The sequence below is a fragment of the Phycicoccus sp. Soil748 genome, assembly GCF_001428025.1.
Taxonomy (GTDB): domain Bacteria; phylum Actinomycetota; class Actinomycetes; order Actinomycetales; family Dermatophilaceae; genus Pedococcus.
Map to the genome: position 1 here is coordinate 428299 of NZ_LMSC01000005.1, position 112770 is coordinate 541068.

The window sequence follows — 112770 nt, forward strand, 5'->3', positions numbered from 1 at the left end:
GCGGTGAGGGGCGACAGGCTGCCGCCGCTCACGGCATACAGGTGCAGCTCGGTAGGGCCACGTCGCGCGGCGAGGGCCTGCGCGGCCGTGAGCAGGGCGTTGGTGCGGCCGCTGCCGGCCGAGCCGACAAAGGCCCAGTGACCCGGCCGTCGGAGGTCGAGGTCGAGATGCTCCTGCGACTGGGTGTCGGGACGGTCGACAAGACCCAGCGGTACCCGGTAGCTGCGGTGCGGCGTCCCCGCCTGCACGTCGCGCGGCCTCTCCGGTGCCGCCCCGAGGAGCTCGGCGTGGTCGAGGTGGGTGGGCAACGGCGGCAACCACGCCGCGGGCGGGGGCGACGCGAGCAGCAGGTCGCTGGCGCCCCGTACGGCTGCGACGACGGCCGCGAGCTCTGTCGGTGCCTCGTCCGTACCCGCGCACGGCCAGGGCGGTGAGGCCGCGCCGAGTCCGAGCGGACGGACCCGGGGTCCGGCCAGGGTCTGCCGCGTCACCGGTCGTCCGACGTGCGCCGCCTGGAAGCGGACGAGGCCGCCGCCGCCCACGCGGGCGAAGGCGCGCCCCGGGAGGGACTGGTCGAGGGACGCCGCATCGGGGGCGTCGATGACGTCCTCGGAGTCGGCCCGGTCCCGCACCCGGAGGGCGATGCGCAGGTTGACGTTGGCCTTGATGTCGGCGGTCACGACGCCGGCCGGGCGCTGGGTTGCGAGGACGAGGTGGATGCCGAGGGAGCGGCCGAGGGCAGCGAGCCGGACGAGCCCGTCGACGAAGGCCGGCAGCTCCTCGGCAAGGGCCCGGAACTCGTCGATGACCACCACGAGCCTCGCGAGCGGTGTCCGACGGCCGGCTTCGCTGCCCTGGTAGGCGACGAAGTCGCTCGCGCCCGCCGCTGCCAGCAGGCGCTCGCGCCGGGTGAGCTCGGCGGTGAGCGACCTCAGTGCGCGGTCGGCGAGGGAGCCGTCGAGGTCGGTGACGACACCCGCCACGTGCGGCAGGTCGGCGCACTCGCGGAACGCGGCCCCGCCCTTGTAGTCGACCAGCACCAGGGACAGGTGCTCGGGGCGGTGGTGGAGCGCGAGGCTGGCGACGAGGGTCCGCAGCAGCTCGGACTTGCCCGCGCCGGTGGTGCCGGCCACGAGGACGTGCGGCCCGTCGGTCGCGAGGTCGACCCGCAGCGGCTCGCCGCCGCTGACGCCCAGGGGGACGTCGGTACGGTGCGGCGTGCGCTGCCACCGGGCTGCGAGCACGCTCGGGTCGACGTGCCCCTCCTGCGCTCCGGACGTGGCGGGCGTGAGGTCGCAGAGGGGGAGCAGCCCGGCGGAGGTCGGGAGGGCCAGCGCCGCTGCCACAGGGCTGGCGTCGCGCAACCCGGCGAGCGAGCGGCTCAGCCTGTCGCTCCACCAGGCGCCCACGCCGTCGAGGACGAGGTCCTGGTGTCGGTGTCCGCCGAGGTCCAGCAGCGGTGGCTCTCCACCACCGACCGCGAGCACCGCCCGGGCCTCCGCGGGCAGGCGGGTCCCGTCGCGGTCGAGGGCCAGGGTCACCACGCCGACGGCCGGACCATCCGCGAGGATCGTCCCGAGCTCCTGGTTGCCCCGGAACCGGGCGGCGCCGTCGACCACCAGCAGGACGCGCGAACCGGACCACGGTCCCGTCCGGCCGGGGCTCGTCGCCAGCTGCGCCCGCCGGGTTCGCACGATGTCCGCCAACGTCGCGAAGCACACCGCGGCGGTGTCCTGTGATCCTGGCGTGGCCGGCGCCGTACCGGTCGCCGCCGGACGTACGCCGCCGTCGGCGGTGCGGAGGTGGGGGAGCCGCAGCAGCCATCCCCACCGCTCGGAGGCGTCGGCGTCGGAGGTCACCACTGCCAGCTCGAGGTCGTGGGGTGAAGCCAGCGTCACGAGCCGGCCCACGACCTGCCGGGCCACCGGCGATCGTGACGCGACGTCGCCGCACACCCCGAGCACGCCGACCGCGTCCAGGGGGACCGTGCAGGGTGCATCGTGCAGCGTGGGGTGCTCGGGGCCGTCCTCCCCAGGAGGCCGCATGACGCGCACCCGGGCCGGCCGCGTGCACCGGCCGATGGCCACGGTGAGCAGGTCGGCGTCGGCGGCGCAGCGCTCCCACAACCGGTCGGCGGGGCCGGAGGCGAGCGCCAGCAGTGCTGCGGGGTCGGGGTGGGACCGCCTGGCGGCGCGCACCTCGGTGGCGCAGGCATCGTTGACGCGCCCCTGTGCCTCCCGCAGCAAGGTGGCGTGGTTCGCCAGCTGTGCCTCATGGGTCCGTCGCGCGCCCCAGCGGTCGCTCAGTGCGCTCCCGACCATGATGACCGGACCCATGAGGGCGAACGCCAGCATCGTCGGGCCGAGGAACACCGCCATCACGCCCGCCACCGGTATCGGCAGCAGCACCGCCACCCACGGCACCCGGAGAGGGCGGGGAGGTGATGGCGGGGTCGGCAGGGCGAGGGCAGGCGCGGCCTGGTCGTCGCGGACCCGTGGCCGGCGGTTGACGGCGCGGGTGCCGTCAGCCCTTCTCATGGTTGCCGCGGGGATGCTCGGTCGCACCCCGAGCACGAGGCTGCTCGCGCCCACGGCCAGCGCCGATCCGGCAGTGAAGGTGACGGCCACCTCGCCGAGCCGACGGCCGTCGAGCAGCGACCCGTTCGTCGAGCCGAGGTCCCGTACGGTGACGCCGTCGGGCCCCACCTCGATCTCCGCGTGCAACCGGGACAACCCCCCGTCGTCGAGCCGCAGGTGGGCGGCGGGGGAGCGGCCGACGAGGTGTCGCCCGACCGGCAGCTCGCGCACGTGGCCCGCGTCCGGCCCGTGGGTCACGGCGACGGTGACCGGTGTCCGCGGACGGCTGCTCGACGTGCTGGCGGCGGCCAGCCTCGGGTCGTCGGCGGTGGTCAGCACGAGCGCGGCACCGTCGACCAGCGGTGGCAGACCGACGACCGCCTCGTCGTCCACGACCGTCCCGGAGACCGCCAGGACTCGGTCGACGTGTGGGTCCTCGGGTGCCGCGAGGGCGCGCACCAGCTCGCGGGTCGTGCACCCCTCGGGGGCCTGCACCTCGACCTCGTGCACGCCGCCGGTGTCGCCGTCCGTGGACCACGGCGGCGCGCCGGCCCGGTAGGCCACGGTGAGGTGCAGTCGCATGCCGCGACGGTAGGGAGCGGGGCCGACGCCGCGGCCCGGTTTTCCACCCCTGTGGATCACGGCGGGCGCGGTGTGGTGATTCGCCCTAGTATGCGCTGACATCCGAGTTCGGGGACGACGGCCCAGCGCCGTCGGAGCTCAGTGGCACAGGGGGAAGGGACGATGACGGACGCGGTCATGACCGTGGAGTCCGAGGTGCGGGAGCTGATCAGGCGGTCAGGTCTCGACCCGGTCCGCGACGTGCGCCAGCTCGACCGGCTCGTGCGTGACGCGGTGGCGGACTACGACGAGCGGTCGCTGCACGGCGGGCTGCCGACGCTGCCCGACATCGAGGACGCGGTGAAGTCGGTCGTCGACGCCGTCGCGGGTTTCGGGCCGTTGCAGCAGTACTTCGACGACCCCGAGGTCGAGGAGATCTGGATCAACGAGCCGACCAAGGTGTTCATCGCCCGCGGTGGCGTCGCCGAGCTGACGACGACGTTCCTCACCGCCGACGGGGTGCGCGACCTGGTGGAGCGGATGCTCAAGACGAGCGGGCGCCGGGTCGACCTCTCCAGCCCGTTCGTCGACGCGGTGCTGCCCGACGGCTCCCGCCTGCACGTCGTCATCCCGGACATCACGCGCGCGCACTGGAACGTCAACATCCGCAAGTTCGTCGTGCGCGCCTCGCACCTCGGCGACCTCGTGGGGCTGGGCACCCTCACCCCGCAGGCGGCCGCCTTCCTCGGGGCTGCGGTCGCGTCCGGCCTCAACATCCTCGTGGCCGGCGGCACCCAGGCCGGCAAGACCACCCTGCTCAACTGCCTCAGCTCGGCGATCCCTGCGCGTGAGCGCGTCGTCACCTGCGAGGAGGTCTTCGAGCTGAAGATCCCGCTGCGCGACGTCGCCTCGATGCAGTGCCGCCAGCCGAGCCTCGAGGGCACCGGCGAGATCCCGCTGCGACGACTGGTCAAGGAAGCGCTACGCATGCGGCCGTCGCGCATCATCGTCGGCGAGGTGCGCCAGGCCGAGAGCCTCGACCTGCTGATCGCCCTCAACAGCGGGCTTCCGGGCATGTGCACGATCCACGCCAACAGTGCGCGCGAGGCGATCACGAAGATGTGCACCCTGCCGTTGCTGGCCGGCGAGAACGTCGGCAGCCGCTTCGTCGTCCCCACGGTGGCCGGCTCCATCGACATCGTCGTCCACGCCGCCCTCGAGCACGACGGGGTGCGCCGGGTCCGTGAGGTCGTCGCGGTGCCCGGGCGCGTGGAGGGTGACGTCGTCGAGACCGCGGACCTGTTCGTGCAGCGCGATGGGGTGCTGCGTCGCGCCGACGGCTTTCCCCCGCACCCGGAGCGCTTCCGCCGAGCGGGGTACGACGTGGCCGCCCTGCTGGCGCAGGAGTGAGCGCCGTGAACCCCCTCGCCGAGCTGCACGTGACCGGCAGCCTGCTCGGGTTGCTGCTCGGGTGCGGCGTGTTCTGCATCTGGTGGTCGGCGTGGGTCCCTGCCCCCTCGCGGCCCGAGTCCCGGCGACCCTCGGTCGGCGACCGCCTCGCGGACCAGCTCGTCCAGGCCGGGTACGCGACGATGGGCCCTCGGGCGCTCATGACGGGGTGCGTCGTGGCGTTCTCCCTCGTCCTGGTGACCGTGTTCGCCATGACCGGGGTTGCGCCGGTGGCCCTGTGCTTCGCTGCGATGGCCGGGTACGCGCCGGTTGCCCTCGTGCGGATGCGCGCCCGGCGGCGGCGAGCCAGCCTTCGTGAGCTGTGGCCCGACGCGGTCGACAACATCGCGTCCGCGGTCCGCGCCGGCCTGGCCCTTCCGGAGGCGCTGGTGCAGCTGGGCCGGCGTGGGCCCGAGGAGCTGCGTCCGGCCTTCGAGGCGTTCGCCGAGGACTACCGCGCGACGGGGAGGTTCCACGAGAGCCTCGACGCGCTCAAGGAACGGCTGAGCGACCCGGTAGGTGACCGCCTCGTGGAGTCGCTGCGCATCGCCCGTGAGGTGGGGGGCAGCGACCTCGGCCGCCTGTTGCGGACCTTGTCCACGTTCCTGCGCGAGGACAGCCGGACGCGCGCCGAGCTCGAGACCAGGCAGGGCTGGACGGTCAACGCCGCCCGCCTGGCGGTCTCCGCGCCCTGGATCGTCCTGGGCATGCTGTGCACCAGACCGGAGTCGGTGGGCGCCTACAGCAGTGCCACGGGCGCAGGCGTCCTGCTCGCCGGGGGTGCGGTGTCGGTGGTGGCGTACCGGCTCATGATCCACATCGGCCGCCTGCCCGAGGACGAGCGGGTGCTGCGATGACTGCGTGGCTGGGAGGCCTGCCCGTCTCGTGGTCCGGGGCCGCGGCAGGGCTGGGACTGGGTCTCGGGCTCGTGCTCGTCTGGGCCGGCGCCCCGCGCAACCGCCGTGCGACGCTCGACCAGCGGGTGCTGCCCTACCTGCGCGACGCGCCACGCCCCTCGCGACTGCTGTCCACCCGCCCGGTCGGCGGCACCAGCGCCCTGGGGGTGCTCGTGCACCCCGTGGTTGCCGACCTCGGGCGTCGGGTCGAGCGTGTCCTCGGAGGCTCGGCATCGGTGCGCCGACGGCTCCAACGAGCCGGCCACGCGCCCGACGTCGAACGGTTCCGGGCCGAGCAGGTCCTGTGGGGCGCGGTCGGCCTCGTGGTCGGCCTGTTCGTCGGCGGGTTGTTGTGGCTCGGCGACCACGGCTCGGTCGTGCCTGCCGCCGTGGTCACGTTCGTCGGCGCGGGAGTCGGCGTGGTGGCCCGCGACCAGTGGCTGAGCCGCGAGGCCAACCGCCGCGAGGAGCGGATGCTCGTCGAGTTCCCCACCATCGCAGAGCTGCTCGCGCTCGCCGTGGGCGCCGGGGAGGGTGCCGTCGGGGCACTGGAACGCGTGTGCCGGCTCTCCCACGGGGAGCTGTCTGCCGAGCTCGGGCGCTGCCTGGCGGATGCCCGCGCTGGGGCCAACCTGCCCACCGCGCTGCAGGGCCTCGCCGATCGGACCGGTCTGGTGAGCCTGGCCCGGTTCGTCGACGGCATGGTCATCGCGGTCGAACGCGGCACCCCGCTCGCCGACGTCCTCCGCGCCCAGGCCCAGGACGTCCGCGAGACGGGACGCCGGGCGGTGATGGAGGCGGGCGGCAAGAAGGAGATCGCGATGATGGTCCCCGTCGTCTTCCTGGTGCTGCCGGTCACCGTGCTCTTCGCCGTCTACCCGGGGTTCTCGTTCCTGCGGTTCTCCCTCTGAGCACCCTCGAGCCCCATGCCATGCGCCCCAAGCCTCCACGAAAGGAAGACTGATGACAGTCCTGACCCGCGCGCTCACCCGCGCCCAGCTCGCGCTCGAGGCCTCCGTCCGGCGCAGCGAACGGGGTGACGTCCCCGGCTGGGTGATGATCACGCTCATGACCGCCGGGCTCGTCGCCGTGCTGTGGACCGTCGCGGACGAACAGCTGCGGTCTCTGTTCTCCCGAGCGATGACCAGCGTCACGGGTCCCTGACCGATGGGGCGGGCGCCGGAGCGCTGCAGCCACCCGGGCCGGGAGTCCGGCGCTGCCGTGGCCGACTTCGCCATGGTGTCGGGGCTGGTCGCCGTGTTGTTCGTCGCGGTGTTCCAGGTGGGGCTCGCCCTCCACATCCGCAACACGCTGATCTCCTGTGCCTCCGAGGGCGCCCGCGTGGGAGCGCGTGCGGGTGCAGACCCGGCCGACGGTGTCGCTCGGACCAGACAGCTCATCGGACAGTCCATGTCCCCGCGCTTCGCGCAGGACGTGACCGCCGACGTGGTCGTCGTCGATGGGGTGCGGGTCGTCGCCGTACGCGTGACCGCGCCCCTTCCCGTGCTCGGTCCGCTCGGCCCCGACCGTGCCCTCGACGTCGTGGGCCACGCGTTCCTGGAGGACCAGTGATCCTGTGCCTGCGGCGGACCCTGGCGCGCGCAGCTCGTCGTGGTGAGGGCGGCAGCGCCCTCGTCGAGTTCGTCTTCCTCGGGGTGCTGCTGCTCGTGCCGTTGATCTACCTCGTGATGACCTTGGCCCGCCTCCAGGCCGGGGCGTATGCCGCGTCGACCGCGGCCCGCGAAGGAGCGCGGGGCTTCGTCACGGCGACGTCCGAGGACTCCGCCGAGCCCCGCGCCCGTGCCGCCGCGCAGCTCGCCTTGGAGGACCAGGGCTTCCTGCCCGCCGACGGCACCGTGAGCCTGGGGTGCGACGGCGACCCGTGCTTGCGGCCCGAAGGACGCGTCGAGGTGCAGACGACGGTGCGGGTGCCGCTGCCTTTCGTACCCGTCTTCGCGCGCGACGTCGTGCCTCTGGAGGTGCCCGTCTCCGCGACCCACGTCGGCGTCGTCGACCGGTTCAAGGAGGCGCCGTGACCATGGGGCGTAGGGCGCAGCCGGCCGGCGCCCTCCAGCCCAGCGCCTGGCGCGTCACGAGCCGGGCGCCGAGGGCCGTGGGTGCAGTCCGGGTCCGGCGCGGCGTGGTGCGCGGCGTGGGGCGTGTGGCGGCACGCGGCGTGGAGCGTCGCCGGGCGGGGGAGGAGGCAGGGCAGGTGAGCATCCTCATCCTCGGGTTCGCCGTGGTGGCGATGCTGCTCATCGTCGGGACCATGGCGGTGACGTCGGCCCAGCTGTCCCGGATGCGGCTGCTGGACGCCGCCGACGGTGCGGCGCTCGACGCCGCCGACTCCCTCGATGTGGCCGCCTACCGCAACGGGCTCGGGACGTCCGTGGCCGTCAGCGACGACACGGTCGTGCGAACCGCGACGGCCTACCTGCAGGACCGTCCCCTGCCGGTCGGCATGCTGGGCTGGGAGGTCGCCGCGGGGAGCGGCAGCCCCGACGGGGAGACCGCCGTCGTCCGGCTTCAGGGCGAGGCCGAGCTGCCCTGGGTCGGCCCACTCCTGGATGCGCTGGGTGGATCGGTGACGATCACCGTGGAGTCCCGGGCGCGCTCGGACCTGCAGCCAGTCCCTTGAGGGCACGGAGCTCCCTTGAGGGCACGGAGCGAGCACCCATGGGGCGCGCCCATACGGCGGCACTCCCGGGTGTGGGCAGGGCCACCCGACCAGGCCGTCTCGCACGCGGCGAGCCGGACTAGAGTGGCGGTCGAACCACACCAATGGCGCTGGAGGCTTGAACCATGTCCGACCGTCCTGTTTCCGTCATCGTCGCGGGCGCGCGTACCCCCATGGGCCGCCTCCTGGGGTCGCTCAAGGGCTTCTCCGGCGCAGACCTCGGCGCCGTCGCCATCAAGGGCGCGCTCGACAAGTCCGGCGTCTCCGCCGAGCAGGTCGACTACGTGATCATGGGCCAGGTGCTGCAGGCCGGTGCGGGCCAGATCCCCGCCCGCCAGGCAGCCGCGAAGGCCGGCATCCCGATGAACGTCCCGGCGCTGACGATCAACAAGGTCTGCCTCTCCGGCATCAACGCCATCGCCATGGCCGACCAGCTGATCCGCGCGGGTGAGGTCGACGTCGTCGTCGCCGGTGGGCAGGAGTCGATGACCAACGCGCCGCACCTGCTCGAGAAGTCCCGTGAGGGCTACAAGTACGGCGACGTGACGATGCGCGACCACATGGCCTTCGACGGCCTGTGGGACGCCTTGACCGACCAGGCGATGGGGCTGCTGACCGAGCAGGCCAACACCGGTGACCAGCAGTTCACGCGCGAGCAGCAGGACGAGTTCTCCGCACGCAGCCACCAGCTGGCCGCCCGTGCCTGGAAGGACGGCCTCTTCGACGACGAGGTCGTGCCGGTCTCCATCCCGCAGCGCAAGGGCGACCCGATCGAGTTCAAGACCGACGAGGGCATCCGCGCCGACACCACCACCGACTCGCTCGCCAAGCTGCGCCCGGCGTTCTCCAAGGACGGCACCATCACCGCCGGTTCCGCCAGCCAGATCAGCGACGGCGCCGCCGCGGTCGTTGTCATGAGCAAGGCGAAGGCCGAGGAGCTCGGCCTCACCTGGCTCGCCGAGATCGGCGCACACGGCATGGTCGCCGGCCCCGACTCGACGCTCCAGCAGCAGCCGGCCCGCGCCATCGCGAAGGCCTGCGAGCGCGAGGGCATCTCGGCTGCCGACCTCGACCTCGTGGAGATCAACGAGGCGTTCGCCGCCGTCGGCCTGGCCTCCGCCAAGGAGCTCGGCATCGACGTCGACAAGGTCAACGTCAACGGGGGCGCCATCGCGCTCGGCCACCCGATCGGCATGTCCGGTGCCCGCATCGCCCTGCACCTCGCGCTCGAGCTGAAGCGGCGCGGCGGCGGCGTCGGCGCGGCCGCGCTCTGTGGCGGTGGCGGCCAGGGTGACGCGCTCATCGTGCGCGTGCCGAAGACCGCCTGACCTTGGCTCCCCGCACCGTCGACGTCCCTGCCCTGGTCGAGTCGGCCAGGGCAGGCTCGCCTCGCGCCGTCGCCCGCCTGATCAGCCTCGTCGAGGACGCCCACCCCGCTCTCCGCGAGGTCATGGCGGCGTTGGCCCCGCACAGCGGCACCGCGCACATCATCGGCATCACCGGCAGCCCCGGCGTGGGCAAGTCCACCTCGACCAATGCCCTCGTCGCAGCGTTCCGCGCTCGAGGTCAGCGGGTCGGGGTCCTCGCGGTGGACCCGTCGTCGCCGTTCTCCGGAGGCGCCCTTCTCGGCGACCGCGTCCGGATGCAGGACCACGCGCTCGACCCCGAGGTCTACATCCGCTCCATGGCCAGCCGTGGCCACCTCGGCGGCCTCTCGTGGACCACGCCTCAGGCGCTACGCGTCCTCGACGCCGCCGGCTGCGACGTGGTCCTCATCGAGACCGTCGGTGTCGGGCAGTCCGAGGTCGAGGTCGCGGGTCTTGCCGACACGACCATCGTCCTGCTCGCGCCCGGCATGGGTGACGGCATCCAGGCGGCCAAGGCGGGCATCCTCGAGATCGGTGACGTCTTCGTCGTCAACAAGGCTGACCGCGAGGGCGCCGACGCCACGGTCCGCGACATCCGCCACATGATCTCCCTCGGCGACCGCACCGAGCCTCACCTGTGGCGACCGCCCGTCGTCAAGACCGTCGCCCAGCAGGGGCAGGGCATCGACGAGGTCATGGAGGCGCTGGACAAGCACGTCGCCTGGATGGAGGAGACCGGCACCTTGCGCGAGCGCCGGGTCCGCCGGGCCGGCGACGAGATCGAGTCGATCGCCCTGCAGCAGCTGCGCGCGAAGATGGGCGACCTGAGGCACGGCAACGGTGTGGACGAGCTGGCCGCGCAGGTCGTGGACGGCTCCACGGACCCGTATGCCGCCGCCGACCAGGTCGTCGCCGCCCTCGGCTGACCCCCACTCTTGCCGCCGAACGCTGGTCTTTGAGCGGTTGACCCGGTCCTGACCGGTCAACCGCTCAAACACTCGCGGGAGGGCGGGGGACTCGGGGGAGGGCGGGGAGGGTGCGCCGGTATGGCTCCGTTCAGGCGCGGACGAGGCCGTCCCAGTCCCAGCGCGGCATACCCAGCCCCTCGGGCACCGTGGAGCCCTCCGGGTTGAGGGTGTCCATGTCGGCCACCGACCACTCCATGTAGGCGCGCATCGCCGCGCGGAACTCCGGGTCGTCCGGCAGGTCTGCGTCGTCGAGGGCAGCGACGAAGCACTCGACGAAGATCTGGCCGAGCTCGACCATGCCCTCGCCGTGGCCGGCGTGCAGCCGCAGCATCGACGACTGGTCGCCGCCGCAGCCCACGGAGTAGCGCGGCGGGCCGCCGAGCACCTCGGCCCAGTAGAGCCCGAGGCGGTCGATGTGCTCGGGGTGCTGGCCGGGGTGGGAGAAGGGGTGGCTGAGCAGCGGGTCGGCCAGGCAGCGAACGTGGTGAGCACGGGCCAGGGCGAGGAAGGCGGGCGCCCCGCCGGCGAACTCGTACAGGCTCGACCGCACCTTCGAAGCGTGGCACGGGGCCGTGCTGGAGTGTCAACCCCCGCCTGCACGTCATAGGGTGAGGCGCGACCCGAAGGAAAGGATCGCCGTGCAGCCCCAGGTCATCGCCGGACGTTACGAGGTGGTGCGTTCCATCGGCAGTGGTGGGATGGGCACCGTCTGGCTGTGCCGGGACACCGTCCTCGGGCGCGAGGTCGCAGTCAAGCGCGTGGGCGCCATGCCAGGGGACCCGGCGACCGTGGCCCGGGCGATGCGCGAGGCGCGGATCGCGGCGTCGCTCAACGACGCGAACACCGTCGGCGTCTACGACATCGTCGACGAGGACGACGCCCACTGGCTGGTCATGGAGTACGTCGAGGGGCGGAGCCTGGCGGAGACGATCCGTGACATCGGGGCGCTGCCGCCGACCCGCGTGGCCGCCATCGGCAGCGCCATCGCCCGTGCCCTGGCCCGCGCCCACGACCGCGGCATCGTCCACCGCGACATCAAGCCCGGCAACATCCTCATGGACACCACCGGCACGCCGAAGATCAGCGACTTCGGCATCGCCCGCGCCACCACCGACGACCAGCTCACGCAGACAGGGTTCATGACCGGCACCCCGGGCTACCTGTCGCCCGAGCTCGCCCGCGGCGGCGACCCGACCTCGGCCTCCGACGTCTGGGCGCTCGGCGCCACCCTCTACTACGCGGTCGAGGGCCACCCGCCCTACGAGAGCCAGGCCAACCCGCTCGCCACCTTGCAGGCCATCGCCTCGGGGCAGGCCCGCCCCATGGAGAAGGCCGGCCCGCTGGGCGGCGCGATCGCCGCGATGATGGACCCCGACCCGACCCGCCGCTGGGACATGGAGACGACGTCCGAGAGGCTCGGCCGCATCGCCCGGGGCGACGCCACCATGCCGCTGCCCGCGGGCGTCGTCCTCGGCGCCGGTGCGATGGGGGCCGCGGCCACCGAGGTCATCCCCGAGCCGGTCGAGACGACCCAGCGCATGGAGACGGCACCCGTGCCGCCGGTCGTGCCCCCGGCCGGCCCGAGGCCCGGTCAGGGCGGTCGCGACGACGACCGCCGACGCCGCTCACCCCTCGTGCCGATCCTCGTCGGGCTCGCGGTGCTCGGGGTGGCTGCGCTCGCGTACGTCCTGTTCGGCAACCCCGGCGGGAACACCGGGGGCAACGACGCGCAGACCCCGCCGGTGACCACCACGGCTCCCGCCGTCACCAAGACCAGTTCCAGCCCCAGCTCGTCGTCGTCCAGCTCGTCGACCACCTCGTCGTCGTCCAGCACCACCTCGACCACCACGACATCGACGACGAAGTCCGCTGCTCCCGACAATGCGGGGCTGGAGAAGTTCATCAAGACCTACTACGCCGACGTGACTAAGGCAGACAAGCGTGACGCCACCTGGGCCGAGCTGACCCCGGCGATGCAGCAGTCGGCGGGCGGCCGTGACGGCTACGAGAGTTTCTGGTCGACCATCAAGTCGGTGAAGGTGGGGCAGACGCAGGCAGACGCCTCGGTGGGCACGGTCATCACCGAGCTCACCTTCAAGCCCGCCGACGGCAAGGACATCAAGGAGGTCCACCGCCTCACGGTCGAGAAGAGCGGCGACTCCTGGCAGATCAGCGCGGACTCCAAGGTCGGATGAGCACCGCGCCGGCCGCCGGGACCCAGGGCGCATCACCGCGGGTGCGGCCGGCGCTGGTCCTGGTCGTCGCCCCTGAGTACGTCCCCACGGTCGACAGTGAGTTCGGCCGCTATGCCCGCGACTACGAGATCCGTTGTGCCGACAGCGCCTCCGGCGCGCGCGAGGTGGTCGACGACGCGGTGGCGCAAGGGCAGCCGGTCGCGCTGCTCGGCGTGGGCTGGACAGTGCCGGGGGTGGGCGCGGGTCTCGAGCTCATGGACGAGCTGCATGCGCGACTGCCCACCGCGCGGCGCATCTGCCTGACCACCCGCGGCGACTACGGCCTGTCGCTGCCCAAGCTGCGCGAGGCGCTGGGGCAGGGGCGCATCGACACCTACCTGCTCATCCCGCAGGGACCCCGCGACGAGGAGTTCCACACCGCAGTCACCGAGTACCTGTCCGACTGGGGCTGGACCGCTTCCACCCCAGAGGTCGCCGGCGTGCAGATCGTCGACCACGTGGGTTCGGCCGAGGTCTCGCGGATCCGCGACTTCCTGGACCGCATGGGCATCCCGCACCGCGTCCACCGGCCCGACAGCGAGGAGGGCCGCAGCATCATCAGCGGGCTGCCGTCGGTGCAGGGCGGCGCCGCGCCCGCCTTCCCGGTCGTGGTGTCGGCCATGGCGGGCAGCGCCGTGCTCGAGGGCGCGACCGCCCGTCAGGTCGCCCGGCTCGTCTACGGCTCACCGCAGCTCGTCGACTCCGACGACGTCGTCGACCTCGTCGTCGTGGGCAGCGGCCCGACGGGGCTCGCGGCGGCCGTCTACGGCGCGTCCGAGGGGCTCGACACGGTCGTCGTCGAGGAGGACGCCGTGGGTGGGCAGGCCGGCACCAGCTCGATGATCCGCAACTACCTGGGCTTCCCGCGCGGCATCTCCGGCATGCGCCTCGCGCAGCGGGCGCGGTTCCAGGCGACCCGGTTCGGGGCACGCATCTACACCGGCCTCGGCGCGCGGGCGATCACGCCTGCCACGACAGCGGGGGAGACGCACACGCTCCACACCGAGGGCGGGCCGCTGCTGGCGCGGGCCGTGCTCGTCGCGACCGGGGTGCAGTACCGCCGCCTCGGCATCGAGCCGCTCGAGGAGCTGGTGGGCCTCGGTGTCTACTACGGCGCCGCGACGAGCGCCGCGCGCGAGATGGAGGGGCGCGACGCGTTCGTCGTCGGTGGCGGCAACTCCGCCGGCCAGGCGGCCGTCCACCTGGCCCGGTACGCCGCGAGCGTCACCTTGCTCGTGCGCCGTCCCGACCTCGCCTCGACGATGTCCGACTACCTCGTTCGCGAGATCGCCTCCACCCCGCGCATCACGGTGCGCACGTCCACGGTGGTCACCTCGGGCGGTGGCGACGGCCACCTGGAGTGGCTGGAGGTCACCGGCCCCGAGGGGGTCGCCCGGGGGGAGGCCGGCGGGTTGTTCCTCCTGCTCGGCGCCGACCCCTGCGCCGACTGGCTGCCCGACGCCGTGCTGCGGGACGAGCACGGGTTCGTCTACACCGGGCGCGAGGTGCCGATGGAGAAATGGGTCGAGGGCCGCCCGCTCGCTGCCCTCGAGACCACCGTCCCGGGGATCTTCGCGGCCGGGGACGTGCGCGCCGGCTCGATGAAGCGCGTCGCCTCGGCCAGCGGCGAGGGAGCCGCCACCGTGGCGCTGGTGCACGCGCACCTGAACCGATGAACCGCGCCGAGACGACCCGGCTCGTCCTGGCGCACGCGTTCGAGACGCTGGGGCTGCGCCGGGTCTCTTTGGAGGCGCACGACTTCAACCCGCGTGCCCGCCGCACCTACGACAAGGTCGGTTTCGTCCAGGAAGGGGTACGGCGTGACGCCCTCCGCTTCGACGGCGGGTGGTCGACTCGGTGCTCATGGCCGTCCTGGAGGACGAGTGGCGGCAGCACCGCGGCCACGCTCGGCCCTCCGGCCACCCCCCAGCGCTCCGACCAGTCCGCAGAGGTGCGCTGACCCGAAAACCCGTTGTGGCGCAATACCGCACGGGCTGACACTCGAGTCATGACCGCACCCAGCGCGCCCCGCACCGCCACGGGCACCACCACCGCGCCAGGCACTCCCGCCGCGGGCAGTGGTGACGTCGTGGTGCGCACGCTCGCGGTGCACGACGACGCCGAGGTGGCGGCCGCCCATGTCGCGGTGACCGCGTCACGCAACTTCCAGCGGCCGTGGGCCAAGCGTCTGTCGCTGCGCGAGCTCACCGTCGACCTGCGCGACGAGAGCACCGTCGAGCGGCTGGAGCCGTGGGTGGCCCTCGTCGACGGTGAGGTGGCCGGCCTTGCGCTGCAGTGGTTCCCGCTGCTCGACAACACGCGCTTCTGCTGGGTCGAGGTGGACGTCCACCCGCGGCTGCGAGGGCGTGGAGCCGGCAGCGCACTCGTCGAGCGCGTCGTCGACCGGACCCGCGAGGAGGGGCGCACGACCGTCCTGGCCGAGACGCACGTGCCGGACGGCGCCCGCGTCGACCACCCCCACGTGAGGTTCGCCGAGCGGCACGGCTTCACCTACGCCAACACCGAGATCCGACGGATCCTCGACCTCCCGGTCGACCCCGCCAGACTCGAGCAGCTGGCCGCCACGGCGGCGACCGGGCACGGTTCCTACCGGGTCGAGTCCTACGTCGGTCGGCTCCCGGAGGAGCTCGTGGCGTCCTACTGCGACTGCTCCAACCAGCTGGCCGTCGACGCGCCCACCGGGGACGTCGACTTCGAGGAGGAGTCGCTCAGCCCCGAAACCTACGCGGAGAACCTCGACCGCATGACCCGCCAGGGCCGCGCCATGGTGCACACCGTCGCGTTGGCCCCGTCGGGCGAGGTCGTGGCCTACAACGACCTCGTGGTCAGCGCGGACGACCCGCACGACGTCTCGCAGTGGGGCACGCTCGTGCGTCGCGAGCACCGTGGCCGCCGGCTCGGCATGGCGGTGAAGGTGCGCGGCCTGCAGGAGCTCGCCCGCGTGGCACCGGCGGCGCAACGGGTGCAGACCTGCAACGCCGAGCAGAACGACCAGATGGTCGGGATCAACGTCGAGCTCGGCTTCCGCCGGGTCGAGGCCCTGCTGGCCTACCAGCGCCACGTCGAGGGCTGAGCGCGTCACTGGCCGGACGCGGCATACGGTGGGCTCATGCTCGTTGCCTTCTCCGTCTCCCCGTCCACCTCCGACCCCGACGGCTCGGTGGGTGCCGCCGTCGCCGACGCCGTCGCCGTGGTGCGCGCCTCCGGGCTGCCCCACCGCACCGACTCGATGTTCACGACCATCGAGGGGGAGTGGGACGAGTGCATGGCCGTGGTGAAGGGAGCGGTCGACGCCGTGGCCGCCCACGGGCCGCGCGTGAGCCTCGTCCTCAAGGCGGACATCCGCGACGGCCGCACCGGCGAGCTCACCGCCAAGCTCGACCGCCTGGAGGCGGCCATCGACGCCCGCAGCTGACGCCCCACGCCCGCAGGACGTGCGGCCCCGGCGCGTGGCGGCCGTAGATCGTTGCCGGAATGTAGCCCTCGGACGGACGCCTTGGCCCTAGGGTCGGCCGGGAGGTGCTCGGGGGAGCCGGGCCACGGCATGCGCAGGAGGAGACCGGGTCATGTGGGCCGCGATCAGGTACCGCCGGGCCCAGGCTCTCGTGCTCGTCCTCCTCGCCACCCTGGTCACCGCGTGTGCGACGTTCGCGCCTCTCTACGAGCGGGCCCTCGAGCAGTCGCTGCTCCGCAAGGCGATCGACGGTGCCCCGGTCGCGGACACGGCCCTCGTGGTCCGCGGCGGACGCACGGCCGCGGACCCGCTGCGTCGCTCGGGCTCCCTCGGGACGGCGGTCCCCGGCGAGGTGCGGGCCCTGTACTCCGCCCCGGTCGGGCAGATGCTCGACGTCATCGAGATCGCCCCGAGGACCGGCCTCAAGTCGTCTCCCGGCCGTCTGGTGGCGCGCACCGACGTCTGCCGGCACCTGACCCTGACCTCCGGCACGTGCCCGTCCCGGGAGGGTCAGGTGCTGGTCAGCGCCAAGGACCAGGCGGTGTGGGGCTGGCGCATCGGGCAGGAGTTCCAGACCACCATCCCGAAGGCCAACGGGCAGGTCTACCCGAGGCCGCCGGACACGGTGGCGACGCTGACCGTCGTGGGCGCGTACGAGGTGAAGCCGGACCCCGCGTACTGGTTGCGCACCCAGCTCGACGGGAAGTCGGGCACCCTCATCGCCGTCGGCACCGAGCAGGTGCCCGGCATCGACGACTTCGTGACGACGGAGCAGACCTTCGACAAGCGGTGGGAGCAGGTGCAGTCGTCCCTCACCTTCCCGCTGCGCCGCGAGCTGCTCTCGGTCGACAACCTCGACCAGGTGACGTCGGTGCTCGGGAGCCGGGCGAACGGCTCGGCCCAGAGCGGGGTGCTCGTGGAGAGCGAGCTGCCGCTGGTCATCACCTCGGTCACCGGCGGCCAGAAGCAGCTGCGCGTGATCGTGCCCCTGCTCATGGCCCAGCTCGCGCTGCTGGCTGCGGCCATCCTGCTCCTGGTGGCCCAGGCGGCGGTCGAGCAGCGGCGTCCCGAGGCGGCCCTCGCGCGCCTGCGGGGTCGCAGCCGTGAGGGCGCGGGGCGCCTGGTCATGGGTGAGCTGGGTATGACGGTGGCGCTCGGACTGCCCCTCGGCTTCGGCCTCGCGGTGGGTCTGTCCGAGGTCGTGCGTCGGACCCTGCTGGCCCCCGGCGTCCCCTTCGAGGTGCCGCCCCTCGCGCTGGTGGGGCTGGGTGCGGCAGCGGTCGTCTGCGCCCTCGCGATCGTCCTGGCCGTCCGGCCCCTGCAGCGCCAGGCGATCTCGTCGCTGCTGAGACGGGTGGCCCCGACGAGGGCGGTCACCTTCGGTGTCGTCGACATCCTGGCAGTGGCCCTGGCCGCCTTCGGCCTGGTGGGCCTGGCGACCAAGACCCTCACCGGGCCCCTTGCCCTGCTGACCCCGACCCTGGTGGCCCTCGCCGGAGGCCTCGTCGTCTCCAGGCTCGCGGTCCCCGTCGCCCGGACCGCAGGGCGCGCCAGCCTCTCGCGCGGTCGGATCGGGCCGGCGCTCACGGCGTTCGGGCTGCAGCGACGACCGGCGATGCGCAAGGTCGTCACGGTGGTCAGCGTCGCGGTCGCCCTCACCGTCTTCGCGGGCAACGCCGTCGTGGTCGCCGACCGCAACTGGACGGCGCGGGCCCAGCTGCAGACCGGCGCCCCGCTGGTCCTCGGCACCGACAGCCGCAACCCGAGCGCCCTGGCCGTGGCCGTCAAGCGCATCGACCCCTCTGGCGACCGCGCGACGCCCGTCGCCGTCATCAAGCAGGTGGCGGCCGGGTCGACACCGACCATCGCCGTCGACGCGCAGCACTTCCCCTCGATCGCCTACACCCCGGCCGGCGAGGTCCTGCGCACCAGCGCCCTGCGGCCCCCGCCGGTGGACACCGTCGTCCTCAAGGGCGAGCGCCTCACCGGACGGGCCACCTGGCACGTCACGGCCGAGAGCAACATCCTCTACCCGGGCTCGACCGGTCAGGCCTCCGACCTCGCGCCGGTCGAGGTGCGTTTCTCGGTCACCGGCCCCGACGGCACGCCACTCGTGCGGCAGGTGACGACCATCCCGGCGAACGGCTCAGGCTCGGCGAACATCTCGACCCCGCTGCTGTGCCCCTCCGGCTGCCGGCTCAACGGCATCGACTTCCGGCCGACCGACCCGGCCACCAAGCTCGTCTCCGCCACGGTGGACGTCACCGGGCTCGGTGTCGACGGCCGCTCGCTGGGCATCGCCGACACCTCGCGGTGGAACGCCTTCGTCCCGCTCTCCAAGGACAGCACCGACGTCCTGAGGATGACCAACCCGAAGCCGGACACGATGCGGTTCGACGTGCGCACCAGCGGGGTGGCTGTCGGGCTGACGTACGGCGACGTGCCCACCCAGGTGCCGGGCCTGCTCACCGGCGCCGTGCCGCCCGGGGGTACGGCGGAGGGCTTCACCGCCGTCGGGATCAACGGCGTCCCGCTCGCGGTCAGCAGCGCCCAGCGCCCTGCCGCCCTGCCCGTCGTCGGCGCCCGGGGCGTCATGCTGGACTACTCGACCCTGCAGCGGCTCGGTGGCACCCTCGCGCCGGGCGGCACGCTGTCGGTGTGGTTGCGCGACCCCGGACAGGCCGACGTGGTCCGCAAGGGACTCGCGGACGCCGGTATCGCCGTGCTGCGCACCGACCGCTTCACCACGGCCAAGGACCTGCTCGCCACCTCGGGCTCCGGGTGGGGGGTGCGGCTCGCGCTGTTCACCGGGGTCATGTCCATCCTGCTGGCGGCCCTGGTGGTCATCGTCATGACCGTGACGGGGTGGCGCGTCGTGGCCCGCGACCTCGCCGCCCTCCACATGTCGGGCGTCCGGCTGCCGCTGCTGAGGCGGGCCCTGGTGCGTGAGCAGCTGCTGCTCGTGGTGGTGGGCACCGTCGTCGGCGTGCTGTGTGGTGCGGTCTCGGCCCTGGTGGCCATGCCGCTGCTGCCGCTGTTCGACGATCCCTCGGCCCCGGTGCCCGCGCTGGAGATCACCCCCTCCGTCCCCGCGGTGCTGCTGGCCACGCTCGCGGCGCTGCTGGTGCTCGTGCCGGTGGGCGCGATGGCAGCCCTCGGCTCGGGACGACGGATCGCCCTCCGACGCATCAGGGAGTCGCTGTGAGCACTGGCACCACCGTGGAGCGCAGCACGACCTCGGGTCGCGGAGCCGAGGGCGTCAGGGGGCTCGGCGTCAGCACCCGCGGGCTCGTGCACATCTACCGCGCCGACGGGCACGACGTGGCCGCGCTCTCGGGTGTCGACCTCGTCGTCGCGCCGGGCGAGGTGGTCGGCCTGCTCGGCCCCTCCGGCGCCGGGAAGTCGACGCTGCTGACGCTGTTCGGCGGCTTGATGCGGCCGAGCGCCGGGCGCGTCCGCGTGGGGGAGCACGAGCTGTCGACCATGAGCGAGCCCGAGCTCGACCGCTTCCGCGCGGCCGACGTGGGCATCATCCTGCAGGGCGCCGCCCGCAACCTGCTGCCCTACCTCACCGCCCGGCAGAACGTCGAGTTCGCCCAGCGCTCCGCCGTCAAGGCCGGGCGGGACGTGCCGTCCCCGGGGGAGGTGCTCGAGCTCGTCGGGCTCGACCACGCCGCCACCGCGCCCCTGGACTCCCTGCCGCCGGGACAGCTGCAGCTCGCCGCGCTCGCGGTGTCGCTGGCCAGCCGGCCGGGGCTGCTGCTCGGCGACGAGCCCACCAGCCAGCTGCACCACACCTCCCGCGACGTCGTGCTCGACGCCCTGCACCGCGTCAACGCCGAGTGGGGTACCACCATCGTCGTCGTCACCCACGACCCCGACGTCGCCGCGAGGCTCCCGCGCACCGTCACCATTCGTGACGGCCGAGTGGGTGGCGAGGGTCGGGCGGGCGAGGAGTACGCCGTGGTGTCGGCGGACGGCTCGCTTCCGCTGCCCGCCGCCGTGGTCGAGGCGTTCCCCCCAGGGACGCTCGTCCGTGTGCACCACGAGGACGGGGTGTGGTCCCTGGTCCGCGAACAGGGAGGGACCAGCAATGGCTGAGCGCGACACGCGTCTCGCAGACCCGGTGCGCGGCACCGACGAGGACGTGGAGTCGCCGCCGCTGAGGCTCACCGGCGTGGGTGTGCGGTACGGGTCGACGACCGCCGTCGTGTCGGCCGACCTCGAGGCCTACGCGGGGGAGTTCATCGCCGTCACCGGCCACAGCGGGGCGGGGAAGTCCTCGCTGCTGTGGGCGATCGGGGGAGCGGTGGAGGCCGACGGCGTCGTCGAGCTCGGCGACGACCGCGTGACCGACCGGGCGCAGGCCGCCCGCCTCGGCATCGAGGTCATCCCGCAGGGCAGCGCCCTCGCGGTGCTGTTGTCCGCGCACGAGAACGTCGCCCTGCCGCTGCTCGCCCGTGGCATACCCGCCGAGCAGGCCCGTCGGCGCGCGGACGCGGCGCTCGCCTCCGTGGGTCTGGCCGAGTCCGGCAGCCACCTCGCCGAGGAGCTCAGCGGCGGCCAGCAGCAGCGGGTCGCGGTCGCGCGCGGGCTCGCCCTGCGTGGCCGGGTGCTCCTGGCCGACGAACCCACGTCCGAGCTCGACCACGACAACCGCGAGCGGGTGCTGGCGCTGCTGCGGGCCGAGTCCGACCGGGGGGCGATCGTCGTGATGGCGACCCACGACCCGGAGGCAGCCGCCCAGGCCGACGGCGAGATCCGTCTCGATGACGGACAGGTCGAGACGGTGCGCGTGCCCCGCAGCTAGCCTGCTGCGCGTGCCGAAGCCCATCCGCCTGCCGTTCGACCCGATCACGCGGGCGGCCCAGCTGTGGACCCAGCGCTGGGGACGCTCGTCCCAGCCCCTGGCCATGGCCAGCGCCACCTCGGTCATGCGGGTGCAGCAGCTGCTCATCACCGACTACGACGCGATCGTCGGGCGCCACGGGCTGAGCTTCGCCCGGTACGAGGCGCTGGTGCTCCTGGCGTTCAGCCGCGACGGCCGGCTCGGGATGAGCAAGATCGGCCAGCGGCTCATGGTCCACCCGACCAGCGCCACCAACATCATCCAGCGCCTGCACGCCCAGGGGTTCGTCGAGCGCGTCCCCAACCCCGACGACGGGCGTGGCACCTTGGCCGTCATCACCCCGGCGGGTCGTGACGCGATGGAGGCCGCGACCGCCGACCTCGTGCAGGCGCGGTTCGGCCTCGGCATGCTGAGCGCGGCCGAGCACGAGCAGCTCTTCGCCCTGCTGCGCAAGGTCCGGGTCGGCGCCCACGACTTCGACGGCTGACCCGCCCGGCACGCCCCGCAAAGCGGGTGTCGCGTGGCGAAGCCGTCACGTATACGTCCCGGGTCACCGAACGACACCCGCTTTGCGGAGGGAGGGGCGTCCGGAGGCGGACCTGAGACTCGCGTGTTGGTGATTACTAGGACGTCCTAGTAAATTGCGCGGTATGACGCAGACCACTCCCGAGCAGTCCGGTGCCGCCCGCTGGCAGTCCCGCTTCGATGCGGCGCAGGCGAAGGGGCAGGTGCGTGACGCCGACTTCACCACCCTGTCCGGCATGGAGGTCGACCCGGCCTACGGACCCGCCGACGGCAGCGAGGTGCCCGAGCGCATCGGCTGGCCGGGGGAGTTCCCCTTCACTCGCGGGCTGTACCCCACCGGGTACCGCGGTCGCACCTGGACGATCCGGCAGTTCGCCGGCTTCGGCAACGCGGTGCAGACCAACGAGCGCTACAAGATGATCCTCGAGCGCGGTGGCGGCGGCCTGTCCGTCGCGTTCGACATGCCCACCCTGATGGGGCGCGACTCCGATGACCCGATGAGCCTCGGCGAGGTCGGGCACTGCGGCGTGGCCATCGACTCGGCCGCCGACATGGAGGTGCTGTTCGACGACCTCCCGCTCGAGCAGATCACCACGTCGATGACCATCAGCGGACCTGCCGTCCCGGTGTTCTGCATGTACCTCGTGGCGGCCGAGCGCCAGGGCGTCGACCTCGGCGTCCTCAACGGCACGCTGCAGACCGACATCTTCAAGGAGTACATCGCGCAGAAGGAGTGGTTGTTCGCCCCCGAGCCGCACCTGCGCCTGATCGGCGACCTCATGGAGTACTGCGCCGAGAACATCCCCGCCTACAAGCCGCTGTCGGTCTCGGGCTACCACATCCGGGAGGCCGGTTCGACGGCCGCGCAGGAGCTCGCCTACACGCTCGCCGACGGCTTCGGCTACGTCGAGCTCGGCCTGTCCCGCGGTCTCGACATCGAGAAGTTCGCGCCCGGCCTGTCGTTCTTCTTCGACAGCCACCTCGACTTCTTCGAGGAGATCGCCAAGTTCCGCGCCGCCCGGCGCATCTGGGCGCGCTGGCTGCGCGACGTGTACGGCGCGAAGACCGACAAGGCGCAGTGGATGCGGTTCCACACGCAGACCGCCGGGGTGAGCCTCACGGCGCAGCAGCCCTACAACAACGTCGTGCGCACCGCCGTCGAGGCGCTCGCCGCCGTCCTTGGCGGGACGAACAGCCTGCACACCAACGCCCTGGACGAGACCCTCGCCCTGCCGAGCGAGCAGGCGGCCGAGATCGCCTTGCGGACGCAGCAGGTGATCATGGAGGAGACCGGCGTCGTCAACGTCGCCGACCCGCTCGGTGGCAGCTGGTACGTCGAGGCCCTGACCGACAAGATCGAGGCCGAGGCCGAGGCGATCTTCGACAAGATCAAGGCCATGGGCGAGCTGGGCAAGCCCCGCAACGCCGAGGGCGGGGTGGACCACGAGGTCGGGCCCATGACGTCGGGCATCCTGCGCGGCATCGAGGACGGCTGGTTCATGTCCGAGATCGCCGAGGCGGCGTTCCAGTACCAGGTGGCCCTGGAGAAGGGCGACAAGAAGGTCGTCGGCGTCAACTGCCACACGGCCTCCGTCACCCACGAGCTGGAGATCCTGCGCGTCAGCCACGAGGTCGAGCGCGAGCAGGTCGCCGCGCTCGCCGACCGCAAGGCTGCTCGCGACGACGCTGCCGTCCGCGCCGCCGTCGCCCGCATGGTCGAGGTGGCCCGCACCGACGCCAACATGGTCCCGGCCATGCTCGACGCGGTGCGTGCCGAGGCGACCCTCGGGGAGATCTGCGACGCGCTGCGCGACGAGTGGGGCGTCTACCGCGAGCCCGCCCGCTTCTAGGCGGTCGGCGGCCCCACGACCCCACGGCCCCACGACCCCGCGGCCCCACGACCCCGCGGCCCCACGACCCCATGACCGGTGGTCGTGGGGTCCGCCACCCCGGCCCAGCGGCCCGCGGCCCGGCTACGTGTCGGTGCTGCGGGCCGCCCGGCTGAGGCGGGCGTACGCGACGTCGGCGAGGAGCTCGATGAGGCCGTCGACGAACGCCTCGTCCGGGACGCCGGTCGCGAGCGAACGGTGCATCACCGAACCCACCACGACGTCGGCGAGCAGGTCGACGTCGACCATCTCGGGCCTGATCTCGCCACGCGCGATGGCCCGCTCCACCGACGACGCCACCAGCGCGTGCAGCCTCGTCGACAAGGACCCGCGCACCGCGACGCCGACCCCTTCGGGGTCGCGGGCCGACTCGGCGAGCAGCGCGGCATACGCCCCACCCGTCGAGGGGTCGCGCAGCAGGCGGGCGGCCTCGTCCACGCCGGCCCGCATGTCGGCGGCGAGTGACCCGTGGTCCTCGTCCTCGATCTCGTCGAACACGGCGGCGACCGCGTGGACGGCGAGCTCGACCTTGCTGGGCCAGCGGCGGTAGAGCGTGCTCTTGGCCACGCCGGCCTGAGCCGCGACGTGCTCCATCGACATCCGCGCGACGCCCCGGTCGGCCAGGACCTGTCGCGCGGCGAGGGTGATCGCCTGCTCGGTCGCCTCCTCACGGGGACGGCCGGGGCGGCGGGGGCGGCGGTGCCCGGCTCGGGAGGTCATCACCGGCGATCATGCCATCGAGGCGGCTCCCGGCGCCGGAGCTGATTTGTCGTCGTCGGTGTGCCTGCGTCATGGTGGAGGGAGATGCCGGTGCGGGGAGCTTCCCGTGCCGGCCCGTCCACGTGAGGAATCCTGCCGTGCCGACCTTGGCCACCCGCATCCTGCTGGCTGCGCTGACCGCGATCGGGCTCGTGCTCCTGGTGGTCGGGTCGTGGTTCACCGTCCACCTCGGCCCGTCCGGGAGCGCGACGTTCACCACGACGCCGCCCCGGGGCAGCGTCGTCGTCCTCGAGCCATCAGTGCTCAACCGGGTCGACCGCCCGACGACGGTCACCGCCACCACCCGTGACGGTGCACCGGTCTTCATCGGGCGCGCCACCCCCTCGGACGCGAAGGCCGTCGTGGGTGGCGCCGACGTGACCTCCGTGACCGGGGCCCGCGTGCGCTCCTGGTCCCTCGAACGCTCGCGGTCGGGAGCCGGCGCCGCGCCGGCGCTCGCCGGCGCCGACGTCTGGCGCAGCACCGCCACCGGCAAGGGCAGCGCGCGCATCCAGGTGCGTCAGGCAGACGCTCCGGAGGCGGTCGTCATCGCGACGGCCGAGGGTCGCGCAGCCGACCTCGTCCTGGTCAGGGTCACGGTCGAGCGGCGTACGTGGTTCTTCCAGGCGCTGCTCGTGTCCCTCGTCGGGCTCCTCGCCACCGCCGCCGGCGCGGCCGGCCTGTGGCAGCAGCGCCGCCACGCCCTGACAGGGCGCAAGGCCGTGACCGGCCCCGACCACACCCGGCCCACCGAGGAGGTGTCCTCATGACTCTCTCTGCCCCCCGCCACGTCATCGCAGGTGCGCTGGCCGGTGCCCTGGCCCTCGGGGTCGCCGGCTGCGGAGCCGGTGCCTCGCTCGTCGGTGTCGGTGACGCGCCGGCGCAGGTGACCACCGCGGCGCCGATCGGACGTGACGCCGCGCAGAAGGTCGCCGAGCGCGTGCTCTCCCAGGCCGCCGCGGCACAGGCCGCACCCGCCACGCAGGCCCAGAGGCTGCGTACCGCGTCACTCACCGGTTCGGCACTCGCCGTGGCCGACGCGGCCGCCAAGCTCGGGTCCACCGCCGCGAGCCCCACGACCGCCCCGCTGACCCGGACCGACCCGCCGAAGGTGCTGGCCGTCTCCCGCGGCACGGACTGGCCCCGGGTGATCCTGGTCCAGACGACCAGCGGGGAGGGCGCAGCGGTGCTCAACCTGCTGACCTCACCCGACGCCGCGACGCCGTTCCGGCTCTCCTCGTCGGTGACGATGCAGCCCGGCACCGAGGTCGCCGCCCTCGACCCGCTCGACGAGGGCTCCCCGCGGGTCACCGCTGCCACGAAGCTGGCCGTCCAGCCCGACGAGCTGCTGACCGAGTACGCCGCGAGCCTGGCCTACCCCAAGCCCACGCCCGCGAAGGCCGTCGCCACCAACGACCCGTTCTCGACGGCCGTGCGGGCCAACGCCGCCGCGCAGGCCAAGGCGTTCGGCACGCTGGCCACGCTCCAGCAGAAGCACACGGTGCACCCCGTCCAGACGGTCTCGCTGGCGCTGCGCGGCGGTGGGGCCCTGGTCTTCTCCCTCCTCGAGCGCACCGACACGATCACCCTGAAGCCCGGCGGCAAGTCGCTGACCCCGAGCGCGGAGTTCCAGCGCCTCGTGGGCAAGAAGGCGTTGAGCAGGAACGCTGTGCTGCGCAGCTACGAGACCGTGGCGTTCACCGTGCCTGCCGAGGGCAAGGCCAGCGTCGTCGGCGCCGACGAGGTCCTGTTCTCCGCCAAGGGTTCCTGACCCCGGGCCGTCGGGCCGCGTGGGCGACGGCTCCGCCCGTGAGGAAGAATCGACCCCATGACTGATCAGCCGTTCACCGCAGCCGGCCTGCGTGGGGCCGTCGACCTCACCGGCCTGCAGGGCCAGCCCACCGGATCCACCCAGAGCCGCCCGGGGGGTGCCGGGGCAGCAGCTGCGGCCGGAGCGGGCGCCCAGGGCGGCCAGGGCGGCGCCCACGGTGCGCCGGGTGGCGTATCGGCGCATGGCGTCGCGGGCCGCACTGGCCTGGTCGTCGAGGGCACCGACGCCAACTTCACCGAGGTCGCCAACGCCTCCGTCGGCGTGCCGCTGCTGCTGGTGCTCTGGGCCGCTCAGGTGCCCGAGTCGCGCGACTACCTCGACACGGTCGTCGGCCTGGCCCGCGCGCTCGACGGGCGCCTGCAGGTGGTCAGCGTCGACGTGGAGCAGAACCCGGCCCTGCTGCGCGCGTTCCAGATCCAGAGCGTTCCCGTGACCCTCGGCCTCATCCAGGGCCAGCCCGTTCCCATGTTCGCCGGCGTCCAGCCGGCCGAGGCCGTGCGTCCCGTCCTCGACGAGTTCCTGAGCCTCGCCGTCCAGCACGGCGTCACCGGCCGGGTCGAGCTCACCGACGACGGCGCGCCGGGTGACGACGAGGTCGTCGAGCCGCCGCTGCCGCCCCTGCACCAGGAGGCCTACGACGCGATCGAGCGCGGTGACCTCGCGGGCGCGCACGCGGCATACACCCAGGCGCTCAAGGAGAACCCCGCCGACGCCGACGCCGAGCTGGGTCTTGCCCAGGTCGGGCTCATGCAGCGGACCGAGGGTGCCGACCTGCAGGCCGCCCGCGCGGCAGCTGCCGACCGGCCCACCGACGTCGCGGCGCAGACCCTCGTCGCCGACCTCGACGTCCTCGGCGGCCACGTGGAGGATGCGTTCCTGCGCCTCATCGACCTCGTGCGCGCCACGAGCGGCGAGGAGCGCGAGCAGGCGCGCGTCCACCTGGTGCAGCTGTTCGCGGTCGTCGGCGGGCACGACGAACGGGTCAAGAAGGCCCGCACCGCCCTGATGAGCGCCCTGTTCTGACGGGCTCCTGACCGCCTCCTGACCGGGTTCCACTTTCCGGGGCACGCCTCAGCCGACAGGATGGGCTGCATGGCGAAATCCCAGGAACACCTCATCGGTCTTCTCCTCGGGGCTGAGGGCGACTGGCCCCGGGCCTTCGAGACGCTCGCCCAGCGCATGGGCGTGGTCACCGGCCCGGACGGCACCCAGCACCACGTGTCGACCGAGCGCGTCACCATCGAGCCGTTCAACCTGCGCGACAAGCCCCGCCACGACCTGGTCATCGACCGGCTGGCGCACTGGTACTACCACCCACGCGAGTGGCTCAAGAAGGTCGCGCTCATGGACGACGTCTACCTGCTCAACAGCCCGTTCACGTTCCAGTCCATGGAGAAGCACTCGGCGTACTGCGCCCTGCTGCGCCTCGGCATGAACGTCCCCGAGACGGTCCTCGTGCCCTACAAGAACCCCATCGACAACGTCCGCTGGGCCTACACGTCGGAGAAGTACAACAAGTCCTTCGACCTCGACCGCATCGCCGACGAGCTCGGCTACCCCATGTTCATGAAGCCGTTCGACGGCGGGGCCTGGCGCGGGGTGTCGATGATCAAGGACCGCGCGGCCCTGCACGAGGCCTACGACGACTCCGGCGAGATGCTCATGCACCTGCAGAAGGCCGTCGACGGGTTCGAGGTCTTCGCCCGCGCCCTGACCATCGGGCCCGAGAGCATGGTCATGAAGTTCCGACCCGACGAGCCCATGCACAACCGGTATGCCGTGGAGCACGGCTTCCTCTCCGACGCCGTGGGCACCGAGGCGGTCACCATCGCCCAGACGGTCAACGCGTTCTTCCGCTGGGAGTTCAACTCCTGCGAGATGCTCGTCAAGGACGGGGTGGTCTACCCGATCGACTACGCCAACGCCTGCCCGGACGTCGCCGTCACGTCCCTGCACTACTACTTCCCGTGGGCCATGAAGGCGCTGCTGAAGTGGTCGGTGTTCTGCGTGGCGACCGGTCGCAAGGCCCGCACCCAGGTCGACACCGACCCGTGGTTCGCGGTCGCCGACGACCCGGCGCTGGACTACCAGGCCAAGCTCGCTGCCTACCAGGGGCTTGCGGACGACCACTTCGAGACCGAGCGCTACCGCGAGTTCGTCGAGACGGCCCTGCCGCACCTCGACGAGATGGTGCTCGAGTGGGTCGACTCCGACGACTTCCGCTCGCTGCTCACGGACACGATCCGCGCGACGTACCCCGAGCGGGAGTGGGACACGTTCGAGGGCCACTTCGGCGGTCTCACGCGGCTCTGGGTCGCCGACGAGACCTCACGGCTGAGCCCGGGACGGTCCGCTGCCGACGAGACGGTGGTCGGCGGGCCGGCGCCGGCACTGGCCGACTGAGGGTCCGGGACGCGACTGACGGGCCCCGCCGTGGTGGCGGAGCCCGTCAGACGACAGGAACGAGGCCTTCAGCAGGCCCGGCACTCCTGCTCGACCTGGTGGCGGCGTGCCTCGGGCTGCAGGAGCCGGGGGCGGCGCAGGCCGCGCACGCGGTCGAGGGTGGCGAGGTTGGGACCGGTGCTGCTCGTCCGTGGGAAGGTGCGGAGCCCGGCGTTCTGGCGCGGTGGGCGCGGGGTGTTGGTGGGCGTCATGTCGTGGTCAACGCCGACGGATGTCCGATGTGTTCCGCGACCGCGTCCGCTCACAGCGCAGCCTCAGCGCCCGCCGCCGTCAGCCGCGCAGTGCGGCGTCGACGACCTCCCTGGCCTCGGCCTGCACCTGGGCGAGGTGCTCGGGGCCCTTGAAGGACTCGGCGTAGATCTTGTAGACGTCCTCGGTGCCCGACGGACGGGCCGCGAACCACGCGCTCTCCGTGGTGACCTTGAGGCCGCCGATCGGCGCGTCGTTGCCCGGGGCGGTCGTCAGCTTGGCCGTGATCGGCTCGCCCGCGAGGGAGTCCGCGCCGACGTCGTCGGGGGAGAGGGCAGCGAGCTTGGCCTTCTGCTCGCGGTCGGCAGCGGCGTCGATGCGCGCGTAGGCCGGGTCGCCGTGGCGCGCGGTGAGGTCGGCGTAGTGCTGGCTGGGGGTCTTGCCCGTGGCCGCAAGGATCTCCGAGGCGAGCAGCGCGAGGATGATGCCGTCCTTGTCGGTGGTCCAGGCGGCTCCACCACGGCGCAGGAACGAGGCACCCGCCGACTCCTCGCCGCCGAAGCCGAAGCTGCCGTCGATGAGCCCCGGCACGAACCACTTGAACCCGACGGGCACCTCGACGAGCCGGGCCCCGAGGTCCGAGGCGACGCGGTCGATCATCGACGACGACACCAGCGTCTTGCCGATGGCGGCACCCTGCGGCCAGTCCGGCCGGGCGCCCCCGAAGAGGTACTGGATCGCCACGGCCAGGAAGTGGTTGGGGTTCATCAGACCCGCGTCGGGGGTGACGATGCCGTGGCGGTCGGAGTCGGCGTCGTTGCCCGTCGCGATGTCGTACTCGTCCTTGCGGGCGATGAGCGAGGCCATGGCCGAGGGGGAGGAGCAGTCCATGCGGATCTTGCCGTCCCAGTCCAGCGTCATGAACCGCCAGGTGGGGTCGACGAGCGGGTTGACGACGGTGAGGTCGATGCCGTGGCGGTCGGCGATCTCGGCCCAGTAGGCGACCGAGGCGCCCCCGAGCGGGTCGGCGCCGATGCGGACCCCGGCCTCCTTGACCCTGGCCAGGTCGACGACGTCGGGAAGGTCGTCGACGTAGGTGCCCAGGAAGTCGTAGGGCTGGGTGTGGGCGCGGGCTCGGCTGAAGGGGATTCGCCGTACGCCGTCGAGGCCGGCCGCGATGAGCTCGTTGGCCCGGGCGGCGATCACCTTGGTCGCGTCGGAGTCGGCGGGCCCGCCGTGGGGAGGGTTGTACTTGAAGCCGCCGTCGTAGGGCGGGTTGTGGGACGGGGTGACGACGATGCCGTCGGCCAGGGTCGAGCCCGTCGTGCGGCCCTCGTTGGCGCGGATGATCGCGTGGCTCACCGCCGGGGTGGGGGTGAAGCCGTCGCGGTCGTCGACGAGGACGATCACGTCGTTGGCGGCGAGCACCTCGAGCGCGGAGGCCCACGCGGGCTCGGACAGGGCGTGGGTGTCGCGCCCCACGAACAGCGGCCCGTCGTAGCCCTGCGACGCCCGGTAGTCGCAGATGGCCTGGGTCGTCGCCAGGATGTGCGCCTCGTTGAACGCTGTCCGCAGGCTCGACCCGCGGTGCCCCGAGGTGCCGAACACCACCTGCTGGTCGAGGTCGTCGGGATCGGGGACCTGCGTGTAGTAGGCGGTGACGAGGTGGGCCACGTCGACCAGGTCCGACGGCTGGGCGGGCTGTCCTGCGCGCGGGTCGTTCATGGGCCCACTCTGCCAGCGTTGCGCCGCGCTGCCCACCGCAGTCCCACGAGCAGCACGCCCGCCACCAGTCCCAGCAGGACGCCGGTCCAGTTGTCGGCGAGGTCGGTGGTGTCGCACGAGCGCCCGAGCCCCCGGAACAGCTGTTGTCCACTCTCGAACAGGAGCGGCAGCGCGGCGGCGCCGGCCACCACGAGCAGCGCCTGCACGCCGCGCAGGCGGCTGGCCACGAGAGCCGCGAACAGCCCGACCGGCACGAGCAGCAGGACGTTGAGGATGCGCTGGTCGTCGGCGGCCACCGCGGCCAGGCCAAGTGCCACCCGGTGGATGGCGCAGCGGCGGTCCGGCGACAGGACGCCGTGGTCACGGACGCCGGGCGGCGACATCGTGACGACGCTCGCGAACACCACCGCCCCGCCGAGCAGGACGCGCTCGAGGGTGACGGCGGGGCGGGTGCGGCCGCGCCACAACCACCACGCCGCCACCGCGGCATACGCAAGGACGACCGGGACCACGAGCAACGGGATGCGGTAGCCCCAGACGTGGGTCACTCCGTGCGGTCCTCCACCTCGGACGCGGGGCGGGCCGTCACGCCGGGCGTCTCCTCGACCGGTGCGAGGTAGACCGCGGACAGGGCGGCGACCCGGACCTCCACGGAGTACGGCTGCCCCTGGTGCGGGTGCTCCTGCGCGGTGACGACGACGTCGGCCTGGCTGGGCGTCCCGAACTCGTCGTAGCCGCTGGTGTCGAGCACGACCCTCCAGTCGCCGGCGCGGGGCACACCGAGCCGCAGGGGCTCGCGGGCCAGGCCGCCGAAGTTCACGGCCACGGCGACGACCGGGCCCTGACGGTCGGGGGTGCCGAAACGCAGGTAGGAGTAGGTGTTTCCCGCGTTGTCGTCGGCGTCGAGCCACTCGAAGCCTGCCGGGTCGGCGTCCAGTGCCCACAGCGCTGGGTTGGCGCGGTAGACCCGGTTGAGCTCCTTGACGAGGTTGTGGACGCGGTAGTGGGCGGCGTGGTCGAGCAGCCACCAGTCGAGCTCGCGGCCGTCGGCCCACTCGGCCTCCTGGGCGAACTCGCTGCCCATGAACAGCAGCTGCTTGCCGGGGTGGCTCCAGAGGTAGGCCAGGAACGCCCGCACGGTGGCGAGCTGGTCGTAGCGGCTGCCGGGCGCCTTGCGCAGCAGCGAGCCCTTGCCGTGGACGACCTCGTCGTGGCTGATCGGCAGCAGGTAGTTCTCGCTGAAGGCGTACATGAGCGAGAACGTCAGCAGGTGGTGGTGGTACTGCCGGTTGATCGGGTCCTCCTTGAGGTACTTCAAGGAGTCGTTCATCCAGCCCATGTTCCACTTCAGCCCGAAGCCGAGGCCGCCCTCGCTGGTCGACTTCGTGACGCCCGGCCAGGAGGTGGACTCCTCGGCGATCATGACGATGCCTGGCACGCGCTTGTACGCCGTGGCGTTGGCCTCCTGGAGCAGGCCCACCGCCTCGAGGTTCTCGTGCCCGCCGTGGATGTTGGGCACCCACTCGCCGTCCTTGCGGGCGTAGTCGAGGTAGAGCATCGAGGCCACGCCGTCGACGCGCAGGCCGTCGACGTGGAACTCCTCCAGCCAGTAGACCGCGTTGGCGACGAGGAAGTTGCGCACCTGCATCCGGCCGAAGTCGAAGATGTAGGAGCCCCACTCGGGGTGCCAGCCCTTGCGCGGGTCCGGGTGCTCGTAGAGCGGCAGCCCGTCGAAGCGGGCCAGCGCCCACGGGTCGGTCGCGAAGTGCCCGGGGACCCAGTCGAGGATGACGCCGATGCCGGCCTGGTGGAGCCGGTCGACGAGGTACCTGAAGTCGTCGGGGCGGCCGAACCGCGCGCTCGGCGCGTAGTAGCTCGTGACGTGGTAGCCCCAGGACGGGGGATAGGGGTGCTCCATGACCGGCATGAGCTCGACGTGCGTGAAGCCGAGGTCCTGCACGTAGTTGACCAGGTGCTCGGCGAGGTCGCGGTAGGAGTGGTGGCGCCGCCACGACCCGAGGTGCACCTCGTAGATGCTCATCGGCTGCTCGTGGTGGTTGCTCTGGGTGCGCTTGGCCAGCCACTCGCCGTCGCCCCAGTCGTAGCGGGACTGGACGACGGACGACGCGGTGGCCGGCGGCATCTCGGTGGCCTGGGCCATCGGGTCGGCCTTCTCGCGCACCTTCCCGTCGGCGCCGCGGACCAGGTACTTGTACATCGTCCCGTCGCCGACGCCGGGGACGAACAGCTCCCAGACACCGGACTCACCCAGCAGGCGCATGGGGTGGCTGCGGCCGTCCCAGCCGTTGAAGTCGCCCGCGACGTGCACGGCCTGGGCCCTCGGCGCCCACACGGCGAAGGAGGTGCCGACGACGGTGCCGAGGGGGCCGGTGTACTCGTGGACGTGGGCCCCGAGGACCGTCCACAGCTGCTCGTGGCGACCCTCACCGATGAGGTGCAGGTCGACCGGGCCGAGCGTGGGCGCGAAGCGGTAGGGGTCGTCCATCTCGTGCTCGACGCCGTCGGCGTAGCTCACGAGCAGGCGGTAGTCCTGGGTCTGCGTCTGCCCCTCGCGCAGCCCGCCCCACACACCGTCCTCCTCGTGGGCGAGGTCGAGCCGGGTGCCGTCCTCGAAGCGGACGGCGACCGTCGAGGCGAACGGGCGGTAGGCGCGCACGCGCAGGCCGCCCGGCTCGAGGTGGTGCCCGAGCAGGTCGTGCGGCTGCTGGTGGCGGCCGTCGGCCAGGGCACGGATCGCCTCGGCAGGGGTCGCGGGCACGGGAACCGGCTCGGGCGTCCGGTCGACCGGAGGCTCGGTGACCGGGGCCTTGGGGGCCGACGGCGTCCCGCCCGGCTTCTCGATGAGCGCCTCTGCCTCGGAGGTGTGCGGCGCACGCTCCTGCGTGGTCGGTTCGACCGCGGCGGACTCGGCGGCAGGTGCCACCGGGGTGGCCTCCTCGACCTGGGTCGGCCCCGCGGCCTCGACCGCCTCGACCGCCTGGGTCGCCTCGACCGCCTCGACCGCCTTGGTCTCCTTGGCCTTCTTGGTCCTCTTGTCCTTCTTGCCGAAAGGGCTCACGGAAGGTCCTTCCTCGCATCGTCAAGCAAACGGACCACCGCAGTGGTGGGGATGGTCAGCCAGGTCGGCCGGTTGCGCGCCTCGTAGACCACTTCGTACAGAGCCTTGTCGAGCTGGAACGCGATGAGCAGGGCGGTGTCCTCGCGCGGGTCCCTGCCGGACTCGGCGGCGTACCCGTCCAGGAACGCGCGTTGGGCGGACTCCACCCAACCACGCGCGCTCTGGCCCGGGTGGGCCTGCTCCCACGAACCGGCCGCGTAGTCGAACGAGCGCAGCATTCCCGCGATGTCGCGGACGGCGAGGTCGGGCCGGACGCGCTCGGAGAGCGGTCGCAGCGGCTCGCCCTCGAAGTCGAGCAGCACCCAGCCGCGTCCCTCGACCTGCAGGACCTGCCCGAGGTGGTAGTCGCCGTGGATGCGTTGCAGCGCGGGCCAGGGCGCGCCGACAGCCGCGTCGAAGACGGCCGCGATGCGCTGCTCGTGCTCGGCCAGGGCGGGCACCTCAGCGGCGGCGGCGACGTAGCGCCCGCGCATCCCCGCGACCATGGTCGACACCACGGCCGGGGTGACCGGTTCGGTGGGCATGACCTCGGCCAGGCGCGAGTGCACCTCGGCCGTGGCGGCGCCGAGCTCTCGCGCCCGGTCGGCGAAGTCCTCACCGGCGGCGATGGCGCGAAGCGCCACCCGCCAGGCGTCCTCGGTGCCGGGGAAGAACTCCTGGGCGAAGGCCAGGTGCCCGGCGTCCTCGCCCTCGCCGTGGACGGACGGCCAGGTCGCCGCGACCGCTCCCACCATGCCCGGGACGCGCAGGGATCCGGCCTCGGCCAGGGCGCCCTGCACGACCACGTCGGGGTTGTCGCCGGCCTGCAGGGTGCGGAACACCTTGCAGATCAACGGTTTCGGCGACCCCGAGTCGTCGGTGCAGTCGAAGATGACGGAGGTGTTGGACTGTTCACCCGACAGCACGCGCGAGCCGGTGAGGGTGGTCTGCGTCGTCCACGACGGGTGTCTACGTGCCACGACCGCAGGCTCCACGGTGTCGGACCGGCTGCCGGCCTGGGGGACCGCCTGCTCGAGGACGAGGGCGAGGAGCTGGGCGGCGTAGACCGGGTCCCGCGGCCCGTCGTAGACCCAGCGGGGCCCCAGGACGCTGTGCTCCATCGTGCCCACGAGGGCCTGCTGGTGGCCCTCGAGCGGCGCGGATCGGTAGGTGAGCGGCACCTGGTAGACGACCGGCTCGGCGCCACCCTCGTCGACGACGAGCAACGTCTCGATACCGACCTCGCCGGCGGGGTCGTCGAGGCGCCACGACCACAGCTTGCGCAGCACCGGCTGACGCCCCTTGGCGGCATACCAGCGCTGGCGCGCCATCCACGGCGCGACGAGCTCGAGCTTGGTCGGCGTGATGCTGGCGGTCGTGTGGATCTCAGCCACGGGCGGCACCCGGCACGAGCCGCAGCCAGAAGAAGTCCCGCGAGCCCAGGGTCAGGGTGACCGTCCCGTCGTCGGAGACCTTCGGGAAACCGTTGCCGCCGAACAGGTCTGCGAGCTGGGCGCCCTTGAACTCCGCGGGCACCCGGATCGTCGTGGCCTGCGGGCGGCTGGCGAGGTTGTTGACGCAGAGCACGGCCTCGGAGTCGGCGCCGTCCTCGTGGTCCCACTCGACGCGCAGGAAGGACAGCACGGCGTCGTTGTCCGATGGGCAGACCTCGAACTCGCCACGGCCGAAGACGGGGTGCCGCTTGCGGATCTCCAGCATCGCCTTGACCCAGTGCAGCAGCGACGAGCTGTGCGCCATCTGGGCTTCCACGTTGACGTTGTTGTAGTGGTAGACGAGCGAGGAGATGACCGGCAGGTAGAGCTTGCCCGGGTCGGCGGAGGAGAAGCCGGAGTTGCGGTCCGGCGACCACTGCATCGGCGTGCGGACCGCGTCACGGTCGTTGAGCCAGATGTTGTCGCCCATGCCGATCTCGTCGCCGTAGTAGAGGCACGGCGACCCCGGCAGCGACAGCACGAGGGCGTGGATCAGCTCGATCTCCGCGCGGCTGTTGTCCAGCAACGGCGCCAGCCGCCGGCGGATGCCGACGTTGGCCCGCATCCGCGGGTCCGGCGCGTACCAGCCGTACATCGCCGCGCGCTGCTCCGGCGTCACCATCTCGAGGGTCAGCTCGTCGTGGTTGCGCAGGAACGTGCCCCACTGGGTGCCGGCGGGCTTGGCGGGGGTGTCGGCGAGCACGTCGACGATCGGCGACGCCTTCTCCTCCCGCAGCGAGTAGTAGAGCATCGGCATCACGGGGAAGTGGAAGCACATCTGGCACTCCGGCTCCTCCTCGGTGCCGAAGTAGTCGACGACGTCGGCCGGCGGCTGGTTGGCCTCGGCGAGCAGGATGCGCCCGGGGTACTCCGCGTCGACCATCGCGCGCAGCTTGGCCAGGAACTGGTGCGTCTTGGGGTGGTTCTCGCCGTTGTGGCCCTCCTCCTCGTAGAGGTAGGGGACGGCGTCCAGCCGGAACCCGTCGATGCCCATGTCCATCCAGAACCGCACGACGTCGAACATCGCCTCGTGCACGGCCGGGTTCTCGAAGTTGAGGTCGGGCTGGTGGGAGAAGAAGCGGTGCCAGAAGAACTGCCGGCGTACCGGGTCGAAGGTCCAGTTGGAGACCTCGGTGTCGATGAAGATGATGCGCGCGTCGGAGTACTTCTCGTCGGTGTCGGACCACACGTAGAAGTCGCCGAACGGGCCCTCGGGGTCCGAGCGCGACGCCTGGAACCACGGGTGCTGGTCGCTGGTGTGGTTCATGACGAAGTCGGTGATGATCCGGATGCCGCGGGCGTGCGCCTGCGACACCAGCTCCTGGAAGTCGGGCAGCGTCCCGAACTCGGGGAGCACGGCGGTGTAGTCGGCGATGTCGTACCCGCCGTCGCGCAGCGGCGAGGCGTAGAACGGCGGCAGCCACAGGCAGTCGACACCGAGCCACTGCAGGTAGTCGAGCCGGTTGATCAGGCCGGTGAAGTCGCCCGCGCCCGACCCCTTGGAGTCGCCGAAGCCTCGGACGAGGACTTCGTAGAAGACGGCGGTCTTGAACCACTCGGGGTCGTGCTTCAGGCCGGGCTGGTTGAGGTTGAGACCCTGCATCAGAACCTCCGGATCGCGACGACGTGGACGGGCTCGGTCTCGGGCCCGAGTCTGACGTAGACGTGCTCGCCCCAGTGCCACGACTCCCCGGTGATGAGGTCCTGTGCGGCGATGCCGTCCTCGTGGCGCAGGCCCAGGGCGGGCATGTCGAGGTGGAGCGTCGACTCCCGGGTGGCGTGGGGGTCGAGGTTGGCCACGACGACGACGACGTCCTCGGTGCCGTCGGGCAGCACCCGGCGCTTGGAGAACGCGATGATGTTCTCGTCGTCGACGTGGTGGAAGGTGATGTTGCGCAGCCAGTGCAGGGCAGGGTGCTCGCGCCGGATCTCGTTGAGCCGCGTGAGGTAGCCGGCCAGCGAGTGCCCCTCCTTGGGGCCGCCGGGCTCGTAGTCCTCCCAGTGGCGGTTCTTGTACTCGTACTTCTCGTTGTCGATCTGCTCCTCGGCACCCGGCCGGGCGACGTGCTCGATGAGCTCGTAGCCGGCGTAGATGCCGTAGGTCGGCACGATCGTGGCCGCGACGGCCGCCCGCAGCTTCCACGCGGCCGGGCCGCCGAACTGCATGTACGGCGTGAGGATGTCGTGCGTCGTCGGCCAGAACGACGGGCGCATGTAGGCAGCCGCCTCGCCGGACAGCTCCTCGAGGTACTCGGTGAGCTCCCACTTCTGGTTGCGCCACGCGTAGTAGGTGTAGGACTGCTGGAACCCGACCTTGCCGAGGGTGTGCATCATGGCGGGCTTCGTGAAGGCCTCGGCCAGCCAGATCACCTCGGGGTGGTCGCGGGCCACGTCGTCGATGATCCACTGCCAGAACTCGACCGGCTTGGTGTGCGGGTTGTCGACGCGGAAGATCTTGACGCCGTGGTCGATCCAGACCTGGATCATCCGTCGCATCTCGGCGTAGGACCCCGCGGGGTCGTTGTCGAAGTTGAGCGGGTAGATGTCCTGGTACTTCTTCGGCGGGTTCTCGGCGTAGGCGATGGTCCCGTCGGCGCGCGTGGTGAACCACTCCGGGTGCGACTGCACGTAGGGGTGGTCGGGCGAGCACTGGAGGGCGATGTCCATCGCGACCTCGAGCCCGAGCTCCTCGGCACGGGCGACGAACGCGTCGAAGTCGTCGAACGTCCCGAGGTCGGGGTGGATGGCGTCGTGGCCGCCGTCGGGGGACCCGATGGCATACGGGCTGCCCGGGTCGTCGGGTCCGGCGTGGAGGGTGTTGTTGGGTCCCTTGCGCGCCGTGGTGCCGATCGGGTGGATCGGGGTGAGGTAGACGACGTCGAAGCCCATGCCGGCGATGGCCGGCAGCCGCTCGGCAGCGGTGCGCAACGTGCCCGACCTCCAGTGCCCGGTCTCGGGGTCCTGCACCGCCCCCTCCGAGCGGGGGAAGATCTCGTACCACGCGCCGTACAGCGCGCGCTCACGCTCCACGAGCAGCGGCAGGTCGGCGGACGGGCTGACCCAGTCGCGCAGCGGCCGTGCGGCGAGCTCCTGCTCCACCGAGGGGTCGGTGGCGGCGTGGAGCCGGGCCATCGGGGGGCGCCGGGTGTCGCGCAGCGCGGTCACGGCGTCCTTGAGCAGCTTCGCCCCAGGCTTGGGGCGCCCGACCTCGGCCAGCGCGCGCTCCAGGACGCGGGCGCCCTCCTCGAGCATGAGCTCGGCGTCGATGTCGGCGGCCACCTTGATGGAGGCGTCGTGCTCCCAGGTGCCGTAGGGGTCGGACCAGCCCTCCACGCGGTAGTGCCACCAGCCCGCGGTGCCGGCCTCGACGACCGCCTCCCAGGCGTTGAGGCCGGGGTTGGTGCAGCGCATGGGCAGCACCTGCTCGGTCCCGTCCGGCGCGGTGAGGACGACGGAGGCGTTGACGGCGTCGTGGCCCTCACGGAACACCGTCGCGGTGACGGTGAACTGCTCACCGACGACCGACTTGGCCGGTCGGGCGCCGCCGTCCACCAGGGGCTGCACGTCCTGGACGGGGATCCGCCCGACCGGGCTCTGCGGCGGTCGGGTGCGTGGGGCGGGGGAGGGCCCGGGTCGGGCTTGCGGGCTGCGGGAGCCGCGGGGGGTGGGAGAGGTGGGTGTGGTTGCCGAGGGGGTCGCAGTCACGCGCCCGACGCTACTCGTTCTGGGCGCTGGTGCACCTCTGCGGGACTCCGGGTGGACGCGCCGGGCACCGCGCCGTGAAGGCACCGTGAAACTTTCTGAAAGATCTGCAAGAAGTCGACAGACTTTCCGGGTCCTGGCCCTATGATCAGCCCTCGTGAAGGCGATCCGACGCTTCAGCGTCCGTACTGTCCTGCCCGAGCCGATCGCGGCCCTCGGCGACCTGGCGAGCAACCTGCGGTGGTCCTGGCACCCGCCGACCCGCGACCTCTTCGAGCGCATCGACCCGCAGCGCTGGGCCAAGGTCCGCAAGGACCCCGTGCGCCTGCTGTCGGCGCTGTCCCCGGCAGAGCTCGCGGCGCTTGCCGCAGACACCGGCTTCGTCGGTGCGGTCGCGGCGGCCAAGGCCGACCTCGACACCTACCTCACCGAGCCGCGCTGGTACCAGGCGTGGGCCCAGGCGCAGGACGAGGACGGTGCGGGCGCCCCGAAGGCGATCGGCTACTTCAGCCCCGAGTTCGGCATCACCGAGGTGCTGCCGCAGTACTCCGGCGGTCTCGGCATCCTCGCCGGCGACCACCTCAAGACCGCCTCCGACCTCGGCGTCCCGATCGTCGGCGTCGGCCTGTTCTACAAGACCGGCTACTTCAAGCAGAGCCTCAACCGCGACGGCTGGCAGCAGGAGACCTACCCGGTCCTCGACCCCGACGGCCTGCCGCTGAGCATGCTCCGCGAGGAGGACGGCACCCCGTGCGTCATCACGCTCGGGCTGCCCGGCGGCCGCCAGCTGCACGCCCACGTCTGGAAGGCGCAGGTCGGCCGCGTGCCGCTGCTGCTGCTCGACTCCGACGTGCCGGACAACGACGAGGCCGCCCGCAACATCACCAACCGCCTCTACGGCGGCGGTGGTGAGCAGCGCCTGCAGCAGGAGATGCTCCTCGGCATCGGCGGTGTCCGCGCGCTGCGCCTGTGGTCGCGCCTCACCGGCGCCCCGGCCCCGGACGTCTACCACACCAACGAGGGCCATGCCGGGTTCCTCGGCGTCGAGCGCATCCACGAGCTGACCCAGTCGGCGGACCTGGGCTTCGAGGAGGCGCTCGAGGCCGTGCGCGCCGCGACGGTCTTCACCACCCACACGCCGGTCCCTGCGGGCATCGACCGCTTCGACGCCGAGCTCATCTCGCTGCACTTCGGCGGCGACCAGGCCGTCCCGGGTGTGCCGGTCGACCGGCTGCTCGCCCTCGGTGCCGAGGACTACCCCGGTGGCCAGCCCGGCATGTTCAACATGGCGGTCATGGGCCTGCGCCTCGGCGGCCGTGCCAACGGCGTCTCGCAGCTGCACGGTGTCGTCAGCCGCGAGATGTTCGACGGCCTGTGGCCGGGCTTCGACGACGACGAGGTCCCGATCAGCAGCGTCACCAACGGTGTCCACGCCGGCACCTGGGTCGACCGCCGGGTCTACGAGCTCGCCGACAAGTACCTCGGCACCCACGACCTCGAGCGCGACAACGCCTGGGACCGCATCGACGAGGTGCCCCGCGAGGCGATCTGGGCGACCAAGCGCGACATGCGCGAGCAGCTCGTCGTGGAGGCCCGTCGCCGCACCCGCTCGTCGTGGAAGAAGCGTGGCGCCAGCCCCGCCGAGCTCGGCTGGGTCGACGACATCCTCGACCCCGACATCCTCACGATCGGCTTCGCGCGGCGCGTCCCGACCTACAAGCGGCTCACCCTGATGCTGCGCGACCCCGCGCGCCTCAAGCGCCTGCTGCTCGACGAGAAGCGCCCGATCCAGCTCGTCATCGCCGGCAAGTCCCACCCCGCCGACGAGACCGGCAAGCAGCTCATCCAGCAGATGGTCCGCTTCGCCGACGACCCGGAGATCCGCCACCGCATCGTCTTCCTGCCCAACTACGACATCGCGATGGCGCAGTACCTCTACCCCGGCTGCGACGTGTGGCTCAACAACCCGCTGCGCCCGTTCGAGGCCTGTGGCACCTCCGGCATGAAGGCGGCCCTCAACGGCGGCCTCAACCTGTCGATCCTCGACGGCTGGTGGGACGAGTGGTTCGACGGTGGCAACGGCTGGGCCATCCCGACGGCCGACGGTGTCGAGGACGCCGAGCGCCGCGACGACCTCGAGGCGGCCGCCCTCTACGACCTCATCGAGAACTCGGTGGCGCCGCGCTTCTACGACACCGACGAGGCGGGCCTGCCGCAGAACTGGCTGTCGATGATCAGCCACACGCTGCGCACGCTCGGCCCGAAGGTGCTGGCCAGCCGCATGGTCCGCGACTACACCATCCAGCTCTACGGGCCCGCCGCCCGCGCCGGCTGGGCGCTCGCCGGCGAGACCTACGCAGGCGCGCGTGACCTCGCGGCCTACAAGCACAAGGTGCGCGAGGGCTGGTCGTCGGTCCACGTCGACCACGTCGAGTCCTCGGGCGTCTCGGACTCGCCGCAGATCGGCGAGACCCTGCACGTGCGGGCCTACGTCTCGCTCGGCGACCTGACGCCCGACGAGGTGGAGGTGGAGGTCGTGCACGGCACCGCGCGCGACTCCGACGAGCTGCGCGACGTGCAGTGCGAGCCCCTCGCCCTGGTCGAGTCCTACGAGGGCGGGCGGCACCAGTTCGCCGGCGACTTCGCCCTCGCCCGGACCGGGTCGTTCGGCTACACCGTGCGGGTGCTGCCCAAGCACATCGGCCTCGCCAGCACGAGCGAGCTCGGGCTGGTCGCCAACGCCTGACCCGCACCAGCTCCACTTGGGGGCCAGGGAGTGACGCCTACGTCACTCCCTGGCCCCCAAAGTCGTCTGGCGGACGGTGCTACGGCGCGGGGTCGCGGCGGCTCAGGTCGGGTCGACCGCGCGGTACACCTGCAGGCAGGCGCCGCCCACCTCCACCGCGCCCGGTGGCAGCAGGGGACCGGGGTGGCAGGGCCGCTCGAGGGTGGAGTCCCAGAGCAGCTCGTACCCAGTGAGCCCGGGCAGCGTGGGCAGCGTCACCGTGCCCGGCTCGGCGTCGCCCCGCAGGACGAGGAGGAGCGAACGGTCCTGCAGGCACGCGCCGTTGAGGAACATGAGCAGCGTGCGGGTCGAGGGGTCCTCCCACCGACCGTTCTCCATCGGCTCGCCGTCGGCGCCGAACCACGCCAGGTCGGTCGAGCCGTCCTCGTGGACCGGGCGCCCGGTGAAGAACGTGCGCTGCCGCAGGACCGTGTGCTCCGCCCGCAGCGTCGTGAGGAACTGCGTCGTCGCGAGCAGGTCCTCCTGCCAGTCGTCGAGCCCCCAGTCGAACCACGACACCTCGGAGTCCTGGCAGTAGGGGTTGTTGTTGCCGTCCTGGCTGCGGCCGAGCTCATCGCCGGCGTTGAGCATCGGCACCCCGGTGGCGAGCAGGGTCGTGGCGAGCAGGTTGCGCATCGAGCGCCGGCGGGCCGTGCCCACCTCGACGTGGGTGAGGTCCAGCGGGTCGGTCGGGCCCTCGACGCCGTGGTTCCACGAGCGGTTGCCGTCGGTCCCGTCACGGTTGCCCTCGCCGTTGGGGCCGTTGTGCTTGGCGTTGTAGGCGGTCAGGTCCGCGACCGTGAAGCCGTCGTGCGCGGCGACGAAGTTGACCGAGGCGACCGGGCCCCGGTCTCGGGCGCCGAACAGGTCCTGCGACCCCGCGAGCCGGGTGGCGAGCTCGCGCACGCCGTGGCCCTCCTGACCGTGCACCTGGGCGCCGAGGTCCTGCAGCCAGAACGTCCGCACCGCGTCGCGGAAGCGGTCGTTCCACTCGGCGAACGGCGGCGGGAACTGGCCCGTGCGCCACCCGTGGATGCCGACGTCCCACGGCTCGGCGACGAGCTTGCCCCTGGACAGCACGGGGTCGGTGCGCAGGGCGACGAGGAACGGGTGGTTGGGGTCGAAGTCGTCGTTCTGGCCGCGGCCGAGGGCGACGGCCAGGTCGAAGCGGAAGCCGTCGACGTGGCACTCCTGCACCCAGTACCGCAGCGAGTCGAGGACCATCTTGCAGACCATGACGTGCCGCAGGTCGAGGGTGTTGCCGCAACCCGTGACGTCGATGTCCTGGCCGCGCTCGTCGAGACGGTAGTAGGCCCGGTTGTCCAGACCGCGCCACGACAGCGACGCGCCCTGGCGCGACTGCTCGGCGGTGTGGTTGTAGACGACGTCGAGGATCACCTCGATGCCCTCGTCGTGCAGCAGCCGCACCATGCCCTTGAACTCGTCCAGGGCGCCCTGCGGGTCGGGGGTCGACGCGTAGCGGGCGTGCGGGGCGAAGAACCCGAGGGTGTTGTAGCCCCAGTGGTTGACCAGCCCGCGCTGGACCACCTCCGGCTCGGAGGTGAAGGCGTGCACCGGCAGCAGCTCCACCGCCGTGACGCCGATCGCCTTGAGATGCGCGATGACGGCCGGGTGGCACAGCCCGGCATACGTGCCGCGCAGGTGCTCGGGCACCTCGGGGTGGAGCATCGTGATGTTGCGGACGTGGGCCTCGTAGACGACCGAGTCGGCGAGCGGCGTGTGCGGGTGCTGGTCGTCGCCCCAGTCGAAGTCGTCGCGCACGACCACGCAGCGCGGCATCGCCCCGGCGCTGTCGAGGGTGCCGCGGATGACGTCGTCACCGCGCAGCTGCTGGTTGACCGGGTGGGCGTAGACCTCCGGTCCCCACCGCACCTCGCCCTCGACGGCCCGCGCGTAGGGGTCGAGCAGGAGCTTGTGCGGGTTGTAGCGCAGCCCCTCCTGGGGACGCCACGGGCCGTCGGCGCGCAGGCCGTAGCGCTGCCCGGCCTGCACGCCGGGAAGGAAGCCGAACCACGTGCCGTGGGTGCGCTCGACGAGCGGTACGCGTCGCTCGGTAGAGCCGTCGGTGTCGCCCTCGTCGAAGAGGCAGACCTCCACCGAGTCGGCGTGACCGGCGTACACCGCGAACTCGGCGCCACCCTCGACGAGCGTCATGCCGAGGGTGGGAGGAAGGTCACGCGGGCGCGTGGCAGGCGACATGGTCCTCAGCCTAGGCAGTGGTTACGGTTGGGGCATGACCGATCCCACGTCGCTGCCCAACTTCCCGCCGCCCCCGGACGAGCACCCCCTGCGCGGGCGGGTCCTGGACGCGCTCATCGACCAGGGCCTCGCGCCCGACATCGACGGTGACGGCGACGTGGCGTTCACGGTGCAGGACCAGCAGCTCTTCGTGCGGTGCACCGAGGGCGACTTCCAGATCATGCGGCTCTTCGGCCAGTGGGCCATCAGCGACGCGGTGCCCAGCGACCCGCTGACCCGGCTCGCCACCTGCAACGAGATCACCCTGCAGCTCAACATCGTCAAGGCCGGTCTGGCCAACGACACCCTCGTCGTCACCGGCGAGCACATCGTCACGCCCACCAGCGATGTCGCCGCGCTCGTCAACATCACCATCCAGCTCGTCCTCGCCGGCGTCCAGATGTGGCACGAGCGCATCATGGGTGGCGAGTCCGGCCCCGGCGCCGGCCAGCCCGCGCCCGACGGTGGCCCCGCATGAGCGACCTCGTCTCGGTCGAGGTCGAGGGCGGCATCGCCACGATCCTGCTCGACCGGCCGCCCATGAACGCGCTCAACGCCGAGGTCCAGGAGGCGCTCGCCGCCGCCGCGGTCGAGGTGGGCGAGCGTCGCGACGTCTCCGGTGTCGTGCTCTATGGCGGCGAGAAGGTGTTCGCAGCCGGTGCTGACATCAAGGAGATGCAGCACATGTCCTACACCGACATGGTCGAGCACTCCGGCTCCCTGCAGGCGTTCACCCGCACCCTGTCCCGCATCCCCAAGCCCACCGTCGCCGCGATCACCGGCTACGCGCTGGGCGGCGGGTGCGAGGTGGCGCTCGCCTGCGACTTCCGGGTCGCCGCGTCCAACGCCAAGCTCGGCCAGCCCGAGATCCTGCTCGGCATCATCCCCGGCGCCGGTGGCACGCAACGCCTCACGCGCCTGGTGGGGCCGGCCAAGGCCAAGGACCTCATCTTCTCGGGACGCTTCGTCTCGGCCGACGAGGCGCTCGCGATCGGCCTCGTCGACGAGGTCGTCGAGGCGACGGACGTGTACGCCGCGGCGCGGCGCAGGCTCGCGCCGTACGTCGGCGGTCCCGCCCAGGCCATCCGGGCCGCCAAGGAGGCCATCGACCGCGGGTCCGAGGTGGACCTCGAAACCGGCCTGGAGATCGAGCGCATGCTGTTCGCGGGGCTCTTCGCCACCAGGGACCGCGAGACCGGCATGCGGTCGTTCGTCGAGAACGGTCCGGGCAAGGCGAAGTTCGAGGGCGCCTGAGCGATGCCACCGACCTCACCGTTGGCCAGTGCCGAGGACGTCGAGCGGGCCTACGGCGACACCAAGCTGGCCCAGGTGCTCTACCACGACTGGGAGGCCGCGACCTACGACGACAAGTGGTCCATCTCCTTCGACGAGCGCTGCACCGCCTATGCGCGTGACCGGTTCGAGGCGATCACGGGGATGCCCGAGCCGCTGCCGTACGGCGTCGCGCTCGAGCTCGGTGCAGGCACGGGCTTCTTCTCGCTCAACCTCAAGCTCGCAGGCGTCCTGGACGAGGTCCACGTCACCGACATCTCACCGGGGATGGTCGAGGCAGCGAAGGCCAACGCGGAGCGACTGGGCTTCACCGTGCAGGGACGCGTGGCAGATGCCGAGCGGATTCCCTACGACGACAACACCTTCGACGTCGTCGTCGGCCACGCGGTCATCCACCACATCCCCGACGTGGAGGCGGCGTTCGCAGAGGTGCTGCGGGTGCTCAAGCCCGGAGGCCGGTTCGTCGTCGCGGGCGAGCCGACGCGGGTGGGGGACTGGTACGCCCGGCGCCTCGGCCGGCTGACCTGGCACGCGACGAAGGCGGTCACCGCCTTGCCGCTCCTGCGCGAGCGCTGGGCCCGCGACCCCGAGGAGCTCGACGAGTCGTCCCGCGCCGCGGCCCTGGAGGCGGTGGTCGACCTGCACACCTTCGACCCCGACGAGCTCGCCCGCACGGCCCTGCGCGCAGGGGCGGTCGCCGTCCGGACCCGTACGGAGGAGCTCACGGCAGCATTCCTCGGGTGGCCGGTGCGCACCTTCGAGGCGGCCGTGAGACCAGGAGCCCTCGGGTGGGGCTGGGCGATGTTCGCCTACGGGTCGTGGCGCCGGTTGTCGGCGCTCGACCGGGTGCTGGCGCGGGCGGTGCCCGCCAAGCTCTTCTACAACGTCGGCATCACCGGCGTGAAACCCGGCTGAGGTGGACGCGGCCGCCGACGCCGACATGTCGCCGGACGAGCACGGTGACCGCGCTCCGCGAGGTGCGCACCGACCGCTGCTGTGGTTGCGCTGGGTCGGCTGGGCGCTGTCCCACCGGGCGTTCACCCGCCACCACCTGCTCAGCTACCTGCGCATGGCCCGGGCGAGTGCACGCTGCCCGTCCCTGCGCTTCGAGGGCCCGTGCTTCATCGGCCCCGACGTGCGCTTCGAGGTGCGCGAGGGCTACGGACGGCTCGTGATCGGCGCCTACACCCACTTCGGCGCCCACGCGCGGGTCCGGGCGCACGAGGGCACGCTGCGGATCGGCCCGAAGTCGGTCATCGGCATCCGCAACACCATCAACTGCTGGCTCGACGTCTCGATCGGCGACGCGTGCCTGTTCGGTGACGACGTCTACGTCTGCGACTTCGACCACGTGACCGACAGCCTCGAGGTCCCGGTCAAGGACCAGGGGATCGTGAAGTCACCGGTCCACATCGGCGACGACGTGTGGCTGGGCACCAAGGTGGTCGTCACCCGCGGCACCTGGGTCGGCGACCACTGTGTCGTGGCCGCGGCCGCGGTGGCGCGCGGCACCTACGAGGACTGCTCGGTGGTCGCAGGGGTGCCCGGGAGGGTCGTGCGCCGGCGCGGGTGAGGGCGCGAGCGAGGGCGGGGTGAGGGCGCGGGTGGTCGCGGCGGGCGACATCCTGCCGGTTCTGTCACCGTTTGAGAATCCCTTGAGATTCGCCTGCGAGGCTGGAGGACCCGGCCCCCCACACCAGGAGACCCCCCATGCCCAGCACCGTCCTCGGACTCCCGCTCCATCCGCTCGTCGTCCACGCGGTGGTCGTCATCGTGCCGTTGGCGGCGCTGCTCCTGGCTGCCTCGGCGGTCTCGCCGCGGTTCCGTCGCTGGGCCCTGTGGGCCACGCCGGTCGTCGCGGTCCTCGGACTGGTCCTCGTCCCGGTCGCGACGAGCAGCGGTGAGGACCTCGAGCACAGCATCCAGCCCACCCCGGCCCTGGAGGCGCACACCGAGCTCGGTGACACGCTGCTGCCGTTCATGATCGTGCTGACGGTCCTGGCCGTGGCCCTCTTCGTCCTCGAGCGCCGCCGCACCATCCCCGTCTCCGACGGCCCGGGAGCTGCCCGCGTCGGCGCCCCCAGCGACACCCGCAGCGGCCTCGACTCGCCGGTCCTCGTCCGCGCTGTGGCCGTGCTCGCCCTGGTGGCCTCGCTGGCGACCATGGTGCAGGTCGTCCGCATCGGCCACAGCGGCGCCAACGCCGTCTGGAAGGGCACGGGCCAGAGCGCCTCCTCCACCTCGGACAAGTAGACCCGCACACCCCCCGGGAACCCGAGCCCGAGCTGCCGGCCGCTGTCATGCTTGACGACATGGGCGACCCCGAGCCGATCCCGCTCCTGCTCGTCGAGGACGACCGCGAGCTGTCGACGCTCCTGGTCCGGCTGTTCTCGGCGGAGGGCTACGCCGTCCACGCGGTGCGCGACCTGCAGGCGGGACTGCACGCCGCGATGTCCCGCACGGTGGCCGTCATGGTGGTCGACCGCAGGCTCCCGGACGGTGACGGGGTCGACCTCATCCGGCGGGTCCGCACCAGCGGGGTCGTCACGCCGGCGCTGGTGCTGACGGCCCACGGGTCCGTGCAGGACCGCGTCGAGGGGCTCGACGGCGGTGCCGACGACTACCTCGTCAAGCCGTTCGACAGCTCCGAGCTGCTGGCCCGGGTGCGGTCGCTCCTGCGGCGGCACCTGGAGTCCGCGACGGTCGTCCCCCTCGGCGACGGGGCGGTCGACACCGACGCCCACGAGGTGCGCCTCGCCGACGGCTCGAGGGTCGAGCTGTCGCCCGCCGAGACCGCCTTCCTGGCCCAGCTCGCCCGCCGCCCGGCCCGGGTGTTCTCGCGCGACGAGCTGCGCGACTCGCTCGCACCCGGCACCCGCAGCCTGTCCCTCGTCGACACCTACGTCTACTCCATCCGGCGCAAGCTCGGCCCTGCCGTGATCCGTACGGTGCGGGGGGTCGGCTACCGCGCCGGTGAGCTGGGTTGAACCCTGCCGGGAACCGCTTCCGCCGTGCGCGGCGACTCATCGCCCTGCAGGCCCTCGGTGGGGTGCTCGCGGGCGTGGCCGTGGCCGGTCTCGTCACCGTGGGGGTGGTGCTGGTGGGCCAGAAGCGCGAGGTCAGGGCCCAGCTCACCGCGCTCGCGGCAGCCCCCACGACCGAGGCGGTGCCGAGCGGCACCTTCGTCGTGCGGGTGGAGGCCTCGGGGGTGCGCACGGCCTCGCCGGGCGCCCCGGCCTCGCTGCCGAGCCGTGACGACCTGGTGCAGGCGCGCTCCTCGGGACGCGACCTCGACCGGGAGAGCTACGTCGAGGACCGCGAGTACCAGACCCTGACCAGGGTCGTGGACGGTGCGGTCGTGCAGGCGGGGGTGGACCTTTCCCCGTACGAGTCCGAACGGCACCGGCTGCTCGTGGGACTGGCGCTGGCCGCCCTGGGGGCCGGCCTGGTCGCCGCATGGACCGGCGACCGGCTCGGCCGGCGCACGCTGGCCGTGTGGGACGACGCGCTCGCCCGGCAGCGGCAGTTCATCGCCGACGCCAGCCACGAGCTGCGCACGCCGCTCTCGCGCCTCGCCCTGCGCGCCGACCTGGTGGCGCACGGCATGCGGGCCGACGCCCCCCGGGACGCGCTGGCGCTCGACCTCGTGCTGCTCAGGCAGGAGGCGTCCGCCATGGCCGACATCGTCGAGGACCTCCTGCACGCCGCCGACGTGGGGGCCTCGGAGGAGTCGGGGGAGCTCGTCGACCTCGCCGAGGTGGTGACCGCCGTGGGAGCGCTCAACCGCCAGCTCGCCGACGAGCGGGGTATCGCGCTCACCGTCGACGTCGCCGAGGTGCCCCCGGTGCGCGGGGCCGGAGTGGCCCTGCGCCGGGTGGTCGACGCGCTGGTGGACAACGCGCTGCGCCACGCGACGTCGCAGGTCGGGGTGCGGCTGCGCCCGGAGGGATCCCACGTCGTGCTGGACGTCTCGGACGACGGCCCGGGCATGGACCCCACCGTGGCGCACCGCCTCTTCGACCGCTTCGCCCGTCATCCGGCGTCGCCGGGCTTCGGCCTCGGCCTCGCCCTGGTCAGCGAGGTCGTGCACCGGCACGGGGGGACCGTGGGCGTGGTCCCCTCCACCCGGGGCACGACGTTCGAGGTGCGCCTCGACGCCGTCGACCTGCCCGACCTGTCGCCGGAGGTCAGGGAGAGCTGAGCCGGGCGTCCAGCGCGGGGAAGGTGCGGTCGGTGACGGCCTGTCGCACCGCCTCGAGACCGGCCTCCGCCGTGCGCCCCTGCTCGATGAGGGCCGCGAGGCGGTGGAAGTCGGCCCGGTGGCCTTCGGCCCGGCGCCACGCGTAGTCGACCGACTGCCCGCGGGAGACGAGGAACGCCCAGTCGCTGGACAGGGCGTTCCACAGGGTGAGCAGCAGCTGGTCGAGGTCGGGACGCCGCGTGCCGAGCCGTCCCTCGGCCCGCTCGCACGCCACCACGTCGAGCCACCGGCGCTGCAGCCACTCGTTCTCGTGGGCGAGCTCGGCGACGAGCGGGCCGTCCCACACCGAGTAGTCCTTCCCCGCGCCCCACGAACCGGCCCCGAGGGCGAGCTCGCCGCCGACGTGCCCCGCGGCCAGGGCCTTCTCGAGCGTCGTGACGGTGACGCCCGCGGACCGCAGCGCGCGCAGAGCCCGTCCCAGGAAGCGCGGACCCTCGTGCCACCAGTGGCCGAAGAGCTCGGTGTCGTACGCCGCCACGACGAGCCCGGGGCCGCCGGTCACCGAGTGGGCGTGCTGCAGCCGGTGCCGCACCGCGGCGACGAAGTGGGCCACGTCGCGGTCGACTTGCGCGTCGGCTCGGGCCGGGTCGTACGGCGCCTTGGCACCGCCGGGCGCACCGTCCGCACCGTCGGCGGAGTGCGTGACCGCCCACAGCCTGATCCCGGTGGCCGCGTCCCGGGCGTGGAAGTCGCGGTAGGCCGCAGCCGCCGGGTAGCCGGTGCGGGAGGACCACACCAGGTTGGTGACGGCGAGGTCGCGCGGGACTGCGACGAGGTCGGTGTCCTCCACGCGCCACGCCGCATGGGGGTGACCACCGGCGTCGCGCACCAGCTGCTCGTCGACGACGAAGTGACCGACTCCGTTGCGCCACAACGGCTCTGCGAGCTCTGGCCGCCACCCGCACTCCGGTGACCAGATGCCCCGCGGGCGCTCGCCGAGGCGCCACGTGCTGTCAGCCAGGCCGGTCGCCAGCGCCAGCGAGGCCAACTCGGGCAGCAGCAGCGGGAGGAAGGGGTGGGTGCTCGGGCCACCGAGCAGCTCGACCACCCCGGCGTCGCGCAGCGACCGCAGCACCGGCGAGCCGCCACCGCTCCAGCGCCCGGCGAGCAGGTCGGCGGCCGCGCTCGCGAGGGCGTGCTCGCGGGCTGCCGCCTCGCGACGAAGGGGGTCGGGGCCGGAGGCCATCTCGGCCGCGCGCAGCTGCGCCATACCGGCCCAGGTCCCGACATCGCGCCGCATCCGCGGGTGGTCGAGCTGAGCCGCCAGCACGGGGGTGACCCCGAGGGTCAGGACGTCGCGGTGGCCCTCCGCGGCGAGCGCGTCGAGCTCGGCGACCAGGGGGACGTAGGACTCGACCCAGGCCTGGAACAGCCACTCCTCGCCCAGCGGCCACACGCCGTGGCCGGGCAGCCAGGGCAGGTGCGAGTGCAGGACGAGGCAGAAGGCGCCAGGCACCGGGGAGCTCACGAGGCACCAGTCTGCCTCAGCGCAGGAGCGACGCTCCCTGCTGGAAGAAGGCCAGCACGGCGTCGGCGCTCCCCAGGTCGCGCAGCGGGCGGGCGGCTCCGAAACTGGCGTTCCAGAACCGTCCGTGCACGGGTTCCCACGGCCCGACGTACGCGTAGGGGGTGGCGATCGTGGCGTCACCGGGGGAGACGCCGTAGTTGGCCCGGTCGACGGTGACGGCGATGTCGAAGTGCTCCGGCCACAGGACGGGCCGCTCGCCAGGTGCCAGGGCCCGCAGTGCCGTGTCGCCCCACGAGAAGGCCTGCGAGACCTCCTCCGCGGCGGCAGGGTCGACCACCAGCCGCTCGTCCGCGGACACGCCGGGTCCGTCGTCGTAGACGCCAGGAGCGGCAGCGGTGAGGCCGAGCTCCGTCGCCAGCTCGGCGCAGGTGCGACCGTGGATGGCACACCGTCGCCCCGACCCGTGGACCAGCTCACCGCCCTCGACGCGCAGGACAGGGTCGGCCACGGTGGCCCAGCCGCCCGGGACGGCGCGCAGTTCGATCGAGCCGCTCACCGCGTACTGCGGACCGGCGAGGACGAGCTCGGCGACGCCGTGCAGCGAGCGCCGGGTGCGGGCGAAGGAGCCCGCATCGACGTCCTTGTCAACGTCCTTGCCCACGTACCCGTCCACGTCCTTCTCCGCGTCACTGTCCACGTCCCCAGTGTGCATGGTCCCGGGTGTGGTGGAGTGGGCTCGTGACCTTGCCCTCGGCCGGCCGGCCCCAGCCCGGAGCCGCCCTCCTCGTGGCTCCGGGACCCGGGCTGCCCCGGGGACTGCGCATCGATGCCGGCGAGCTGACCGAACGGTTCTCCCGCTCGTCCGGCCCCGGGGGCCAGGGCGTCAACACCACCGACAGCAGGGTGGAGCTCGAGTTCGACCCGTCGACCTCCGCCGCGGTGGCCACCCTGCCGGACGAGGTCCGCGAACGTCTGCTCGCCCGGCTCCGCCCGCACCTGGTCGGCGGCAGGCTCCTCGTGGTCGCCTCTGAGCACCGGGCCCAGCGGCAGAACCGCATCGCCGCCCGCCGGCGCCTCGTGACCCTCCTGCGTGAGGCCGCAGCCCCCGAGCCGCCGCCGCGGCGGGCGACCCGCCCCACCCTCGGCTCACGCCGACGCCGGCTCGAGGACAAGAAGCGGCGCGGGCAGGTGAAGGCAGGGCGGCGCTCCAGCGGCGACGCCTGAGCGGCTCCGTCCCCACGCGGTTCCCCATCCGGAAGGCGGCGTGGTGGCCGGGTGTGCAGCCCCGTCGCCCACCCGTGGTGAGCGTCACGCGCTGCTGACATGCCCATTCGGAGCACGGGCTGTAAGGATGGCACCTGACCTCATCTCAATCCCTACCTGGAAGAGGACGATCAGCGCATGAACATCGTCGTCTGCGTGAAATACGTGCCGGACGCACAGTCCGACCGCACCTTCAACGACTCCGACAACACCACCGACCGCGTCGGTGTCGACGGTCTCCTGTCCGAGCTCGACGAGTACGCCGTCGAGGAAGCCCTCAAGATCGTCGAAGCCGGCGAGGGCGAGGTGACCGTGCTGACGGTCGGCCCCGACCAGGCCGCCGACGCCCTGAAGAAGGCGCTGCAGATGGGCGCGCACCAGGCCGTCCACGTCAACGACGCCGCGATCCACGGCTCCGACTCCGTGGCCACCTCGCTGGTGCTCGCGGAGGCCGTGAAGAAGATCGGCACCCCCGACCTCGTGATGACCGGTATGGCGTCCACCGACGGCACCATGAGCGTCGTCCCGGCGATGCTCGCCGAGCGCCTCGGCCTGCCGCAGGTGACGTTCGCCTCCGAGCTGACCGTCGACGGGTCCACCGTGACGATCCGCCGCGACGGCGACGCCGCGTCCGAGACCATCGTCGCCTCGCTGCCCGCGCTGGTCTCCGTGACCGACCAGATCAACGAGCCGCGCTACCCCTCGTTCAAGGGGATCATGGCCGCGAAGAAGAAGCCCGTGCAGACCTGGTCGCTCGCCGACCTCGGCGTCGACCCGTCGCAGGTCGGCCTCGACGCCGCCTGGACCAAGGTGGAGTCGTTCACCAAGCGCCCGCCGCGCGAGCAGGGCCAGATCGTCACCGACGAGGGTGACGGCGGCGCCAAGCTCGCGGAGTTCCTGTCCGCGCAGAAGTTCGTCTGAGCCGGCCAGAGACAGAAGGAAAGGAACACCCATGGCTGAAGTACTCGTCCTGGTCGACCACGCGAACGGCACCGTCCGCAAGACCACCGCTGAGCTCCTGACCATCGCCCGCCGCCTCGGCGAGCCCTCCGCCGTCTTCGTCGGCGAGGGCTTCGAGGCCGCCAAGGAGGCGCTCGCGAAGTACGGCGCGGAGAAGGTGTACCGCGTCGAGTCCGCCGACGTCACCGACCACCTCGTGGCCCCGCAGGCCGAGGTGCTCGCGCAGCTCGTCGCCTCCGCCTCGCCCGCCGCGGTGCTCATCCCGAGCAACTCCGCCGGCAAGGAGATCGCCGCGCGCCTGGCCATCAAGACCGAGTCGGGCCTGATCACCGACGCCGTCGACGTGCAGGCCGGTGAGGGCGGTGGCGTCAAGACGGTGCAGTCCGTCTTCGCCGGGTCCTACTCCGTCACCTCGACGGTCACCAAGGGCACGCCCATCGTCACGGTCAAGCCCAACTCGGCCGCCCCCGAGGAGGCCGCGGGAGCCGCTGCCGACGAGGTCGTCGAGGTGAGCATCTCCGACGCCGCCAAGGCCGCGAAGATCACCGAGTCCAAGCCCAAGGAGGCCACCGGCCGTCCCGAGCTGACCGAGGCCGCCATCGTCGTCTCCGGCGGTCGTGGCACCGGCGGCGACTTCTCCAAGGTCGAGGAGTTCGCCGACTCGCTCGGCGCCGCCGTCGGTGCGTCCCGTGCCGCGGTGGACGCCGGCTGGTACCCGCACACCTCGCAGGTCGGGCAGACCGGCAAGCAGGTGTCGCCGCAGCTCTACGTCGCGTGCGGCATCTCCGGCGCCATCCAGCACCGGGCCGGCATGCAGACCTCGAAGACCATCGTCGCCGTCAACAAGGACGAGGAGGCGCCGATCTTCGAGCTCGTCGACTTCGGCGTCGTCGGCGACCTGTTCACCGTGCTGCCCCAGGCCACCGAGAAGGTGCAGGCGGCGAAGGGCTAGCCCGCCGCCACCGCTCGAAGGGCCCCCGACCACACCGGTCGGGGGCCCTTCGACGCATGGCGCGTGGGCTCCATACGCCGCCGGCCTGTCTCGGTGAGCGCGAGGTGTCGCCATGGGACCGTGGTTCCGGCATTCGCGCTCACCCAGCGTGCCAGACCCAGTTCTGCCGGACGTAGAGGTCACGGAAGCCCGCGCGGCGCATGTTGTGCAGCGACGGGTTGTGCTGTCCCTCGCCCTCGGCCCAGGTCTCGGCCACCATCAGGCGCGCCCCTGCTGCCCTGGCGAGCTCGACCCGGCGGTGGAAGAAGGTGGACTGGGCGCCGCGGCCCCGGGCCTTCTCCAGCGTGGCGGCCCCGCAGAACGACGCGAGGTCGCCGTTGAGGTAGAGGTTGGCCCCCGCTACGACCTCGTCCCCGTCCCACGCGGCCAGGGGGTGGAAGGACGGGTTGTCGAGCACCGCGGCGACCATGTCGGCGAGGGGTCCGACCGGCATCCCGAAGCCCACGCAGTACACCTCGCCCCACGCCCTGGCGTCCTCGCGGGTCACGGGTCCGACACGCAGGTCGGTGGTTGCCCCAGGTGCGGGCGCGGCGTCACGGACGAGCTTGACCCAGCTGCTCCCCGCCACGATCCCGTGGGCTGCGCAGAGGTCGTCCCAGTCCTGCGGCAGGGCCTGGGGCGCGACCTGCAGGCAGGCCACGCCGCTCCCGCTGTCGCGGTAGAAGTCGAGGACGGAGTCCAGCACCTGCCCGGTGACCGGCTCGGTGAGGCCCAGACCGAGCGACTTGTTCCAGTAGCCGCCGGCGGGGTCGTGGCGCATGGCCAGGGCGACCCCTCCGGCGATGCGGGTGGTCGAGATCCCGAGCTCTCGCGCCACGTGCGGCGGCGCCCCCGACTCGAGCGCGTACATGAACTCGGCCTCGGCGGTCTCCGCGTCGGCGCACTCCGAAGCGGTGGGTGCGGCAGGCGGTGTCGCGTCGTCCATGGGGCCTCCTGCTCGGGACGCTCAGCAGGCAGCGTAGGTCCGGGCCGCGGTGGCGGGATCCGCCGAAGGGACGACCACGACGGCACCGCGACCCTGTACCCGCGACCCGTACCCGCGATCCCGTACGAGCGACCCCCGAACGCACGAACGCCCCGGACCACGCGCGATCCGGGGCGTTCGGCGTCACTCCGCCGGGTTGGTGGTCAGCGGAGGGCAGTGGCGGCCGCGGCGACGTCGACCAGGCCGTGGCCCTTGTCGAAGCTCGTCGTGCCGTTGGTGCCGTTCTCGTAGGGGGCGCCGTCGGTGTACTTGTACGCCGTCGACTCGATGGCGGCCTCGACCTGCGCCGGGGTCGCGGACGGGTTCGCCTGGAACAGCTGGGCGACGATGCCCGCGATGTGCGGGGTGGCCATCGAGGTGCCGCTGATGGTGTTGTAGTCGCCGCCGTCCTTGGGGTCGAGGCCCGTGGTGCAGATCGGCAGGTAGATGCGGCACGAGCTCGTGATGTCCTCACCCGGGGCCGAGATGTCGGGGTAGGTCGACTGGTCGCCAGCCTTGCCACGGCTGGAGAAGTCGGAGACGGTGCCGTTGCGGGTGCCGGTGTTCTGGTCGAAGTACGACGCGACGGACAGGATGCCGGGGGTCGGGTCCATGCCGGGCGGGTTGGACAGCGAGGCCGAGCCGTCGCCGCCGTCGTTGCCGTTGGCCCAGACCGTCACCACGCCCTCCTTGACGAGCTGGCGCTGCAGCTTGACGGTCGCCGAGTTCGGGTCGAACGCGCCACCGCCGGTGGGGCCGTAGGAGTTGCTGGTCACCTTGATGGGCGGGCACTTCGCCGCCGGCACCGAGGCGCCACAGGGAGCGCCATGGTTCTCGAGCACCCAGTTGAGGGCGGCGTCCGCGCCGACGATGAACAGCACGGCACCCGTGCTGATGCTCACCAGGCTCGAGCCCGGGGCGGCGCCGTGCATCTTCGTGCCGTCGGACAGGGTGACGTCGCGGCCGGCGACGATGCCGTTGACGTGCATGCCGTGGCCGCCGACCGACAGCAGGTCGGTGTTGAGCGAGCCCGCGTCGACCGGTGCGCACGTGCTCTCGGTGAGCGGTTCGCACACCATCTTGAGGTTCTTCACCACGGCCGAGGAGCCGTCGGGGTTCTTCAGGAACGGGTGGCTGGGGTCGACGCCGGAGTCGATGACGGCGACGGAGACGCCCTTGCCGTCGAGGCTGGTGCCGTCGGCGCCGCTGAGGGTGTTGCGCGCCTCCTCGCCGCGGGTGGCGACGTTGGAGGTGGCGAGGGTCATCTGGATGGGCTGGTTGCCCTCGACGTAGGTGACGCCCGGCTGGGCGCGCACTGCCTGAACCTGGGCGGGCAGCCCGGTGGCGACGACCACGCCGATCTTGTCGAACGTCGTCACCTGACGCAGGCCCGCCGCGGAGACGGCCCGCTGCGCGGCGGCGGTGTCCGTCCCGTGGACGAGCACGGTGGTCGGGGTGGCGGCCTGGAGCACGCCGAGCTGGGTGGTGAGCCACGGCTGGACGGGTGCCAGGGGCTGTCCGGCGGGCAGCAGCCCGGCCGAGGCGGGGGCGGCGAGGGCCACGGTGGCCAGCGCGGCGGCGGCGAGGGCGGCTCTGGTTCTTCTCACGGTGCGCATGCGGTTCCCTTCGAGGAGCGACCAGCATCGGTGGTGGTCGGCCGTACCCGGTCCAACGACGGCCCGCGGACGTGGTTACGCCCCTCGCGGGTATGGGACTGGTCAGGAACCGCCGGCCCGTGCTCGCGCCGTACGGGATCCCCGCGGTCACGCGTAAACTCTGCTGGTGCCCGCCTACCTCGACCACGCCGCGACCACGCCGATGCTCCCGTCGGCCGCTGCGGCGATGACCGAGCAGCTGGCGGTCACCGGCAACGCGTCCTCGCTGCACACCAGCGGCCGCCTCGCGCGCCGGGTCGTCGAGGAGTCCCGCGAGCGGATCGCAAGGGCGCTGGGGGCGCGGCCGTCCGAGGTCGTCTTCACCTCCGGGGGCACCGAGTCCGACAACCTCGCGGTCGCCGGCACGTGGACCGCCCGCCGGGACGCCGATCCTGCACGGATCCGCATCATCGCCAGCGCCATCGAGCACCACGCCGTGCTCGACTGCGTCGACCACCTCGTCAGCCACGAGGGGGCCAAGGTCACCTGGGTCGAGCCGGATCCCGCCGGGGTCGTCACGGTCGACGCCGTCCGCGCCGCCATCGACGAGGATCCCGGCTCGGTCGCGCTCGTGACCGTGATGTGGGCCAACAACGAGGTCGGGACCATCCAGCCGGTGGCGCAGCTCGCCGCGCTCGCCCACGAGCACGGCGTCCCCTTCCACAGCGACGCCGTGCAGGCCGCCGGCCACGTGCCGGTCGACTTCGCCGGCAGCGGGCTCGACCTCATGACCGTCACCGGGCACAAGGTCGGCGGGCCGCTCGGCGTGGGTGCGCTCGTCGTCAAGCGCGACGCGGTGCTCGTGCCGCAGACGTTCGGAGGTGGGCAGGAGCGCCAGGTGCGCAGCGGCACCCTGGACGTGCCGGCGATCCGGGCGTTCGCCGTGGCACTGGAGGAGTCGGTCCGTGCCCTCGACACCGAGACCCCGCGCCTGGTGGCCTTGCGCGACCGGATCGTCACCTCCGCCGTCGACATGGGCTACGACATCAGCGTGACCGGCGCGTGGGAGCCAGGTGACGCCGTACGCCGCCTGCCCGGCAACGCCCACCTCCTCGTCCCGGGCTGCGAGGGTGACTCGCTGCTCTACCTGCTCGACGCCGCCGGGGTGGAGTGCTCCACCGGCTCGGCGTGCCAGGCAGGCGTGCCCCAGCCGTCGCACGTCCTCCTCGCGATGGGGCTGCCGGAAAGCTCCGCGCGTGGCGCCCTGCGGCTCACCCTCGGGCACACCTCGACCGACGCCGACGTCGACGCCCTGCTCGCAGCGCTCCCCGCGGCGGTCGAGCGCGCCCGGCGGGCCAGCGGGGCGAGCTGATGCGCGTCGTCGCCGCGATGTCAGGCGGCGTCGACTCCGCGGTGGCCGCCGCGCGGATGCTCGACGCGGGCCACGAGGTGGTGGGGGTGCACCTGGCCCTCTCGCAGAGCGCCGCGACGCTGCGCGAGTCGGCCCGCGGGTGCTGCACGATCGAGGACGCGGGTGACGCGCGCCGCGTGGCCGACATGCTCGGGATCCCTTTCTACGTCTGGGACATGGCCGCGCGCTTCAAGCGCGACGTCATGGAGGACTTCGTGGCGGAGTACTCCGCCGGGCGCACCCCCAACCCGTGCCTGCGGTGCAACGAGAAGATCAAGTTCTCGGCGCTGCTGGACAAGGCGGTCGCCCTCGGGTTCGACGCGGTCGCCACGGGCCACTACGCCCAGGTGGTCGAGCGCCCCGACGGGGTGCGTGAGCTGCACCGGGCCGTAGACGCCGACAAGGACCAGTCCTACGTCCTCGGTGTCCTCGACGCCGACCAGCTGGCCCGCGCGTTCTTCCCCCTGGGCGACACCACGAAGCCCGACGTCCGCGCCGAGGCGAGGGAGCGGGGCTTCTACGTCGCGTCCAAGCCCGACTCCTACGACATCTGCTTCATCGCCGACGGCGACACCCGTGGCTGGCTGGCGCAGCGGCTGGGGGAGCAGCCCGGCGACATCGTCGACGCCGCCAGCGGTGACGTGGTCGGCTCGCACTCCGGGTCCTACGGCTACACGGTCGGCCAGCGGCGCGGTCTGGGCCTGCCCCGCTCCAGCCAGGACGGCGAGGCGCGCTACGTCGTTGGGGTCGACGCCGCGACCAACACCGTGACCATCGGCACCTCGGACCTGTTGGGGGTCAACGCGATTCGCGGTGACCACGCCCGCTGGTGCGGCACGGCTCCCGAGGGCGTGGTGCAGGTCGGCGCGCAGGTCCGCGCGCACGGCGAGGAGGTGCCTGCCCAGGCCTGGGCTGCAGGTGGTGACGTCGAGGTGCGGCTTTCGACGCGGCTGCGCGGGGTCGCGCCGGGCCAGTCGGTCGTCCTGTACGACGGGACGCGGGTCATGGGTTCGGCCACGATCGCGTCGAGCTGGCTGGAGCGCTGAGCGGTATGGCATCGGGCGACGGGCGTGCGGGACCGCGCCTCGCCCGGGTCCGTGCGCTGTGCCTGGCCTTCCCCGCGACCGAGGAGCGCACCTCGCACGGTGAGCCATGCTGGTTCGCCGGCGGGAAGAAGATGTTCGTCATGGCCGCCCGGCGGCACCACGACGAGCGGGTGGCGTTCTGGGCTGCTGCGCCCGAGGGCGTGCAGGGCTCGCTGGTCGCCGCGGAGCCGGAGCGCTACTTCCGGCCGCCCTACGTCGGGACCCGTGGCTGGGTCGGGGTCTACCTGGACATCGAGGCGGTCGACTGGGACCGCGTCGCCGGGCTCGTCGAGGACGCCTGGCGGCAGGTCGCGCCGAGACGCCTGGTCGCCGAGCACGACGCCGGCTGACCGCTCAGCTCGGGCAGGCTCCGCACGCCCCTGCCGTGACGGGGGCTGTCGGTGGCGCGGACTAGAGTCCTGCCCGTGGCGCGCGCAACCGGTATCGGCTCTCTTCCCGGCACCGACATCCGCGAGGCCCTGCGCGGTGTCCGCGAGATCCTCGCCGTCGACGACCACTTGCCCTACCTCCCAGAGCTGCCCGCACGAGGACCCGGCGCGGACATGGTCGGGCGTGCTGCGGGCCTGCTGGTGGACCTACCCGTGGACCTGCAGCCTGCCGGCTGGCGCCTGGTCGAGCGCCCGGGTCACGACGCGGCCCGCACGGCCGCCCTGTGGCGCCAGGACCTCGACGAGCTGGCCGAGGCGTTCGACGGCTGGGAGGGCGACCTCAAGCTGCAGTGCACCGGACCGTGGACCCTCGCTGCGAGCCTCGAGCTGACCCGTGGTGAGAAGGTCCTGGCCGACCCCGGCGCGGTCCGTGACCTCACCGGCTCGCTGGCCGAGGGAATCCGCGTCCACCTCGACACCGTCCAGCGGCTCGTGCCCGGGGCGCGCCTGGTCCTGCAGGTCGACGAGCCCTCCCTGCCCGCGGTCCTGGCGGGGCACCTGCCGACCGCGTCCGGCTACGGCTCCCTGCGGGCGGTCGATCCCCAGCGCGCCATGAACGGGCTGCGCGACGTGCTGGCCGCCGCAGGCGAGCGGCCCACGGTCGTGCACTGCTGCGACCGCGCCGTACCCCTCCCCCTCCTGCGTGCCACGGGGGTCGGTGCGGTGGCGATGGACGTCACCGACCTCACGCCGCAGCGGTGGGAGTCGGTCGCGGCGACGACGGAGGAGGGGGTCGCCCTCTGGGCCGGGTGCCTGGCCACCGACGGCTCGGGCACCACCAAGGCCGCCGCCCAGCTCGTCGAGCGCGGATGGCGCGACGCAGGTCTGTCGCCGCGCGGCCTGGCCGACGTCGTCGCGACCCCGACCTGCGGGCTCGCCGGACTCACACCCCAGGGGGCCTGGGGCGTTCAACGCAGGGCGGTCGAGGTGGCCGCCGAATGGACCGAACGAGCCGAGGGCTGAACCGCATGAGCAGCACCACCAACACCACGAACAGCAGCCCGGGCGGCCTCGGGACGCCCGCCGCGACCACGGCGCCCGCCACGCGTGTGCCCTGGCAGGCGAAGTACCTGATGCTGGCCCTCATCTGGGGCTCGAGCTTCCTGCTCATGAAGGTCGGGCTGCGCACCCTCGCACCGCTGCAGATCTCGGGGCTGCGCATCTACGCCGGCACCCTGACCCTGCTGGCCCTGCTCGCGGCGACCGGCGGCCGGCTCCCGCGCGAGCGCCGCACCTGGGGACACCTGACGGTCTCAGGCATCTTCCTCACGGTGCTGCCGTTCAGCCTGTTCGCGCTGGGGGAGGAGCGGGTCTCCTCCGCCCTGGCCGGCATCGGCAACGCCACGACCCCGATCGCCGCGCTGTTCTTCGCCCTCCTGCTGCTGCCGAGCGACCGGCTCTCGCCGCGCAAGCTGGCCGCCGTGCTGGTCGGGTTCGTCGGCGTCGTGGTCATCCTCCAGCCGTGGGAGTCGACGGGTCGTCCCGACCTGCTCGGCTTCGGCATGACCCTGGTGGCCGGTGCCTGCTACGGCCTGGGCTGGACCTACAACCGCCGCTACCTCGGCGGCGCCGACCTCGGCGGCCTGTCCATGCCCACGGCGCTGCTCGTCGTCGGCTCGGTGCTCATGGTCCCGGTGCTGCTCGTGTGGTGGGCCCTGCACCGGGATGGGTATGCCGCGCCGTGGAGCGGCCACGCCGACCCCACAGGGGGTGGCTGGTGGCCGCCGCTGCTCTGCGTCCTCGCCCTGGGCATCGTCGGGACCGGGCTCGCCTACATGCTGCAGTTCGACGTCGTCCGTGGCGCCGGAGCCACCGTCAGCACGACCGTCACCTACCTCATCCCGGTGGTCAGCGTCGTGCTCGGGGTCGTCGTCCTCGACGAGCACCTCGCCTGGCCGCAGCTGCTCGGGGCGGCCATCGTCCTGGTCTCGGCCGTCGTGGTGGGGCTGCCCGCCCGCCGCCGCAGGCAGCCCGCTCCGTCACCCGCCTGAGGACCCGCCCGCGGCTCGGCGGCCCTCAGGCGGAGGGCTTGTGCACCTCGCGCCGCAGGATCTTGCCGGTGGCGCCCTTGGGCAGCTCGTCGACCTTCCAGAGGTGGCGGGGGTACTTGTACGCGGCGATCTTCGACTTCACGAACGCCTGCACGTCCTCGAGCGTCGTCTCCGCACCGGGTCGCAGGGCGACAGCCGCGCCGACCTCCTCGCCGAGCAGGTCGTCGGGGACCGCGACGACGGCGGCCTCGAGGACGTCGGGGTGCTCGTACAGCACCTCCTCGACCTCGCGGGGGTACACGTTCATGCCGCCGCGCAGGATCATGTCCTTCTTGCGGTCGACGATCGTGAAGTAGCCCTCCTCGTCCATCGTCGCGAGGTCCCCGGTGCGGAACCACCCGTCGGGGATGGCCTCCGCGGTCGCCTCGGGGTTCTGCCAGTAGCCCTTCATGACGTTGTCGCCGCGGATCGCGATCTCGCCGACGCCGTCGCCCGGCGGTACGTCGTTGCCCTCGAGGTCGACCAGCTTCATCTCGCAGCCGGGGATCGCGACGCCGATGGTGCCGGGCTTGCGCTCGCGCATGGGCATGTTGAACGAGGCGACCGGCGACGTCTCCGAGAGCCCGTAGCCCTCGAGGATGACGCAGCCGAACTTGTCCTCGAACGCCTTCATCACCTCGTGGGGCATGGCCGACCCGCCGGAGCAGCAGGTGCGCAGGTGGGTCGCGTCCATGGCGTCGGAGTCCGGGTGGTTGAGGATCGCGGCGTACATGGTGGGCACGCCCATCATGATCGTGACCTTCTCGTCGTTGATGACCTTGATGGCCTCGGCCGGGTCGAAGCGCGGGATGAGGGCGAGGGCGGCACCGGCGATCACCGCGGCGTTGAGCCCCACCACGAGGCCGAACACGTGGAACAGCGGCAGGCAGCCCATGACCACGTCGTCGGGCTTGGTCTCCTGGATGTCGACGGCGCTGCGGTGGGCGTTGAGGTGGACGTTGCTGTGCGTGAGCTCGGCGCCCTTGGGCCGGCCAGTCGTGCCAGAGGTGTAGAGCACGATGGCGGTGTCGTCGTCGGCCCGCTCCACGGGCTCGGTGATGGGCTCCCCGTCCTCGAGGGCGCCTTCCTCGGGGCCGAGCGGCCCGCACTGCACGATGCGCGTGCCCGAGCTCTTCGCGCCCTCGGTCGCCTCGGCCACGAAGTCCGGCCAGACGAACGCGACCTTGGCCCCGGAGTTCGTGAAGAAGAAGTCGATCTCGCCGGCCTTGAGGAGCGGGTTCATCGGCACCACGATGGCCCCCGCGAGCAGCGACCCGAAGAACACGACCGGGAAGGCCGGCACGTTGGGCAGGATGATCGCGACCCGGTCGCCCGGCTCCACCCCCGCCGCCCGCAGCGAGCCGGCGACCTTGGCCGCCATGCCGTGCAGCTGGGCGTAGCTCAGGTCGTTGCCCCTGAACTTGATGGCGGGCTGGTCCGGCTGCTTGGTCGCCGTCGTGACCAGGTTGGTGGCGAGGTTCGTCATCGGTGGCTCCGCATCGTCGGGGACGTGTCGTGCACATCCTCGCCCGTCGCGACGGGTTTGGCTACGCGTCGGTACGGCGTGTGCATCCGTACCCCGCCAACGCCGGACGGTGCGGGGGAGTGCCGCCACCGCCCGCCCGTCGGTGGTGTGCGGCAGGATGGCTCGCGTGAGTGAGATCGTCTCCAGCACCGTCCCCGACCAGGCCCGGCACGAGTGGGTCGACCTCGCCGAGCAGGCGTCCGCGGCCCAGTTCGCCTACCACGTCAAGGACGCCCCGACGATCAGCGACGGGGAGTACGACGCCCTCATCCGCCGGCTCAACGAGCTCGAGCACGAGCACCCCGAGCTGCGCACCCCCGAGAGCCCCACCCAGCAGGTCGGCGGCGCGGTGTTCTCCACCGACTTCCAGGCCGTCGACCACCTCGAGCGGATGCTGTCGCTCGACAACTGCTTCTCGCCCGAGGAGCTGGCCGCGTGGGCGGCACGGGTGACCCGCGACGCCGGCACCGACGACCTGCACTTCCTGTGCGAGCTGAAGATCGACGGCCTGGCCGTCAACCTCCTCTACGAGAAGGGGCGTCTGGTGCGGGCGCTCACCCGTGGCGACGGTCGGACGGGCGAGGACGTCACCAACAACGTGCGCACGATCGACGGCATACCCCACCAGCTCGCGGGCACCGGGCACCCGGCGCGCGTCGAGGTCAGGGGAGAGGTGTTCTTCCCCGTGGAGGCGTTCGCCGACCTCAACGCCTCGCTGGTCGAGGCCGGCAAGGCGCCGTTCGCCAACCCCCGTAACTCCGCCGCAGGGTCGCTGCGCCAGAAGGACCCGCGGGTCACCGCGAGCAGGCCGCTGCACATGCTCGTCCACGGCATCGGGTTCCGCGACGGCCTCGAGCTCACCCGCCAGTCGCAGGCCTACGAGCTGCTGCGTGAGTGGGGGCTGCCGATCTCCAGCCACTACAAGGTGCTCGACACCCTCGAGCAGGTGCAGGAGTTCGTCGTCCACTTCGGCGAGCACCGGCACAGCGTCGAGCACGAGCTCGACGGGATCGTCGTCAAGGTCGACGAGGTGGCCGTCCAGCGCCAGCTCGGCTCCACCTCGCGGGCACCCCGCTGGGCCATCGCCTACAAGTACCCGCCCGAGGAGGTGAACACCAAGCTCCTCGACATCCAGGTCAACGTCGGCCGCACGGGTCGCGTCACCCCGTTCGGCGTGATGGAGCCGGTGCTCGTCGCGGGGTCCACCGTGGAGCGCGCCACCCTCCACAACGGTGACGAGGTGCGGCGCAAGGGCGTGCTCATCGGCGACACCGTCGTGCTGCGCAAGGCAGGCGACGTCATCCCGGAGATCCTCGGCCCGGTCGTCGAGCTGCGCGACGGCACCGAGCGGGAGTTCGTGATGCCCACGCACTGCCCGTCGTGCGGCACCGAGCTCAAGCCCGAGAAGGAGGGCGACAAGGACATCCGCTGCCCCAACGCCCGGACCTGTCCCTCGCAGCTGCGCGAGCGGCTGTCGAGCCTCGCCGGTCGTGGCGCGTTCGACATCGAGGCGCTGGGTTGGGAGGGGTCCGTCGCCCTGCTCGACTCCGGGGTGCTCGAGGACGAGTCGGGGCTGTTCTCGTTGGGGGAGAAGGACATCGCCCAGGTCCCGCTGTTCACCCGGGCGGCGAAGAAGACCGACCCCGAGGACCAGGTCGTCGACGGCCGCGTGCTGTCGGCCAACGGTCGCCGCCTCGTCGACAACCTGCAGGCCGCCCGCACCCAGCCGTTGTGGCGGGTCCTCGTCGCCCTGTCGATCCGCCATGTGGGGCCCACGGCCGCCCGTGCCCTGGCGCAGCACTTCGGCTCCATGGACCGCATCCGCGAGGCGAGCCTCGAGGAGCTCGCCGGGGTCGAGGGCGTCGGTGGGGTCATCGCGGAGGCCGTGCGCGAGTGGTTCGACGGCCCTGCCGGCGACTGGCACACGCGCATCGTCGACCGCTGGGCCGCCGACGGCGTGCGGATGGAGGACGAGCGCGACGAGTCGGTCGAGCAGACCCTCGCGGGGATGACCGTCGTGGTGACCGGGTCGCTCGAGGGGTTCTCCCGGGACGAGGCGAAGGAGGCGATCCTGGCCCGCGGCGGCAAGGCCTCCGGGTCGGTCTCCAAGAAGACCGACTACGTCGTCGTCGGTGAGAACGCCGGCTCCAAAGAGGACAAGGCCCGCGAGCTGGGCCGCCCGATCCTCGACGAGGCGGGGTTCCGCCGGCTGCTCGAGACCGGGCAGGCATGACCTCGATGCAGGGTGCTCCACAGGCCGGTGGAGGAGGGAGGGCGTCGTGATCGACGAGAAGACCTACCTGCGCTTCTGTGACGAGGCGCTCGTGGCCATGCGCGACATCGTCGCCGAGCTCGGTGACGACCTGGCCAACCGCCGACCGGACCTCCCCGGCGCCAACACCCCTTTCGCGATCCTCACGCACTGCCTGGGCGTCGCCGCCCGCTGGGCCTCGACCGTCAACCTCGGCGAGGTCGTGCCACGCGACCGCGACGCCGAGTTCACCGCCTCCGGAGCAGTGGCCGACCTCGCGACCGACACCGACCGCACCCGGATCGCGTTGCAGGAGTGGGTGTCCCGCTCCGACGTGCATGCGCCGCCGGCCAACCCCACCCACGAGCGCGACGACTGGTACGCCGCGACGCAGGGCGGGGTGCTCATGCACGTCTACGAGGAGCTCGCCCAGCACCGCGGCCAGCTGGAGGTCACCCGCGACCTGCTGCATGCGCTGCCGCAGTAGGCCGGTCAGCCCCCAGCACGGCATGAGGGCGGACGCGCCTGCCCTGCGAGCGGCACATGGCCCACCTCCCGTTTGTGTGCCTGACCCACATTGAGCAGGGCCGTTCCCCGGGCGAAGCATGAGCCGCATGCGCCCGACAACGACGTCACGCCGGCGGATCGCCGCCCTCGCCACGACTGCCTCGCTCGCCCTCCTCGGTGGGCTCGCGACGGCCGCTCCCGCCTCGGCGGACAAGCCCCAGGGCGGTCACTGTGCCCGCCAGTCCAAGATCCGCGTCCCGGGTGCCGAGGTGCAGACCCTCGCGTGCCTCGACGACCTCACGACAGCCGGGACGGTGGCCTCGGGCCACACCAACCCGGGCGACTGGGCCGGCCTCAACGCCGCCGGCACGGTCAACCCCACCGGAGTGCCGGGCATCCAGGTGGACGGGTACTTCCCGGACACCTCGACGACCAACACCAACCACGGCTGGAACCACGACGCCCAGTTCGTCCTGCGCATCCCCGACCACTGGAACGGTGGCCTCGTGGTCAGCGGGGCTCCCGGCGTCCGCGCGCAGTACGCGAACGACTTCATCATCAGCGACTGGGTGCTCAGCAAGGGCTACGCGTTCGCCTCGACCGACAAGGGCAACACCGGTGCCTCGTTCTACGACGACGGCAGCAGCCCCGGCGGCTCGATCCGCGAGTGGAACTCCCGCGTCACCGAGCTGACCCTGGCGTCGAAGACCACGCTGCGGCAGGTCTACGCCAAGGCGCCGAGCCGCACCTGGATGGTCGGCATCTCCAACGGTGGCTACCTCACTCGCTGGCAGCTCGAGAACCGTCCCGACCTCTACGACGGTGGGGTCGACTGGGAGGGCACGCTGTTCCGTGCCGCGGGTCCCAACCTGTTCACCTACCTGCCGACGGCGCTGAAGAACTACCCGAAGTACGCGGCCACGGGCGACCAGGCTGCCCACGACGCGATGATCGCGGCCGGGTTCGCCCCCGGGTCGGAGTTCCTCTGGGCCTTCCACTACTCCTACTACTGGGACCTGACGCAGCGGATCTACCGGGAGGAGTTCGACCCCTCCTTCGACGGTTCGCTCAAGGCGGGCGTGCCGTTCTGCGCCAGCGGGACGCCGAGCTGCGACGCGGACTACGACTACGCCTCACGGCCGCAGGCGGTGAAGGACGCCGTCGCCTCGGTGTCCCTGACGGGAAAGATCGGCAAGCCGATGCTGACCGTCCAGGGCACGCTGGACACGCTGCTCCCGGCGGCGACCGACGCGGACGTCTACGACCGGCTCGTCGACCAGGCCGGTTCTGGCTCGCTGCACCGCTACTACTCGGTGGAGGACGGCACCCACACCGACGGCCTGTACTCCGCGTACCCCGACAAGCTGCGGCCGCTCCTGCCTTGTGCCCGCAGCGCGTTCGACGCCCTGACCGGCTGGGTCGAGCGCGGCACGCCACCGCCGGCCGACGGCTTCGTGGCCAGGCCTGCGAGCGGCGACATCGTCAACACCTGCGCCCTCTGAGGGCGGATCAGTCCGGCCGCACGCCGGCTGGGCGGTGAGTGAGCCCCGGCCCACCCTGCGCGGTCACTCCGCGGCGGTTCCTCCGGGAGCCGCCGCGGTGCCGCGGACGTCGCTGGCCTGCTCCTGCCAGATCGACTTCGTCTCGGCCATGGTCCGGTCCATGATCCGCACCATCCGCTCGCGCGCGGTGTCACTGTCGTGACGCTGGATCGCCTGGGCGACGTCCACGTGGAACTGGAGCGCGTCGACGTGGGGGTGGTGGGGCATGAGGCCGTAGGCGTGGCGACCGGTGAGCACCTCGGCGATCGGCTGGTGGAGGTGCTCGAACATCTCGTTGCGCGAGGCGGCCAGCACGCGCCGGTGGAAGTCGATGTCCAGGGCGAGGAACAGGTCCATCTCCCCGGACTGGCCCGCCTCCCACATCTGGGCGGCCAGTGCGACGAGCTCGCTGGCCTCGCGTGGCTGGGCGCGTTCGGCAGCCAGGGCCGCCGCTGCCGGTTCGACCGCCGAGCGCAGCTCCGTGATGGTCCTCAGCTGGCCGATGCGCCCCGCTCCCGCGAGCCGCCAGCGGATCACGAGCGGGTCGTAGACGTTCCACCCCCGCGGGTGCTGGATGATCGTGCCCACCCGGCGCCGGGACTCGACCAGGCCCATGGAGGCCAGCACCCGCAGCACCTCGCGCACCACCGACCGCGAGACCGCGTGCTCCTCGGCAAGGTCCTCGATGAACAGCACGGTGCCCGGTTCGAGCCCGCCCCCGCAGATGGCCGTGCCCAACGCCTCGAGGAGCCGGGAGTGCAACCCGGTCAGCTCTCGTCGGCCGTCGTCGGTGCCGGAGGTCTCCTGCGCCGTCTGTGCCATGGACAAAGCATACTCATGAGGCGGAAGTGCTTGCATAAAGCAGATGTATGAGCCTAGCATCGACGAATCAGCAGACGTAGGAGTCTGCTCGGCGACGGTTCCAACGGCGGAACGGCCAGGCGAGAAGGAGACAGTCGTGAGACGTCAGCCAGTAGTCATCAGCACCTCTCTGGCCGTGGTCGCGGCTCTGGGGATGTCGGCCTGTGGTGGAGGGGACGGCGGTGGGTCGGGTTCCAAGACCGTCCGCGTGACCCTGGCCAACCACGTCTGGACCGACAACATCAAGAAGGCCCTGCCCGAGTTCGAGAAGCAGTCCGGCCTGAAGGTCGAGATCACCCAGCTCGGCGAGGACCAGCTGTCCGACCAGTACAACGTCAAGCTCAACGCCGGCTCCTCCGACATCGACGTGATGATGTACCGCCCGTTGCAGGAGGGGAAGCTGTTCGCCAAGAACGGCTACCTCGCCGACCTCACCGACGACGTCAAGGCCAGCAAGGACTGGAACTGGGGCGACTTCCAGCAGGGGCCGGTCCAGTCGAGCACCTACAAGGACAAGGTCGTGGGTGTCCCGACGATCACCGAGCAGGAGGTCCTCTACTACCGCAAGGACCTGCTGAAGAAGTCCGGCATCGCCAACCCGCCCAAGACGCTGGACGAGCTGAAGACCGACGCGGCCAAGGTCGCCAAGGACAACCCCGGCGTCGCAGGGTTCGTGGCCCGCACCGGCAAGTCGGCCGCGGTCACCCAGTTCTCGAGCTTCCTCTACAGCTTCGGGGGTGAGTTCATCGGCGACGGTGACAAGGCGGCGGTCAACAGCGACGCGGCCAAGCAGGCCTACGCCTTCTACGGCGGGCTCATCAGGGACCACGGGCCCAAGAACGTCAGCACGGACATGAGCTGGCCCGAAGCCATGGCCATCTTCACCCAGGGCAAGGCCGCCTTCTACACCGAGGCAGACTCGCTCTACAAGAACGCCACCGACAAGGCCAAGTCCAAGGTCGCCGACACCGTCGGTTTCGCGCCGTTCCCCGCCGGCCCGGCCGGCTCCAAGCCGTACAACGTCCCGTCGTGGGCCCTCGGCGTCAACGAGGCCTCCAAGAACAAGGACAACGCCTGGAAGTTCATCCAGTGGGCCACGAGCAAGGAGCAGACCCTGGCCAACCAGAAGTCGGGGGTCCCCGGGGCGCGCACGTCGGTGTGGTCCGACCCCGAGGGGACGTCCACCTACCCCAAGGACCTCGCCGCGGCGATCGCCGTCAGCACCCAGAACGGTGTCGGTCACGACCGGCCGCTGGTGGTCAAGGTGCCCGAGGCCCGGGAGATCGTGGGCCAGCCGATCGTCGACGCCATCACCGGCAAGGACCCGGCCGCCTCGGCGGACGCGGCCAACGAGGCGTTCCAGAAGCTGCTGGACGACGAGAACAAGTGACGCGAGCCGCGTGGTCGGGACTGCGGTCCCGACCACGCGGCCCGACCACCAGGCACACCCCGTCCGCACGTCCAGGAGCGCCCCATGGCCACGTCTGCACCCGCCCTCCGCACCTCGGTGTCCACACCCGCATGGGCCCGCTGGGCCAACGACCACCGCAAGTGGCTCTTCGCCGGACCGGCGATGGCCTTCGTCGCGGTCCTGATCGTCTTCCCGGTGGCCTGGACGGTCTACCTCAGCCTCACTGACGCCGAGGGCTCGGTCCGGGCGGAGAAGGAGCTCACCGGGGCGGCCAACTACCTCGACGTCCTCGCGGACACCTCCCGCTTCTGGCCCGCCGTGCTGCGGACCGTCGAGTTCACCGGGATCGCACTGTTCTTCGAGGTCGTCCTGGGGATGTGCATCGCGCTCCTGCTGTGGCGGCCGTTCCGGGGCGAGAAGTGGGTGCGGGTCGCGATCCTGCTCCCGCTGGTTGCCACCCCCGTCGCCGTCGGCATGATGTGGCGGCTGATCCTCGACCCCAACATCGGTTTCGCCAACCAGGTGCTCGGCTGGGTGGGGATCCCGCCACAGCCCTGGCTGGCAGGGGAGGGGTCGGCGCTGGTGACCACGGCCTTCATCGACGTGTGGCAGTGGACCCCCATGGTGGTGCTCATCCTCCTGGCCGGCCTCACCGCGCTGCCCGAGGAGCCCCATGAGGCGGCACTGGTCGACGGCACGACCGGCTGGCAGCGGTTCCGGTTCATCACCCTGCCGATGCTCATGCCGACGGTGGTCGTCGCGATCCTGCTGCGCGGGATCGACGCGATCAAGACGTTCGACATCCTCTACGCCACCAAGGGCAAGGGAGGCGGGTCCTTCCACGAGGTGGAGACGCTCAACGTCTACGCCTACGGCCTCAGCTTCGACTACAACGAGTACGGCGTCGCCTCCGCCGTCCTCATCCTGTTCTTCCTCATCATCATCGGCTCCATGTGGGCCCTCACCGCCCGTCGCAGGGAGGAGCTCTCATGAGCCGTCGCCGGAGCTCGTTCACCACCTTCCGCGTGGCCGCTCTCGTGGTGGTCGTCGTCGTCCTGCTCGCGCCGCTGGTGTGGATGCTGCTGGCCTCGTTCAAGAGCAACGTCGACATCTACGACAGCAGCAAGGCGGTCTTCTTCTCGCCCACCCTCGACAACTACACGAAGGTGCTGGCGCAGGCCAACTACGGCCGCTTCATCCTCAACAGCTTCTGGGTGGCGTTCGCCTCCACCACGCTCTCCCTGCTGCTCGGCGTGCCGGCTGCCTATGCCATGAGCCGCTTCACCATGAACCGGTCCGCCCTCGTGGTCCTGATGGCGCGCGTCATCCCGGGCGTCTCGCTCCTCGTGCCCTGGTACTACGTGTTCTCCAACCTCCGGATGGTCGGCGGCTACACCGTCCTCATCCTCAGCCACATGTTCGTGGCCCTGCCCCTCGTCGTCTACATCATGATGGGCTACTTCGACGGCCTGCCGCTGGAGCTCGAGGAGTCGGCGATGGTCGACGGCCTGACACCCATCGGCGCCTTCCGGCTGATCACGCTGCCGCTGTCGGTCCCGGGCATCGCGACGGCCGGGATCCTGGCCTTCATCTTCTCCTGGAACAACTTCATGTTCGCGCTGGTGCTCTCCGACGCCCACACCAAGACGCTGCCCGTGGCGATCTTCAACTTCGTCGGCTACGCCAGCATCGACTGGGGCGGTCTCATGGCCGCGGCGACCGTGGTGACGCTGCCGATCATGGTCATCGCCCTGTTCACGCAGAAGTACATCGTCTCCGGCCTCACGGCCGGCGCCACGAAGGGCTGAGGCATGGAGACCATCGAACGCGTCGAGACCTTCATGGTGGCCCCGCGGTGGCTGTTCGTGCGCCTGGAGACGTCCGCCGGCCTGGTCGGCTGGGGCGAGGCGACCTGCGAAGGGCGGTCCGAGACGGTGCGCACCGCCGTGGACCAGCTCGCGGAGGTGCTCATCGGCCAGGACCCCGAACGGATCGAGGACCACTGGCAGGTCATGACCAAGGGCTCGTTCTACCGGGGCGGGCCGATCCTGGCCAGCGCCGTGAGCGGGCTCGACCAGGCGCTCTGGGACCTCAAGGGCAAGCGCTACGACACCCCCGTGCACCAGCTGCTCGGTGGGGCCGTGCGCGACCGCATCCGGGTGTACGGCTGGGTCGGCGGGGACGAGCCGGCCGAGGTGGCAGACCACATCGCCGAGCAGGTGCAGGCCGGTCTCACCGCCGTGAAGATGAACGCCAGCGGCCGGATGAGCCCTGTCGCGTCGGTGGCCGAGCTCGACGGCGTCGTGGCCCGGGTCGCCGCCGCTCGAGAGGTCCTCGGCGACAGCCGCGACGTGGCGGTCGACTTCCACGGGCGCTTCACCTTGGCGAACGCCCGCCGCGTCGCTCCCCTCCTCGAGCCCTACCGTCCGTTCTTCCTGGAGGAGCCGGTGGTGCCCGAGAACTCGCACCTCATCGGCGACTTCGTCAGGAGCACGACGACACCGGTGTCGACGGGGGAGCGGCTGTTCTCCCGGCAGGAGTTCCTGCCGGTCCTGCAGGCGGGCATCGCCGTCGCCCAGCCCGACCTGTCGCACGCCGGTGGCATCACCGAGGTCCGCAAGATCGCTGCCCTGGCGGAGACGTTCGACGTCCAGCTCGCGCCGCACTGCCCTTTGGGGCCCCTCGCGCTGGCCGCTTGCCTCCAGGTGGGCTTCGCCACCGCCAACTTCCTCATCCAGGAGCAGAGCATCGGGATCCACTACAACGCCGGTGCCGAGGTGCTGGACTACGTCGTCGACCCCGCGCCGCTCGCCTTCGTCGACGGCCACATCGAGCGGCTGACCGGCGCAGGACTCGGTATCGAGGTGGACGAGGCCGTGGTGCGCGCCGCTGACAAGCGTGGCCATGCGTGGCGCGGACCGGTGTGGCGCCACTCCGACGGCTCGTTCGCGGAGTGGTGAGCATGGGCACCGATGGCACCAAGGCCTTCTCGTCCACGACCTTCGTCGACGAGCTGTCGGCCGCCAGGGTGATGGCCATCATCCGGGGGAAGCACCCCGGGGCGGCCGAGGACGCCGCGGTCGCCCTGCTCGAGGAGGGCGTGCGCTTCGTGGAGGTCGCCCTGACGACACCCTCAGCGCTCGAGGTCATCAGGCGGGTGCGCGCCGTCGTCGGTCCCGACGTGCGGCTGGGGGCGGGAACCGTCCTCACGGCCGCGGACGTCGACGCCGCGGTGGCGGCCGGGGCCGACTTCGTCGTGACGCCGGCCGTCGCCCCCTCGGTGGCAGCGGCTGCCGAGCGTGGGGTGCCCTGCGCCGCCGGCGCATTCACTGCGACCGAGGCCCACGAGGCCCACGTGGCCGGCGCGGCGGTCGTGAAGCTGTTCCCGGCGTCGCTGGGCGGACCGAGCTACCTCAGGGCCCTGCGCGACCCGTTCCCCGACATCCCGTTCATGGCCGTCGGAGGGGTGGACGTCGACGCGGCACCCCTGTACCTCTCCGCGGGTGCCGTCGCGGTCGGGGTCGGCGGGCCGCTCGTCGGCGACGCCGCATCCGGCGGCGACCTCGCTGCGCTGCGCGAGCGGGCGCGCTCGTACGTAGAGCTGGCGGGAACCGCCTCGTGACCGCTCGACCGGACGTGGTCACCCTGGGTGAGTCGATGGTGACCTTCCGCTGGCCCGGGCCCCTGGCGCTGGGCGTGCCGCTCGTGGCCAGGCTGGCCGGCGCCGAGTCCAACGTGGCCATCGGCCTCGCTCGCCTGGGCCACCGGGTCGCGTGGGCGGGCAGGGTCGGGCAGGACGCCTTCGGGGACCTCGTCCTGCGCGAGCTCGCGGCCGAAGGGGTGGACACCCGGGCCGCCCGGCGTGACCCGGACGCACCCACCGGGTTGATGTTCGTCGAGAGCCGGACCGCGGACGTCGTCCGGGTCGAGTACCGCCGCGCGGGGTCGGCCGGGTCCCGGCTCGACGCGGCCGATGTCGAGCAGGCCCTCGACCCCCTCCCCAGGGTCCTGCACCTGACCGGCATCACGGCAGCCCTCGAGGGCCCGGCGGCAGCGGCCGTGCTGCACGCCGCCGAGCTGGCCCGGGCCGCCGGCGTGCTGGTGTCCCTCGACGTCAACCACAGGTCGCGCCTCTGGACCGCCGACGGTGCCAGGGCGGGACTGCGCCCCCTCGTCCGGCTCACGGACCTGCTCATCGCCTCCGAGGACGAGCTCGGCCTCGTCGCCTCTGGGGACGAGGAGACGTCCGTGGGGAAGCTGCTGTCCGAGGGGGTGACCCGCGTCGCCGTGAAGCGGGGGAGCGCCGGCAGCAGCCTCTGGGGCCCCCGGGGCCGCACCGACATGGACGCCCTTGCGGTCACCGCCGTGGACGTCGTGGGTGCAGGCGACGCCTTCTGTGCGGGCCTGCTGTCAGGGCTGCTCGACGGCATCGACGACGCGGACGCCCTGGCCCGCGCCAACGCCGTCGGCGCCGTCGCCGTGAGCACCCACGGTGACTGGGAGGGTCTGCCCCGCCGCCACGAGCTCGACCAGCTTGCCGGTGTCGCTGCCGGTACCGCCCACCGCTGACCACCTGAGAGGTTCACCCATGAAGATCGCGACCGTCGACGTCGTCGTCTGCAGCCCCGACCGCAACTTCGTGACCCTGCGCGTCACCACCGAGGACGGCCTGGTCGGCCTGGGGGACGGGACCCTCAACGGACGCGAGCTGGCCGTCGCGTCGTACCTCCGGGACCACGTGGCGCCGCTGCTCGTGGGCCGTGACGCCCACGCCGTCGAGGACACCTGGCAGTTCCTGTACCGGTCGGGGTACTGGCGGCGGGGACCGGTGACGATGGCGGCGATCGCCGCGGTCGACGTGGCGCTCTGGGACCTCAAGGCCCAAGCAGCCGGCATGCCTCTCTACCAGCTGCTGGGCGGGGCGTCCCGCACCGGCATCATGGCCTACGGCCACGCGTCGGGCCGGGACACGGCCGAGCTGTTCGACTCCATCCGGCAGCACCTCGAGGCGGGGTACCGCTCCATCCGCGTCCAGACCTCCGTGCCGGGCATCAATGCGGTGTATGGCGTGGCCGCGCAGCCGAGCAGCGAGGGAAAGCGGTACGACTACGAGCCGGCCCAGCGCACGCCGCTGCCGGCCGAGGAGGACTGGGACACCCGCGCCTACCTGCGGCACCTGCCCTCGGTGTTCGAGGCGGTGCGGGGGGAGTTCGGTCCCGAGCTCCCGCTGCTGCACGACGGGCACCACCGGATGACACCCATTCAGGCTGCCCGGCTGGGCAAGGACCTCGAGCCCTACGACCTGTTCTGGCTCGAGGACTGCACGCCGGCCGAGAACCAGGAGGCGCTGCGGCTGGTGCGCGCCCACACCACGACGCCCCTGGCGATCGGGGAGGTGTTCAACACCGTCTGGGACTACCAGACCCTGATCCGCGAGCAGCTGATCGACTACGTGCGTTCCGCCGTCACGCACACCGGCGGCATCACGGCGATGAGGAAGCTGCTCGACTTCGCTGCGCAGTACCAGATCAAGTCCGGCATCCACGGGCCGACGGACATCTCTCCCGTGGGCATGGCAGCGGCGCTCCACCTGGACCTGGCGATCCACAACTTCGGGATCCAGGAGTACATGCGCCACGGCGCCCTCACCGACGAGGTCTTCCGGCAGAGCTTCACCTTCGACGACGGCTACCTGCACCCCGGCAACGAGCCCGGGCTGGGCGTCACCCTCGACCAAGCGGCCGCTGACCGCTTCCCCTACCAGCCTGCCTACCTGCCCTTCAACCGGTTGAAGGACGGCACGGTCCATGACTGGTGAGGCGACTGTTGAGACGACGGGGGACGCCTCTGCCGCGACAGGCGCGACCATCAGGCACGTCGTGGTGATGGGGGTCTCGGGGTGCGGGAAGACCACGGTGGCGCAGGGCATCGCCCGGGTCACGGGCATGCGGTTCGCCGAGGCAGACAGCTTCCACTCCGCCTCGAACGTGGCGAAGATGAGCGCGGGACATCCCCTCGCGGACGCCGACCGGTGGCCGTGGCTCGACTCGCTGGCGCAGTGGATGGCTGCCGAGGACGCCCTCGGCCACTCGACGGTCATCGCCTGCTCGGCGCTGCGCCGCGCCTACCGCGACGTGCTCCGCACCGGGCCGCCGACCCTGTCGTTCATCCACCTCGACGGCCCGGTAGGGGTCGTGCAGGAACGCCTGGCAGCCCGGCGCGGCCACTACATGCCGGCGAGCCTGCTGGGGTCGCAGCTCGAGACGCTCGAGCCGCTCCAGCCGGATGAGTCGGGGGTCGTGCTCGACCTGACGCGCTCGCCCGAGGAGCTCGTGGCCGATGCGGTGTCGTGGTTGGAGCAGGGACCGCGACCGGTCGGGGCCGTGCACCCGATGCCATAGAGTTGGTCCTCGTGGCCGTCGACTTCCAGCAAGAGATCAAGAACCTCCGCACCACCATGGACTCCGTGCGTGAGGTGACCGACCTGGCCGCCCTCAAGGTGCAGATCGGCGAGCTCGAGGCCAAGGCCTCCGCCCCTGACCTCTGGGACGACCCGGACGCCGCGCAGCAGGTGACCTCCGCGCTCAGCCGCGCCAACGCCGAGTACGAGCGCGTGACCGGCATGGACTCCCGCATCGACGACCTCGAGGTGCTCGTCGAGATGGGCACCGAGGACGGCGGCGACGCCGACACCATGGCCGAGGCCGAGCGCGAGCTGGCCTCGCTGCAGAAGGCCGTCGGCGAGCTCGAGGTCCGGACGCTGCTGTCGGGGGAGTACGACGAGCGCGCCGCGGTCATCACCATCCGTGCAGGGGCAGGAGGCGTCGACGCCGCCGACTTCGCGGAGATGCTCATGCGCATGTACCTGCGCTGGGCAGAGCGGCACGGCTACCCCGCCCAGGTCATGGACACGTCGTACGCCGAGGAGGCCGGGCTGAAGTCGGCCACGTTCGAGATCAACGTGCCCTACGCGTTCGGCAACCTCTCCGTCGAGGCCGGCACCCACCGTCTGGTGCGCATCAGCCCCTTCGACAACCAGGGTCGGCGCCAGACGAGCTTCGCCGCGGTCGAGGTGATCCCGCTCATCGAGCAGACCGACCACGTCGAGATCCCCGAGAACGAGATCAAGGTCGACGTCTTCCGCTCCAGCGGCCCCGGTGGGCAGAGCGTCAACACCACCGACTCGGCCGTCCGCATGACCCACATCCCCACGGGGATCGTGGTGTCGATGCAGAACGAGAAGTCGCAGATCCAGAACCGCGCGGCCGCACTGCGCGTGCTGCAGTCCCGCCTGCTCCTCCAGCGCCAGGCCGAGGAGGCCGCTGCCAAGAAGGAGATGGCCGGCGACGTCAAGGCCAGCTGGGGCGACCAGATGCGCTCCTACGTGCTCCAGCCCTACCAGATGGTCAAGGACCTGCGGACGGAGTTCGAGGTGGGCAACCCCTCGGCCGTGTTCGACGGCGACATCGACGGCTTCATCGAGGCGGGCGTCCGCTGGCGCAAGGAGCAGCAGAAGGCTGCCGAGGCCTGACAGGCCGCCGAGGCCTGACCGGTCGAGGGGCCGCGCAACGCCGAGCAGCCGCGGCTGCACGGCATACCGGACACGGCGACCTATTCTCGGGTGGTCGTGCGTGCCGCCCCGGCGACGCGTACGCGGTCCCATCCGCCCCCCGGTAAGGCTCTGCACCCGCGCATGATCCGTTTCGAGAACGTCAGCAAGGTCTACCCCCGGTCCACCCGACCCGCGCTGAGCGACATCGACCTCGACGTCGAGCGGGGCGAGTTCGTCTTCGTCGTGGGGTCCTCCGGCTCGGGCAAGTCCACGCTGCTGCGCCTGGTCCTCAAGGAGGAGGGCGCCTCCAAGGGCAGCGTGCTCGTCGCCGGGCAGGACGTCGGCCGCCTGCCGTCGCGCAAGGTGCCGCGCCTGCGCCGCGAGATCGGCACCGTGTTCCAGGACTTCCGGCTGCTGCCCAACAAGACCGTCTACCAGAACGTCGCCTTCGCCCTGCAGGTCCTCGGCCGCTCCGGCCACGTCATCCGCCAGGTCGTGCCCGAGACCCTGGAGATGGTCGGCCTCGACGGCAAGGAGAAGCGCCTGCCGCACGAGCTCTCCGGGGGTGAGCAGCAGCGCGTCGCGATCGCGCGGGCCTTCGTCAACAAGCCGCCGATCCTGCTGTGCGACGAGCCGACCGGAAACCTCGACCCGACGACCAGCCTCGACATCGTGCGGCTGCTCGACCGCATCAACCGCACCGGCACCACGATCGTCATGGCCACCCACGACGACGACATCGTCGACCAGCTGCGCAAGCGCGTCGTCGAGCTCAAGAACGGCCACCTCATCCGCGACGAGAACAAGGGCGTCTACGGCAGCGGTCGCTGACCGCGCGCCACGGACTTCTGGAGACACCACCCCATGCGACTGCAGTTCATGCTCAGCGAGATCTGGATCGGCCTGCGCCGAAACCTCTCGATCGCCGTCTCCGTCATGCTCGTGACGATGGTCTCGGTCTTCCTGCTGGGCATCGGGCTGCTCGTCCAGCAGCAGGTCGACACCCTCAAGGGCTTCTGGTACGACCGCGTGCAGGTGACGGTCTTCATGTGCGGCCCCAACTCCCCGGAGAAGGCCTGCGCCAAGGGCACGGTCACCCCTGAGCAGCGCGACTCCATCAAGGCCCAGCTCGGCGAGATGAAGCCGCTGGTCAAGAACGTCTACTACGAGTCCGAGCAGCAGGCGTTCGACCGGTTCAAGGAGCAGTACAAGAACTCCCCGATCTCGGACTACCTCCAGGTGGGGGACATCCCGCAGAACTACCGCGTGCAGCTGGCCGACCCGACGAAGTTCGCGGTGGTGGCGAGCGCGGTCGAGGGTGCGCCGGGGGTGGCGAGCGTCCAGGACCAGAAGAAGACGCTCGACAAGCTGTTCAAGGTGATGAACGTCGTCACCGTCGGCTCCCTCGTCCTCGCCGGGCTGATGGTGGTGTGCTCGGTGCTGCTCATGGCGACGACGATCCGCCAGGCGGCGTTCAGCCGGCGCCGCGAGACCGGCATCATGAAGCTCGTCGGCGCCTCCAACCTCACCATCCGGCTGCCGTTCGTCCTCGAGACGGTGCTCGCCGCCCTGCTCGGCGTGGGACTGGCCGTCGGGGGGCTGTGGGGCGCGACCGCCTACCTGTTGCCCCGCGTAGCCCGGGTGCTCCCCGCCGCGCCGCTGATCGGCGAGGGAGCGGTATGGGTGCTCGCGCCCTGGCTCGCCGCCCTCATGCTCGTGGTCGCCGTCCTGACCAGCTGGGCCACCCTGCGGCGCTACCTGCGCGTCTGACCGGCAGTCGTCCGGCATTTCACAGGTGCGTCGTCCCCCGAAACCCCTGAGGCTTGTGTTACCAATGAGGCCCATGAGCGCCATTTCGCCGCGACGCCGCGCGTCCCACTCGCTGCGGCTCACCGCCCTCGGTGTCGCCGTCGCCTGTTCGGTCGGCCTGGCCACCCCGTCGTTGGCCGCGGCGCCGGTGCTGCAGACCGCGGGTCGCGCCGCAGCGGTCCCGGCGGCGAAGGACCCCGGCACGGCGAAGAAGCAGGTCGACAAGGAGGTCGCCAAGCTCAAGGAGCAGCTCGAGGGCACCTCGGCCAGCCTCCAGGACGCCTACTTCGCCCTCCGACGCACCCAGCTCGCGCTGCCCGCTGCACAGGCGGTGCTCGACAAGGCCACCGCGGCGCAGGCGAAGGCCGACGCGCACAACGACGAGATGACCGTCGCGCTCGAGGTCGCCCAGGCCAACGAGGACCGAGCCGTCGACGCCCTTGCGACGACGCGCCGTGACCTCGCCGCCAGCCGCACCCGGGTGGCCCGCTTCGCCGCCCAGCTCTACCAGGACCAGGGCATGGGCCAGCTGTCCGTGGCCCTCAGCGCGACGACGCCCGAGGACTTCGCCAGCCGCGTCGCCATCAGCGACACCGTGATGGACGTCCAGAACCAGTCCCTCGCCAAGCTGGCCACCGCACGGGCGGCCGCCACTGCGCAGGAGGCCCACATCAAGGCCCTCCAGGCACAGGTGGCCGCGGCCAAGAAGCAGGCAGAGGTGGCCCTGGCCAAGGCGACGGCGGCGCGCGCCGACGCCGCTGCGGCGAAGGCGAAGCTCGAGGCACTCGCCCGGAAGCAGGCTGCCCAGTCGCGCGCCCTGGAGGCGCAGAAGGCCAGGGAGAAGACCCGGCTCGCCGGCGCGCAGAAGGAACAGGCCCGCCTGCAGGCGGTGCTCGTCGCGCGGGCCAAGGCCGCCAAGGCCGCGGCCGCCCGTCGCGCAGCCGCCGCCCGCCGGGCCGCCGCCGCGGCACGCAGGGCCGGGCGCCCCGTACCCCACGTCCCCAGCGCGCCCAGCGCCAACGGCTTCCTGTCCGCCCCCTCGGACGGCTGGATCTCCTCCGAGTTCGGCATGCGCTACCACCCGATCCTGCACTACTGGCGCCTGCACGCCGGTCGCGACTACGCGGCCAACTGCGGCACCCCGATCCGCGCCGCCGCGCCCGGTACCGTCATCTCCGCCGGCTGGGCCGGGGGCTACGGCCAGCGGGTCGAGGTCGACCACGGCATCCTGCGCGGCGTCGACCTGGTCACCGCCTACAACCACATGGAGCGCATCGTGGTCCGCGGTGGTCACGTCAGCCGCGGACAGGTCGTCGGGTACGTCGGGACCACCGGTGAGTCGACCGGCTGCCACCTGCACTTCGAGACCTACGAGGACGGCGTCCCGAAGGACCCGCGCCGCTGGCTCTGACGGACGGCGCGACCCGGCAAACCGCTGGCGGCCGCACCCCGTCCACCGGGTAGCGTTGGCATGCTGGTCGGCCCCCCGACCGGCACGGGACGACGGACAGGACGGGCAGTGGCCAAGGACCAGGGTCGCAAGGTGGTGGCGAGCAACCGCAAGGCGCGCCACGACTACCTCATCGAGGACACCTACGAGGCGGGGATCGCGCTCATGGGCACCGAGGTGAAGTCGCTGCGGATGGGCCGGGCCTCGCTGATCGACGGGTATGCCGCGTGGCGCGGGGACGAGCTGTGGCTCGAGGGCGTGCACATCCCGGAGTACGTCCAGGGCACGTGGACCAACCACACGCCGCGCCGGCGCCGCAAGCTGCTGCTCCACCGGGCCGAGCTCGACAAGATCGCGCGCAAGTCCTCCGAGACGGGGCACACGATCGTGCCGCTCCAGCTGTACTTCAAGGACGGGCTCGCCAAGGTCGAGATCGCGGTGGCCAAGGGCAAGCGGCAGTACGACAAGCGCCACGCGCTGCGTGAGCGCCAGGACAACCGCGAGGCGCAGCGCGCGCTGAGCAGCAAGGGGCGCCAGGACGCATGAGCCAGCACGGGGGGACGGTTCGACGCCGACTTCGAGCAGGGGGCAGGCGTCACGGTCCGGGGGTGGTGGCGGCGCTGGTGCTGGCGCTGGCCGTCCTGGTCCTCGGAGGGGCAAGCGCGACGGCGGCGTCCTCGGACGACTACGCGAGCTCCTTCCACGTCGACTTCACCGTCAAGCAGGACGGCTCCGTCGACGTGGCGGAGACCATCGCGTGGCACTTCCCGGACGGTGAGGCCCGGCACGGTATCGAGCGCTACGTCGTCGTGCGCGCCGGGTACCAGGACCGGGAGAACACCTACCGCGAGTACCCGATCAGCAAGGTCTCGGCGTCCTCGCCCTCGGGGGCGCCCAGCGACGTGTCCGTGAGCGACGCGGCCGACGGCACCTCGGTGCGGATCCGCGTCGGCAACCCCGACGAGACGGTCTCGGGCACCCAGCGCTACGTCGTGCGGTACACCCTCGGGGCCATCGTCAACGGCTTCACCGACCACGCCGAGCTCTACTACAACCTCGTGGGCTCGGCGAACGACGCCCTCTACGAGGACGTCAGCGCCTCGGTCACCGGGCCGGGTCCGGCCGACCGCGCGGAGTGCTTCTACGGCGAGCTCGGCTCGACCGACCGCTGCACCGCCACGCCCGGGGCGACCGCGCAGTTCAGTGCGCCGCGGGTCGAGCCCGGCCAGGGGGTCTCGATCCTGGCCTCGCTGCCGCGCGACGGGTTCGGCGCCCTGGAGCCGGTGCTGCACGAGGGCGAGGTGACCAGCGACGGCGGGGTCGTCACCACGCAGACCTCCAGGGCACTGGGAGCCCTCGCGCTCGGGACCGGTGCGGCCCTGCCGCTGCTCGCCGCCGGCCTCATGGGCACGCTGGTCTACACGCGGGGCCGTGACGAGCAGTACGCCGGCCTCACGCCGGGCCTGACGCCCGGGGTGGGTGAGAGCGCCGCGGTCGTGCACGGCGACAAGCGAGTGACCGCCGTGCAGTTCACCCCGCCCGCAGGCGTCCAGCCCGGCCTGGTCGGCACCGTCATCGACGAGACCGCCAACACCGTCGACGTCTCGGCCACCCTGGTCGACCTCGCGGTCCGCGGCCACCTCACCATCGGCGAGACGGAGAAGGGTGCGTTCCGCAGCAAGGACTGGCTGCTCACCCAGACCGCGCCGTCGGCCGAGCAGGCACGCACACCGCTGCAGCCGTACGAGCAGGCGCTGCTCGCGGGCGTGTTCGCCACCTCATCGTCGGTGACGCTGTCCTCCCTGAAGAACCACTTCAAGCCGACGCTGAGCCGGGTGCAGGAGCTCATGTACGACGAGGTCGTGCGCCGCGGCTGGTTCCGCCGGTCGCCCGCCGCCCAGCGCGGTGCCTGGACGACGCTGGGCAGCCTGATGGTGTTCGGCCCGCTGTTCGCCTCGATCTGGCTCGGGGGAGCGGTGTCGCGGCTCGGGGCCGGCAGCGGTTCCCCGGTGCCCCCCGGGTTCGCGCTCGCGGGTGGCTGCGCCCTCGCCGGGGCCATCGTGCTCTTCCTCGGCCGGCGGATGGCTGCCCGCACCGCGGCCGGGAGCGCGGTGCTGGCGCAGTCGGAGGGCTTCAAGCAGTACCTCGTGACCGCGGAGGCCAACCAGATCAAGTGGGAGGAGGCCCAGGACGTCTTCAGCCGCTACCTGCCCTACGCCATCGTGTTCGGGGTGGCCTCCCAGTGGGCGTCGACGTTCGAGAAGGTCGCCGAGGCCGCGGCCGCCGCGGGCCACGTCATCACCCCGCCGCTGTGGTACCTGGGGGGCAACTTCGGCTCGTTCAGCGGTATCGCCGACGGCATGGACTCGTTCGCGACGACGGCCGGCGGCACCTTCACCAGCACCCCGGGAAGCTCCGGCGGCTCGGGCTTCTCCGGGGGCGGCGGGTTCTCCGGCGGTGGTGGTGGCGGCTCCTCAGGCGGCTCCTGGTAGCCGACACGGCTCCTGGTGGCCGGCACGACGAAGCGGGGGCGGTGCGGCGACGCCGGGACGGTGGTCCCGGGTCGCCGCGCCGCCCCCGCTTCGCGTGGGTGCGCGTGCCGTCAGTGCTTGAAGGCGTCCTTGACCTTCTCGCCGGCCTGCTTCACGTCGGCCTCGGCCTGGTCGGTGCGGCCCTCGGCCTCGAGGCGCTCGTCGTCGGTGGCCTTGCCCGCAGCCTCCTTCGCCTTGCCCATGGCGTCGTCCTTGCTGTTGTCCAGCTTGTCGGTGAGTCCCATGACTGCACTCCATTCGTCTGGCCTGCGGTGATTTCGGACATGCACGGCGAGTGGCCGCTTCTTGACCTCCGTGCGCTTCGACCGTAACCCGAACACGGGAGAACCGCAGGTCAGCGGTAGTGCAGCCCAGGGCCGACGGCCTAGGAGCCCAGGACGAGGAGCAGGTCGCCGCCCTCGACCTGCTGCTGGGAGCCGATGGCCAGGCGGGTGACGGTCCCGGCCACCGCGGCGGTGATGTTGGCCTCCATCTTCATGGCCTCGATCGTGGCGACCACGGCTCCAGCCTCGACGACGGCGCCCTCCTCGACGGCCAGGCTCACGACCCCCGCGAAGGGGGCGGCGACCTGCCGCTGGTCGGAGGGGTCGGCCTTCTCGGCGGCCTTGACGTCCACTGCGACCTTCTCGTCGCGCACCTGGATCGGGCGCAGCTGGCCGCCCATGGTGAACATGACCGTGCGCATGCCGCGGTCGTCGGCGTCGGAGACCGACTGCAGGCCGATGAGCAGCCGCTTGCCGGGCTCGAGGTCGATCTCGTGCTCGTGCCCGACCTCGATGCCGTGCAGGAACTCGCGCGTGCCCAGCACCGCGAGGTCGGAGTAGGCGTCGCGCGACCTCTCGAAGTCCTTGGTCGGCCCGGGAAAGAGCAGGCGGTTGAGCGTCGGGCGCGGGGCCGCCCGCAGGGCCGCGGCGTCCTCCTCCGACAGCTCGGTGACCCGGGGCCTGGGGTTGCGGCCCTCGAGCGCCTTGGTGCGGAAGGGCTCGGGCCAGCCACCGGGCGGGTCGCCGAGCTCGCCGGACAGGAACCCGATGACCGAGTCGGGGATGTCGTACCGGGTCGGGTTGGCCTCGAAGTCGTCCGGGTCGGCCTTCGCGCCCACCAGGGCCAGCGCCAGGTCGCCGACGACCTTGCTGCTCGGGGTCACCTTGACGATGTTGCCGAGGATGCGGTTGGCGGCGGCGTACGTGTCCTCGACGGCCTCGAAGCGGTCGCCGAGCCCGAGGGCGATGGCCTGCTGGCGCAGGTTGGACAGCTGGCCGCCCGGGATCTCGTGCTTGTAGACCCGACCGGTGGGTGCAGGGATCCCCGACTCGAAGGGGGCGTAGACCTGGCGCACCGCCTCCCAGTACGGCTCGAGGTCGTTGACGGCAGCCAGGTCCAGACCGGTCGCGCGAGGAGTGCCGTCCGTGGCGGCGACGAGGGAGGACATCGACGGCTGGCTGGTCGTGCCCGACATGGCCGCGCTCGCGACGTCGACCGCGTCGACCCCGGCGTCGATGGCCGCGAGGAGGGTGCCGAGCTGGCCGCCCGCCGTGTCGTGCGTGTGCAGGTGGACGGGCTGGTCGAACCGCTCGCGCAGGGCCGTGACCAGGGTGCGGGCGGCAGGCGCCCGCAGCAGCCCGGCCATGTCCTTGATGGCGATGACGTGCGCCCCGGCCTCGGCGATCTGCTCGGCCAGGTGCAGGTAGTAGTCGAGGGTGTAGAGCTTCTCGCCGGGGCTGGTGAGGTCGCCGGTGTAGCAGAGCGCGACCTCGGCGACGGCCGTGCCGGTCGCGCGCACGGCGTCGACGGCCGGGCGCATCTGGCTCACGTCGTTGAGCGCGTCGAAGATGCGGAAGATGTCGATGCCCGTGGCCGCGGCCTCGGTGACGAACGCATCCGTGACGGCGGTGGGGTACGGCGTGTATCCGACGGTGTTGCGCCCGCGCAGGAGCATCTGGAGCGGCAGGTTGGGCATCGCCTCGCGCAGCTGGGAGAGCCGGTCCCACGGGTCCTCGGCGAGGAAGCGCAGGGCCACGTCGTACGTCGCCCCGCCCCAGGCCTCGACGCTGAGCAGCTGCGGGGTCAGCCGGGCGACGTGGGGGGCCACGTGCATGAGGTCGCGGGTGCGCACCCGCGTCGCGAGCAGCGACTGGTGGGCGTCGCGGAAGGTCGTCTCGGTGACGGCCACGGCCTCCTGGGCGCGCAGCGCGTCGGCGAAGGCCTGCGGACCCTCGCGCAGCAGCCGGTCGCGCGCGCCGGGCGGCACCGGCGAGGAGGTGTCGAGGGCGGGCAGCTTCGAGCGCGGGGAGATGGTGGTGCGCCCCGCTCCGTGGGGCTGGTTGACGGTGACCTCGGCGAGGTAGGTGAGCAGCTTCGTGCCGCGGTCGGCCGAGATCCGCGCCGTACGCAGCTCCGGCCGCTCGTCGATGAACGCGGTCGACAGGCGCCCGGCCTGGAAGTCCGGCTCCTCGAGCAGCGCCTGCAGGAAAGGGATGTTCGTCGAGACGCCACGGATGCGGAACTCCGCGAGGGCGCGGCGGGCGCGCCGTACGGCCGTGGGGAAGTCGCGACCGCGGCAGGTGAGCTTGACCAGCATCGAGTCGAAGTGGGCGCCGATCTCGGCGCCGACGAACACCGTCCCGCCGTCGAGGCGCACGCCGGCGCCGCCGGCGGAGCGGTAGGTGGTGATGCGGCCGGTGTCGGGGCGGAACCCGTTGGCCGGGTCCTCGGTGGTGATGCGGCACTGCAGGGCGGCACCGCGGATCTGCAGCGACTCCTGGGACAGCCCGAGGTCGGCCAGGGTCTCACCGCCGGCGATCCGCATCTGCGAGCTGACGAGGTCGACGTCGGTGATCTCCTCGGTGACCGTGTGCTCGACCTGGATGCGCGGGTTCATCTCGATGAACACGTAGCGGCCGTCGGGGGCGAGGAGGAACTCGACGGTGCCGGCGTTGACGTAGCCGATCTCCCGGGCGAACGCGACGGCGTGCGCGCACATCTGCTCGCGCAGGGCCGGGTCGAGGTTGGGCGCCGGGGCGATCTCGACGACCTTCTGGTGGCGGCGCTGGACCGAGCAGTCGCGCTCGAACAGGTGGATGACGTTGCCCTCGCCGTCGGCGAGGATCTGCACCTCGATGTGGCGCGGGCTGACCACGGCCTCCTCGAGGAAGACGGTCGGGTCGCCGAAGGCGGACTCCGCCTCACGCATGCAGGCCTCGAGCGCGTCGCGCAGGTCCTCGCGGCGCTCCACGCGCCGCATACCCCGACCGCCGCCACCGGCCACCGCCTTGGCGAAGACGGGGAACCCGATCTCCTCGGCGCCCGCGACGAGCTCGTCGACGTCGGTGCTGGGGGGAGCGCTGCGCAGGGTGGGCAGACCCGCCTGCTTGGCCGCGGCGATGGCGCGCGCCTTGTTGCCCGTGAGGTGCAGGACCGAGGCCGGCGGCCCGACGAAGGTGACGCCCGCCGCGGCGCAGGCCTCCGCCAGGTCGGGGTTCTCGGACAGGAAGCCGTAGCCGGGGTAGACCGCGTCGGCGCCGGCCTCCACCGCGGTGCGGACGACGCCCTCGGGGTCGAGGTAGGCGCGGACGGGGTGGCCGGGCTCCCCGATCTCGTAGGCCTCGTCGGCCTTGAGCACGTGCTCGGACTTGCGGTCCTCGTACGGGAACACCGCGACGGTCTTCGCGCCGAGCTCGGTGGCCGCCCGGAAGGCCCGGACCGCGATCTCTCCTCGGTTGGCGACGAGCACCTTGCTGAACACGAGACCTCCTGCGGGAGCTGCGGGGGAAGACCACTCGGACGGGCGTGCACGGCGAGTCTATTGAGCGCTCGCGTGGTGAGACAGCCTGACCGCCATGCGGACGCGCCGAGGGCGGACCGGGTTTCCGGTCCGCCCTCGGCGGGTGGTGCTGGCGGTGACTGGCGAGCGTCGCCGTCACCGCTTCGGCCTGCTCAGAGGCGCACGACCATCTTCCCGGTGTTGCCGCCGCTGAGGAGGCTGCGGAACCCCTCGACCGCGCTCTCGATGCCTTCGACGGCGGTCTCACGCCACGCGATACGGCCGTCGGCAAGCCACGCCGACATCTCGCGCTCGAACTCGGGGCGCAGGTCCTCGTGGTCGTTGACGAGGAAGCCGCGCAGGGTCAGCCGCTTGCCGATCGCCTGGAACAGGTTGCGCGGGCCGGGAGCCGGCTCGGTCGCGTTGTAGGCCGAGATGGCGCCGCACATGGCCACGCGTCCCTGCGGGCGCAGCGCGGAGATGGCGGCCTCCAGGTGGTCGCCGCCCACGTTGTCGAAGTAGACGTCGACGCCCTCGGGCGCGGCCCCGCGCAGCCCCTCGGCGATCGGCTGGGCCTTGTAGTCCACGACCCGGTCGAAGCCGGCCTCGTCGACCGCCCAGCGCACCTTGTCGGGGCCGCCGGCCGAGCCGACGACGAGCGAGGCGCCCTTGAGGCGGGCGATCTGGCCGACCAGTGAGCCGACGGCGCCGGCCGCCGCGGACACGAAGACGCGGTCGCCCTCGCGCAGCTCGGCGGTGCGCAGGAGGCCGGCGTACGCGGTGCGGCCGGTCATGCCCATCACCCCGAGGTACGCCGAGGGGGAGGCGAGCGTGGTGTCGACGACCCGCGCGTGCCGACCCTCGACCAAGGCGTGCGTGCGCCAGCCGTACGGGTGCAGCACCGTGTCGCCCACCTGCACGGGGCGGCCGGTCGCGTCGACGACCTCGCCCTCGAGCGCCTCGACGACACCGACGGCGTCACCGGTCATGGGCTGGCCGAGCTCGAACGGGGCCACGTAGGACTTCGCGTCGTTCATCCGCCCGCGCATGTACGGGTCGACGGAAAGGAAGGTGTTGCGCACGAGGACCTGTCCGGCTGCCGGCACGTCGAGCTCTGCCTGCACGAGGGAGAAGTCGGCGTCGACGGGCTCGCCGTGGGGACGGCGGACGAGGTGCCACTGGGTGCTGGTCGTCACGGGGGAGGTGCCTTTCACGAGGGGGTGAGGCCGAGGAACGGGCCCGTCGTGGCAACCGGCCCTGTCGTGGCGCTGTTCCCCGGACGGCGCGGAGGTGGGATGTCCCACAGGGCACGCCTGAGGCGGCAGCCGCACGGCCGCGGCACCGGGGTGCCGCGACCGTGTGGGCCGTGTCCTGCGTGGTCAGAGGTCGACCGGGCGCAGGACCTCCGAGACGCCATGGGCGATCTGCTCGTTGCCCATGTTGATGTTCGGGCGCACGACCTTCGCGTTGAGGGCGTCGGGGTCGGCGTCCTTGAGGCGCACCTCGTGACGCGAGAGGACCTTGACGGTCAACGTGCCCCCGCCGGCGGTCGTGAGCGTCGCGCCGTCGGACCGCAGCGCCTGCCGGTAGGTGACGGTGGCACCGGGCACCACGTGGTAGAGCAGCACGGCCTCGACCGTCGGGATGCCCAGCGACGCCACGTCGGTGAACACGGCCGACTCCGACGAGTACGTCTTGCCCGTGAGGTCCGAGGCGAGCCGGCGGAACGCCCGATCGGTCGGCAGGAACGCGGTCAGCGGCACGGTCCCGTCGGCCAGCACGGCCACCGGCGACTTCGGGTCGGCTTTGAGCACGGCCTGGACCGCGTTGTCGACGATGTCGAAGTCGTCCCAGTTGCGGTCGAACCCCGAGCCGTCCTTCGCGAGGACGGCAGCGAGGCTGCGGGTACCGCTCGGTCCGTGGTCCGCGCCGTGGGCGGAGGCGGACGGAGCGACGGCCAGGGCGCTGGCCACGGCGAGGCCGAGAGCGGCCAGTGAGGTGGTGATGCGTCGTACGGACATGCATGTCTCCTTGATCCACTGCGGTGTGGACGGTCCCGGACCGGGGTCACCGCTGGCCGCGGTCCGGACCCTGCGTCCGTGCTTCGGAGCGGTCACCCCAGCAGATTGGACAGACCTTGGACAGCTCGAGGGCCCGAGGGCGGCGGCCCGGCGTTGGAAATAGATGCGGGAGCTGTCGGCGTTGGACGCTACGATCGGCAAAGACAACTGAACAGCGTGTGTGTGAGCACCCCGTGCACCCAGCGTCGGCTCGTGAGCCGGCGGCACCGGAGCATGGGGGTGATCGGTTTCGACATTGGTCGGCATTTCAGGGGAAGCGGGTCGAGGATGCCTGGTTATCTCGTTAACGCTCCTGGCAAACCAATAGGTGCCAATTCCAAGCGCACCGACTTCGCCCTCGCCGCCTGAGCGAGCCTCGAAGTCCGTCAGCCTGAGTTAGTTCTCGTCTCAGTGTCTGGCGTCAGCTAGAGAACTTGCTGCGCAGCCATGTCGGGGGGCTGCGCGGGACTCCTACTCGACTGGGCCTGTCAGCGGACGTGTGCGTGCGAGCGCTGGGGCCGAGAAAATCCGCAGCGCACTGCACCCGGAGAAGCCCTGGTTTCCCGTCAATGGACGCGGGTTCAATTCCCGCCACCTCCACCATCGTGCCCACACCCACGCACCAGCTGTCAGGAGGGCCCGGCTCAGGCGCCGGGCCCTTCGTCGTCCCCGGATGGGTGCCGGCCCGCTGCGCATCCGGTGCGCCCTTGCGAGGATGGGGCGATGCTGCGCGACGACACCCCCCACGAGGAGCGGATCGGTCCCCGGGACCTGACCGCCTGGCCGACCCCGCCGGGGCGCGCGCTCGCGCGGGCCGCCCTGGCCGCCGGCAGGGGAGCGGCGCGCCTGGGCGCCTGGGGCGCTGCCAACCTCGTCCTCGTCCTCACCGCCCTCGTCGGCGGCGTCGTCGTGACCGCCCTGGTCGCCGCGGTCGCCCAGGTCTACGAGTCGGTGGTCGAGGCCGACGGCCTGGCCGGGCTGGACCGGCCCGTGCTGGACGCCGCGGTGGGCCTGCGCAGCAGCGGGCTCGACCATGCCGTCACCCTCTACACCGACGTGGGCGGACCCGTGGGCATGCCGGTGCTCGCCCTGCTCGCGACGCTGGTGATGGTCCTCCGCTGGCGCTCGCGGACCCCCGTGGTGCTCATGGTGATCGCGGCTGCGGGTTCGCTGGCGATGACCATCGCGGGCAAGGACCTCGTCGCCCGCGCCAGGCCGCCCCAGACCCTCGCGGTCCCGCCGTTCGAGACCTCCCCGTCGTTCCCGAGCGGGCACACGCTCAACGCCACCGTCCTCACCGGTGTGGCCGTGTACCTCGTGCTGCGCCGCGTCGAGTCTGCCCGCGGGCGCGCCGCCGTCGTGGGGGCCGGCCTGGTGTTCGTGCTCACCATGGGCCTGAGCCGCGTCTTCCTCGGCCACCACTGGCTCACCGACGTGGTGGCCGGCTGGGCCCTCGGCCTGGCCTGGGCCGCGGTGGTCGTCACGGCGCACCGCCTCTACCTGACCGTCCGCCAGGACCGCTCAGGCCAGGTCGGCCACCCAGTGGTCGCCCTCCGCACGGAAGCCGAGCCGCGCGTAGTAGGGGTTGAGCATCCCCGGCGGGGTGATGATGCGCCGGATGCCCTTGCCCCGGAAGAGGCCACTGCTGCGGTAGACGAACTCCCCGGGTGAGAAGTCCCTGAAGCGCGGCGTCACGTAGTCCAGCTCGACCTGCGCCACCCCGTCGCCGGCGTCGCGCACGACGACGACCCCGACGGTCTCGTTGCCGCGTTCGACGAGGTAGGCGCTGCGGCCCTCGCCGAGGACCGGCGCTGCATCCCCGGTCGCGGGCTCGAAGCGGGGGAAGTGCTTGCGGATGTCCGCGGCCTGCACCTTGAGGAAGTGCTGCAGGTAGGCCTCGTCGGGTCCGACGGGCACGACCTCGTAGACCTTGTCGTCGCCCCGCTCACGCAGCAGCCGGGAGATGAAGACGATGTTGATGCCGGCGATGACGACGTTCATCGCCACCATCGGCCACACGTGCACGAGGGCGTTGAACGCAGTGAGCGTGCAGCTCGCGACCAGGTTGAGCAGCCGGAACCGCAGCACCCGGGCCTGCAGGAGCGAGAACACCAGCAACGACGACCCTGCCCAGCCGAGGGTCTGGACCCACCACGTTGTCATGGCTGAAGTGTGGCGTACTGCGACCGGGCTCCCCGCCGCAGCAGCCGAGGGCCACAGCGGCCGAGCGTCAGCTGCCCTGCTGGGGCGCCCCCGCCCGCTGTGCCTCGACGTCGGCCTTGACGGCCTCCATGTCCAGCGCCTGCACCTTGGTGATGACGTCCTCGAGCATGGGCGCGGGGAGCGCGCCGGCCTGGGCGAAGACGAGGATGCCGTCGCGGAAGGCCATGAGCATCGGGATCGAGGTGATGTTGGCGGCAGCGGCGAGCGCCTGCTCGGCCTCGGTGTCCACCTTGCCGAAGACGATGTCGGGGTGCTGCTCGGAGGCGGCCTCGTAGACCGGCCCGAAGCGCTTGCACGGGCCGCACCACTCGGCCCAGAAGTCGACGAGGACGGTGCCCTCGTCGAGGATGGTCTTCTCGAAGTTCTGCGCGGTCAGGGTCGTGCTGGCCATGTGCCTACTTCCAGTCCCAGCGGACCACGACGGTCGTGGTCACGGTGTTCTCGCCCAGCTCGACGAAACCGTCCGTCGTGCGCGCGGCCATCAGGGCCATCCGCGGCTGGGGTCCTCCTTGCACAACGTCGGTCACGGCGAGGACCTTCCCGAGCTCCCGCCCGGCCAACGCGGCGTACTGCTCGGCCTTGGACCGGGCGTCGGCGAACGCGGCGTCACGGGCGCTCGCGAGCAGGGGCCGTGGGTCGGCCAGCTCGAGGCCGAGGTGGTCGACGGTGAGGGCGTCGCCGGCCGCCCCCGCGAACGCGGAGACGAGGCTGCCGGCGCGAGCGGGGTCGCGCACCGTCACCGACAGGGTCTGGTAGGCGTTGTAGCCCAGCACCGTGGTGCCCTCCCGGTCGTGCCGCGGCTGCACGCCGGTGTCGGTGGTGCGCAGGTCCGAGGGCTCGACCCCGTGGTCGCGGGCGGCCTGGGCGAGCGCGGCGGTCCGGCCCGCCGCGTCCGTCAGGGCGGAGGAGACGTCGTCGGCCTCGCAGCGGACGCCCACCCGCAGGCGCACCACGTCCGGGACCGCGGAGGCCTGGCCGGTGCCGCTCACCTCGATGTGGCTGCTCATCGGCCCAGCGTAGGTCGTGCGGTGTCGGCCCGACGTGGTTGGCTGGTGGTCGCACCGTCGGAACAGGACAGGAACCACCGCATGACCCAGCACCCGGCTGCTCCCGCCCCGGCCCTCGAGGGGATCCGCCTGCCCTCGCCGTCGGACATCGACGTCGAGCAGGTGCGCCACTACTGGGACGAGTTCGCCGCGGAGTACGACGAGTACCCCGACCACGGCCTGCTCGACCCCGACATGCGCGCCGCGTGGAAGGACCTGCTGCGCACGTGGCTGCCGGCCACCCCGAGCCGGGTCGCGGACCTCGCCTGCGGCACGGGCACGCTCTCGGTCCTCGCGGCCGAGCTCGGCCACGAGGTGAGCGGGGTCGACCTCTCCGAGGAGATGGTCGCCCTGGCCACGGCGAAGGCGGCACCCTTCGGCCGGGCCGTGGCTGTGGTGCAGGGTGACGCCGGCGAGCCGCCCCTGGCACCGGGCACGTTCGACGTGGTGCTGGCCCGCCACGTCCTGTGGACCCTGCCCGACCCGCTCGCGGCACTGCGCGCCTGGGCCGGCCTGCTGCGGCCCGGTGGTCGCCTCGTCCTCGTCGAGGGCCGGTGGGGTCTGGAGGGCGCCGACGGCAAGCCGGCGGCCCCCTGGCGCGCCGGGGTCCCGTCGCACGAGCTGGCCGCTGTGGTGCGCGAGCTCGTCGGTGAGCCCGCGGTGGTGCAGCTGACCGACTCGGTCTACTGGGGCAAGGAGATCGAGCACGAGCGCTACCTGCTCACGGCCCGGCTGGCGGACACGGCATGACCACCCGTCATGGCTGACGCGCCCTCCGAGCTGGCACCGCCCGGTACGGCGAGCCGTGCGGTCCAGCTCGTCGGCTGGGTCTTCGTGGTGCTCGCCGCTCTCATGGTCCCGTGGACGGTCTACCTGTCCCTCAACCTGCCACGGCACCACTTCGCCTCCCACTACGACCTCGCCTGGGGTGGCTTCGACGCGGCCATGCTGGTCTCGCTGGCAGCCACCGCCTGGTCGGCCCTGCGCCTGCACACGACCCTGCCTCCACTGGCCGCCGTCACCGGGACGCTGCTGGTCACCGACGCCTGGTTCGACGTGGTGATGTCACCGACGGCCCACGAACGCTGGGTCGCGGTCGCCATGGCGGTGCTGGTGGAGCTACCGCTCGCGGGGGTCTGCCTGTGGCTGTCGGTGACCGGTCACCAGCTCGTCGTGCGCCGCCTGCGCCGCCGGCGCCCCCGGCGTCCCGGTTTGCGCCCCCGGTCCTGAGCCGCCACAGTCCTTGGGGTGAGCGAAGCGACGAGCAGCACCGCGACCCACCCGACGGACGGCAGGACAGGCCCCGGTTCGCCGGGCGTCGCGGACACCCAGCTCCAGGCCGGGCTGAAGCCGCGCCACGTCACCATGATCTCGATCGCCGGCGTCATCGGTGCCGGACTGTTCGTGGGTTCGGCCAAGGCCATCGCGACCGCCGGCCCCGCCGTGCTCGTCGCCTACGCGCTCGCCGGGGCGCTCGTCGTGCTGGTCATGCGCATGCTGGGCGAGATGGCGACCGCCCAGCCCGACACCGGTTCGTTCTCGACCTACGCCGACCGTGCCCTCGGACGCTGGGCCGGCTTCTCCATCGGGTGGCTCTACTGGTGGTTCTGGGTCATCGTCATCCCCGTCGAGGCAACGGCGGGGGCGCTGATCCTCGGCGACTGGTTCCCCGCGGTGCCGCAGTGGCTCTTCGCCCTGCTCATCACCGGGCTGCTCGTGGCGACGAACCTGTTCAGCGTCGGCAACTACGGCGAGTTCGAGTTCTGGTTCGCCCTGGTCAAGGTCATCGCGATCGTGGCGTTCATCGGTGCCGGCGTGCTGGCCGTCCTCGGTGTGCTGCCCGGGTCGCACACCTCCGGCGTCGGCCACCTGTGGCACGACGGCGGCTTCATGCCCAACGGCTTCGGTGCCGTGCTCTCGGCGATGCTCGTCACGATGTTCACGTTCATGGGCACCGAGATCGTCACCATCGCCGCGGCCGAGTCGCCCAACCCCGAGGCCGGCATCCGCCGCGCGGTCAACTCGGTGATCTGGCGCATCAGCCTCTTCTACCTGGGCTCGATCTTCGTGGTGGTCGCCCTGGTTCGGTGGAACGACCCGGCCCTGGTGGACCAGAGCTCCGGCTCCTACCAGGTCGCCCTCGAGCGCATGGGCCTCGGCGGGCTGACCACCGTGCTGGAGCTCGTCATCCTCACGGCGGTGGCCAGCTGTCTCAACTCCGCGCTCTACACCGCGTCGCGCATGGCGTTCTCGCTGTCCACGCGCGGGGAGGCCCCCAGGGCCTGGTCCCGGGTCACCTCCCGCGGGGTGCCCGCCTTCGCCATCATCGCCAGCTCGGCCGTCGGCTTCCTCGGCGTCATCGGCAACTACCTGCTGCCCGAGAAGATCTTCGGCTACCTGCTGGCGAGCTCCGGCGCCATCGCCCTGTTCGTCTACCTCGTCATCGCGCTGTCCCAGCTGCGGATGCGGCGCACCCTCGACGCCGAGGGCGCGACGCCGGCCGTGCGCATGTGGCTGTACCCCGGGCTGACCTACGTGACCATCGCCTTCATCGCCGCCGTGCTGGTCCTCATGCTCGTCCGCCCCGGCCACCGGCTCGAGCTCGGCCTGAGCCTGGCGCTGGCCGCGGTCATCCTCGCGATCGGCCTGGTGCGCGGGCGTGGCCGCACAGCCGACGATGCCGGTCGCGATGGGGCCGACCGCCCGGTCGGCGAGACCGTGGGGACCTCGGTTCGGCGTACCCCGCGGTAATCGGGACAATGCACGGCATGACCGCCGTGCCCTCCGTGTCCAACTCCATCACCGTCCGCCTCACGCTCCCCGCCCGCGCCACCGCGGTCTCCGAGCTGACCGGGATCGTCGAGAAGAACGGGGGACTGGTCACCGGTCTCGACGTCACCGCGTCCGGCGCGGACCGCCTCCGGGTCGACGTCACGGCCGCAGCGCGCGACACGGCGCACGCCGACGAGATCGTCGAGCAGATGCGCGGGGTCCACGGTGTCGAGATCGGCAAGGTCTCGGACCGCACCTTCCTCGTGCACCTCGGCGGCAAGCTCAAGATCGAGTCGAAGGTCCCGATCCGCAACCGCGACGACCTGTCGCTCATCTACACACCGGGTGTGGCCCGCGTGTGCATGGCCATCGCCGAGAACCCGTCGGACGCCCGCCGCCTGACGATCAAGCGCAACACCGTCGCCGTGGTCACCGACGGCTCGGCGGTCCTCGGCCTCGGCAACATCGGCCCCCTCGGCGCACTGCCGGTCATGGAGGGCAAGGCGGCACTGTTCAAGCGGTTCGCCGACATCGACGCCTTCCCGATCTGCCTCGACACCCAGGACACCGAGGAGATCATCACGGCGGTCAAGGCCATCAGCCCGGTGTTCGCCGGCATCAACCTCGAGGACATCTCGGCCCCGCGCTGCTTCGAGATCGAGGCGCGGCTGCGCGAGGAGCTCGACATCCCGGTCTTCCACGACGACCAGCACGGCACGGCGATCGTCACGCTGGCGGCGCTGCGCAACGCGCTGCGGGTCGTCGGCAAGGAGCTCAGCGAGGCCCGCGTGGTCCTGAGCGGTGCCGGTGCCGCCGGCACCGCGATCCTCAAGCTCCTCCTGCGGGCCGGTGCCAGCGACGTCGTCGTCGCCGACCAGTACGGCGTGGTGCACGCCGGGCGCGAGGACCTCGCGGCCGAGGGCCAGCACAACCTGCGCTGGGTCGCCGCCAACACCAACCGGCGCGGCCTGACCGGGACGCTCAAGGAGGCCGTGGCCGGTGCCGATGTCTTCATCGGCGTCTCCGCCCCGGGCATCCTCACCGGCGACGACATCGCCACGATGAACGACGACGCGATCGTGTTCGCGATGGCCAACCCCGAGCCGGAGGTCGACCCGATCGCCGCGGCCCAGCACGCCGCCGTCGTGGCCACCGGGCGGTCGGACTTCGCCAACCAGATCAACAACGTCCTGGTGTTCCCCGGCGTCTTCCGCGGCCTGCTCGACGCGGCCTCCACCTCGATAGACCTCGACGTGATGCTGGCGGCGGCCAAGGCGCTCTCCGAGGTGGTGCACCCCGACGAGCTCAATCCCGCCTACATCATCCCGAGCGTGTTCCACCCCGACGTGTCGAAGGTCGTCGCGGCGGCGGTCAAGGCCGCGGTGCTCGGGCAGGGCCCGGAGGCCGCCGAGCGCGCGGCGGTCGCCGAGGCCGCCTCACCCACGGGCGACGAGGCCGAGCTCATCGGCTAGCAGCTCCAGGCTGCGCAGCTTCGCGTCGAGGTCGGGCGTCGGTGCCACGAGGGTGACCTCGTCGGCGCCGGCCTCGTCCGCCAGCGCCGTCAGGCCCTTGGCCACGTCGGCGGCCGGCCCTGCGTACACCCGGCCCTCGAGGGTGGGGGCAACGCGGGCGTAGTCGTCCGAGAGCCGGAACTCGCGGATCTCCGCAGCGCTCGGCCGGGTGGTGTCGCCGCTGCGGATGCGGCGCATCTGCAGCGCCCAGCCGGCCCGGAAGTCGGCGGCCACGTCCTCGTCGTCGGTGGCCAGGGCCAGCACCGAGATGATGACGCGCGGGGTGTCGCCGAGCGGCCCCGGCCGGAAGTTGCGCCGGTAGGCCTGGAGCGCGTCCACCGCGAGCTCGGGTGCCATGTGGTGGGCGAAGACCGTCGTCATGCCGTTGGCCGCGGCGAACGCCGAGCCCCACCCGCTCGACCCCAGCATCAGCAGCTCCGGCGAGGTGTCGACCACCGGGGTCGCGAGCACCGACCGGAACGGGTGGTCCTCCGGCCAGCTGTCGGCGAGGAACGCGAGCAGCTCGCCGGCCTGCTGCGGGAAGTCGTCCGCGGTCAGGGCCTCGCGCGACCGGCGAAGGGCGAACGCCGTGAGCTGGTCCGTTCCCGGCGCCCGGCCGAGGCCGAGGTCGATGCGGCCCGGGTGCAGCATCTCGAGCGTCTTGAACCACTCGGCCACCTTGAGCGGGGAGTGGTTGGGCAGCATGATCCCGGCGGCGCCGACGCGGATCCCCGACGTCTGCCCCGCGAGGTGGGCGATGAGGATCTCGGGCGAGCTGCTCGCGAGGCCGGCGAAGCTGTGGTGCTCACTGATCCAGTACCGGGCGTAGCCCAGCCGGTCGGCCGCCTGCGCCACCCGCGTGCTGCGGGCGATCGCGTCCTGGGCGCTCAGGCCGGCGGGCACGTCGACGAAGTCCAGCAGGGACAGCGGCCGGGTACGGGGCGCAGCCGGGTCGGTCGTCGGGCCGGCGGTGGGATCGGGGGTGAGGTCGTTCGTCGTAGTCACGTGGGGGCCAACACCGGTCGGGGGTGACCGATTCCGCGGCGGCCGACCACGCCGCCTACCCTGAGCGGGTGACCCGGCCGACCGACACGACGCGTGTCCCCGCGGTTGCTGCGGCGGGCCGTCACCCCGTGGTGCAGGTGGTCGCGCTCCTGTCGGTGGTCGTGCACCTCGCCGCCATCTACTGGCCGCGGGTCAGCGTCGTGGGACCGGTGCCCTGGACCGACAAGGTCGTGCACGTGCTCCTCTTCGGCGTTCCCACGGTGCTGCTCCTCGTGGCCCGTCCGTGGCGGGTGCGCCCCGGGCTCGTCGTGGTGGTCCTCGCGCTGCACGCCCCCGTGAGCGAGCTGCTCCAGCACTTCCTGCTGCCCCACCGGTCCGGTGATGCGTGGGACGCGGTGGCCGACCTCGGGGGAGTGGTGCTCGGCGTCACGCTCGTGGTGGTCGGGAGACGTCTCCGGCGCTGGTAGAGTGGAGGTGCTCAGTTCGGCAGGCGCCTGGCAGCGCCACCGGAGGCACAGTGGCCTCACCACGTTTTCCCGATTCCGACTGAGCCCCACCGGATGACAACTGTTGGTCCGGTCCAGCGGGCGCTGACGCGCCTGAGGCTCGTCTTCATCGCTTCCCTCGCCAGGTGGCTCGAGACGTGTCTACCTCGAGCACCTGAAGTGAGTTGAACATCTGTGCCCAAGAACCTGCGATCCGGCGCGCCCAAAAAGGCCCGTTGGACCCCTGACCAGAAGGCTGCCGCGAAGAAGGGCCCCAAGAAGGCCCACCGTGGTCAGTCCGCTGCCGGTGGCGCCGGCAAGTCCTCGTATGCCAGCCGTCCGGCCCGCGACGCGGACCGCCTGGCCCGCCGCGAGTTCGACCGCGACGACCGGCCCCAGCGCCGCGACTCCCGCGACGACCGCCCGCAGCGGTCGTTCAACCGTGACGACCGTGGCCCCCGCCGCGACTCGCGTGACGACCGCCCCCAGCGGTCCTTCAACCGTGACGACCGCCCGCAGCGGTCGTTCAACCGTGACGACCGTGGCCCCCGCCGCGAGTTCGACCGTGACCAGCGGCCCCAGCGCCGTGACTTCTCCCGCGACGACCGCCCGGTCCGTCGCTTCGACCGTGACGACAACCGTGGCCCGCGCCGCGAGTTCTCCCGCGACGAGCGCCCCCAGCGCAGCACCTACTCCCGTGAGGACCGCCCCGTGACCAGCTACTCCAACGACGACCGCCCGCAGCGTTCGTTCAACCGCGACGACAACCGTGGCCCGCGCCGCGAGTTCAACCGCGACGACCGCCCGCAGCGCTCGTTCAACCGCGACGACCGCCCGGCCCGCACCTTCAACCGCGACGACCGGCCGCAGCGCTCGTTCGACCGCGATGACAACCGCGGCCCGCGCCGCGAGTTCAACCGCGACGACCGCCCGGCCCGCACCTTCAACCGCGACGACCGCCCGCAGCGCTCGTTCGACCGCGACGACCGCGGTCCCCGTCGTGACTTCAACCGCGACGACCGTGGACCCCGCCGTGACTTGGGCCGCGCTGACCGCTTCGACCGCGCCCCCCGTTTCGAGGACCAGGTGGACCCCGAGGCCGAGCGCATGGAGGCCGACACCTGGGTCAAGGCGACCCGCAAGAGCGTCGACGGCCCCGTGACCGTCGCCGAGGACAACGGCTTCGCCGCCCTCGGCCTGTCGACGCGCCTGGTCGAGCGGCTGGCCCGTGACGGCATCACCGCGCCGTTCCCGATCCAGGCTGCGACCATCCCCGACGCCCTCGCCGGCAAGGACGTCCTCGGCCGTGGCCAGACCGGCTCCGGCAAGACCCTCGCGTTCGGCCTGCCCGCCCTGTCGCGCCTGGACAACGGCCAGAAGGCGGCCCCGCGTCGCCCCCGCGCCCTCGTCCTGGTGCCGACCCGCGAGCTGGCCATGCAGGTCTCCGACGCGCTCGAGCCCCTCGTGCACGTCCTCGGCCTGCGCCACAAGCTCGTCGCCGGTGGCCTGTCCTACACGACGCAGATCAACGCCCTCAACCGCGGCGTCGACCTGCTCATCGCCACCCCGGGTCGTCTCAAGGACCTCGTCGAGCGCGAGGCCGTGATCCTCGACGCCATCGAGATCGCCGTCCTCGACGAGGCCGACCACATGGCCGACATGGGCTTCATGCCCGAGGTCACCGCGATCCTCGACCAGATGCCCGCCGGCGGCCAGCGCATGCTGTTCTCCGCGACGCTGGACAAGGGTGTCGACAAGCTCGTCGACGGCTACCTCACCGACCCGGTGACGCACTCCACCGACGACGCCAAGGCCTCGGTCACCACGATGGAGCACCACGTGCTGCTCATCGACCCGATGCACAAGAAGACCATCACCGCTGAGGTCGCCAACCGCTCGGGTCGCACCGTCGTCTTCGTGCGCACCAAGCTCGGCGCCGACCGCGTGGCGCTGCAGCTGCGCGAGCAGGGTGTCTTCGCCGCTGCGCTGCACGGTGGCCTCAACCAGGGCGCGCGCAACCGCGTCCTCGGGGCCTTCCGCGACGGCAGCCTGCCGGTGCTCGTCGCCACCGACGTCGCCGCTCGCGGCATCCACGTCGACGACGTCTCCGTCGTCCTGCAGGTCGACCCGCCGGCCGACCACAAGGACTACCTGCACCGCTCGGGCCGCACCGCCCGCGCCGGTGACAAGGGCACGGTCGTGACCCTGGCCCTCCCGCACCAGCGCCGCACCATGGAGCGCATGGCCCGCGAGGCCGGCATCGACGCGGTGCCGACCAAGGCGGTCCCCGGCGACGAGCGCCTCGCGGCGACCGGCGCCGTCACCCCCAGCGGCATCCCGGTCCCCGAGGACCAGGTGCGCCGGGTGCTCGAGGGCGAGAAGCGCGGCGGCCGTCGTCCCGGTGGACACGGTGGCCCGCGTGGCGGTGGCCCCCGCGGTGGCGGCCCCCGCGGCCCGCGCCAGGGCGGCAACCGCTCCTACGGTGACCGCCCCGGCGGCCAGCGCGAGCGCGGCAGCTACTCGCGCGGCTGACGCCGCCGTCGGCGCCCGGATGATCGGGCGCCAGCTCAACCGAACAGCCACAGCCCCGGTCCCCGCGACCGGGGCTGTGGCGTCTGTGGGCATGATGGTGGGGTGGACACCGACCTGTCGGGCAGCCTGCTCGTCGCGACACCCCAGATCGAGGAGGGGGTGTTCTGTCGCAGCGTCGTGCTCCTGCTCCACCACGACAGCGAGGGCGCCCAGGGAGTCGTGCTCAACCGGCCGATGGAGGCCCGTGTCGACGCCGTGCTGCCGGACTGGCAGCCGCACGTCACCGCGCCCGCCGTCCTCTTCGAGGGTGGCCCCGTGGGACTGGACAGCGCCCTGGGGCTGGTCACCGTGCCCGGCGACGTCGAGCCCATGGGCGTCAAGCGCCTCTTCCGAGGACTGGGCCTGGTGGACCTCGACACGCCTCCCGCGATCGTGGTGCCCGAGGTGGCGGGGCTGCGGATCTTTGCCGGGTACTCCGGGTGGTCGCCCGGCCAGCTCGAGGAGGAGGTGCGCGCGGGGAGCTGGTACGTCGTGGAGTCCGAAGGCCGCGACGCCTTCGACGCCGACCCCACCCAGCTGTGGGTACGCGTGCTGCGCCGGCAGCGCGACCACCTCGCCTTCGTGGCCACATTCCCCTCCGACCCCGAGCTGAACTGACGCCCAACGGGCGCCATGGGCGTCCGGGACCGCGGCATACACTCGGGGCATGAGCGAGCCCCAGATCCCCCTGGACGACCCGCTGGCCCCCTCGGCCCAGCCCTCCACGCAGACCGCCGTGCTCGAGCGCGAGCAGGTCGAGGAGCAGCTGCAGGAACCCGGGGACCACGAGCGCTTCTCCCACTACGTGCGCAAGGAGAAGATCCTCGAGAGCGCCCTGTCCGGCGAGCCGGTGGTGGCGCTGTGCGGCAAGGTCTGGGTGCCCGGCCGCGACCCGAAGAGGTTCCCGGTGTGCCCCACCTGCAAGGAGATCTACGAGGGTCTGCGGGCCCCGCAGGACGGCGGCGAGTGACGCAGGCCCCCTGACCTGCCCTTTTGCGAACGAGTCTTTACCTGCCGTTGAGACCGGGTAGTCCGCGGGAAACGTAGCGTCGCGGCGTCGGCCCCGGTCACCGCAGGCCGGGTGCCCTGTGAAAGGACGCCCATGAAGCTTCGATCCCGCATCGCACTCTCGTCCCTCCTGCTGGGGGCCGCCGCCCTCGGACTGGGCCAGGGCAGCGCCACCGCGCAGCCCATGGCCGGCGAGAGCACCGTCGCCGCCGAGTGCGCCACCCACCACGACTCGGTGAACGCGGCCCGGTCCGCCCGGGGCGGCAACCGCCAGGACGGCAACGAGCTCTCCGCGTCGCAGGCGAAGGCCATGGAGGCCGGTCTGGCGAAGGCGATGGCTGCCAAGGGCTACACCAAGACGGCCAACGGTTCGGCGCGCAAGCCGGGAGGCGGCGGGGCGTTCGCCGCGACCACCGTGCGTGTCTACGTGCACGTCATCACCAGTGGTTCGGCGGGCGCGATCAGCTCCAGCCAGGTCAATAACCAGCTCGCGGTCCTCAACAACGCCTACGCGTCGTCCGGCTTCAGCTTCACCCTCGCCGGGACCGACACCACCAACAACAGCAGCTGGTACAACCTGTCGCAGGGCAGCAGCGCCGAGCGCTCGATGAAGACAACGCTGCGCAAGGGGACGATGGCCGACCTCAACATCTACACGGCCAACCTCTCCGGCGGGCTGCTCGGCTGGGCGACCTTCCCGAAGTCGAGCTACGACGCCATGGACGGCGTCGTCATCCTCGACCAGAGCGTCCCGGGCGGCACCGCCTCTCCCTACAACCTCGGTGACACCGCCACCCACGAGGTCGGCCACTGGGCCGGGCTCTACCACACGTTCCAGGGCGGGTGCACGGGTCAGGGCGACTACGTCTCCGACACCCCGGCCGAGGCCTCTCCCGCCTACGGCTGCCCGACCGGGCGTGACAGCTGCGCCTCGTCCTCCGGCCTGGACCCCATCAAGAACTTCATGGACTACACCGACGACGCGTGCATGAACACCTTCACCACCGGCCAGACCACCCGCATGCAGAACTCCTGGGTGACCTACCGCCAGGGGAAGTAGCACCAGCGCGGCCACTCGCACGAGCTGGCACGAGCTGGCACGAGCTAGCACACCCCGGGGCCCCGGCAGCGATGCCGGGGCCCCGGCATGTCGTTTCCCGACAGCGGCTACCGTGGCTCGCCTATGAGTACCGCCGCCGCTTCGCACCTGTCACCAGCCTTCCCGGAGCGGGCGGCCTGGGGCACGGCCTCCAAGCTCCGCGCCTGGCAGCAGGCCGCGCTGAGCAGCTACCTCGAGCAGGACCCCCGCGACTTCCTCGCCGTGGCCACCCCGGGCGCCGGCAAGACCACCTACGCCCTGCGCCTGGCTACCGAGCTCCTCGGCCGCGGCACCATCTCGGCGGTCACCATCGTGGCCCCCACCGAGCACCTCAAGACGCAGTGGGCCGAGGCGGCGGCGCGGGTCGGCATCCACATCGACCCCAAGTTCTCCAACTCCTCGGCCAGGCACTCCAGCGAGTACCACGGGGTGGCCCTGACGTACGCCCAGGTGGCCAGCCGCCCGTCGCTGCACCGCACGCGCACGGAGTCCGCCTCCACGCTGGTCATCCTCGACGAGATCCACCACGGCGGCGACAACCTGTCCTGGGGTGACGCCATCCGCGAGGCGTTCGAGCCTGCGACCCGTCGCCTCGCCCTCACGGGCACGCCGTTCCGCTCGGACACTTCCCCGATCCCGTTCGTGACCTACGCCGAGGACCGTGACGGCATCCGTCGCTCGTCCGCGGACTACACCTACGGCTACGCCGAGGCCCTGCGCGACGGCGTCGTGCGCCCGGTGCTCTTCCTGGCCTACGGCGGCGCGATGCGCTGGCGCACCAAGGCCGGCGACGAGATCGCAGCGCGACTCGGCGAGATGCTGACCAAGGACGCCATGGCCCACGCCTGGCGGACGGCACTCGACCCCAAGGGTGAGTGGATCCCGTCGGTCCTCGCCGCCGCCGACAAGCGCCTCACCGAGGTACGCCGCGGCGTGCCCGACGCGGGCGGCCTCGTCATCGCCTCCAACCAGACCTCCGCCCGCGCCTACGCCAAGATCCTCGAGTCGATCACCGGCGAGAAGGTCACGACGGTGCTCTCCGACGACGCCGGGTCCTCCGAGCGCATCGAGGAGTACGCCGCGGGCGACTCGCGGTGGATGGTGGCGGTGCGCATGGTGTCCGAGGGCGTCGACGTGCCCCGGCTGTGCGTCGGCGTCTACGCCACCTCCACCTCGACCCCGCTGTTCTTCGCCCAGGCCGTGGGCCGCTTCGTGCGCGCCCGGCGCCGTGGCGAGACCGCCTCGGTCTTCCTGCCCTCGGTGCCAGTCATCCTCGAGCACGCCGCGCGCCTCGAGGACGAGCGCGACCACGCGCTCGACCGGCCGCAGAAGGACGACGGCAGCGCCGCGGCCATGTGGGCCGAGGAGGACGCGCTCCTCGAGGCGGCCAACCGCACCACCCGGACGCCTGACATCGAGCAGCTCACCTTCGAGGCGCTCGAGTCCGACGCCGAGTTCGACCACGTGCTATTCGACGCCAAGCAGTTCGGCCTCAACGCCGTCGTGGGCTCGGACGAGGAGCAGGAGTACCTCGGCCTGCCGGGGCTGCTCGAGCCCGACCAGATGGCGGTCCTGCTGCACGAGCGGCAGACCGCCCAGCACGGGCGCCGACCCAAGGCGGCCGAGCCCGCGCCGGTGTCGGCGCACCGGGCGCTGGCTGCGCAGCGCAAGGAGCTCAACAAGCTCGTCGCCGCCTACGCGCGCAAGAACAACGCCCCCCACGGCGTCGTGCACAACGACCTGCGCCGCGCCTGTGGTGGGCCCTCCCTCGAGGAGGCCACCTCCGAGCAGGTGACGGCCCGGATCGACAAGATCCGCGCCTGGTTCGTCGGCCGCCGCTGAGGGCCGGCGCCACGCCACCACCAGCCCGAAGTCCCAGACCTCGGCCCAAACCGACCCCAGTGCCCTGAAGTCTGGGACTTCGGCTCAATGTGACCCCAGGTGACCCGAAGTCTGGGACTTCGGCTCAATGTGACCCCAGGTGACCCGAAGTCTGGGACTTCGGGTCATCACACGGCGCTTGCCTCAGCCGCCGGACTCCACCAGGGGCAGCGTGCGCAGCGGTATGCGGGTGGCCAGCGAGATCGTGGTGTTGGCGCGCACCACGTGGCGGTCGTCGACCACGGCGTCGATGACCCGCTGCAGGTCGGCGTTGTCCCGGGCGACGATGTGGATGAACACGTCCCCGGAACCGGTGATGGTGTGCGCCTCGAGCACCTCGGGGATCGCCTGCAGGTGCTCGACGACGGGGGAGTGGCCGCGGCCCTGGCGGATCTCCAGCGTGCAGAAGGCCGACACGGGGTAGCCCATCGCGGCCGGGTCGAGCTGCGGGGCCCAGGACCGGATGACGCCGCGGGACGCCAGCCGGTCGAGCCGTGCCTGCACGGTCCCGCGGGCGACGCCGAGGGCCCGGGAGGCCCCGAGCACGCCCACCTGCGGCTGGTCGGCGAAGAGCGCGAGCACGCGACGGTCGAGGTCGTCGAGGATCATGGTCACATTGTCCACCCTCGCCGGGGTATGAGCAGGCACTCTGCGCACTCTGCCCAACTCCACCGCGTACGGTTGCACACACCCGACCCACCCGCCACGCTGCAGCCATGACGGACACCACCCTTGACCTGACCCCGCAGGAGCGCGAGGCCAACCTCGACATCGAGCAGCTCAAGCAGCTCGTCGGCCTCGTCGAGTACGACGAGTCGAAGGACCCCTTCCCGGTCACCGGGTGGGACTCCATCGTCTTCGTCGTCGGCAACGCGACCCAGACCGCGCACTACTACATCTCCGCGTGGGGCATGGAGCTCGTGGCCTACGCGGGTCCGGAGAACGGCCAGCGCGAGCACAAGTCGTTCGTGCTGAAGTCCGGCTCGATCCGCTTCGTCATCAACGGCGCGGTCACCCCCGACAGCCCCCTCATCGCCCACCACGCCAAGCACGGTGACGGTGTCGTCGACATCGCCCTCGAGGTCCCGGACGTCGACAAGTGCGTCGCCCAGGCCAAGGCCGCCGGTGCCCGTGTCGTCCGCGAGGCCGAGGACATCACCGACGAGCACGGCACGGTCCGGATCGCGTCGATCGCCACCTACGGCGAGACCGTGCACAGCCTCGTCGACCGGTCCCGCTACACCGGCCCCTACCTGCCCGGCTACGTCGCCAAGACGTCCACCTTCGAGAAGCGGGAGGGTGCCCCCAAGCGTCTCTTCCAGGCCCTCGACCACATCGTCGGCAACGTCGAGCTGGGCCGCATGGAGGAGTGGGTGACCTTCTACAACAAGGTCATGGGCTTCGTGAACATGGCCGAGTTCATCGGCGACGACATCGCCACCGACTACTCGGCCCTGATGTCCAAGGTCGTGGCGAACGGCAACCACCGCGTGAAGTTCCCGCTCAACGAGCCGGCGATCGCCAAGAAGAAGAGCCAGATCGACGAGTACCTCGAGTTCTACGACGGCCCGGGCGCCCAGCACCTGGCCCTGGCGACGAACGACATCCTGCGCACCGTCGACGAGCTCCGCAAGGAGGGTGTGGAGTTCCTCGACACCCCCGACTCGTACTACGAGGACGAGGAGCTTCGCGCTCGCATCGGCAACGTCCGCGTGCCGATCGAGGAGCTGCAGAGCCGCAAGATCCTGGTCGACCGTGACGAGGACGGCTACCTCCTGCAGATCTTCACCAAGCCCCTCGGCGACCGTCCGACGGTCTTCTTCGAGATCATCGAGCGGCACGGCTCGCTCGGCTTCGGCAAGGGCAACTTCAAGGCGCTGTTCGAGGCCATCGAGCGCGAGCAGGACGCCCGCGGCAACCTCTGAGGCAGCCTCCCACACGACGAGGGCCGGTACGCCGCGTGGTCACCACGCGGCGTACCGGCCCTCGTCTGTTGCGGAAGGCGGCTCACTCGCCCCGGCTGCTCAGTCGCGCTGCGCCAGGCGGGCGTTGCGGCGCCCGTAGGTGAAGTAGACGACGAAGCCCACGAGCATCCACACCAGGAACCGCGACCACGTCTCGAGCGACAGGTTGGTCATCAGGTAGAGGCAGGCCAGGGCCGACAGCACGGGGATCACGGGGTTGAAGGGCACCCGGAACGGTCGCTTCATGTCCGGGCGGGTCCGGCGCAGGATCGGCACCGCGAGCGAGACCACGACGAACGCGAACAGCGTGCCGATGCTCACCAGGTCGGCGAGGTCCTTGAGCGGGACGAGGGCGGCGAGCAGCGCCACGAGCACGATCGTGCCCATGGTGATGCGGTACGGCGTGCCCCACTTCGGGTGCACCTTGGCCACCGCGGGGGGCAGGAGGCGGTCGCGACCCATGGAGAAGCCGATCCGACCCATGGCGACGATGTCGACCAGGATCACCGAGGTCAGGCCGGCCACCGCCGCGATCGAGATGAGCGTGGCGGCCCAGTCCGCCCCGACCGACTCGAACGCGCTGGCGATGGGGGCGCCCTCGTTGAGCTCGCCGAAGGGGACCATGCCGGTGATGACCAGCGAGACGCCGATGTAGAGCACGGTGCAGATGCCGAGGGTGCCGAGGAGGCCGAGCGGCAGGTCGCGGCTGGGCTTGCGCGTCTCCTCGCCGAGGTTCGCGACGGCCTCGAAGCCCGTGTAGGCGAAGAACACCACGGCGGCGGCAGTCAGGACCCCGGCGAAGCCGAACGCCGTCGGCTCGATGCCGAACACCGCCTGGCTCAGGGGCTGCTTGAGGCCCGAGACGCTCTCGGCGACCGGTCGCGACGGCGGCACGAACGGCGTGAGGTTGGCGCCCTTGACGAAGAACGCACCGGCGACGATGACGAAGACGCAGATGGCGACCTTGACGGCCACCAGGGCGTTGGTGACGCGCGCGCTCTCGCGGATGCCGACGATCGCGACGACGCCGAGCACGAGGACGATCGCGACGGCGCCCACGTTGACGGGCGCCTTCTCGCCGAACAGGGACGTGGGCAGGCCGAACAGCTCCTGCATGTAGCCGGACCAGCCGCGCGCGACGACGGCGGCGCCGAGCGCGAACTCGAGGATGAGGTCCCACCCGATGATCCACGCGAAGACCTCACCGATCGTCGCATAGGCGTAGGTGTACGCGCTGCCGGCGGTGGGCACGGCGGCCGCCATCTCCGCGTAGCAGAGCGCCGCCAGCAGGCTCACGAGCCCGGCGATGGCGAAGGAGAACACGACCCCCGGGCCGGCGTGGTTCTTGGCCTCGATGCCGGTGAGGGTAAAGATGCCGGTGCCGATGACGATCCCGATGCCGAACCCCATGAGGTCCACCGCACCGAGCCGCCGCCGCAGGTGGGTGACCTCGCCGCCGGCCTCGGTGCCCGCGTCGTCCGCCTGGGCCAGGACGTCCTCGACGGGTTTGGTGCGCAGGACCGAGTTGCTGGGATCTCTCATGGCCAACCACCCTAGGGTCGGCCGGAGGCAGCCGCCCGGCGGGCACCGCGCCCGTGGCCCGCAGGGGCGCCGCGCGCGCCGCGCCCCTGGCTGGACGCGGGTCCGCGCGTGAGAGGCTGATCCCATGCAGACGCCCACGCACGCCGGCTGGTTCGACGACCCGGAGGACGCCGAGCAGCTGCGCTACTTCGACGGCGTCGTCTGGACCAAGCACACCACCCCGCGCTCCACGCGTCAGGCCGCTCCCGCGCCGGTGCAGCCCAGCCAGCCCGCGTCGTCGGTCCCGCCGGGTCAGCCGTACGGCGCCCAGCAGCCCGGCGCCCAGCCCGGGGCCCAGTCGGGGGCCCAGTCCGGGGCGCAGCGCCCCTTGCCGCCGACGGCTCCGCCGCAGTGGCAGCACCCGAACCAGCAGTTCCCCGGGAGTCCCCAGCCCGGGCAGTGGATGCCGCCGGCGTACGGCGGGCTGCCCACGGCCCAGCCGAGCACCCCTGACGGGCAGCCGCTCGCGTCGTACTGGCAGCGGGTCGGCGCCTTCATCCTCGACTGGGTGGTCCAGGGCGTCCTTGCCGCGATCGTCGGCTACTACTTCCTCGCCAAGGCGATGGGCGACTACGTCGACCAGTTCAACACCATGGTGGGCAACGCCGAGAGCGGCCGGCAGCCGGACCTGACCGCGCTCGCCGACAGCATCGACACCCGCGCCCTGATGGCCTACAGCGTGGTTGCCATCGCGGTGTTCGTCCTCTACCAGACGTTCTTCCTCACCCGGTTCGGCGCGACGCCCGGCAAGCTTGCTGTCGGCATCAGGGTGCGCCTGCGCGACCGGCCGGGTCGCCTCTCGACGGGTGAGGCGCTGCGCCGTGTCGCCCTGCCGGTGGTGCTCTTCGTCGGACAGATCGTGCCGCTGCTCGGCGTGCTGGCCCTCCTCGTGCGCGTCCTCGACCTGCTGTGGGCCTCTTGGGACCCGCAGAAGCAGGCCCTGCACGACAAGGTCGGCCGGACCAACGTCGTCGTGGGGCGCGCTCCCCGTCCCTAGTCGGCTGCGGGGACGATGGTGCCCCGCACCTCGCCCAGCCCGACCCGGCTTCCCCCGGGTCCCGGCGCCCAGGCACGCAGCACGACGACGTCGCCGTCCTCGAGGAACGAGCGGGTGGAACCGTCGGCCAGCGTCACCGGTTCCGCGCCGTTCCACGACAGCTCGAGCAGGCTGCCGCGCGTGCCGCGGTCGGTCCCGGAGATGGTCCCCGAGCCGAACAGGTCGCCGGGGCGCACCGAGGCTCCGTTGACGCTGAGGTGGGCGAGCATCTGGGCGGGGGACCAGTAGAGGTCCCGGTACTCGGGGCGGGAGACCACGGTGCCGTTGAGCTCCACCTCGTAGTGGATGTCCAGCCCGTACGCCGTGCCGTCACCGACGAGGTAGGGCAGCGGCTGGGGGTCCTGCGTCGGCAGCTGGACGCGGGCGGAGGCCAGGGCGTCCAGCGGCACGACCCAGGCCGAGATGCTCGTGGCGAAGGACTTGCCGAGGAAGGGCCCGAGCGGCACGTACTCCCACGCCTGGATGTCCCGGGCGCTCCAGTCGTTGAGCAGGACGACGCCGAAGAGGTGCTCGTGGGCGTCGTTGACCGACACCCGCTGCCCGATCACGGTCGAGCCGCCCACGACGAAGCCCAGCTCGGCCTCGATGTCGAGCCGGACGCTGGGGCCGTAGGTCGGCGCAGCCTCCGAGGGCGCCTTGCGCTGCCCGCTGGGGCGGACCACGTCGGTGCCGGAGACGACGACCGTGCCCGCCCTTCCGTGGTAGCCGATGGGCAGGTGCTTCCAGTTCGGAGTGAGCGGCTCGGAGTCCGGCCTGAACAGGCGACCCACGTTGGTGGCGTGCTGCTCGCTGGCGTAGAAGTCGACGTAGTCCGCGACCTCGAACGGCAGGTGCATCCGCACCTGCTCGAGGGGCACCAGGTAGGGCTCGACGCAGTCACGATGGCTGTCCTGGGTGAGCACCTCCGTCAGCCAGGCACGCGCCGCGCCCCAGGCCTGGCGACCCTGGGCGAGGAACGGGTTGAGGGTGGGCGCGAGCCAGACCTCACCGGACTCCATACCGGCGCGCTCGGCGCACGCCCCGGCGTCCAGGACGAGGTCGCCGACGCGGACACCCACGCGCGGCGCGGTGCCCTCGGTGGAGAAGACGCCGTACGCGAGGGTCTGCAGCCCGAAGGGGTGGTCGGCGGGGACGTCGAGCCACGAGCGGACGGGGCCGGGGGCGGGGCTCGTCTCGGTGGTCTGGTCGGGCACGGTCAGGCTCCTTGGATGAGGCGGCGCGTCATGAGCTCGCTGATCGGGTCGGTGACCTCACAGCACCCGTATGCCGTGAAGCTCCTGCGGATGGATGCCACGTCGTGTGCGGCGAGGGCGCCGGCACGGCGGGCGAGGTCGTCGTCCGCCCGGTCCGCGAGGACTGCCGTGAGCAGGTCGGGGCCGTCGCCGGCCACGGCACGGTGGACCGCCAGCAGCACGTTGAGCAGCCCGTGCTGCTCGCCCTCGGCCCGGGTGCCGCGCACCAGGTGGTGCAGGCCGCCGGTGAGCTTGAACGGGACCTCGCGGCGTACCGCGGCCGCGACGAAGGCCGCCAGCTCCTGCTCGGTCGGCCACGGCCAGGTCGGGGTGGCGCCGGTGCGGAACTTGGCCTGCACGGCCAGACCCTCGTCCAGTGCTCGCCGCAGGTCGTCGAGCGCCTGTGCCTGGTGCTCGTCGCGGTCCACCTCGAGGGTCAGCGGGAGCCCTTGCAGCTGCGCGTCCCGCCACTGCGGGGACCACGCCATCTCCACCCCGACCGGCGTCACTCCGCCGGCTGCGACCAGCGTGGTGACGGCGGTCTGCGTCTCCGCCGTCGTGACGCCGGGCCGCGCCACCAAGGCCACCTCGAGGGGTGGGCTCGCTGCGGAGGACGTGCTCGCCACGACCGTCTCGAGCCGGCCCGCGTCGGCGACCGGGACGAGCAGCGGTCCCACGAGCGGCGCGTACGCGGCGGCCCGGTGGAACCGGTGGCGACGCACGGCCTCCCCGAGCGGGGCGTTGCCCGGAGGGAACACCGCCGCGTCGTCCACGAGCCCGGTGAACAGTGTCGGGTCGGCGACGCGCTGGGAGGCGGCCTCCGACGACGGTGTCATGGCGGCGAGGCTACTAGGGTGGCAGCGGGCCGAGGACCCGGCCCGCGGTCCCTCTGCGAGAGCGGCGGAGCCAGCCGACGAGACCACGACGAGGTGGACAGTGGCGCACTACCAGGCCATGGGTGACATCCCGCCCAAGCGGCACACGCAGCACCGGCGACCCGCCCGCGGCGGCCGCGCCGGCGAGCTCTACTACGAGGAGCTCATGGGGGAGGAGGGGTTCTCCTCCGACTCCTCCCTGCTCTACCACCGCAACATCCCCTCGACGGTGGTCGCGGCGCGGGAGTGGACCATCGGTGACCTGTCCACGACGCCCAACCACCCGCTGGTGCCGAGGCACCTCAAGCTGCACGAGCTGTTCACCGCCGCCGACGTCAAGCGCACCGACGTGGTGACCGGGCGCCGGCTCGTGCTCGGCAATGGCGACGTCCGCATCTCGTATGCCGTCGCCGGCGCTCCCAGCCCCTGGTACCGCAACGGCGTGGGGGACGAGTGCGTCTACGTCGAGCGGGGACGGGCCCGCGTGGAGACGGTGTTCGGCGCCTTCGACGTCGCCGAGGGCGACTACCTCGTGATCCCCCGGGCCACGACCCACCGGTGGATCCCCAAGCGCTCCACCAAGGAGCCGCTGCGCGCCTACTGCATCGAGGCCAACTCCCACATCGCACCGCCGAAGCGCTACCTGTCGCGCTACGGTCAGCTCCTCGAGCACGCCCCGTACTGCGAGCGGGACCTGCGCGGCCCGGCCGGCCCGCTGCTCGCCGAGGACATCGGGGCCAAGGCCGACGAGGAGACCGAGGTCCTCATCAAGCACCGGGGCAACGGCCCCGGCGGGATCGTGGGCACTGCGCACACGCTGCCGTTCCACCCCCTCGACGTGGTGGGCTGGGACGGCTGCCTCTACCCGTACGCCTTCAACGTCCGCGACTTCGAGCCCATCACCGGGCGGGTGCACCAGCCGCCGCCGGTGCACCAGGTCTTCGAGGGCTGGAACTTCGTCATCTGCAACTTCGTGCCGCGCAAGGTGGACTACCACCCGCTGTCGATCCCGGTGCCGTACTACCACTCGAACGTCGACAGCGACGAGATCATGTTCTACGTCGACGGCGACTACGAGGCGCGCAAGGGCTCCGGCATCGGCAAGGGCTCTGTCTCGGTGCACCCGGGCGGCCACGCCCACGGCCCGCAGCCCGGAGCGAGCGAGGCCTCGATCGGGGCGGAGTACTTCGACGAGCTCGCCGTCATGGTCGACACCTTCCGCCCGCTGGAGCTGGGGGAGGGCGGCCGGGCGGTCGACGACGGTGCCTATGCGTGGTCCTGGAGCCGTCCACGCACCTGATCCAGGCGTGAAACCGGCCTCCTGGAACCACCCGGGGCACCAAAGGCATTGCGCTGCAACAGTTCTCGCGCCGGGAGGGCCTCTGCGGCGGCTCCTCAGCCGCCAGCTGGAGGTGCCTGGGACCTCGATTTTGGCGTCTCGCCGATCATGGTCTACAGTTGAGTCATCGCCGAACGCCAAGCGCGCTTCGATCCCGGTGCCTCGCAGAGCGAGGACGGGATTTGACGCCCAAGTTGCGAAGCGAATAACCTACAACGGTTGCCCCGAAGACCTGAGCCGGAAACGGCGGGTTGATGG

98 protein-coding genes, 1 other RNA gene and 1 pseudogene (1 of these 100 only partly in view) are annotated in these 112770 nt (G+C 72.1%); 71 read left to right on the forward strand and 29 right to left on the reverse strand.

Annotated features, from left to right (window positions below; all coding sequences use genetic code 11):
- On the reverse strand, window positions 1-3158 hold the 5' portion of the coding sequence (locus tag ASG70_RS04485) for an FtsK/SpoIIIE domain-containing protein (protein ID WP_056882624.1). Its footprint begins 1357 nt before the window's first position; the window shows 3158 of its 4515 coding nt (coding positions 1-3158); the start codon lies at window positions 3156-3158; its stop codon lies off the left edge, out of view.
- Between the two features lie 162 nt (window positions 3159-3320).
- Here ASG70_RS04485 and ASG70_RS04490 point away from each other — a divergent pair, with 162 nt between their 5' ends.
- The 9 genes from ASG70_RS04490 (at window position 3321) to meaB (ending at window position 10452) form a co-directional block, all read left to right on the forward strand.
- Entirely contained in the window at window positions 3321-4547 is a 1227-nt protein-coding gene (locus tag ASG70_RS04490) for a CpaF family protein (protein WP_056882625.1), read from the forward strand.
- A gap of 29 nt (window positions 4548-4576) precedes the next feature.
- On the forward strand, window positions 4577-5443 hold the full coding sequence (locus ASG70_RS04495; RefSeq protein WP_056882749.1) for a type II secretion system F family protein: 867 nt from the start codon (window positions 4577-4579) through the stop codon (window positions 5441-5443).
- A complete protein-coding gene (locus tag ASG70_RS04500) occupies window positions 5440-6393 on the forward strand; it encodes a type II secretion system F family protein (protein ID WP_200949183.1) in 954 nt (317 codons plus the stop codon). The genes ASG70_RS04495 and ASG70_RS04500 overlap by 4 nt, the downstream gene beginning before the upstream one ends.
- Window positions 6394-6445: 52 nt before the next feature.
- A complete protein-coding gene (locus tag ASG70_RS04505) occupies window positions 6446-6646 on the forward strand; it encodes a hypothetical protein (RefSeq protein ID WP_200949184.1) in 201 nt (66 codons plus the stop codon).
- Between the two features lie 3 nt (window positions 6647-6649).
- Window positions 6650-7054, forward strand: coding sequence for a TadE family protein (locus ASG70_RS04510; RefSeq protein WP_082590085.1), 405 nt, complete (start codon window positions 6650-6652; stop codon window positions 7052-7054).
- Entirely contained in the window at window positions 7051-7518 is a 468-nt protein-coding gene (locus ASG70_RS04515) for a TadE/TadG family type IV pilus assembly protein (RefSeq protein ID WP_235531333.1), read from the forward strand. The genes ASG70_RS04510 and ASG70_RS04515 overlap by 4 nt, the downstream gene beginning before the upstream one ends.
- Window positions 7519-7520: 2 nt before the next feature.
- Complete coding sequence (locus tag ASG70_RS04520) at window positions 7521-8120, forward strand: pilus assembly protein TadG-related protein (RefSeq protein ID WP_156399824.1); 600 nt, start codon at window positions 7521-7523, stop codon at window positions 8118-8120.
- Between the two features lie 164 nt (window positions 8121-8284).
- Window positions 8285-9487, forward strand: coding sequence for an acetyl-CoA C-acetyltransferase (locus tag ASG70_RS04525; protein WP_056882626.1), 1203 nt, complete (start codon window positions 8285-8287; stop codon window positions 9485-9487).
- 2 nt (window positions 9488-9489) lie between these two features.
- The gene (meaB, locus tag ASG70_RS04530) at window positions 9490-10452 is read left to right on the forward strand and encodes a methylmalonyl Co-A mutase-associated GTPase MeaB (protein WP_056882627.1); all 963 of its coding nucleotides are present in this window, start codon (window positions 9490-9492) and stop codon (window positions 10450-10452) included.
- A 130-nt stretch (window positions 10453-10582) separates the two neighbouring features.
- Here the strand turns inward: meaB and ASG70_RS04535 are convergent, their stop codons facing one another.
- Entirely contained in the window at window positions 10583-11044 is a 462-nt protein-coding gene (locus ASG70_RS04535; protein ID WP_056882628.1) for an oxidoreductase, read from the reverse strand.
- A gap of 88 nt (window positions 11045-11132) precedes the next feature.
- Here ASG70_RS04535 and ASG70_RS04540 point away from each other — a divergent pair, with 88 nt between their 5' ends.
- The 10 genes from ASG70_RS04540 (at window position 11133) to ASG70_RS04585 (ending at window position 23427) form a co-directional block, all read left to right on the forward strand.
- Window positions 11133-12689, forward strand: coding sequence for a serine/threonine-protein kinase (locus ASG70_RS04540; RefSeq protein ID WP_056882629.1), 1557 nt, complete (start codon window positions 11133-11135; stop codon window positions 12687-12689).
- Window positions 12686-14404, forward strand: a complete 1719-nt coding sequence (locus ASG70_RS04545; protein ID WP_056882630.1) for an FAD-dependent oxidoreductase — start codon at window positions 12686-12688, stop codon at window positions 14402-14404. The genes ASG70_RS04540 and ASG70_RS04545 overlap by 4 nt, the downstream gene beginning before the upstream one ends.
- Complete coding sequence (locus tag ASG70_RS04550) at window positions 14401-14688, forward strand: GNAT family N-acetyltransferase (protein WP_056882631.1); 288 nt, start codon at window positions 14401-14403, stop codon at window positions 14686-14688. Before ASG70_RS04545 ends, ASG70_RS04550 begins: the two co-directional genes overlap by 4 nt.
- Before the next feature lie 48 nt (window positions 14689-14736).
- Window positions 14737-15822: a GNAT family N-acetyltransferase gene (locus ASG70_RS04555; protein WP_056882632.1), complete on the forward strand. Its 1086-nt coding sequence runs from the start codon at window positions 14737-14739 to the stop codon at window positions 15820-15822.
- A gap of 36 nt (window positions 15823-15858) precedes the next feature.
- The gene (locus tag ASG70_RS04560) at window positions 15859-16164 is read left to right on the forward strand and encodes a thiamine-binding protein (protein WP_056882633.1); all 306 of its coding nucleotides are present in this window, start codon (window positions 15859-15861) and stop codon (window positions 16162-16164) included.
- A 151-nt stretch (window positions 16165-16315) separates the two neighbouring features.
- Entirely contained in the window at window positions 16316-19408 is a 3093-nt protein-coding gene (locus tag ASG70_RS04565; protein WP_056882634.1) for an FtsX-like permease family protein, read from the forward strand.
- On the forward strand, window positions 19405-20304 hold the full coding sequence (locus ASG70_RS04570; RefSeq protein ID WP_235531334.1) for an ABC transporter ATP-binding protein: 900 nt from the start codon (window positions 19405-19407) through the stop codon (window positions 20302-20304). Before ASG70_RS04565 ends, ASG70_RS04570 begins: the two co-directional genes overlap by 4 nt.
- Complete coding sequence (locus ASG70_RS04575) at window positions 20297-21013, forward strand: ABC transporter ATP-binding protein (protein ID WP_082590086.1); 717 nt, start codon at window positions 20297-20299, stop codon at window positions 21011-21013. The genes ASG70_RS04570 and ASG70_RS04575 overlap by 8 nt, the downstream gene beginning before the upstream one ends.
- Window positions 21014-21023: 10 nt before the next feature.
- Window positions 21024-21539: a MarR family winged helix-turn-helix transcriptional regulator gene (locus ASG70_RS04580; protein ID WP_056882635.1), complete on the forward strand. Its 516-nt coding sequence runs from the start codon at window positions 21024-21026 to the stop codon at window positions 21537-21539.
- Window positions 21540-21702: 163 nt separating this feature from the next.
- The gene (locus ASG70_RS04585) at window positions 21703-23427 is read left to right on the forward strand and encodes a methylmalonyl-CoA mutase (RefSeq protein ID WP_056882636.1); all 1725 of its coding nucleotides are present in this window, start codon (window positions 21703-21705) and stop codon (window positions 23425-23427) included.
- A gap of 123 nt (window positions 23428-23550) precedes the next feature.
- Here ASG70_RS04585 and ASG70_RS04590 read toward each other — a convergent pair whose 3' ends face one another.
- Complete coding sequence (locus ASG70_RS04590; RefSeq protein ID WP_156399813.1) at window positions 23551-24186, reverse strand: TetR/AcrR family transcriptional regulator; 636 nt, start codon at window positions 24184-24186, stop codon at window positions 23551-23553.
- A 137-nt stretch (window positions 24187-24323) separates the two neighbouring features.
- On the opposite strand from ASG70_RS04590, the gene ASG70_RS04595 reads away from it, so the two are divergent.
- From ASG70_RS04595 to ASG70_RS04610, 4 genes are all read left to right on the forward strand, one after another.
- Window positions 24324-24995 carry a hypothetical protein gene (locus ASG70_RS04595; protein WP_056882638.1) on the forward strand — a complete coding sequence of 224 codons (672 nt, stop codon included), beginning with the start codon at window positions 24324-24326 and terminating at the stop codon, window positions 24993-24995.
- On the forward strand, window positions 24992-25996 hold the full coding sequence (locus ASG70_RS04600; RefSeq protein ID WP_056882639.1) for a hypothetical protein: 1005 nt from the start codon (window positions 24992-24994) through the stop codon (window positions 25994-25996). The genes ASG70_RS04595 and ASG70_RS04600 overlap by 4 nt, the downstream gene beginning before the upstream one ends.
- Before the next feature lie 57 nt (window positions 25997-26053).
- On the forward strand, window positions 26054-27079 hold the full coding sequence (locus ASG70_RS04605; protein WP_056882640.1) for a tetratricopeptide repeat protein: 1026 nt from the start codon (window positions 26054-26056) through the stop codon (window positions 27077-27079).
- A 69-nt stretch (window positions 27080-27148) separates the two neighbouring features.
- Window positions 27149-28459: a RimK family alpha-L-glutamate ligase gene (locus tag ASG70_RS04610; protein WP_056882641.1), complete on the forward strand. Its 1311-nt coding sequence runs from the start codon at window positions 27149-27151 to the stop codon at window positions 28457-28459.
- A 68-nt stretch (window positions 28460-28527) separates the two neighbouring features.
- On the opposite strand, the gene ASG70_RS04615 is transcribed toward ASG70_RS04610, so the two are convergent.
- The 7 genes from ASG70_RS04615 to ASG70_RS04645 all read right to left on the reverse strand — a co-directional run bounded on the left by ASG70_RS04615 (window position 28528) and on the right by ASG70_RS04645 (window position 38749).
- Window positions 28528-28710, reverse strand: a complete 183-nt coding sequence (locus ASG70_RS04615; RefSeq protein ID WP_056882642.1) for a hypothetical protein — start codon at window positions 28708-28710, stop codon at window positions 28528-28530.
- Between the two features lie 79 nt (window positions 28711-28789).
- Window positions 28790-30433, reverse strand: a complete 1644-nt coding sequence (gene pgm / locus ASG70_RS04620) for a phosphoglucomutase (alpha-D-glucose-1,6-bisphosphate-dependent) (RefSeq protein ID WP_056882643.1) — start codon at window positions 30431-30433, stop codon at window positions 28790-28792.
- Window positions 30430-30981 carry a VanZ family protein gene (locus ASG70_RS04625; protein WP_056882644.1) on the reverse strand — a complete coding sequence of 184 codons (552 nt, stop codon included), beginning with the start codon at window positions 30979-30981 and terminating at the stop codon, window positions 30430-30432. Before ASG70_RS04625 ends, pgm begins: the two co-directional genes overlap by 4 nt.
- A complete protein-coding gene (gene glgB, locus ASG70_RS04630; protein ID WP_235531335.1) occupies window positions 30978-33512 on the reverse strand; it encodes a 1,4-alpha-glucan branching protein GlgB in 2535 nt (844 codons plus the stop codon). Before glgB ends, ASG70_RS04625 begins: the two co-directional genes overlap by 4 nt.
- Window positions 33509-34945 carry a hypothetical protein gene (locus ASG70_RS04635; protein ID WP_056882758.1) on the reverse strand — a complete coding sequence of 479 codons (1437 nt, stop codon included), beginning with the start codon at window positions 34943-34945 and terminating at the stop codon, window positions 33509-33511. Before ASG70_RS04635 ends, glgB begins: the two co-directional genes overlap by 4 nt.
- On the reverse strand, window positions 34938-36647 hold the full coding sequence (gene treS / locus ASG70_RS04640) for a maltose alpha-D-glucosyltransferase (protein WP_056882645.1): 1710 nt from the start codon (window positions 36645-36647) through the stop codon (window positions 34938-34940). The genes ASG70_RS04635 and treS overlap by 8 nt, the downstream gene beginning before the upstream one ends.
- Window positions 36647-38749, reverse strand: coding sequence for an alpha-1,4-glucan--maltose-1-phosphate maltosyltransferase (locus ASG70_RS04645; RefSeq protein ID WP_200949185.1), 2103 nt, complete (start codon window positions 38747-38749; stop codon window positions 36647-36649). The genes treS and ASG70_RS04645 overlap by 1 nt, the downstream gene beginning before the upstream one ends.
- A 154-nt stretch (window positions 38750-38903) precedes the next feature.
- Here ASG70_RS04645 and glgP point away from each other — a divergent pair, with 154 nt between their 5' ends.
- Window positions 38904-41492 carry an alpha-glucan family phosphorylase gene (gene glgP, locus ASG70_RS04650; RefSeq protein ID WP_056882646.1) on the forward strand — a complete coding sequence of 863 codons (2589 nt, stop codon included), beginning with the start codon at window positions 38904-38906 and terminating at the stop codon, window positions 41490-41492.
- A gap of 102 nt (window positions 41493-41594) precedes the next feature.
- Here glgP and glgX read toward each other — a convergent pair whose 3' ends face one another.
- On the reverse strand, window positions 41595-43751 hold the full coding sequence (gene glgX, locus ASG70_RS04655) for a glycogen debranching protein GlgX (RefSeq protein ID WP_082590088.1): 2157 nt from the start codon (window positions 43749-43751) through the stop codon (window positions 41595-41597).
- A 34-nt stretch (window positions 43752-43785) separates the two neighbouring features.
- Between glgX and ASG70_RS04660 the strand changes: the two genes are divergently transcribed.
- From ASG70_RS04660 to ASG70_RS04690, 7 genes are all read left to right on the forward strand, one after another.
- Window positions 43786-44268 (forward strand): hypothetical protein, encoded by a 483-nt coding sequence (locus ASG70_RS04660; protein ID WP_056882647.1) that lies wholly within the window; start codon window positions 43786-43788, stop codon window positions 44266-44268.
- Window positions 44265-45044, forward strand: a complete 780-nt coding sequence (locus ASG70_RS04665) for an enoyl-CoA hydratase/isomerase family protein (protein ID WP_056882648.1) — start codon at window positions 44265-44267, stop codon at window positions 45042-45044. Before ASG70_RS04660 ends, ASG70_RS04665 begins: the two co-directional genes overlap by 4 nt.
- Window positions 45045-45047: 3 nt before the next feature.
- Window positions 45048-45998, forward strand: coding sequence for a class I SAM-dependent methyltransferase (locus tag ASG70_RS04670; protein WP_056882649.1), 951 nt, complete (start codon window positions 45048-45050; stop codon window positions 45996-45998).
- A 1-nt stretch (window position 45999) separates the two neighbouring features.
- Complete coding sequence (locus tag ASG70_RS04675; protein ID WP_056882650.1) at window positions 46000-46656, forward strand: DapH/DapD/GlmU-related protein; 657 nt, start codon at window positions 46000-46002, stop codon at window positions 46654-46656.
- 137 nt (window positions 46657-46793) lie between these two features.
- A complete protein-coding gene (locus ASG70_RS04680; protein ID WP_056882651.1) occupies window positions 46794-47336 on the forward strand; it encodes a DUF2231 domain-containing protein in 543 nt (180 codons plus the stop codon).
- A 59-nt stretch (window positions 47337-47395) separates the two neighbouring features.
- On the forward strand, window positions 47396-48070 hold the full coding sequence (locus ASG70_RS04685; protein WP_056882652.1) for a response regulator transcription factor: 675 nt from the start codon (window positions 47396-47398) through the stop codon (window positions 48068-48070).
- On the forward strand, window positions 48067-49284 hold the full coding sequence (locus ASG70_RS04690) for a HAMP domain-containing sensor histidine kinase (protein ID WP_056882653.1): 1218 nt from the start codon (window positions 48067-48069) through the stop codon (window positions 49282-49284). The genes ASG70_RS04685 and ASG70_RS04690 overlap by 4 nt, the downstream gene beginning before the upstream one ends.
- On the opposite strand, the gene ASG70_RS04695 is transcribed toward ASG70_RS04690, so the two are convergent.
- On the reverse strand, window positions 49271-50812 hold the full coding sequence (locus tag ASG70_RS04695) for a 1,4-alpha-glucan branching protein domain-containing protein (RefSeq protein ID WP_056882654.1): 1542 nt from the start codon (window positions 50810-50812) through the stop codon (window positions 49271-49273). The two genes, ASG70_RS04690 and ASG70_RS04695, sit on opposite strands and share 14 nt — an antisense overlap.
- A gap of 16 nt (window positions 50813-50828) precedes the next feature.
- On the reverse strand, window positions 50829-51509 hold the full coding sequence (locus ASG70_RS04700) for a hypothetical protein (RefSeq protein ID WP_200949186.1): 681 nt from the start codon (window positions 51507-51509) through the stop codon (window positions 50829-50831).
- A 47-nt stretch (window positions 51510-51556) separates the two neighbouring features.
- Between ASG70_RS04700 and arfB the strand changes: the two genes are divergently transcribed.
- The 3 genes from arfB to ASG70_RS04715 all read left to right on the forward strand — a co-directional run bounded on the left by arfB (window position 51557) and on the right by ASG70_RS04715 (window position 53987).
- The gene (gene arfB, locus ASG70_RS04705; protein ID WP_235531347.1) at window positions 51557-52036 is read left to right on the forward strand and encodes an alternative ribosome rescue aminoacyl-tRNA hydrolase ArfB; all 480 of its coding nucleotides are present in this window, start codon (window positions 51557-51559) and stop codon (window positions 52034-52036) included.
- Between the two features lie 177 nt (window positions 52037-52213).
- Entirely contained in the window at window positions 52214-52996 is a 783-nt protein-coding gene (locus ASG70_RS04710) for an electron transfer flavoprotein subunit beta/FixA family protein (protein ID WP_056882655.1), read from the forward strand.
- Between the two features lie 31 nt (window positions 52997-53027).
- Window positions 53028-53987, forward strand: a complete 960-nt coding sequence (locus ASG70_RS04715) for an electron transfer flavoprotein subunit alpha/FixB family protein (protein WP_056882656.1) — start codon at window positions 53028-53030, stop codon at window positions 53985-53987.
- 139 nt (window positions 53988-54126) lie between these two features.
- Here the strand turns inward: ASG70_RS04715 and ASG70_RS04720 are convergent, their stop codons facing one another.
- Both ASG70_RS04720 and ASG70_RS04725 read right to left on the reverse strand, forming a co-directional pair.
- Window positions 54127-54972, reverse strand: coding sequence for a hypothetical protein (locus tag ASG70_RS04720; protein WP_056882657.1), 846 nt, complete (start codon window positions 54970-54972; stop codon window positions 54127-54129).
- Between the two features lie 203 nt (window positions 54973-55175).
- Window positions 55176-56627, reverse strand: a complete 1452-nt coding sequence (locus tag ASG70_RS04725; RefSeq protein ID WP_056882658.1) for a S8 family serine peptidase — start codon at window positions 56625-56627, stop codon at window positions 55176-55178.
- Window positions 56628-56793: 166 nt separating this feature from the next.
- On the opposite strand from ASG70_RS04725, the gene ASG70_RS04730 reads away from it, so the two are divergent.
- The 5 genes from ASG70_RS04730 to ASG70_RS04750 all read left to right on the forward strand — a co-directional run bounded on the left by ASG70_RS04730 (window position 56794) and on the right by ASG70_RS04750 (window position 61542).
- Window positions 56794-57978, forward strand: coding sequence for a cysteine desulfurase family protein (locus ASG70_RS04730; protein WP_082590089.1), 1185 nt, complete (start codon window positions 56794-56796; stop codon window positions 57976-57978).
- The gene (gene mnmA, locus ASG70_RS04735) at window positions 57978-59063 is read left to right on the forward strand and encodes a tRNA 2-thiouridine(34) synthase MnmA (RefSeq protein WP_056882659.1); all 1086 of its coding nucleotides are present in this window, start codon (window positions 57978-57980) and stop codon (window positions 59061-59063) included. Before ASG70_RS04730 ends, mnmA begins: the two co-directional genes overlap by 1 nt.
- Before the next feature lie 5 nt (window positions 59064-59068).
- Entirely contained in the window at window positions 59069-59452 is a 384-nt protein-coding gene (locus tag ASG70_RS04740) for an MmcQ/YjbR family DNA-binding protein (protein ID WP_056882660.1), read from the forward strand.
- Window positions 59453-59527: 75 nt separating this feature from the next.
- The gene (locus ASG70_RS04745; protein WP_056882661.1) at window positions 59528-60514 is read left to right on the forward strand and encodes a methionine synthase; all 987 of its coding nucleotides are present in this window, start codon (window positions 59528-59530) and stop codon (window positions 60512-60514) included.
- 5 nt (window positions 60515-60519) lie between these two features.
- Window positions 60520-61542, forward strand: a complete 1023-nt coding sequence (locus tag ASG70_RS04750) for a DMT family transporter (RefSeq protein WP_082590090.1) — start codon at window positions 60520-60522, stop codon at window positions 61540-61542.
- Between the two features lie 25 nt (window positions 61543-61567).
- On the opposite strand, the gene ASG70_RS04755 is transcribed toward ASG70_RS04750, so the two are convergent.
- Window positions 61568-63067: a long-chain fatty acid--CoA ligase gene (locus ASG70_RS04755; protein WP_056882662.1), complete on the reverse strand. Its 1500-nt coding sequence runs from the start codon at window positions 63065-63067 to the stop codon at window positions 61568-61570.
- A 157-nt stretch (window positions 63068-63224) separates the two neighbouring features.
- On the opposite strand from ASG70_RS04755, the gene ligA reads away from it, so the two are divergent.
- The 3 genes from ligA to ASG70_RS04770 all read left to right on the forward strand — a co-directional run bounded on the left by ligA (window position 63225) and on the right by ASG70_RS04770 (window position 67366).
- Window positions 63225-65339 (forward strand): NAD-dependent DNA ligase LigA, encoded by a 2115-nt coding sequence (gene ligA, locus ASG70_RS04760; protein ID WP_056882663.1) that lies wholly within the window; start codon window positions 63225-63227, stop codon window positions 65337-65339.
- Window positions 65340-65385: 46 nt separating this feature from the next.
- Entirely contained in the window at window positions 65386-65844 is a 459-nt protein-coding gene (locus tag ASG70_RS04765) for a DUF664 domain-containing protein (protein WP_082590091.1), read from the forward strand.
- Between the two features lie 127 nt (window positions 65845-65971).
- Window positions 65972-67366 carry a 3-hydroxybutyrate oligomer hydrolase family protein gene (locus ASG70_RS04770; RefSeq protein ID WP_056882664.1) on the forward strand — a complete coding sequence of 465 codons (1395 nt, stop codon included), beginning with the start codon at window positions 65972-65974 and terminating at the stop codon, window positions 67364-67366.
- A 63-nt stretch (window positions 67367-67429) separates the two neighbouring features.
- Here ASG70_RS04770 and ASG70_RS04775 read toward each other — a convergent pair whose 3' ends face one another.
- On the reverse strand, window positions 67430-68227 hold the full coding sequence (locus ASG70_RS04775) for a FadR/GntR family transcriptional regulator (RefSeq protein WP_056882665.1): 798 nt from the start codon (window positions 68225-68227) through the stop codon (window positions 67430-67432).
- 136 nt (window positions 68228-68363) lie between these two features.
- Between ASG70_RS04775 and ASG70_RS04780 the strand changes: the two genes are divergently transcribed.
- The 14 genes from ASG70_RS04780 to ASG70_RS04845 all read left to right on the forward strand — a co-directional run bounded on the left by ASG70_RS04780 (window position 68364) and on the right by ASG70_RS04845 (window position 82980).
- Window positions 68364-69656 carry a sugar ABC transporter substrate-binding protein gene (locus ASG70_RS04780; protein WP_056882666.1) on the forward strand — a complete coding sequence of 431 codons (1293 nt, stop codon included), beginning with the start codon at window positions 68364-68366 and terminating at the stop codon, window positions 69654-69656.
- A gap of 84 nt (window positions 69657-69740) precedes the next feature.
- Window positions 69741-70670, forward strand: coding sequence for a carbohydrate ABC transporter permease (locus tag ASG70_RS04785; protein ID WP_056882667.1), 930 nt, complete (start codon window positions 69741-69743; stop codon window positions 70668-70670).
- The gene (locus ASG70_RS04790) at window positions 70667-71485 is read left to right on the forward strand and encodes a carbohydrate ABC transporter permease (protein WP_056882668.1); all 819 of its coding nucleotides are present in this window, start codon (window positions 70667-70669) and stop codon (window positions 71483-71485) included. The genes ASG70_RS04785 and ASG70_RS04790 overlap by 4 nt, the downstream gene beginning before the upstream one ends.
- A 3-nt stretch (window positions 71486-71488) precedes the next feature.
- The gene (dgoD, locus tag ASG70_RS04795) at window positions 71489-72637 is read left to right on the forward strand and encodes a galactonate dehydratase (protein ID WP_056882669.1); all 1149 of its coding nucleotides are present in this window, start codon (window positions 71489-71491) and stop codon (window positions 72635-72637) included.
- A 2-nt stretch (window positions 72638-72639) separates the two neighbouring features.
- Window positions 72640-73299, forward strand: a complete 660-nt coding sequence (locus ASG70_RS04800; RefSeq protein WP_056882670.1) for a bifunctional 4-hydroxy-2-oxoglutarate aldolase/2-dehydro-3-deoxy-phosphogluconate aldolase — start codon at window positions 72640-72642, stop codon at window positions 73297-73299.
- A complete protein-coding gene (locus tag ASG70_RS04805) occupies window positions 73296-74246 on the forward strand; it encodes a sugar kinase (RefSeq protein ID WP_235531337.1) in 951 nt (316 codons plus the stop codon). The genes ASG70_RS04800 and ASG70_RS04805 overlap by 4 nt, the downstream gene beginning before the upstream one ends.
- Window positions 74247-74265: 19 nt before the next feature.
- Window positions 74266-75495, forward strand: coding sequence for a D-mannonate dehydratase ManD (gene manD, locus ASG70_RS04810; protein WP_056882671.1), 1230 nt, complete (start codon window positions 74266-74268; stop codon window positions 75493-75495).
- The gene (locus ASG70_RS04815; protein WP_082590095.1) at window positions 75485-76078 is read left to right on the forward strand and encodes a gluconokinase; all 594 of its coding nucleotides are present in this window, start codon (window positions 75485-75487) and stop codon (window positions 76076-76078) included. The genes manD and ASG70_RS04815 overlap by 11 nt, the downstream gene beginning before the upstream one ends.
- Window positions 76079-76089: 11 nt before the next feature.
- The gene (gene prfB, locus ASG70_RS04820; RefSeq protein WP_056882767.1) at window positions 76090-77208 is read left to right on the forward strand and encodes a peptide chain release factor 2; all 1119 of its coding nucleotides are present in this window, start codon (window positions 76090-76092) and stop codon (window positions 77206-77208) included.
- A 162-nt stretch (window positions 77209-77370) separates the two neighbouring features.
- A complete protein-coding gene (gene ftsE, locus ASG70_RS04825) occupies window positions 77371-78060 on the forward strand; it encodes a cell division ATP-binding protein FtsE (RefSeq protein WP_056882673.1) in 690 nt (229 codons plus the stop codon).
- Between the two features lie 33 nt (window positions 78061-78093).
- A complete protein-coding gene (gene ftsX / locus ASG70_RS04830) occupies window positions 78094-78999 on the forward strand; it encodes a permease-like cell division protein FtsX (RefSeq protein WP_056882674.1) in 906 nt (301 codons plus the stop codon).
- Window positions 79000-79072: 73 nt separating this feature from the next.
- On the forward strand, window positions 79073-80449 hold the full coding sequence (locus ASG70_RS04835) for a M23 family metallopeptidase (RefSeq protein ID WP_056882675.1): 1377 nt from the start codon (window positions 79073-79075) through the stop codon (window positions 80447-80449).
- A gap of 108 nt (window positions 80450-80557) precedes the next feature.
- Window positions 80558-81034 carry an SsrA-binding protein SmpB gene (gene smpB, locus ASG70_RS04840; RefSeq protein ID WP_056882676.1) on the forward strand — a complete coding sequence of 159 codons (477 nt, stop codon included), beginning with the start codon at window positions 80558-80560 and terminating at the stop codon, window positions 81032-81034.
- A gap of 62 nt (window positions 81035-81096) precedes the next feature.
- Complete coding sequence (locus ASG70_RS04845; RefSeq protein WP_235531338.1) at window positions 81097-82980, forward strand: DUF2207 domain-containing protein; 1884 nt, start codon at window positions 81097-81099, stop codon at window positions 82978-82980.
- 110 nt (window positions 82981-83090) lie between these two features.
- Here ASG70_RS04845 and ASG70_RS04850 read toward each other — a convergent pair whose 3' ends face one another.
- From ASG70_RS04850 to ASG70_RS04865, 4 genes are all read right to left on the reverse strand, one after another.
- Window positions 83091-83264, reverse strand: a complete 174-nt coding sequence (locus tag ASG70_RS04850; RefSeq protein ID WP_056882678.1) for a CsbD family protein — start codon at window positions 83262-83264, stop codon at window positions 83091-83093.
- Window positions 83265-83404: 140 nt separating this feature from the next.
- Window positions 83405-86785 (reverse strand): pyruvate carboxylase, encoded by a 3381-nt coding sequence (locus ASG70_RS04855; protein ID WP_056882679.1) that lies wholly within the window; start codon window positions 86783-86785, stop codon window positions 83405-83407.
- A gap of 191 nt (window positions 86786-86976) precedes the next feature.
- On the reverse strand, window positions 86977-87999 hold the full coding sequence (locus ASG70_RS04860) for an NADP-dependent oxidoreductase (RefSeq protein WP_156399814.1): 1023 nt from the start codon (window positions 87997-87999) through the stop codon (window positions 86977-86979).
- A gap of 183 nt (window positions 88000-88182) precedes the next feature.
- Window positions 88183-88824 (reverse strand): fasciclin domain-containing protein, encoded by a 642-nt coding sequence (locus ASG70_RS04865; RefSeq protein ID WP_056882681.1) that lies wholly within the window; start codon window positions 88822-88824, stop codon window positions 88183-88185.
- 275 nt (window positions 88825-89099) lie between these two features.
- On the opposite strand from ASG70_RS04865, the gene ssrA reads away from it, so the two are divergent.
- Window positions 89100-89466, forward strand: a transfer-messenger RNA (tmRNA) gene (gene ssrA, locus ASG70_RS18780).
- A 543-nt stretch (window positions 89467-90009) separates the two neighbouring features.
- A pseudogene (locus ASG70_RS19835) lies at window positions 90010-90342 on the forward strand (phosphatase PAP2 family protein); the annotation flags it as partial.
- A 42-nt stretch (window positions 90343-90384) separates the two neighbouring features.
- Here the strand turns inward: ASG70_RS19835 and ASG70_RS19160 are convergent.
- From ASG70_RS19160 to ASG70_RS04885, 3 genes are all read right to left on the reverse strand, one after another.
- Complete coding sequence (locus tag ASG70_RS19160) at window positions 90385-91026, reverse strand: YgjV family protein (protein ID WP_056882682.1); 642 nt, start codon at window positions 91024-91026, stop codon at window positions 90385-90387.
- Between the two features lie 67 nt (window positions 91027-91093).
- Window positions 91094-91477, reverse strand: coding sequence for a thioredoxin (gene trxA / locus ASG70_RS04880; RefSeq protein WP_056882683.1), 384 nt, complete (start codon window positions 91475-91477; stop codon window positions 91094-91096).
- Between the two features lie 4 nt (window positions 91478-91481).
- Window positions 91482-92093 (reverse strand): SIMPL domain-containing protein, encoded by a 612-nt coding sequence (locus ASG70_RS04885; protein ID WP_056882684.1) that lies wholly within the window; start codon window positions 92091-92093, stop codon window positions 91482-91484.
- An 81-nt stretch (window positions 92094-92174) separates the two neighbouring features.
- Here ASG70_RS04885 and ASG70_RS04890 point away from each other — a divergent pair, with 81 nt between their 5' ends.
- The 4 genes from ASG70_RS04890 to ASG70_RS04905 are packed head-to-tail and all read left to right on the forward strand — an operon-like array spanning window position 92175 to window position 96376.
- Window positions 92175-92882, forward strand: a complete 708-nt coding sequence (locus tag ASG70_RS04890; protein ID WP_082590099.1) for a class I SAM-dependent methyltransferase — start codon at window positions 92175-92177, stop codon at window positions 92880-92882.
- Window positions 92883-92891: 9 nt separating this feature from the next.
- Window positions 92892-93362 (forward strand): hypothetical protein, encoded by a 471-nt coding sequence (locus ASG70_RS04895; protein ID WP_056882685.1) that lies wholly within the window; start codon window positions 92892-92894, stop codon window positions 93360-93362.
- 18 nt (window positions 93363-93380) lie between these two features.
- Complete coding sequence (locus ASG70_RS04900; protein ID WP_255353789.1) at window positions 93381-94883, forward strand: amino acid permease; 1503 nt, start codon at window positions 93381-93383, stop codon at window positions 94881-94883.
- 17 nt (window positions 94884-94900) lie between these two features.
- Window positions 94901-96376: an NAD-dependent malic enzyme gene (locus ASG70_RS04905; protein ID WP_056882769.1), complete on the forward strand. Its 1476-nt coding sequence runs from the start codon at window positions 94901-94903 to the stop codon at window positions 96374-96376.
- Here the strand turns inward: ASG70_RS04905 and ASG70_RS04910 are convergent.
- A complete protein-coding gene (locus ASG70_RS04910; protein WP_200949188.1) occupies window positions 96341-97420 on the reverse strand; it encodes an LLM class flavin-dependent oxidoreductase in 1080 nt (359 codons plus the stop codon). The two genes, ASG70_RS04905 and ASG70_RS04910, sit on opposite strands and share 36 nt — an antisense overlap.
- Window positions 97421-97488: 68 nt before the next feature.
- On the opposite strand from ASG70_RS04910, the gene ASG70_RS04915 reads away from it, so the two are divergent.
- The 6 genes from ASG70_RS04915 (at window position 97489) to ASG70_RS04940 (ending at window position 104425) form a co-directional block, all read left to right on the forward strand.
- Window positions 97489-97887, forward strand: a complete 399-nt coding sequence (locus tag ASG70_RS04915) for a VanZ family protein (RefSeq protein ID WP_235531339.1) — start codon at window positions 97489-97491, stop codon at window positions 97885-97887.
- 213 nt (window positions 97888-98100) lie between these two features.
- Window positions 98101-100437, forward strand: a complete 2337-nt coding sequence (locus ASG70_RS04920) for a DEAD/DEAH box helicase (protein ID WP_056882686.1) — start codon at window positions 98101-98103, stop codon at window positions 100435-100437.
- A gap of 102 nt (window positions 100438-100539) precedes the next feature.
- The gene (locus tag ASG70_RS04925) at window positions 100540-101094 is read left to right on the forward strand and encodes a YqgE/AlgH family protein (protein ID WP_056882687.1); all 555 of its coding nucleotides are present in this window, start codon (window positions 100540-100542) and stop codon (window positions 101092-101094) included.
- Window positions 101095-101143: 49 nt separating this feature from the next.
- Window positions 101144-101446, forward strand: coding sequence for a DUF3039 domain-containing protein (locus ASG70_RS04930; RefSeq protein WP_056882688.1), 303 nt, complete (start codon window positions 101144-101146; stop codon window positions 101444-101446).
- 132 nt (window positions 101447-101578) lie between these two features.
- Entirely contained in the window at window positions 101579-102544 is a 966-nt protein-coding gene (locus tag ASG70_RS04935; RefSeq protein ID WP_056882689.1) for a zinc metalloprotease, read from the forward strand.
- Window positions 102545-102667: 123 nt separating this feature from the next.
- Window positions 102668-104425, forward strand: coding sequence for a DEAD/DEAH box helicase (locus ASG70_RS04940; RefSeq protein WP_056882690.1), 1758 nt, complete (start codon window positions 102668-102670; stop codon window positions 104423-104425).
- Between the two features lie 183 nt (window positions 104426-104608).
- On the opposite strand, the gene ASG70_RS04945 is transcribed toward ASG70_RS04940, so the two are convergent.
- A complete protein-coding gene (locus tag ASG70_RS04945; protein ID WP_056882772.1) occupies window positions 104609-105073 on the reverse strand; it encodes an Lrp/AsnC family transcriptional regulator in 465 nt (154 codons plus the stop codon).
- 107 nt (window positions 105074-105180) lie between these two features.
- On the opposite strand from ASG70_RS04945, the gene hppD reads away from it, so the two are divergent.
- On the forward strand, window positions 105181-106389 hold the full coding sequence (hppD, locus tag ASG70_RS04950) for a 4-hydroxyphenylpyruvate dioxygenase (protein ID WP_056882691.1): 1209 nt from the start codon (window positions 105181-105183) through the stop codon (window positions 106387-106389).
- Window positions 106390-106488: 99 nt separating this feature from the next.
- Here hppD and ASG70_RS04955 read toward each other — a convergent pair whose 3' ends face one another.
- The gene (locus ASG70_RS04955; RefSeq protein WP_056882692.1) at window positions 106489-107970 is read right to left on the reverse strand and encodes an APC family permease; all 1482 of its coding nucleotides are present in this window, start codon (window positions 107968-107970) and stop codon (window positions 106489-106491) included.
- A gap of 124 nt (window positions 107971-108094) precedes the next feature.
- Here ASG70_RS04955 and ASG70_RS04960 point away from each other — a divergent pair, with 124 nt between their 5' ends.
- Entirely contained in the window at window positions 108095-109006 is a 912-nt protein-coding gene (locus tag ASG70_RS04960; protein WP_056882693.1) for an RDD family protein, read from the forward strand.
- On the opposite strand, the gene fahA is transcribed toward ASG70_RS04960, so the two are convergent.
- Together fahA and ASG70_RS04970 are read right to left on the reverse strand one after the other, a co-directional pair.
- A complete protein-coding gene (gene fahA / locus ASG70_RS04965) occupies window positions 109003-110259 on the reverse strand; it encodes a fumarylacetoacetase (protein ID WP_056882694.1) in 1257 nt (418 codons plus the stop codon). The two genes, ASG70_RS04960 and fahA, sit on opposite strands and share 4 nt — an antisense overlap.
- A 2-nt stretch (window positions 110260-110261) precedes the next feature.
- Window positions 110262-111134 carry a hypothetical protein gene (locus ASG70_RS04970; RefSeq protein WP_056882695.1) on the reverse strand — a complete coding sequence of 291 codons (873 nt, stop codon included), beginning with the start codon at window positions 111132-111134 and terminating at the stop codon, window positions 110262-110264.
- A 100-nt stretch (window positions 111135-111234) separates the two neighbouring features.
- Here ASG70_RS04970 and ASG70_RS04975 point away from each other — a divergent pair, with 100 nt between their 5' ends.
- Window positions 111235-112473: a homogentisate 1,2-dioxygenase gene (locus ASG70_RS04975; RefSeq protein ID WP_056882696.1), complete on the forward strand. Its 1239-nt coding sequence runs from the start codon at window positions 111235-111237 to the stop codon at window positions 112471-112473.
- Window positions 112474-112770 lie beyond the last annotated feature (297 nt).

Excerpts from the sequence above, each read along its gene's own strand:
- ASG70_RS04490 (WP_056882625.1), top strand. The coding sequence starts at position 3,321 with ATGACGGACGCGGTCATGACCGTGGAGTCCGAGGTGCGGGAGCTGATC.
- ASG70_RS04500 (WP_200949183.1), top strand. The coding sequence starts at position 5,440 with ATGACTGCGTGGCTGGGAGGCCTGCCCGTCTCGTGGTCCGGGGCCGCG.
- ASG70_RS04505 (WP_200949184.1), top strand. The coding sequence starts at position 6,446 with ATGACAGTCCTGACCCGCGCGCTCACCCGCGCCCAGCTCGCGCTCGAG.
- ASG70_RS04510 (WP_082590085.1), top strand. The coding sequence starts at position 6,650 with ATGGGGCGGGCGCCGGAGCGCTGCAGCCACCCGGGCCGGGAGTCCGGC.
- ASG70_RS04520 (WP_156399824.1), top strand. The coding sequence starts at position 7,521 with ATGGGGCGTAGGGCGCAGCCGGCCGGCGCCCTCCAGCCCAGCGCCTGG.
- ASG70_RS04525 (WP_056882626.1), top strand. The coding sequence starts at position 8,285 with ATGTCCGACCGTCCTGTTTCCGTCATCGTCGCGGGCGCGCGTACCCCC.
- ASG70_RS04545 (WP_056882630.1), top strand. The coding sequence starts at position 12,686 with ATGAGCACCGCGCCGGCCGCCGGGACCCAGGGCGCATCACCGCGGGTG.
- ASG70_RS04550 (WP_056882631.1), top strand. The coding sequence starts at position 14,401 with ATGAACCGCGCCGAGACGACCCGGCTCGTCCTGGCGCACGCGTTCGAG.
- ASG70_RS04555 (WP_056882632.1), top strand. The coding sequence starts at position 14,737 with ATGACCGCACCCAGCGCGCCCCGCACCGCCACGGGCACCACCACCGCG.
- ASG70_RS04560 (WP_056882633.1), top strand. The coding sequence starts at position 15,859 with ATGCTCGTTGCCTTCTCCGTCTCCCCGTCCACCTCCGACCCCGACGGC.
- ASG70_RS04565 (WP_056882634.1), top strand. The coding sequence starts at position 16,316 with ATGTGGGCCGCGATCAGGTACCGCCGGGCCCAGGCTCTCGTGCTCGTC.
- ASG70_RS04575 (WP_082590086.1), top strand. The coding sequence starts at position 20,297 with ATGGCTGAGCGCGACACGCGTCTCGCAGACCCGGTGCGCGGCACCGAC.
- ASG70_RS04585 (WP_056882636.1), top strand. The coding sequence starts at position 21,703 with ATGACGCAGACCACTCCCGAGCAGTCCGGTGCCGCCCGCTGGCAGTCC.
- ASG70_RS04590 (WP_156399813.1), bottom strand. The coding sequence starts at position 24,186 with ATGACCTCCCGAGCCGGGCACCGCCGCCCCCGCCGCCCCGGCCGTCCC.
- ASG70_RS04600 (WP_056882639.1), top strand. The coding sequence starts at position 24,992 with ATGACTCTCTCTGCCCCCCGCCACGTCATCGCAGGTGCGCTGGCCGGT.
- ASG70_RS04605 (WP_056882640.1), top strand. The coding sequence starts at position 26,054 with ATGACTGATCAGCCGTTCACCGCAGCCGGCCTGCGTGGGGCCGTCGAC.
- ASG70_RS04610 (WP_056882641.1), top strand. The coding sequence starts at position 27,149 with ATGGCGAAATCCCAGGAACACCTCATCGGTCTTCTCCTCGGGGCTGAG.
- ASG70_RS04615 (WP_056882642.1), bottom strand. The coding sequence starts at position 28,710 with ATGACGCCCACCAACACCCCGCGCCCACCGCGCCAGAACGCCGGGCTC.
- pgm (WP_056882643.1), bottom strand. The coding sequence starts at position 30,433 with ATGAACGACCCGCGCGCAGGACAGCCCGCCCAGCCGTCGGACCTGGTC.
- treS (WP_056882645.1), bottom strand. The coding sequence starts at position 36,647 with ATGCAGGGTCTCAACCTCAACCAGCCCGGCCTGAAGCACGACCCCGAG.
- glgX (WP_082590088.1), bottom strand. The coding sequence starts at position 43,751 with ATGTCGCCTGCCACGCGCCCGCGTGACCTTCCTCCCACCCTCGGCATG.
- ASG70_RS04660 (WP_056882647.1), top strand. The coding sequence starts at position 43,786 with ATGACCGATCCCACGTCGCTGCCCAACTTCCCGCCGCCCCCGGACGAG.
- ASG70_RS04665 (WP_056882648.1), top strand. The coding sequence starts at position 44,265 with ATGAGCGACCTCGTCTCGGTCGAGGTCGAGGGCGGCATCGCCACGATC.
- ASG70_RS04670 (WP_056882649.1), top strand. The coding sequence starts at position 45,048 with ATGCCACCGACCTCACCGTTGGCCAGTGCCGAGGACGTCGAGCGGGCC.
- ASG70_RS04680 (WP_056882651.1), top strand. The coding sequence starts at position 46,794 with ATGCCCAGCACCGTCCTCGGACTCCCGCTCCATCCGCTCGTCGTCCAC.
- ASG70_RS04685 (WP_056882652.1), top strand. The coding sequence starts at position 47,396 with ATGGGCGACCCCGAGCCGATCCCGCTCCTGCTCGTCGAGGACGACCGC.
- ASG70_RS04710 (WP_056882655.1), top strand. The coding sequence starts at position 52,214 with ATGAACATCGTCGTCTGCGTGAAATACGTGCCGGACGCACAGTCCGAC.
- ASG70_RS04715 (WP_056882656.1), top strand. The coding sequence starts at position 53,028 with ATGGCTGAAGTACTCGTCCTGGTCGACCACGCGAACGGCACCGTCCGC.
- ASG70_RS04720 (WP_056882657.1), bottom strand. The coding sequence starts at position 54,972 with ATGGACGACGCGACACCGCCTGCCGCACCCACCGCTTCGGAGTGCGCC.
- ASG70_RS04725 (WP_056882658.1), bottom strand. The coding sequence starts at position 56,627 with ATGCGCACCGTGAGAAGAACCAGAGCCGCCCTCGCCGCCGCCGCGCTG.
- mnmA (WP_056882659.1), top strand. The coding sequence starts at position 57,978 with ATGCGCGTCGTCGCCGCGATGTCAGGCGGCGTCGACTCCGCGGTGGCC.
- ASG70_RS04740 (WP_056882660.1), top strand. The coding sequence starts at position 59,069 with ATGGCATCGGGCGACGGGCGTGCGGGACCGCGCCTCGCCCGGGTCCGT.
- ASG70_RS04750 (WP_082590090.1), top strand. The coding sequence starts at position 60,520 with ATGAGCAGCACCACCAACACCACGAACAGCAGCCCGGGCGGCCTCGGG.
- ASG70_RS04755 (WP_056882662.1), bottom strand. The coding sequence starts at position 63,067 with ATGACGAACCTCGCCACCAACCTGGTCACGACGGCGACCAAGCAGCCG.
- ligA (WP_056882663.1), top strand. The coding sequence starts at position 63,225 with ATGGCTCGCGTGAGTGAGATCGTCTCCAGCACCGTCCCCGACCAGGCC.
- ASG70_RS04770 (WP_056882664.1), top strand. The coding sequence starts at position 65,972 with ATGCGCCCGACAACGACGTCACGCCGGCGGATCGCCGCCCTCGCCACG.
- ASG70_RS04775 (WP_056882665.1), bottom strand. The coding sequence starts at position 68,227 with ATGGCACAGACGGCGCAGGAGACCTCCGGCACCGACGACGGCCGACGA.
- ASG70_RS04785 (WP_056882667.1), top strand. The coding sequence starts at position 69,741 with ATGGCCACGTCTGCACCCGCCCTCCGCACCTCGGTGTCCACACCCGCA.
- ASG70_RS04790 (WP_056882668.1), top strand. The coding sequence starts at position 70,667 with ATGAGCCGTCGCCGGAGCTCGTTCACCACCTTCCGCGTGGCCGCTCTC.
- dgoD (WP_056882669.1), top strand. The coding sequence starts at position 71,489 with ATGGAGACCATCGAACGCGTCGAGACCTTCATGGTGGCCCCGCGGTGG.
- ASG70_RS04800 (WP_056882670.1), top strand. The coding sequence starts at position 72,640 with ATGGGCACCGATGGCACCAAGGCCTTCTCGTCCACGACCTTCGTCGAC.
- manD (WP_056882671.1), top strand. The coding sequence starts at position 74,266 with ATGAAGATCGCGACCGTCGACGTCGTCGTCTGCAGCCCCGACCGCAAC.
- ASG70_RS04815 (WP_082590095.1), top strand. The coding sequence starts at position 75,485 with ATGACTGGTGAGGCGACTGTTGAGACGACGGGGGACGCCTCTGCCGCG.
- ftsE (WP_056882673.1), top strand. The coding sequence starts at position 77,371 with ATGATCCGTTTCGAGAACGTCAGCAAGGTCTACCCCCGGTCCACCCGA.
- ftsX (WP_056882674.1), top strand. The coding sequence starts at position 78,094 with ATGCGACTGCAGTTCATGCTCAGCGAGATCTGGATCGGCCTGCGCCGA.
- ASG70_RS04835 (WP_056882675.1), top strand. The coding sequence starts at position 79,073 with ATGAGCGCCATTTCGCCGCGACGCCGCGCGTCCCACTCGCTGCGGCTC.
- ASG70_RS04850 (WP_056882678.1), bottom strand. The coding sequence starts at position 83,264 with ATGGGACTCACCGACAAGCTGGACAACAGCAAGGACGACGCCATGGGC.
- ASG70_RS04865 (WP_056882681.1), bottom strand. The coding sequence starts at position 88,824 with ATGTCCGTACGACGCATCACCACCTCACTGGCCGCTCTCGGCCTCGCC.
- ASG70_RS19160 (WP_056882682.1), bottom strand. The coding sequence starts at position 91,026 with ATGACAACGTGGTGGGTCCAGACCCTCGGCTGGGCAGGGTCGTCGTTG.
- trxA (WP_056882683.1), bottom strand. The coding sequence starts at position 91,477 with ATGGCCAGCACGACCCTGACCGCGCAGAACTTCGAGAAGACCATCCTC.
- ASG70_RS04885 (WP_056882684.1), bottom strand. The coding sequence starts at position 92,093 with ATGAGCAGCCACATCGAGGTGAGCGGCACCGGCCAGGCCTCCGCGGTC.
- ASG70_RS04890 (WP_082590099.1), top strand. The coding sequence starts at position 92,175 with ATGACCCAGCACCCGGCTGCTCCCGCCCCGGCCCTCGAGGGGATCCGC.
- ASG70_RS04895 (WP_056882685.1), top strand. The coding sequence starts at position 92,892 with ATGGCTGACGCGCCCTCCGAGCTGGCACCGCCCGGTACGGCGAGCCGT.
- ASG70_RS04905 (WP_056882769.1), top strand. The coding sequence starts at position 94,901 with ATGACCGCCGTGCCCTCCGTGTCCAACTCCATCACCGTCCGCCTCACG.
- ASG70_RS04930 (WP_056882688.1), top strand. The coding sequence starts at position 101,144 with ATGAGCGAGCCCCAGATCCCCCTGGACGACCCGCTGGCCCCCTCGGCC.
- ASG70_RS04935 (WP_056882689.1), top strand. The coding sequence starts at position 101,579 with ATGAAGCTTCGATCCCGCATCGCACTCTCGTCCCTCCTGCTGGGGGCC.
- ASG70_RS04940 (WP_056882690.1), top strand. The coding sequence starts at position 102,668 with ATGAGTACCGCCGCCGCTTCGCACCTGTCACCAGCCTTCCCGGAGCGG.
- ASG70_RS04945 (WP_056882772.1), bottom strand. The coding sequence starts at position 105,073 with ATGATCCTCGACGACCTCGACCGTCGCGTGCTCGCGCTCTTCGCCGAC.
- hppD (WP_056882691.1), top strand. The coding sequence starts at position 105,181 with ATGACGGACACCACCCTTGACCTGACCCCGCAGGAGCGCGAGGCCAAC.
- ASG70_RS04955 (WP_056882692.1), bottom strand. The coding sequence starts at position 107,970 with ATGAGAGATCCCAGCAACTCGGTCCTGCGCACCAAACCCGTCGAGGAC.
- ASG70_RS04960 (WP_056882693.1), top strand. The coding sequence starts at position 108,095 with ATGCAGACGCCCACGCACGCCGGCTGGTTCGACGACCCGGAGGACGCC.
- ASG70_RS04970 (WP_056882695.1), bottom strand. The coding sequence starts at position 111,134 with ATGACACCGTCGTCGGAGGCCGCCTCCCAGCGCGTCGCCGACCCGACA.